Annotated in this window: 99 protein-coding genes and 2 tRNA genes (2 of these 101 cut by a window edge); 45 read left to right on the top strand and 56 right to left on the bottom strand. The window is 65.2% G+C overall.

The features are described from left to right. The 3 genes in view from EO094_RS10285 to EO094_RS10275 are tightly spaced (at most 60 nt apart) and all read left to right on the top strand, a layout consistent with a single transcriptional unit that may run on beyond the window. Positions 1-1076, top strand: the 3' portion of a protein-coding gene (locus EO094_RS10285) for a glutamine synthetase family protein (RefSeq protein WP_128292212.1). The gene continues 340 nt to the left of window position 1, outside the view; only the last 1076 of its 1416 coding nucleotides appear in the window; the start codon falls outside the window, past its left edge; the stop codon is at positions 1074-1076. A 23-nt stretch (positions 1077-1099) separates the two neighbouring features. After that, the gene (locus EO094_RS10280; RefSeq protein ID WP_128292211.1) at positions 1100-2374 is read left to right on the top strand and encodes an NAD(P)/FAD-dependent oxidoreductase; all 1275 of its coding nucleotides are present in this window, start codon (positions 1100-1102) and stop codon (positions 2372-2374) included. A gap of 60 nt (positions 2375-2434) precedes the next feature. Next, complete coding sequence (locus tag EO094_RS10275) at positions 2435-2920, top strand: DUF4112 domain-containing protein (RefSeq protein ID WP_128292210.1); 486 nt, start codon at positions 2435-2437, stop codon at positions 2918-2920. Here EO094_RS10275 and guaD read toward each other — a convergent pair. From guaD to uraH, 10 genes are all read right to left on the bottom strand, one after another. Continuing rightward, positions 2917-4257, bottom strand: coding sequence for a guanine deaminase (guaD, locus tag EO094_RS10270; RefSeq protein WP_128292209.1), 1341 nt, complete (start codon positions 4255-4257; stop codon positions 2917-2919). The two genes, EO094_RS10275 and guaD, sit on opposite strands and share 4 nt — an antisense overlap. Beyond that, positions 4251-5477, bottom strand: a complete 1227-nt coding sequence (locus EO094_RS10265; protein WP_128292208.1) for a urate hydroxylase PuuD — start codon at positions 5475-5477, stop codon at positions 4251-4253. Before EO094_RS10265 ends, guaD begins: the two co-directional genes overlap by 7 nt. A gap of 174 nt (positions 5478-5651) precedes the next feature. Beyond that, positions 5652-6722: a BMP family ABC transporter substrate-binding protein gene (locus EO094_RS10260; protein WP_246008519.1), complete on the bottom strand. Its 1071-nt coding sequence runs from the start codon at positions 6720-6722 to the stop codon at positions 5652-5654. A gap of 59 nt (positions 6723-6781) precedes the next feature. Next, the gene (locus EO094_RS10255; protein ID WP_092810003.1) at positions 6782-7678 is read right to left on the bottom strand and encodes an ABC transporter permease; all 897 of its coding nucleotides are present in this window, start codon (positions 7676-7678) and stop codon (positions 6782-6784) included. 26 nt (positions 7679-7704) lie between these two features. Then, on the bottom strand, positions 7705-8877 hold the full coding sequence (locus EO094_RS10250; RefSeq protein WP_128292205.1) for an ABC transporter permease: 1173 nt from the start codon (positions 8875-8877) through the stop codon (positions 7705-7707). After that, the gene (locus EO094_RS10245; RefSeq protein ID WP_128292204.1) at positions 8867-10459 is read right to left on the bottom strand and encodes an ABC transporter ATP-binding protein; all 1593 of its coding nucleotides are present in this window, start codon (positions 10457-10459) and stop codon (positions 8867-8869) included. Before EO094_RS10245 ends, EO094_RS10250 begins: the two co-directional genes overlap by 11 nt. Then, positions 10422-11315: a xanthine dehydrogenase accessory protein XdhC gene (gene xdhC, locus EO094_RS10240; RefSeq protein WP_246008462.1), complete on the bottom strand. Its 894-nt coding sequence runs from the start codon at positions 11313-11315 to the stop codon at positions 10422-10424. Before xdhC ends, EO094_RS10245 begins: the two co-directional genes overlap by 38 nt. Next, on the bottom strand, positions 11312-13717 hold the full coding sequence (xdhB, locus tag EO094_RS10235) for a xanthine dehydrogenase molybdopterin binding subunit (protein WP_128292203.1): 2406 nt from the start codon (positions 13715-13717) through the stop codon (positions 11312-11314). Before xdhB ends, xdhC begins: the two co-directional genes overlap by 4 nt. Beyond that, entirely contained in the window at positions 13717-15195 is a 1479-nt protein-coding gene (gene xdhA, locus EO094_RS10230; RefSeq protein WP_128292202.1) for a xanthine dehydrogenase small subunit, read from the bottom strand. Before xdhA ends, xdhB begins: the two co-directional genes overlap by 1 nt. Next, a complete protein-coding gene (gene uraH / locus EO094_RS10225) occupies positions 15195-15545 on the bottom strand; it encodes a hydroxyisourate hydrolase (protein ID WP_128292201.1) in 351 nt (116 codons plus the stop codon). The genes xdhA and uraH overlap by 1 nt, the downstream gene beginning before the upstream one ends. 294 nt (positions 15546-15839) lie before the next feature. On the opposite strand from uraH, the gene puuE reads away from it, so the two are divergent. From puuE to EO094_RS10210, 3 genes are all read left to right on the top strand, one after another. Further along, the gene (gene puuE, locus EO094_RS10220) at positions 15840-17276 is read left to right on the top strand and encodes an allantoinase PuuE (RefSeq protein WP_128292200.1); all 1437 of its coding nucleotides are present in this window, start codon (positions 15840-15842) and stop codon (positions 17274-17276) included. A 167-nt stretch (positions 17277-17443) separates the two neighbouring features. Further along, positions 17444-17860 (top strand): dihydroneopterin aldolase, encoded by a 417-nt coding sequence (locus tag EO094_RS10215; protein WP_164879622.1) that lies wholly within the window; start codon positions 17444-17446, stop codon positions 17858-17860. A gap of 39 nt (positions 17861-17899) precedes the next feature. After that, the gene (locus EO094_RS10210) at positions 17900-18193 is read left to right on the top strand and encodes a 4a-hydroxytetrahydrobiopterin dehydratase (protein WP_128292198.1); all 294 of its coding nucleotides are present in this window, start codon (positions 17900-17902) and stop codon (positions 18191-18193) included. A 248-nt stretch (positions 18194-18441) separates the two neighbouring features. On the opposite strand, the gene EO094_RS10205 is transcribed toward EO094_RS10210, so the two are convergent. From EO094_RS10205 to EO094_RS10195, 3 genes are all read right to left on the bottom strand, one after another. Next, the gene (locus EO094_RS10205; protein ID WP_164879621.1) at positions 18442-18783 is read right to left on the bottom strand and encodes a hypothetical protein; all 342 of its coding nucleotides are present in this window, start codon (positions 18781-18783) and stop codon (positions 18442-18444) included. 105 nt (positions 18784-18888) lie between these two features. Further along, positions 18889-19320 carry a DUF6538 domain-containing protein gene (locus EO094_RS10200; protein WP_128292197.1) on the bottom strand — a complete coding sequence of 144 codons (432 nt, stop codon included), beginning with the start codon at positions 19318-19320 and terminating at the stop codon, positions 18889-18891. 81 nt (positions 19321-19401) lie between these two features. Then, positions 19402-19476 (bottom strand) — tRNA-Thr (locus tag EO094_RS10195). A 395-nt stretch (positions 19477-19871) separates the two neighbouring features. Here EO094_RS10195 and EO094_RS10190 point away from each other — a divergent pair. The 9 genes from EO094_RS10190 to yacG all read left to right on the top strand — a co-directional run bounded on the left by EO094_RS10190 (position 19872) and on the right by yacG (position 25469). Further along, complete coding sequence (locus EO094_RS10190) at positions 19872-20048, top strand: hypothetical protein (protein ID WP_170130372.1); 177 nt, start codon at positions 19872-19874, stop codon at positions 20046-20048. Positions 20049-20096: 48 nt separating this feature from the next. Further along, a complete protein-coding gene (murA, locus tag EO094_RS10185; RefSeq protein WP_128292195.1) occupies positions 20097-21386 on the top strand; it encodes a UDP-N-acetylglucosamine 1-carboxyvinyltransferase in 1290 nt (429 codons plus the stop codon). A 174-nt stretch (positions 21387-21560) separates the two neighbouring features. Then, entirely contained in the window at positions 21561-22013 is a 453-nt protein-coding gene (locus EO094_RS10180; RefSeq protein WP_128292194.1) for a DUF2948 family protein, read from the top strand. Positions 22014-22032: 19 nt separating this feature from the next. Further along, positions 22033-23325, top strand: a complete 1293-nt coding sequence (gene hisD, locus EO094_RS10175; protein WP_128292193.1) for a histidinol dehydrogenase — start codon at positions 22033-22035, stop codon at positions 23323-23325. 12 nt (positions 23326-23337) lie between these two features. Continuing rightward, complete coding sequence (locus tag EO094_RS10170; protein ID WP_128292192.1) at positions 23338-23817, top strand: UPF0262 family protein; 480 nt, start codon at positions 23338-23340, stop codon at positions 23815-23817. Further along, entirely contained in the window at positions 23814-24272 is a 459-nt protein-coding gene (locus EO094_RS10165) for an arsenate-mycothiol transferase ArsC (protein ID WP_261213995.1), read from the top strand. Before EO094_RS10170 ends, EO094_RS10165 begins: the two co-directional genes overlap by 4 nt. An 87-nt stretch (positions 24273-24359) precedes the next feature. Next, a complete protein-coding gene (infA, locus tag EO094_RS10160; protein WP_028482718.1) occupies positions 24360-24578 on the top strand; it encodes a translation initiation factor IF-1 in 219 nt (72 codons plus the stop codon). 55 nt (positions 24579-24633) lie between these two features. Then, positions 24634-25272 carry a Maf-like protein gene (locus EO094_RS10155; protein ID WP_128292190.1) on the top strand — a complete coding sequence of 213 codons (639 nt, stop codon included), beginning with the start codon at positions 24634-24636 and terminating at the stop codon, positions 25270-25272. Continuing rightward, on the top strand, positions 25269-25469 hold the full coding sequence (gene yacG, locus EO094_RS10150; RefSeq protein WP_128292189.1) for a DNA gyrase inhibitor YacG: 201 nt from the start codon (positions 25269-25271) through the stop codon (positions 25467-25469). Before EO094_RS10155 ends, yacG begins: the two co-directional genes overlap by 4 nt. A gap of 70 nt (positions 25470-25539) precedes the next feature. Here yacG and EO094_RS10145 read toward each other — a convergent pair whose 3' ends face one another. Then, positions 25540-25983, bottom strand: a complete 444-nt coding sequence (locus tag EO094_RS10145; protein ID WP_128292188.1) for a hypothetical protein — start codon at positions 25981-25983, stop codon at positions 25540-25542. A gap of 326 nt (positions 25984-26309) precedes the next feature. After that, positions 26310-26546 carry a hypothetical protein gene (locus EO094_RS10140; protein WP_128292187.1) on the bottom strand — a complete coding sequence of 79 codons (237 nt, stop codon included), beginning with the start codon at positions 26544-26546 and terminating at the stop codon, positions 26310-26312. A gap of 219 nt (positions 26547-26765) precedes the next feature. Between EO094_RS10140 and EO094_RS10135 the strand changes: the two genes are divergently transcribed. Next, positions 26766-26841 (top strand) — tRNA-Phe (locus EO094_RS10135). Between the two features lie 919 nt (positions 26842-27760). Beyond that, positions 27761-28435, top strand: a complete 675-nt coding sequence (locus tag EO094_RS10130; RefSeq protein ID WP_128292186.1) for a hypothetical protein — start codon at positions 27761-27763, stop codon at positions 28433-28435. Between the two features lie 21 nt (positions 28436-28456). Here EO094_RS10130 and EO094_RS10125 read toward each other — a convergent pair whose 3' ends face one another. Next, the gene (locus tag EO094_RS10125) at positions 28457-28804 is read right to left on the bottom strand and encodes an ArsC family reductase (protein ID WP_128293276.1); all 348 of its coding nucleotides are present in this window, start codon (positions 28802-28804) and stop codon (positions 28457-28459) included. A gap of 378 nt (positions 28805-29182) precedes the next feature. On the opposite strand from EO094_RS10125, the gene EO094_RS10120 reads away from it, so the two are divergent. Genes EO094_RS10120 through EO094_RS10110 form a run of 3 tightly spaced genes read left to right on the top strand, consistent with a single transcriptional unit; the run spans position 29183 to position 30844 of the window. After that, positions 29183-29422: a hypothetical protein gene (locus EO094_RS10120; protein WP_128292185.1), complete on the top strand. Its 240-nt coding sequence runs from the start codon at positions 29183-29185 to the stop codon at positions 29420-29422. Positions 29423-29430: 8 nt separating this feature from the next. Next, entirely contained in the window at positions 29431-29685 is a 255-nt protein-coding gene (locus EO094_RS18960; RefSeq protein ID WP_128292184.1) for a hypothetical protein, read from the top strand. Positions 29686-29689: 4 nt separating this feature from the next. After that, the gene (locus EO094_RS10110) at positions 29690-30844 is read left to right on the top strand and encodes a radical SAM protein (RefSeq protein ID WP_164879620.1); all 1155 of its coding nucleotides are present in this window, start codon (positions 29690-29692) and stop codon (positions 30842-30844) included. 25 nt (positions 30845-30869) lie between these two features. Here EO094_RS10110 and EO094_RS10105 read toward each other — a convergent pair whose 3' ends face one another. Together EO094_RS10105 and ybaK are read right to left on the bottom strand one after the other, a co-directional pair. Further along, positions 30870-32288 (bottom strand): DUF763 domain-containing protein, encoded by a 1419-nt coding sequence (locus EO094_RS10105; RefSeq protein ID WP_128292182.1) that lies wholly within the window; start codon positions 32286-32288, stop codon positions 30870-30872. Positions 32289-32375: 87 nt separating this feature from the next. Then, entirely contained in the window at positions 32376-32849 is a 474-nt protein-coding gene (gene ybaK, locus EO094_RS10100) for a Cys-tRNA(Pro) deacylase (protein ID WP_128292181.1), read from the bottom strand. A 211-nt stretch (positions 32850-33060) separates the two neighbouring features. Between ybaK and EO094_RS10095 the strand changes: the two genes are divergently transcribed. Beyond that, positions 33061-34434, top strand: a complete 1374-nt coding sequence (locus EO094_RS10095; protein WP_128292180.1) for a glutamine synthetase family protein — start codon at positions 33061-33063, stop codon at positions 34432-34434. Positions 34435-34464: 30 nt separating this feature from the next. Here EO094_RS10095 and hutW read toward each other — a convergent pair whose 3' ends face one another. Together hutW and EO094_RS10085 are read right to left on the bottom strand one after the other, a co-directional pair. Continuing rightward, the gene (gene hutW / locus EO094_RS10090; RefSeq protein ID WP_128292179.1) at positions 34465-35847 is read right to left on the bottom strand and encodes a heme anaerobic degradation radical SAM methyltransferase ChuW/HutW; all 1383 of its coding nucleotides are present in this window, start codon (positions 35845-35847) and stop codon (positions 34465-34467) included. Positions 35848-35959: 112 nt separating this feature from the next. Further along, a complete protein-coding gene (locus EO094_RS10085; RefSeq protein ID WP_128292178.1) occupies positions 35960-38152 on the bottom strand; it encodes a TonB-dependent hemoglobin/transferrin/lactoferrin family receptor in 2193 nt (730 codons plus the stop codon). A 279-nt stretch (positions 38153-38431) separates the two neighbouring features. Here EO094_RS10085 and EO094_RS10080 point away from each other — a divergent pair, with 279 nt between their 5' ends. The 5 genes from EO094_RS10080 to EO094_RS10060 all read left to right on the top strand — a co-directional run bounded on the left by EO094_RS10080 (position 38432) and on the right by EO094_RS10060 (position 43740). Beyond that, entirely contained in the window at positions 38432-39304 is an 873-nt protein-coding gene (locus EO094_RS10080) for a heme/hemin ABC transporter substrate-binding protein (RefSeq protein ID WP_128293273.1), read from the top strand. 14 nt (positions 39305-39318) lie between these two features. Beyond that, entirely contained in the window at positions 39319-40410 is a 1092-nt protein-coding gene (locus EO094_RS10075) for a FecCD family ABC transporter permease (protein ID WP_128292177.1), read from the top strand. A gap of 8 nt (positions 40411-40418) precedes the next feature. Next, complete coding sequence (locus tag EO094_RS10070) at positions 40419-41204, top strand: heme ABC transporter ATP-binding protein (RefSeq protein WP_128292176.1); 786 nt, start codon at positions 40419-40421, stop codon at positions 41202-41204. Between the two features lie 145 nt (positions 41205-41349). Then, positions 41350-42936: a putative bifunctional diguanylate cyclase/phosphodiesterase gene (locus EO094_RS10065; protein WP_164879619.1), complete on the top strand. Its 1587-nt coding sequence runs from the start codon at positions 41350-41352 to the stop codon at positions 42934-42936. A 99-nt stretch (positions 42937-43035) separates the two neighbouring features. Beyond that, positions 43036-43740 (top strand): SDR family oxidoreductase, encoded by a 705-nt coding sequence (locus EO094_RS10060; RefSeq protein WP_128292174.1) that lies wholly within the window; start codon positions 43036-43038, stop codon positions 43738-43740. On the opposite strand, the gene EO094_RS10055 is transcribed toward EO094_RS10060, so the two are convergent. From EO094_RS10055 to EO094_RS10015, 9 genes are all read right to left on the bottom strand, one after another. Continuing rightward, complete coding sequence (locus EO094_RS10055; protein WP_128292173.1) at positions 43724-43996, bottom strand: hypothetical protein; 273 nt, start codon at positions 43994-43996, stop codon at positions 43724-43726. The two genes, EO094_RS10060 and EO094_RS10055, sit on opposite strands and share 17 nt — an antisense overlap. A gap of 13 nt (positions 43997-44009) precedes the next feature. Then, positions 44010-46565 carry a ferrous iron transport protein B gene (gene feoB / locus EO094_RS10050; protein ID WP_128292172.1) on the bottom strand — a complete coding sequence of 852 codons (2556 nt, stop codon included), beginning with the start codon at positions 46563-46565 and terminating at the stop codon, positions 44010-44012. Further along, on the bottom strand, positions 46558-46764 hold the full coding sequence (locus EO094_RS10045) for a FeoA family protein (protein ID WP_205649886.1): 207 nt from the start codon (positions 46762-46764) through the stop codon (positions 46558-46560). Before EO094_RS10045 ends, feoB begins: the two co-directional genes overlap by 8 nt. 241 nt (positions 46765-47005) lie before the next feature. Then, entirely contained in the window at positions 47006-47794 is a 789-nt protein-coding gene (locus tag EO094_RS10040) for a DUF4198 domain-containing protein (protein WP_128292170.1), read from the bottom strand. Between the two features lie 22 nt (positions 47795-47816). Further along, the gene (locus tag EO094_RS10035) at positions 47817-48128 is read right to left on the bottom strand and encodes a hypothetical protein (RefSeq protein ID WP_128292169.1); all 312 of its coding nucleotides are present in this window, start codon (positions 48126-48128) and stop codon (positions 47817-47819) included. Between the two features lie 222 nt (positions 48129-48350). Next, complete coding sequence (locus EO094_RS10030) at positions 48351-49340, bottom strand: ABC transporter ATP-binding protein (RefSeq protein ID WP_128292168.1); 990 nt, start codon at positions 49338-49340, stop codon at positions 48351-48353. Continuing rightward, positions 49337-51322, bottom strand: coding sequence for a dipeptide/oligopeptide/nickel ABC transporter permease/ATP-binding protein (locus tag EO094_RS10025; protein WP_128292167.1), 1986 nt, complete (start codon positions 51320-51322; stop codon positions 49337-49339). The genes EO094_RS10030 and EO094_RS10025 overlap by 4 nt, the downstream gene beginning before the upstream one ends. Further along, a complete protein-coding gene (locus tag EO094_RS10020) occupies positions 51319-52266 on the bottom strand; it encodes an ABC transporter permease (protein ID WP_128292166.1) in 948 nt (315 codons plus the stop codon). Before EO094_RS10020 ends, EO094_RS10025 begins: the two co-directional genes overlap by 4 nt. Positions 52267-52297: 31 nt before the next feature. Further along, positions 52298-53869: an ABC transporter substrate-binding protein gene (locus tag EO094_RS10015; RefSeq protein WP_128292165.1), complete on the bottom strand. Its 1572-nt coding sequence runs from the start codon at positions 53867-53869 to the stop codon at positions 52298-52300. Positions 53870-54162: 293 nt separating this feature from the next. Between EO094_RS10015 and EO094_RS10010 the strand changes: the two genes are divergently transcribed. The 3 genes from EO094_RS10010 (at position 54163) to EO094_RS10000 (ending at position 56893) form a co-directional block, all read left to right on the top strand. Beyond that, positions 54163-55686, top strand: coding sequence for a phospholipase D-like domain-containing protein (locus tag EO094_RS10010; RefSeq protein ID WP_164879618.1), 1524 nt, complete (start codon positions 54163-54165; stop codon positions 55684-55686). A gap of 112 nt (positions 55687-55798) precedes the next feature. Beyond that, positions 55799-56485: an endonuclease/exonuclease/phosphatase family protein gene (locus tag EO094_RS10005; RefSeq protein ID WP_128292163.1), complete on the top strand. Its 687-nt coding sequence runs from the start codon at positions 55799-55801 to the stop codon at positions 56483-56485. 180 nt (positions 56486-56665) lie between these two features. Next, positions 56666-56893: a sulfurtransferase TusA family protein gene (locus EO094_RS10000; RefSeq protein ID WP_128292162.1), complete on the top strand. Its 228-nt coding sequence runs from the start codon at positions 56666-56668 to the stop codon at positions 56891-56893. Between the two features lie 42 nt (positions 56894-56935). On the opposite strand, the gene EO094_RS09995 is transcribed toward EO094_RS10000, so the two are convergent. After that, positions 56936-57616: an HAD family hydrolase gene (locus tag EO094_RS09995; RefSeq protein WP_128292161.1), complete on the bottom strand. Its 681-nt coding sequence runs from the start codon at positions 57614-57616 to the stop codon at positions 56936-56938. A gap of 310 nt (positions 57617-57926) precedes the next feature. Between EO094_RS09995 and EO094_RS09990 the strand changes: the two genes are divergently transcribed. Continuing rightward, the gene (locus EO094_RS09990) at positions 57927-59405 is read left to right on the top strand and encodes an alanine/glycine:cation symporter family protein (protein WP_128293271.1); all 1479 of its coding nucleotides are present in this window, start codon (positions 57927-57929) and stop codon (positions 59403-59405) included. 65 nt (positions 59406-59470) lie between these two features. Beyond that, on the top strand, positions 59471-59830 hold the full coding sequence (locus tag EO094_RS09985) for an HNH endonuclease (RefSeq protein WP_246008459.1): 360 nt from the start codon (positions 59471-59473) through the stop codon (positions 59828-59830). 52 nt (positions 59831-59882) lie between these two features. On the opposite strand, the gene pncB is transcribed toward EO094_RS09985, so the two are convergent. Together pncB and EO094_RS09975 are read right to left on the bottom strand one after the other, a co-directional pair. Further along, positions 59883-61187 carry a nicotinate phosphoribosyltransferase gene (pncB, locus tag EO094_RS09980; RefSeq protein WP_128292160.1) on the bottom strand — a complete coding sequence of 435 codons (1305 nt, stop codon included), beginning with the start codon at positions 61185-61187 and terminating at the stop codon, positions 59883-59885. Between the two features lie 215 nt (positions 61188-61402). Then, the gene (locus EO094_RS09975) at positions 61403-62836 is read right to left on the bottom strand and encodes an MFS transporter (protein WP_128292159.1); all 1434 of its coding nucleotides are present in this window, start codon (positions 62834-62836) and stop codon (positions 61403-61405) included. Positions 62837-63440: 604 nt separating this feature from the next. On the opposite strand from EO094_RS09975, the gene EO094_RS09970 reads away from it, so the two are divergent. Together EO094_RS09970 and EO094_RS09965 are read left to right on the top strand one after the other, a co-directional pair. Beyond that, positions 63441-63734: a type II toxin-antitoxin system HigB family toxin gene (locus tag EO094_RS09970; protein ID WP_128292158.1), complete on the top strand. Its 294-nt coding sequence runs from the start codon at positions 63441-63443 to the stop codon at positions 63732-63734. A gap of 2 nt (positions 63735-63736) precedes the next feature. After that, on the top strand, positions 63737-64960 hold the full coding sequence (locus EO094_RS09965; protein WP_128292157.1) for an ImmA/IrrE family metallo-endopeptidase: 1224 nt from the start codon (positions 63737-63739) through the stop codon (positions 64958-64960). Positions 64961-65023: 63 nt separating this feature from the next. On the opposite strand, the gene EO094_RS09960 is transcribed toward EO094_RS09965, so the two are convergent. Next, entirely contained in the window at positions 65024-67771 is a 2748-nt protein-coding gene (locus tag EO094_RS09960; protein ID WP_128292156.1) for a cation-transporting P-type ATPase, read from the bottom strand. Positions 67772-68109: 338 nt separating this feature from the next. Here EO094_RS09960 and EO094_RS09955 point away from each other — a divergent pair, with 338 nt between their 5' ends. Then, positions 68110-68925 carry a GGDEF domain-containing protein gene (locus EO094_RS09955; RefSeq protein WP_128292155.1) on the top strand — a complete coding sequence of 272 codons (816 nt, stop codon included), beginning with the start codon at positions 68110-68112 and terminating at the stop codon, positions 68923-68925. Positions 68926-68931: 6 nt separating this feature from the next. Here EO094_RS09955 and EO094_RS09950 read toward each other — a convergent pair whose 3' ends face one another. From EO094_RS09950 to EO094_RS09940, 3 genes are all read right to left on the bottom strand, one after another. Continuing rightward, positions 68932-70758, bottom strand: coding sequence for an SLC13 family permease (locus tag EO094_RS09950; RefSeq protein WP_128292154.1), 1827 nt, complete (start codon positions 70756-70758; stop codon positions 68932-68934). Between the two features lie 166 nt (positions 70759-70924). Continuing rightward, complete coding sequence (locus EO094_RS09945) at positions 70925-71644, bottom strand: spermidine synthase (protein WP_128292153.1); 720 nt, start codon at positions 71642-71644, stop codon at positions 70925-70927. Positions 71645-71744: 100 nt separating this feature from the next. Continuing rightward, positions 71745-72737: a PadR family transcriptional regulator gene (locus EO094_RS09940; RefSeq protein WP_246008458.1), complete on the bottom strand. Its 993-nt coding sequence runs from the start codon at positions 72735-72737 to the stop codon at positions 71745-71747. A 133-nt stretch (positions 72738-72870) separates the two neighbouring features. On the opposite strand from EO094_RS09940, the gene EO094_RS09935 reads away from it, so the two are divergent. Beyond that, positions 72871-76569: an autotransporter domain-containing protein gene (locus tag EO094_RS09935; protein WP_128292152.1), complete on the top strand. Its 3699-nt coding sequence runs from the start codon at positions 72871-72873 to the stop codon at positions 76567-76569. A gap of 79 nt (positions 76570-76648) precedes the next feature. Here EO094_RS09935 and EO094_RS09930 read toward each other — a convergent pair whose 3' ends face one another. Then, on the bottom strand, positions 76649-78436 hold the full coding sequence (locus tag EO094_RS09930; protein WP_128292151.1) for a putative bifunctional diguanylate cyclase/phosphodiesterase: 1788 nt from the start codon (positions 78434-78436) through the stop codon (positions 76649-76651). A 316-nt stretch (positions 78437-78752) separates the two neighbouring features. Between EO094_RS09930 and EO094_RS09925 the strand changes: the two genes are divergently transcribed. The 9 genes from EO094_RS09925 to phoB all read left to right on the top strand — a co-directional run bounded on the left by EO094_RS09925 (position 78753) and on the right by phoB (position 90821). Further along, positions 78753-79625, top strand: a complete 873-nt coding sequence (locus EO094_RS09925) for an ImuA family protein (RefSeq protein WP_246008457.1) — start codon at positions 78753-78755, stop codon at positions 79623-79625. Next, on the top strand, positions 79546-81111 hold the full coding sequence (locus EO094_RS09920) for a Y-family DNA polymerase (RefSeq protein ID WP_128292150.1): 1566 nt from the start codon (positions 79546-79548) through the stop codon (positions 81109-81111). Before EO094_RS09925 ends, EO094_RS09920 begins: the two co-directional genes overlap by 80 nt. After that, positions 81108-84377: an error-prone DNA polymerase gene (locus tag EO094_RS09915; RefSeq protein ID WP_128292149.1), complete on the top strand. Its 3270-nt coding sequence runs from the start codon at positions 81108-81110 to the stop codon at positions 84375-84377. The genes EO094_RS09920 and EO094_RS09915 overlap by 4 nt, the downstream gene beginning before the upstream one ends. A gap of 231 nt (positions 84378-84608) precedes the next feature. Further along, positions 84609-85655 carry a substrate-binding domain-containing protein gene (locus EO094_RS09910; RefSeq protein ID WP_246008456.1) on the top strand — a complete coding sequence of 349 codons (1047 nt, stop codon included), beginning with the start codon at positions 84609-84611 and terminating at the stop codon, positions 85653-85655. Positions 85656-85805: 150 nt separating this feature from the next. After that, on the top strand, positions 85806-87179 hold the full coding sequence (gene pstC / locus EO094_RS09905) for a phosphate ABC transporter permease subunit PstC (protein WP_205649885.1): 1374 nt from the start codon (positions 85806-85808) through the stop codon (positions 87177-87179). Next, complete coding sequence (pstA, locus tag EO094_RS09900) at positions 87176-88546, top strand: phosphate ABC transporter permease PstA (RefSeq protein ID WP_128292148.1); 1371 nt, start codon at positions 87176-87178, stop codon at positions 88544-88546. The genes pstC and pstA overlap by 4 nt, the downstream gene beginning before the upstream one ends. Positions 88547-88654: 108 nt before the next feature. After that, a complete protein-coding gene (pstB, locus tag EO094_RS09895; protein ID WP_246008518.1) occupies positions 88655-89401 on the top strand; it encodes a phosphate ABC transporter ATP-binding protein PstB in 747 nt (248 codons plus the stop codon). A gap of 20 nt (positions 89402-89421) precedes the next feature. After that, a complete protein-coding gene (gene phoU / locus EO094_RS09890; protein ID WP_128292146.1) occupies positions 89422-90108 on the top strand; it encodes a phosphate signaling complex protein PhoU in 687 nt (228 codons plus the stop codon). 17 nt (positions 90109-90125) lie between these two features. Then, positions 90126-90821: a phosphate regulon transcriptional regulator PhoB gene (phoB, locus tag EO094_RS09885; protein WP_128293256.1), complete on the top strand. Its 696-nt coding sequence runs from the start codon at positions 90126-90128 to the stop codon at positions 90819-90821. A 257-nt stretch (positions 90822-91078) separates the two neighbouring features. Here phoB and upp read toward each other — a convergent pair whose 3' ends face one another. The 13 genes from upp to EO094_RS09820 all read right to left on the bottom strand — a co-directional run bounded on the left by upp (position 91079) and on the right by EO094_RS09820 (position 105776). After that, positions 91079-91723: a uracil phosphoribosyltransferase gene (upp, locus tag EO094_RS09880; protein WP_281275247.1), complete on the bottom strand. Its 645-nt coding sequence runs from the start codon at positions 91721-91723 to the stop codon at positions 91079-91081. A gap of 124 nt (positions 91724-91847) precedes the next feature. Then, on the bottom strand, positions 91848-93068 hold the full coding sequence (locus EO094_RS09875) for a phosphopentomutase (RefSeq protein WP_128293252.1): 1221 nt from the start codon (positions 93066-93068) through the stop codon (positions 91848-91850). Further along, complete coding sequence (gene deoA, locus EO094_RS09870) at positions 93068-94384, bottom strand: thymidine phosphorylase (protein ID WP_128292145.1); 1317 nt, start codon at positions 94382-94384, stop codon at positions 93068-93070. The genes EO094_RS09875 and deoA overlap by 1 nt, the downstream gene beginning before the upstream one ends. After that, a complete protein-coding gene (locus tag EO094_RS09865; protein WP_128292144.1) occupies positions 94381-95187 on the bottom strand; it encodes a purine-nucleoside phosphorylase in 807 nt (268 codons plus the stop codon). Before EO094_RS09865 ends, deoA begins: the two co-directional genes overlap by 4 nt. Next, entirely contained in the window at positions 95187-95576 is a 390-nt protein-coding gene (gene cdd / locus EO094_RS09860; protein WP_128292143.1) for a cytidine deaminase, read from the bottom strand. Before cdd ends, EO094_RS09865 begins: the two co-directional genes overlap by 1 nt. Position 95577: 1 nt before the next feature. After that, entirely contained in the window at positions 95578-96546 is a 969-nt protein-coding gene (locus EO094_RS09855) for an ABC transporter permease (protein ID WP_128292142.1), read from the bottom strand. 34 nt (positions 96547-96580) lie between these two features. Beyond that, entirely contained in the window at positions 96581-97720 is a 1140-nt protein-coding gene (locus EO094_RS09850) for an ABC transporter permease (RefSeq protein ID WP_128292141.1), read from the bottom strand. Then, positions 97717-99360, bottom strand: a complete 1644-nt coding sequence (locus tag EO094_RS09845) for an ABC transporter ATP-binding protein (protein ID WP_281275256.1) — start codon at positions 99358-99360, stop codon at positions 97717-97719. Before EO094_RS09845 ends, EO094_RS09850 begins: the two co-directional genes overlap by 4 nt. 816 nt (positions 99361-100176) lie before the next feature. Further along, positions 100177-100662, bottom strand: a complete 486-nt coding sequence (locus EO094_RS18455; RefSeq protein ID WP_164879617.1) for a CAP domain-containing protein — start codon at positions 100660-100662, stop codon at positions 100177-100179. 92 nt (positions 100663-100754) lie between these two features. Then, on the bottom strand, positions 100755-102242 hold the full coding sequence (locus EO094_RS09835; RefSeq protein WP_128292139.1) for an alginate O-acetyltransferase AlgX-related protein: 1488 nt from the start codon (positions 102240-102242) through the stop codon (positions 100755-100757). A 10-nt stretch (positions 102243-102252) separates the two neighbouring features. Beyond that, the gene (locus tag EO094_RS09830) at positions 102253-103674 is read right to left on the bottom strand and encodes an MBOAT family O-acyltransferase (RefSeq protein ID WP_128292138.1); all 1422 of its coding nucleotides are present in this window, start codon (positions 103672-103674) and stop codon (positions 102253-102255) included. Between the two features lie 302 nt (positions 103675-103976). Further along, entirely contained in the window at positions 103977-104687 is a 711-nt protein-coding gene (locus EO094_RS09825) for a hypothetical protein (protein WP_128292137.1), read from the bottom strand. Between the two features lie 66 nt (positions 104688-104753). Next, positions 104754-105776, bottom strand: coding sequence for a BMP family lipoprotein (locus EO094_RS09820; protein ID WP_205649883.1), 1023 nt, complete (start codon positions 105774-105776; stop codon positions 104754-104756). A gap of 116 nt (positions 105777-105892) precedes the next feature. Between EO094_RS09820 and glk the strand changes: the two genes are divergently transcribed. Next, positions 105893-106918 carry a glucokinase gene (gene glk, locus EO094_RS09815; protein ID WP_128292136.1) on the top strand — a complete coding sequence of 342 codons (1026 nt, stop codon included), beginning with the start codon at positions 105893-105895 and terminating at the stop codon, positions 106916-106918. A gap of 15 nt (positions 106919-106933) precedes the next feature. Here glk and hrpB read toward each other — a convergent pair whose 3' ends face one another. From hrpB to EO094_RS09785, 6 genes are all read right to left on the bottom strand, one after another. Continuing rightward, on the bottom strand, positions 106934-109393 hold the full coding sequence (gene hrpB / locus EO094_RS09810) for an ATP-dependent helicase HrpB (protein WP_128292135.1): 2460 nt from the start codon (positions 109391-109393) through the stop codon (positions 106934-106936). Further along, on the bottom strand, positions 109390-110055 hold the full coding sequence (locus EO094_RS09805) for an ATP-binding cassette domain-containing protein (RefSeq protein WP_128292134.1): 666 nt from the start codon (positions 110053-110055) through the stop codon (positions 109390-109392). Before EO094_RS09805 ends, hrpB begins: the two co-directional genes overlap by 4 nt. Beyond that, complete coding sequence (locus EO094_RS09800; RefSeq protein WP_128292133.1) at positions 110052-111800, bottom strand: ABC transporter permease; 1749 nt, start codon at positions 111798-111800, stop codon at positions 110052-110054. Before EO094_RS09800 ends, EO094_RS09805 begins: the two co-directional genes overlap by 4 nt. Next, on the bottom strand, positions 111770-112981 hold the full coding sequence (locus tag EO094_RS09795; RefSeq protein WP_128292132.1) for an ABC transporter substrate-binding protein: 1212 nt from the start codon (positions 112979-112981) through the stop codon (positions 111770-111772). Before EO094_RS09795 ends, EO094_RS09800 begins: the two co-directional genes overlap by 31 nt. Before the next feature lie 106 nt (positions 112982-113087). Beyond that, the gene (gene ggt / locus EO094_RS09790; RefSeq protein WP_128293245.1) at positions 113088-114866 is read right to left on the bottom strand and encodes a gamma-glutamyltransferase; all 1779 of its coding nucleotides are present in this window, start codon (positions 114864-114866) and stop codon (positions 113088-113090) included. A 7-nt stretch (positions 114867-114873) separates the two neighbouring features. Then, positions 114874-115343, bottom strand: partial view of an SDR family NAD(P)-dependent oxidoreductase gene (locus EO094_RS09785; RefSeq protein WP_128292131.1) — the 3' portion only. Its footprint extends 436 nt past the window's final position; only the last 470 of its 906 coding nucleotides appear in the window; its start codon lies off the right edge, out of view; it ends in the stop codon at positions 114874-114876.

Here is a 115343-nt window from a genome sequence, read left to right as displayed (position 1 = left end):
CGTCCGACCCGACCGCGCATGTCATCCACAACGCCTATCACCGCGACGGGCGTCCGGTGGAAGTTTCCCCGCGCCGGGTGCTGCAGCAGGTCATCCAGCTCTACAACGACGCCGGCATCCAGCCGGTGGTCGCGCCCGAGCTCGAATTCTATCTCGTCAAACCCAATCTCGATCCGGATTATCCGCTCGAGCCGCCGGTCGGACGATCCGGGCGCACGGAGCGCGCCCGCCAGGCCTATTCGATCTCCGCGGTCAACGAGTTCGAGGCCCTCTTCGACGACATCTACGAATTCTCAGAAGCCCAGGGGCTCGAGATCGACACGCTCGCCCATGAGGCGGGAACGGCGCAGATGGAAATCAATCTGCGCCACGGCGATCCCGTCGAACTCGCCGACCAGGTGTTTCTGTTCAAGCGCACGATCCGCGAGGCGGCGCTGCGCCACGAGATGTACGCGACCTTCATGGCGAAGCCGATTGCCGCCGAACCGGGCTCGGCCATGCACATCCACCATTCGGTGGTGAGCCTTAAGACGGGCGACAACATCTTCTCCACGCCGGACGGCGGGGCCAGCAAGGAATTCCTCTATTATATCGCCGGCCTGCAGACCTACATTCCGCGCGCCATGGCGATGATGGCGCCGTTCGTGAATTCCTATCGCCGCATCACGCCGCACACCTCGGCGCCGATCAACATGCGCTGGGGCTACGACAACCGCACCGTCGGGCTGCGCGTGCCTCTTTCCGATCCTGCGGCGCGGCGCGTGGAAAACCGCGTCCCCTCCTCCGACGCCAATCCCTATCTCGCGATCGCGGCCTCTCTCGCCTGCGGCTATCTCGGTCTCGTCAACAAGCTCGAACCGGACGAACCGGCGGCCGGCACGGGCTATGACGCGCCCTTCACCCTGCCGCGTTCCATTCTCGATGCCGTCCAGCTTCTGGAGAACACACCGGAACTGGTGGAAATCTTCGGCAGCCCCTTCGTCAGCATCTATCGCGGCATCAAGGAAACCGAATACGAAACCTTCATGGGGGTGATCAGCCCCTGGGAGCGTGAATACCTCCTTCTCAGCGTCTAACCCCTCCAACTTTCGAGCAAGCCGTGCCGCGGCCTTTCCCGCCCTCCTGGTACCATCTGACAGCCGGTGACCGCCCCGAAAGGCCGATGCTCTCGGGACAGACGGACGCCGATGTCTGCGTTATCGGCGGCGGCCTCGCCGGCCTTTCCGCGGCCCTGCATCTCGCCGAAGCGGGGACGCGGGTGGTGCTGCTGGAGGCGGACCGCCTCGGCTACGGCGCGTCGGGGCGCAATGGCGGCCAGATCCATTCCGGCCAGCGCCGCGACATTCTCTGGCTCGAAAAGCATTACGGCTTTGAGCGTGCCAAGGCGCTCTGGCAGGTGGGCGAAGAGGCAAAAGCGCTCGTGCGCGGCCTTGCCGCCCGCTTCGGCTGCGACATCACCAACGGTCTCATCGACGTCTTCCACCGGCCGGCCGACGAAAAGGAAAACGCCCATTTCGTCGAGACGCTGCGGGAGCGCTACGATTATCCCGACATCGAGGTCTTGAGCCGTGAGGAAGCGGCAGCGGCGGTCGGCTCGCCCTCCTATTACGGCGGCTGTCGCGACACAGGCGCCGGCCATCTCGACCCTTACGCCTTTCTCCTTGGCCTCGCCGGCGCGACCGAGGCCGCAGGCGCCCGCCTTTACGAAGACAGCCCCGCCCTCTCCTACAGGAAAGAGAACGGGCGTTTTCGCGTCCAAACACCGTCCGGCGAGGTGACGGCGGAGCGCCTCATCGTCACCACCAACGGGCGCTCGGGCCCGTTCGAGGCCGTCACCCGCGGGCGCACCGTCGGCGTCAACAGCTTCATGGTGGCGACGGAACCGCTCGGCGATCTCGCCGAAACCGTGCTGCCCGGCGGCGAATGCGCCTCCGACAGCTATTTCGTCATCTGCTACTGGCGCAAATCGGCGGACGGTCGTCTCCTCTTCGGCGGCGGCGAAAGCAGCGCCGGGCGCATCCCCTCCGACATCGGCAGCTTCGTGCGGCCGCATTTCCTGCGCGTCTATCCGCAGCTGAAGGACATCAAGATCGCCCATGGCTGGGGCGGCGTCGTCTCGATCACGCCGGCGCGCATGCCCTTCATCCGCGAGATCGCGCCGGGCGTCATGACGGCCGCCGGCTTTTCCGGCCAGGGCGTGGCGCTCGCGCCCTATGTCGGCAAGCTCCTCGCCGAAGAGGCGCTCGGCCGTGTGCCGCAGGAACTCGCCCTCTACACCGACCTCAAGGTCGGCCGCGTGCCCGGCATCACCGCACTCCGCCGCGCCATGGTGAGCCTCGCCATCTGGCACGGCCAGCTCGTCGACCGGTTCTGAGCACGGCGCAAGGCGAAGACGCGCGCGGGAACACGCACAACGCGAGCGCGTTATCGCTTCATGGACCGCACCGCTTCATCTCGTTTCGACACCGGCTTCGACCGCACCTCTTCGCGCCAGCACAGCGCTGTAGAAATCGAGCGCGAGCTCAACCGGCTTGAATCGCTGGCGAAGATGATGGATGCGCGCTTCGGCGTGCCCGGTTTCCGTTTCGGCTTCGATTCCCTGATCGGCCTCATCCCCGGCATCGGCGATGCGGCGGGCGGCATCATCTCCGCCTATCTCATCTACCGCGCCCATCAGCTCGGCGCCGACACGGACGTGAAGGCGAAGATGGTGCGCAATGCCGGCTTCGACTTCGCGCTCGGCCTCGTGCCCCTCGTCGGCGATCTCGGCGACGTCTATTTCAAGGCCAATCTGCGCAATGTCCGGCTTCTGACCGAGCATCTTCGGGAAAAGCACGGCATCGGCATGGTCGACGTCACCGGCGATGCACACATGCGCGACGTGACCCCGAAGAATGCGACGGCGCAGAAGCGCCGCTAAGCCTTTTCGGAACTGTAAGCGGGCGCACCCATTAGATAAGTCGCGGCAACCGCGCGATCATCGCCCAGCATCATCAGCACGAAGAGCTCTTCAAAGAGCGTCTCCACCCTCTCCATGCGCCAGCGCATGGCCGGTGTCGCGGCACTGTCGAGCACGACGCAATCGGCCTCCATCCCGGGCCGGAACGTGCCGATACGATCGTCGAGGCAGAGCGCCTCGGCATTGCCGAGCGTCAGCATGTGAAAGGCCTCGAACGGCGTCAGCCGCTGCTCCTTGAGCGCCAGCACCTTGTAGAATTCCGACACCGTCTGGAGCATCGAATAGGAGGTGCCGCCGCCGATATCGGTTGCGACCCCGACCTTCACCGCCGGTTCGGCCGCGCGCATGGCCGCAAGATCGAAAAGACCGGAGCCCAGGAAAAGGTTCGAGGTCGGACACGAGATCGCGGAGGCCCCGGCCTGCGCCAGCGCCTGGCGTTCACGCTTAGAGAGATGGATGCAATGGCCGAACAGCGCCTTCTTCCGCACCAGCCCGTAGCGTTCGTAGACGGCGGTATAATCCTCAGACCATGAAAAATCGCGGGCGACGGTTTCGATCTCGAGCGTGTTCTCCGACAGATGCGTCTGGATGTGCATCTGAGGGTATTCCGCCGCGAGCGCACCGGCCGCCTCGAGCTGTGCCTCCGACGACGTGACGGCAAAGCGCGGCGTGATCGCATAAGAGAGCCGGCCGTGCCCGTGCCATTTCTCGATCAGCGCCTTTGACTCCTCATATCCCGTCTCCGGTGTATCGAGGAGCGCGTCCGGTGCGGCCCGGTCCATCATCACCTTGCCGGCGACAAGCCGCATGTTCCGCTTGAACGCCTCGGCAAAGAGCGCGTCGGCGGATTCTGGATGCACCGAGCCATAAACCGCGCCGCTCGTCGTGCCGGAGCGCAAAAGCTCGTCGAGAAGGAAGGTCGAGGCCACCGCGCAAATGCCGGGATCGGCGTATTTCTGCTCCTCGACAAACGTGTATTTCTCCAGCCATTCCAGAAGATGCGCGCCGTAGGAGGCGATCACCTGCGTCTGCGGCATATGGAGATGCGGGTCGATCAAGCCCGGCATGACGAGATGCGGGCGGTGATCGGCGATGACGGCATTTTCGGGCAGCGTCGTCGCGAGCGCGCCCGCTTCACCCACGGCCGCGATCCGCCCGTCTTTCAGAACGAGAAGCCCGTCCTCGAGATAGCGCACGGCCTCGCGCTCGCCGGCGAGATAGGGATCGGCCTCAAACCACAGAAGCCGGCCGCGGATCGCGTCCACCCGGCCCGGAGCGGCGGATTTCGTGCTCACCATGCCGACCGGCTTCCGATCCAGGCGGCGAGCGTCTGCCGTTCCTCGGGGCTGATCACGGCAACCCCCGGCGGCGGCATGGCTTTGGAGCGCACCGCCTGCATGTCGATCCTCTGCCAGTTGCGGGCCACCTCTTCGGGTGTGTCGAGGAGCACGCCCTTCGGCGCCGTGTGAACCCCTTCAAACAAAGGCTCGGCGGCGTGGCACATGGAGCAATGCCCCATGACGATCGCCTGCGCCTCGTCGAAATGCATCGAGGCCATCAGAGCGAGCTCGGGATCCTTGTCGATCCTGGCATCCGCCGCCTCCTGCGGCCCGTAGCCCGGAAAGCGCGACAGCGCCACGATCGCGGCGACGAGCACGGCGACCACCGCCCAGGGCCACCAGAGCTTCCGGCCCGTCCGATGCATCGTGTTGAAGAAATGCCGGATGAGCGCGCCTGTCGGCAGCACCAGAATGGCGATCAGCCAGTTCCACTCTGTCGCGAAAGCGAGCGGATAATGGTTCGACAGCATGAAGAAGAGGACGGGCAGCGTCAGATAATTGTTGTGCAGCGAGCGCTGCTTCGCCGCCTTGCCGAGATGCGCGGCCGGCTCCCGCCCCGCCTTCAGGTCGGCGACCACGATCTTCTGGTTCGGAATGATCACGAAGAAGACGTTCGCCGTCATGATCGTGGCGATGAGCGCACCGCAATGGATGAAGGCGCCGCGCCCGGAAAAGACGTGGCAGAAGAGGAAGAAGGCCACGACCAGAAAGACGAAGAGCACGACGAAAAGAAGCGTGTCGTGGCGCCCGAGCGGCGAGCGGCAGAGCCGGTCATAGGCGAGCCAGCCGGAGCCGAGACCGGCAAGGCCGATGAGAACCGCGCCCCATTCGGGAATATCGGCGATCGACGGGTCGATCAGGAAGAGCTCGGCGCCGAAATAATAGACGATGCAGAGGAGCACGAAGCCGGAGAGGAAGGTGAAATAGCTCTCCCATTTGAACCAGGTGAGCTCGTCCGGCATGAAATGCGGCGCCACGGCATATTTCTGCATGTGGTAGAAGCCGCCGCCATGCACCTGCCAGGCCTCGCCGGTGACGCCGTCCGGCAGTCCCTCACGGCGCCTGAGGCCGAGATCGAGCGCGATGAAATAAAACGATGAGCCGATCCAGGCGATGCCGGTGATCACGTGCACGAAGCGCACGGCAAGGCTCAGCCATTCCCAGACGATCGCACCCATTCTTTCTCCCGATCACGCACGGATAGGCGCGATGCAATCATGCTGCCCATCCGTCACCGTCTCCCAAGGGGAGACTCAACGGAGCGCAGGGCAGCGCTCCGTCCTCATTTAAAAAGCTGCAGGCGTCGCCTGCTGGCGAAGGCGGCCGGAAACCGCCTCCGCCACGGCGATGGCTTAGCTCTGAACGCCCTTCACGTACCAGTCGAGCCCCAGGAGCTGCTCGTCCGGGATCGTGTCGCCTTCCGGCACCTTCACTTCGCCGGACTGGTCGGTGATCGGGCCGGAGAAGGGATGGATCTCGCCCGAGGCGATGCCGTTCTTCACCTTGTCGGCGGCTTCCTTCACATCGGCCGGCATGATGTCGTTGTAGGGCGCGATGCCGACGAGACCCTTCTCGATGCCCCACCAGATGTTGCCCGGCTCCCATTCGCCGTCGAGCTGTTTCTGGATCTGGTCGATGTAATAGGGGCCCCAATTGTCGGTGATCGCCGTCAGATGCGCCTTCGGCGCGAAGTCGATCATGTTGGAGGCCTGGCCGAAGGCATAAACGCCGCGCTGCTCGGCGGCCTGCAGCGGCGCCGGGGAATCGGTGTGCTGGGAAATGATATCGCAGCCCTGGTCGATCAGCGCCTTGGCGGCGTCGGCTTCCTTGGCCGGATCGTACCAGGAGTTCACCCACACGACCTGCGTGGTGAAGTCCGGATTGACCTTCTGCGCGGCGAGCGTGAAGGCGTTGATGCCGCGCACCACTTCCGGGATCGGCACGGAGCCGACATAGCCCGCCTTGCCGGATTTCGACATCATGCCGGCGATCGTGCCGATGACGGCGCGGCCTTCATAGAAGCGGGCATTGTAGATGCCGACATTGTCGGCCGTCTTGTAGCCGGTGGCATGCTCGAAATGCACGTCCGGAAACTGCTTCGCGACCTTGATCGTCGAATTCATGAAGCCGAACGACGTCGTGAAGATGAGCTTGTTACCCTGCTGCGCGAGCTGGCGGATGACGCGTTCCGCATCCGGGCCCTCGGCGACGTTCTCGACGTAGTTCGTCTTGATCTTGTCGCCGAAATGCTCCTGCGCTTTCTTGCGCGCCTCGTCATGGGCGTGGCTCCAGCCGTAATCGCCGATCGGCCCGACATAGACGAAGCCGACATTGAGCGGCCCGTCCTGGGCGGCGGCCCGGCCGATCAGAGCGGGAAGAGCAAGGGTCGCGGCGCTGCCGACCAAGATCTGGCGCCTGTTCATTCTACTCATTGACAAAACTCCCTGGTGTTCACGAGGTGCGGGATCAAAAACGCGCGCTCTCAACCGGTGGCGCGGAAGGGTTTGCCGAGACAGGCCGGGGCCGCGTTGCGGCGGCCGGACGGCGCGATCGAAATCAAGGTCAGGACCACGATGGTCGCAAGATAGGGCAGCATCGCCAGAAATTCCGGCGGCACGATATTGATGCCGGCGGCCTTGGCGTGAAGTTCGAGCGTCATCACCGCGCCGAAGAGATAGGCGCCGCCCAAAAGCCGGAGCGGCCGCCAGGAGGCGAAGACGACGAGCGCCAGCGCGATCCATCCGCGCCCCGCCGTCAGCCGGTCGGCCCACATCGGCGTCATCACCAGCGAGTAATAGGCGCCGCCAAGCCCGGCCATCGCCCCGCCGAAGGCGACCGCGAGATAGCGCACGCGGATGACCGAATAGCCGATCGAATGCGCCGCCTCGTCGCTTTCCCCGATCGCCCGCAGGATGAGGCCGGCGCGCGAGCGCGTGAGGAACCAGGCAACGAACGCCGTCATGACGAGCGAAAGATAGACGAGCGGCGAATAGCCGAAGACGACGCGCCCGATCGGATCGTCGGCGAGCGCGGCGGGGAAGATATGCTCGAGCCCGCTCACCGTGCGGCCGACGAAATTCTGCCCGATGAGGGAGGAAAGGCCGATGCCGAAGATCGTCAGCGCGAGCCCGGTCGCCACCTGATTGGCGGTCAGGGTCAGCGTCAGGAACGCAAAAATCATCGAGGCGGCGGCCCCCGCCGCCATCGCGGCGACGAGACCGAGCGAGGCGCTGCCGGTCGTAAAGGTCACGCCGAAGGCGGTGACGGCGCCGATCAGCATCATGCCTTCGAGGCCGAGATTGAGCACGCCGCTCTTTTCCACGACGAGCTCGCCGAGCGCCGCCAGAAGGATCGGCGTCGCCGCGCCGACAAGCGTCATGATGATCGAAATGAAGATCGCCGTCGTCACGCGCTGAGACTTTCTCTTTGCTTGTCGAGGGGAGTGGATGACGTCCGGGAGCCTTCGTCGGCCTGCCTTATGTGCGGATGGCGCGCCTCCGCCGGCCGGCTGAGATCGGCCGGTACCACCACCCGCAGGCGGTAGCGCACGAGAATGTCGACCGCGAGCAGGAAGAACAGCATCATCGCCTGAAACATGCCGGTCGCCGCATAGGGAAGGCCGAGCGCCGTCTGAGCGTTCTCGCCGCCCACATAGGACACGGCCAGGACCATGCCCGCAAGCACGATGCCGAGCGGATGCAGGCGCCCGAGAAAGGCGACGATGATCGCCGTGAAGCCGTAATTGACGGAAAACTGCGGCGTCATCTGCTGAAACGGACCGGCCGCTTCGAAAATGCCGGCGAGCCCGGCAAAGGCGCCGGAGGTGAGAAGCGTCAGCCAGACCGTGCCGCGGGCGGAAAAGCCGCCATAACGCGCCGCCTGCGGGGCGAGGCCGACGATCCGCACCTGAAAGCCCGTCACCGTGCGCGACAGGACGATCCAGACGGCGATTGCCAGAAAGAAGGCGACGGGGACACCCAGATGCACGAGCGTGCCCTGCACGACGGTCGGCAGCGTCTGCCATTCGGAGAACAGGCGCGTCTGCGGGAAGCCGTAGCCTTCCGGATCGCGCCAGGGTCCGCGCATCAGATAATAGAGAAGCTGCACCGCCACATAGGTCAGCATCAGGCTGGTCAGGATCTCGTTGACGTTGAAGCGCGTCTTCAGAAACGCCGGGATCGCGGCCCAGAGGAGACCGCCGAGAATGCCCGCCGCGACCATCGCCGGCAGGATCCAGTAGCCTTCCATGTCCCAGGTGGCGAGCGCCACCCCCGTGCCGGCGAGTGCGCCGACGATATACTGGCCCTCCGCGCCGATGTTCCAGACATTGGCGCGAAAGCCGATGGCCAGCCCGAGCGCGATGGTGATGAGCGGCGCGGCCTTCACGAAGAGGTCCTGCCAGCGATAGGGATCGGCGATCGGCGCGACGAAGATCTGATAGATCGCCGCCAGCCCGTCATAGCCCATGAGCGAAAAGATCAGGATACCCGCAAGGACGGTGAGCGCGACAGCGAGAACCGGCGTCCCGTAGAGCATCGCCCGGCTCGCCTCGCGGCGCGGCTCCAGCCTAAGCCGCATGAACTTGCTCCTCGCGGGGCCCCTGGCGCGGCCCGCCGCCGTCGCCGCCACTCCCGGCGGCATCCTCGCCATGCATGCCGCCCATCAACAGGCCCACTCTTTCGATCGAGATCCCCTCCACGTCGAGCATCTCCGACAAGACGCCGCCATTGATGACGGCGATGCGATCGCACAACGCCAGAAGCTCGTCGAGATCCTGGCTGATCAGGAGGATCGCCGAACCGGCGGCGGCAAGGTCGACGAGCGCCTGGTGGATGGCAGCCGCCGCGCCCGCATCGACGCCCCAGGTCGGCTGCGAGACGATGAGGACGTCCGGCTTTTGCAGGATCTCGCGGCCCATGATGAATTTCTGCAGATTGCCGCCGGACAGGCTCGCCGCCGGTGCGCGCGGCCCCGTCGCCTTCACGTCGAAGGCCGCAATCACCTGTTCGGCATATTTCTCCGCCGCCCCATAGCGGATGAAGCCGTGGCTCGCCAGTTCCATGCGATGGCGCGCGGTCAAGACGGCATTGTCGGTGAGTGAGCAGGCCGGAACGGCGCCGTGGCCGTTGCGCTCTTCCGGCACGGAGCACATGCCGTCGCGCCGCCTGTCGCCAACATGTGCGGCGATGGAGGGCACCCCGTCGAGAAAGATGTTGCCGCTTTCCGCGCCCTCGATCTCGCCGACGAGAGCCGCCAGCAATTCGTTCTGGCCGTTACCGGCAACGCCCGCGATCCCCACGACCTCGCCGGCGCGCACCGAGAGATTGATGTCTTTGAGGGGAACGCCGAACGGCCCCTCGCCCGGCGCAGAAAGATGCGTGACGCGCAGCCGTTCCGGGCCGAAGTCGGTGCCGGGCTTGCGGCTCACGTCGCGCAAGGAGGCGCCGATCATCATCTCGGCCATCGATCTCGCCGATTCCTCGCGCGGGTCGCAGGTGGCGACGACCTGCCCGCCGCGCAGGATCGTGGCGGTGTCGCAGAGCGCCTGAATCTCGTTGAGCTTGTGGGAGATATAAAGGATCGAGCAGCCTTCCGCGGCCAGCCGGCGCAAGGTCTCGAAAAGCCGTTCCACCTCCTGCGGCGTCAACACGGAGGTCGGCTCGTCCATGATCAGAAGTTTCGGCGATTGCAGGAGCGAGCGCACGATCTCGATGCGCTGGCGCTCGCCCACCGACAGAGTGTGCACCTCGCGGTTCGGATCGAGCGGCAGATCGTAGGTCTTGAGGATGTCGCCGACGCGCTGCTGCAACTCGCGCCAGCTGAAGGAATGGTCGAGGCCGAGGGCGATGTTTTCCAGAACCGTCATCGCCTCAAACAGCGAGAAATGCTGAAAGACCATGCCGATGCCGAGGCGCCGCGCGGCCTTAGGATTGGCGATCGAAACCGGCTCGCCGTCCCACAGCACCCGGCCTTCGTCGGCCTGCAGGACGCCGTAGATGATCTTGACGAGCGTCGATTTGCCCGCCCCGTTCTCGCCGAGAAGCGCGTGGATCTCGCCCGGCGCGACGGAGAAGCTCACATCATCATTGGCGAGAACGCCCGGAAAACGCTTGGTAATACCTTCAAGCGCGAGCCGTGGCGGTTTGCCTTCCGTCGCCATGTCTTTCCCTGCATGTCCGTGTGGCTATCGCATCCGCCTGCACGGATGGCCGTTTTTCCAACAAGCAGACCGCCACCTCCGCCGCGACGAGCGCGGCAATCACAGGCGGCCTCTTGTCCTTCAAGGTTCTGCTTCCGATCGGCAGGATCAGCCGGTCCACATTGGCGCGCGCGAGCCCTTCCCCGCAAGCCCAGCGCTCGAACTGTGCCCGTTTCGTTTTCGATCCGATCATCCCGGTATAGGCAAAATCACCGCGTTTCAGTGCGGCATAGGCGACGGCGAAGTCGAGCGCATGGCTGTGCGTGGCGATGATCGCGGCCGAACCCGGCGCCGCCTCGGCGATGACAGCCTCCGGCAGCGCCGTCCAGACCGTCGCCACGCCCTCCGGCAAGTCGCTGAGCATTTCTTCGCGTGGATCGACGATGGTCGTGCGGAAGGGGAGTGGAGCCAGAGCCATGGCGAGCGCCCGGCCGACATGGCCCGCCCCGAAGACGACGACGCTCGGAGAGATCTCGCGCTCGGCCATCTCACGGGCCTCCATCTCCGCCGCCAGCGCCCGATCGACGCGCCGGAAGGAGAGGCCGACACGGCCGCCGCAGCACTGACCGAGATCGGGGCCGAGCGGAACCTCGCGCGCGTCCGAGCCTCGCTCACCCGCCAGCATCCGGCGGGCCTCGGCCAGCGCCTCATATTCGAGCATGCCACCGCCGATCGTGCCGGCGAAGTCCGTCTCCGTCACCAGCATCGCCGCCCCCGCCTCGCGCGGCGTGGAGCCTTTCGCCTCGTCGACTTCGATGAGGATCGCCTTCCGGCCTTCGTCGAGCGCGGCGCGCATCTTCTGGCAGAGCCCGCTCATGCGGCCGTCGCTTCCGCCGCCTGCCGGCGCACGTCTTCCACGGCAAAGAGAATGCGTTCGGGCGTTGCCGGCGCGTCGAGATCGGGGAAGACCTTGTAATCGGAGGCCGCCGAAACCGCGTCCGCGAGGGCGGAGAAAACGGAAATCGCCAGCATCAAGGGCGGCTCGCCGACGGCCTTGGAGCGATAGATCGTCTCCGCCTGGCTCTCGCCCTTCTCCCAGATCTTGATGCGCATATCGTCCGGGCGATCGTTCGCCGTCGGGATCTTGTAGGTCGAGGGGGCATGCGTGGTGAGCTCGCCTTTGCCGTTCCAGCAGAGCTCTTCCGTCGTCAGCCAGCCCATGCCTTGAATGAAGCCCCCCTCGATCTGGCCCATATCGACGGCCGGATTGAGCGAGCGGCCGACCTCATGAAGGATATCGACGCGCAAGACCTTGTTCTCGCCGGTCAGCGTGTCGATCGCGACCTCCGAACAGGCGGCGCCATAGGCGAAATAGAAGAAGGGATGGCCCGTCGCCGTCTCGCGGTCATAGGTGATGCCGGGCGTCGCATAGAAGCCCGTCGCCGAAAGCGAGATGCGGGCGAGATAGGCCTCCTCCACGAGTTCGGCGAAGCTCATCTCCTCGTCGCCGATCTCAACCCGGTTCGGCCGAAAGACGATTTTTTCGCGCGACACCCCGTACGCTTCGGCCGCAAAGGCAATGAGCCGCTCCTTGATGGTGCGCGCCGCCGCCTGCGCCGCCATGCCGTTGATGTCGGAGCCGGAGGAGGCCGCCGTCGCCGAGGTGTTCGGCACCTTGTCGGTGCGCGTTGAAGTGATCTTCACCCTGGCGAGATCGATCTGGAACTCCTCCGCCACCACCTGCGCGACCTTGACGAAGAGCCCCTGCCCCATCTCCGTGCCGCCGTGATTGAGCATGACGGAGCCGTCCTTGTAGACATGGACGAGGGCGCCGGCCTGATTGAGATGCCGGGTCGTGAAGGAAATGCCGAATTTCACCGGCGTCAGAGCGAGCCCCTTCTTCACCACCGGGCTCGTGGCGTTGAAGGCGCGGACCGCCTTCCGCCGCGCGCGGTAGTTGGAGCTCTTTTCCAGCTCCTCCACCATCTCGGCGATGACGCTGTCCGTCACCTCCATATGATAGGGCGTGAGCGCACCACCCGCCGCCGGATAGAAATTCGCCTTGCGGATATCGAGCGGGTCCTTGCCGAGCGCGAAGGCGATCTTCTCGATCATGCGCTCCGTCGCCACCATGCCCTGCGGCCCGCCGAAGCCGCGAAAGGCGGTGTTCGACACCGTATGCGTCTTCATGCGCCGCGAGCGGATGCGCGCCGCGTTCAAGGCATAGGCATTGTCGGCATGAAACATCGCCCGATCGGCAATCGCGCCTGAAAGATCCGCGGAATAGCCGCAACGCATCACCTGGTCGAAGGCCGCGCCGGCAATGCGCCCCTCACCGTCGAACCCCGCCTCGTAATCGATGAGAAAATCGTGCCTTTTGCCGGTCATCACCATGTCGTCGTCGCGGTCGAGGCGGAGTTTGGCGGGCCTTCCCGTCTTCGCCGCGACGAGTGCTGCGATCGCGGCAAAGAGTGCGGGCTGGCTTTCCTTGCCGCCAAAGCCGCCGCCCATGCGCCGCACCTCGATCGTCACGGCATGATCGGGCAGATCCAGCACCTTCGCCACGTTGTGCTGCACCTCGCTCGGATGCTGGGTGGAGGAATGCACAACGATGTCGCCATCCTCGCCCGGCAGCGCATAGGCGATCTGGCCTTCAAGATAGAAATGATCCTGGCCGCCGATGCGCACGCGGCCTGAAACTCTGTGCGGCGCTTGTGCGAGCACCCCATCGCAATCGCCGAGCCGCATTTCGTGCGGCGGCAGAAGATCCGCACCGGCTTCGAGCGCCTCGTCCAGCGTGATCACCGCATCTCGGTCCGCGTAGACGATCTCCGCGCTGTCGGCCGCCGCGCGCGCCAGCGCCAGCGTCTCGGCCGCCACCGCAAAAATCGACTGGCCGTGATATTCCACGATCTTGTCGGCAAACACCGGATCATCGCCGAAGACCGGGCTTGCATCGTTTTCACCCGGAATGTCGGCGGCCGTCAGCACGCAGGCGACGCCATGGGCGGCGCGCACTTTTTCAAGATCCAGCTTTTTGATCTCGGCATGGGCGCGGTCGCTCATCGCCACATAGATGTGCAACGTGCCCGGCAATTCGGCCATGTCGTCGATGTAGCGGGCCTCGCCCGAGACATGCCTTGCGCCGCTGTCATGCGGCTCGGGCCGGGCGACGCCGCCCGCGATCCTCTCCCGGCTCTCGTGCCGCGCCGCCGCATGCGGCCTTTCCTGCCGCGCGGTGCCGGCGACACCGCGGTCCTGGATGAGGTTTTCATCCATCAGGCAAGCTCCAGGACGCTGGGCACGCGCTCTCCGTCATCGGTTCGATCCATGGAAAACCGAACGAGCAAATTCTGCGCCACTTTCAACCGATAGGCGGCGGAGGCGCGCATATCGTCGAGCGGGGTGAAATCCTCAGCAAGCGCCGCCGCGGCCTTCCGAAACGCGGCCTCGCCGAAATTTTCGCCGATGAGGGCCGACTCGGCCTTCGCCGCCCGCTTCGGTGTCGCCGCCATGCCACCGAAGGCGAGCCTTGCCGCGACGATCTTCTCGCCGTCGAGGTCGACGCGGAAGGCGCCCATCACGGCGGAAATATCCTGGTCGAAGCTTTTGGAGATCTTGTAGCAGCCGAAGCGTGCATTCTTCGGCAGCTTGTCGATCACCACCTTTTCCACGAATTCGCCGCGCCAGCGGTCCTGGCGGCCATAGGCAAGAAAGAAATCTTCAAGCGGCACGTTCCGCTCTTCGTCGCGCCGGCGCAGATAAAGACGGCTCCCAAGCGCCATCAACGCGGGCGGCAGATCGCCGATCGGCGAGCCGTTGGCGATGTTGCCGCCGACCGTGCCGGTATTGCGGATCTGCACGGAAGCGAAGCGGCGCATCAGCTCGCCGAGATCCGCGTGGAGCACTCCGAGCCGCTCCGCCGCCCGGCGATGCGACACGGCCGCGCCGAACGACAGCGTCTCCTCGGTCTCGGCGATCTCCTGGAGCTCTTCGACCCGGGTGACGTCGATCACCGTCTGCAGAAACCGCCTTTTCTTCGTCACCCAGAGCCCGACATCGGTGGCGCCGGCAACCAGCACTGCGTCGGGATAGCCGGAATAGGTGACGGCAAGTTCCTCGATGGAGCGCGGCGTGAACCAGCGCTGCTCGCGGCCCGTCTCGTCGCGATACGAAATGCGCAGCATGGCGCCGTTGTCGAGCGCGCGGAGCTTTGCGGCCGTCTCCGCCGCCTCGGGCCGTTCCGCGCCGCGGCCATGCCCGCCATCCTTCAGCGCGGCGACGCCGGCCTCGATGATCGGCCCATAACCGGTGCAGCGGCAGAGATTGCCGGCAATCCAGTCTTTCACCTCCTGCCGGCTCGTCGCCTCACCGGTCAGAAAGCCAGCATAGAGCTGCATCACGAAGCCCGGCGTGCAGAAGCCGCATTGCGAGCCGTGATGCTCGACCATCGCCTGCTGCACCGGATGGAGGCTGCCATCGTCACGTTTCAGATGTTCCACGGTGAGAAGCTGGCGCCCATGCAGCGAGGGCAGAAACTGGATGCAGGAATTGACGCTGCGATAGGTGATGCCGCCTGTCTCGTCCGGCTCGCCCAGAACCACGGTGCAGGCGCCGCAATCACCCTCCGCGCAGCCTTCCTTGGTGCCCGGCAGACGTTCCTCCCGGCGCAAATATTCGAGGATCGTTTCCGTGGGCGGACGATCCGTGACACGGCGCGGCTCGTCGCCGAGAAGAAAGCAGATCGCCTTGCCCATCAGCTCCCCCGATAGGTGGAATAGCCGTAGGGCGAGACGAGAAGCGGCACATGGTAATGCGCGCCGGGATCGGCGATGCCGAAGCGCACGGGCACCACGTCGAGAAAGGCGGGACCTGGCAGATCCACGCCGCTCCCGCGAAAATAATCGCCCACATGGAAAAGAAGCTCGTAGCGCCCCGCCTTGAAATCGGAGCCTTCGAGAAGCGGGGCGTCGCAGCGCCCGTCGGCGTTCGTGGAAACCTCGCGAAGCTTTTCGCCCGCCGCATCGAACAGCTCGATCCTGAGGCCCGATGCGGGACGGCCCGCGGCCGTATCCAGGACATGCGTGGTCAAACGGCCTTGGCTCATGCACACTCCGCGCGATCTTGTCTGCCCCTCTGCCCAAAGGTGCGCCACAGCCAATCTTTGCACAACCCCTTCGCGCAACGCCTCGCCCGTTTCCGCGCGCGAGGGGCTTGCCGAGGCGAGGCGCAGGGTCCGAAAAACCCGCCTCGATCCCGCGGCAGGCTCTCGCGCGACCGCCACGTGCCGTCGCGAGCGGATTGACGGGCCAGCGCCCGGGGGTGCAAACGCAAAGGCCCGCGCGGCAAGCCCTTCGCCGGCGGCAGGCCATCTCAGGCAAGAGCCTACGGATTTGACATCATGACCAGTTCCAACCGTTACCCTCGCGATCTCCTCGGTTACGGACGCACGCCCCCCAAGGCGAACTGGCCTCAAGACGCCGCGATCGCGGTCCAGTTCGTGGTCAATTACGAAGAGGGCGGCGAAAACGCGCTTCTCCACGGCGACGAGGCCTCGGAAGCCTTCCTCTCCGACATCGTCGGCGCACAGCCCTGGCCCGGCCAGCGCCACATGAACATGGAATCGCATTACGAATACGGCTCGCGCGCCGGCTTCTGGCGGCTGTGGCGGCTGTTCAGCCAGCGCCAGGTGCCGGTCACCGTCTTCGGCGTCGCGACCGCGCTCGCCCGCAATCCCGAAGCCGTCACCGCCATGCAGGAGGCCGATTGGGAGATCGCCTCGCACGGCTACAAATGGATCGACTACAAGGATTTCTCCGCCGCCGACGAGCGCGCCCATATGGAAAAGGCGATTGCGCTGCATCAGGCGGCAACCGGCGAACGCCCCCTCGGCTGGTATACGGGCCGCTCGTCTGAACATTCGGCGAGGCTCGCGATGGAGGAAGGCGGTTTCGTCTATTCCTCCGATTCCTATGCCGACGACCTCCCCTATTGGGTGGAAGGGGAGACGGGCCCGCATCTCATCGTCCCCTACACGCTCGAAGCCAACGACATGCGCTTCGTCGCCGCGCAGGGCTTCGGGTCAGGCACCGATTTCTTCACCTATCTCAAGGACGCCTTCGACACGTTGCGTGCGGAAGGGCTCGCGGGCGAGCCCAAAATGCTGTCGATCGGGCTGCATTGCCGCCTTGCCGGGCGCCCCGGCCGCTTCGCCGCGCTGAAGCGCTTCCTCGGCTACATCCAGAGCCTCGACGATGTGTGGATCGCACGGCGCATCGACATCGCCCGCCACTGGCATGCCCACCACCCGCCGCATGGTTTCGTGCGGCCGAGCCAGATGGGTCGCGAGGCCTTTATGATGCGCTTCGGCAGCGTCTTTGAATCCTCGCCCTGGGTCGCCAAGCGCACCTATAAGAGTGAGCTTGGGCCGGCGCATGACACGGCGCGCGGCCTCTTCGGCGCAATGGCGGCCGCCTTCCGTTCGGCCAGCGAAGAAAAACGCCTCTCTGTGCTCGAAGCCCATCCCGACCTCGCCGGCAAACTCGCCGAGGCGCATGCCCTCACTGATGCCTCCACCGCCGAACAGGCCTCCGCCGGGCTCGACCAGCTCGATGCGGGAGAACGCGAGCATTTCCGCGATCTCAACCGGCGCTACCGGGAAAAATTCGGCTTCCCTTTCATCATGGCGGTCAAGGGGCGCAACAAGGACGAGATCCGCACCGCCTTCGAAGACCGCCTCGCGCATGACCGGGAGACGGAATTTGCGACCGCCTGCCACGAGGTCGAAAAGATCGCTCTCCTGCGCCTTCAGGACATGCTGCCGGAGCGGCAGGCGTGAGCATCGCCGCCGGTCGCTCATCCACCTTTGTCCACAGCGCCATCGGGCGGCGCGTTCCGTGGAGCCTTTCAAGCATCTAGCGGTTACAAACCTGCCTGGGCGGGCGTCCTCGCAGCCGCCGCAATATCAGCCGCAACCTCACAGCAATCTCCTAAGGACCGATGACGATGTTGGCCAAAGCCGAAGACATGTTGCGGCTTGCCGCGCAAGAAGGCGCCGACCTCGTCTTCGTGTCGGAATTCGTTCTGCCGGTGCGCATCGGCGCCTATCAGCGTGAGAGGCACGGGCCACAACAGGTGCGCTTCGACATGACGGTCGCGACGCGGCCGCGCGCGGCTCCTCCTGCCGGCGAACCGGTGAAGCTCGAAGACGTTCTCTCTTATGACGCTTTGACGGATGCGATCGAAACCATCGTCGCCGAAGGGCATTTCGACCTTGTAGAGACCCTGGCGGAGAAAATCGCCGCCCGGATCCTGGAAGAGCCGCTTGCCGCGATCGTCGCGCTTCGGGTGGAAAAGCTCGAACTGGAAAAGGCGCGCGCCGGCACCACGATCATCCGCCGCAAGGAGGCGCCCGGCGCATAGGACGCTGAGGGCCCCCGCGGCCAGCCGAGGGAGCCTTTCATGGCCGAAACCCGCCGCTTCTCAGATCACGACGCCACCGCACAAGCCAAGACCCGTCTGCCGGAATGGCGCGTCGAAGACGGCTATCTTTGCCGCAGCTACAAAACCAAGAATTTCGCCAAAAGCCTGCTGGCCGCAAACGCCATCGGCCATTTCGCCGAAGCCGCCGACCACCACCCCGACCTCACCGTCAAATACGGCACCCTCGACGTCGCGCTGCGCACCCACGACGCCGATTCCCTGACAGAAAAAGACTTTGCGCTCGCAGAGAAGATCGAGGGAATGCTCGGATAGTCTGCCTCGACGCCGACATCTTGGCGGACGCGTGTCGGCGGCCATCGGCCGCTGGCACGGGGCCAAACCGTCATCTCTTTTTCGAAAACCGAAAAATGGTGCCGCAGGGGAGGATTGAACTCCACCCCAACACCTTCAACCACCTGATTTATCAAGCGTTTTTGGAGCCGCCGTCTTTGCCTGTGTACCTAGGCTGTGGCCGAGGTCAAGCTAGGCCGTGAACTCATAAATTCAAACAGCGGTATCGGCTAAGGCACTGGCTTGAGATGACCGCCGTGTCTTCCATATGCCTCGTTCAAATCAAGCAAATGATGGCCCAGCACAGTTCTAAGATGTCGATCCACAACGATGATCAATAGAGTGTTGAAACGTCCGGTGCCGATCAGAACGTGATCGAAGCGTTCGTGAGCATCTCTGTAGACGTAATGCACGTCATTAAGGCTGGGTAAGCCCAGCGCGTTAAGATCAAGGCTATCGACATAAGGCCAGATGTCTAGAACTGCCTCAGCATTCTCCGTCACGTTGAGCATGGGCTGCGCAAAGCAAGCCTCAAATTCTTCGGCGGACAGGAGGCGGCTGGTTTGCATCACTTAAGCATATCAACGTTGAAGGAGGTCCGTAAGCGCGAGGGGTGGCATTCAGCCTTTTATATGTCTGTGATCTTCCCGAATCGCTTCTCGATAGCGAGGTCGCGTTCATGCTCGGTAGGAATGGACAAAGGCGTCCGGCGACCCTCCTGAGCAAGAGCATTTGCACGAATGACGTTGCCAGATTGCTTCCGTCGCGGGCTCCTCATCAAACGCAGCGATCCGCTCGGCGCGAATCTCTCCGGCCAATGCCAGAGCCTGCTTATGGCTGAGCTTCTGAGGACCGTTGCGCAACGCCTCCCAGAACCACTCCAGAGCCACCTCGGCCTCTCTGAACCGCTTCTTCGCCTCCGTCGCCTCCCTCGTGGACAGCGAAACTTTCACCTCCGCGCCAGCTCGGACCCGCCGAGTTTCTCCAGCAACGGGAAGTGTGATCATTCGGCCACGCGCCTTCTCGCGCAGATCAGCCGGAACGCGCTTGCGCAGCTCGTAGATGCCGGTCGTAGGATTTCGTCTCGGGGAAGCCATTCGCAGAACCATGTGTACCGCTCCTGTGTACCAAGAGCAGCGTCCAAAGGCCTAGCAAAACCAGATAGTTGAGGATACCCAACGGGTTGGCAATGGTGCCGCAGGGGAGGATTGAACTCCCGACCTCACCCTTACCAAGGGTGCGCTCTACCACTGAGCTACTGCGGCTTTCGGTGACCGTGCTGTCCAAAAGACGCCCGCGGGGCGTCCCGGACCGGCGCAACCGTTCCTCAGGCGCCCGGTCCATGCCACAAGCGCCCGCGCCATGCAACTGCGAAGGCGCGCAATCTCACCCCTGAGGCAAGCTCGACACATGCCAGCAGCCCTGCCTGGGCGATTTCGACCCGAGGCAACGCCCCCTGCTCCTCCTTCCGAGCACCGGTTCAATGGGTCCGTCTCTGCAGCATCGGTGTCGCCTGCCCCTGTAACAGGCGTCTGGCACGCCCCCTGTTGCGACAAGGACACGCAGGACCGCATCCTCTCTATCCATCCCGCCCGAGCCTCGTTTTCGCCCGATTGCAACTGGACTTCCTTGCATGCGGCAGCTCGTCTATGAAGGATCGATGCGGGGCGCAAAACCGGACAAGAACGAGGCGCGAGACGCGGCGCGCAAGGCGCGCGAGCAAAGGCTCGCCGAGGCGCTGAGGGCGAATCTGAAACGACGCAAGGAAAAGGCCCGCGCGGCAAGCGACGGGTCTGCGGCGGATCGATCCGCGGACGCGGTTTCCGACAAGACGTAAGCGGCAAAGCGGGACGAACCCGGGCGAGACGCCGCAAGAGGAGCATTGATGGATTGTATTCGCATTCGTGGCGGCAATCGCCTGAACGGGACGATCCCGATTTCAGGCGCCAAAAACGCCACCCTGCCCTTGATGATCGCAAGCCTCCTCTCCCGGGAGACGCTGACGCTCAAGAATGTGCCGAATCTCGCCGACGTGTCCCTGCTGAAGCGCATTCTCGGCAATCACGGCGTCGATCACACGGTGCGCGGCAAACGCTCCACGCACGAGGTCGTGGCCGGCGAGACGGTGGAGCTTTCCGCCCGCGAGATCGTCGATACGACGGCGCCCTATGAACTCGTGTCGCGCATGCGCGCCTCGTTCTGGGTGATCGGCCCCCTCTTGGCCCGCATGGGCGAAGCGCGCGTGTCGCTGCCGGGCGGCTGCGCCATCGGCACGCGCCCGGTCGATTTCTATCTGCATGGGCTTCAGGCGCTCGGTGCGGAGCTGTCCGTCGAAGGCGGCTATGTGGAGGCGCGTGCGCCGAAGGGTCTCGTCGGCGGACGCGTGATCTTTCCGCGCGTCTCGGTCGGCGCGACGCATACGGTGATGATGGCGGCCGCCCTCGCCAAGGGCGAAACCGTCATCGAAAACGCCGCGCGCGAGCCGGAAGTCGTCGATGTCGCCGAATGCCTCATGAAGATGGGCGCTCAGATCGAAGGCGCCGGCACCCGCGAAATCCACATCGAGGGCGTGCCGTCGCTCTCCGCGGCGGAGCATTCCGTGCTTCCCGACCGCATCGAAACCGGCACCTACGCGATGGCGGTGGCGGCGACCGGCGGCGAGGTCACCTTGACCGGCGCGCGTCCCGATCTCCTGCGTGCCGCGCTCGACACGCTCGTCGACGCCGGTATCGAGATCGCGGAGACCAACGAAGGCATCCGCGTGGCGCGCAATGGCGGCCCGCTCAAGGCCGTCGAAGTCACCACCCAGCCCTTCCCCGGCTTCCCGACCGACCTTCAGGCGCAGTTGATGGCTTTGATGGCGCGGGCGGAAGGCACCTCCCACATCACCGAGACGATCTTCGAAAATCGCTTCATGCATGTGCAGGAATTGTCGCGTCTTGGGGCCGATATCCGTCTCGACGGGCAGACGGCGACCATCCGCGGCGTGGAGAAGCTGACGGGGGCACAGGTCATGGCGACGGATCTGCGCGCCTCCGTGTCGCTCGTCATCGGCGGTCTTGCGGCGGAAGGCGAGACGACGGTCAACCGCGTCTACCATCTCGACCGCGGCTTTGAGCTCCTCGAAGAGAAGCTCTCCGCCTGCGGCGCCGAGATCGAGCGCGTCCGCGCCTGAGGCATCCTGGACCGGTTCGCGCCTTGCCCTCACCGCGGTGAGGCCCTAGAGCCTAAAAGGGAGATTTTGGGCCGCCATCGCGATGGCGGAGCGGCAGGCGTGAGCCTGCGGCTTCGCTAAGATCGGTGCGGCCACAACGGAAGCGGCCAATAAGGTCAGATCGGGAAGGGGTTCATGGCTTCGAGCGGTCGTCTGCGTCTCATGGCAATGGACGAGGAAGATCTGCAGATCATCTCCGCGTATGTTCAGGATGCGGTGGTGAAGGTCGGCGACATCAAATGGCTGCCGCAGGAAAAGCGCCTCCTCCTCCCGATGAACCGGTTTGCCTGGGAGGCGGCGCCCGAGCGGCGGGCCCTTTCGCGCGTCTTCGAACGGCGGCGCGCCGTCCTGCATTTCGAGCGCGTGGAAGAGGCGAAAAGCTTCGGCATCGATCGCAACGATGGCGAACGCGTTCTGTCGCTGCTTGCCGTGCAATTCGCTCCGACCGCGGCCCCGGCCGGCGAGGTGACCCTCGTCTTTGCCGGCGATGCGGCCATCAAGCTCAAGGTCGAATGCTGCGAAGCGCGGCTTGCCGATCTTGGCCCCGCCTGGTCGACGCCGCGCCAGCCGCGTCACATGACATCCTGAAGATCGCGGGGCTTGATCCATGGCGCTCAGACTTTCCACGACGGATGACGATTTCGAGACGCGCTTCGCCGCGTTTCTCGCCACCAAGCGCGAGATGGCCGCGGAGGTCGACGAGGCCGTGCGCGACATCATCGCCGATGTGCGCGCCCGCGGCGACGAAGCGCTCGCCGAACTCACGGCGCGCTTCGACAAGGTCGATCTCGAGGCCCGCGGCACCGCCATTGGCCGCGAGGAGATCGAGCGCGCGGTCGAGGATTGCCCGAAAGACGTGCTCGAGGCGCTGACGCTCGCCCGCGACCGGCTCAAGGCCGGCCAGGAGCGGCTGATGCCGGAGGATACGCGCCACGAAGATGCGCTCGGGGTCACGCTCGGCACGCGCTGGACGGCGGTCGATTCCGCCGGCCTCTACGTGCCCGGCGGCACCGCCGCCTATCCGAGCTCGGTGATCATGAACGCGGTGCCGGCGAAGGTCGCCGGCGTCGAACGGCTCGCCATGACGGTGCCGACGCCCGACGGCGTCTTCAACCCGCTCGTTCTCGTCGCGGCCGAGCTTGCCGGCGTCGATGAAATCTACCGCGTCGGCGGGGCGCAGGCGATCGCCGCGCTTGCCTACGGCACGGAGACGATCAAGCCCGTCTCCATCATCGTCGGCCCCGGCAATGCCTATGTGGCCGCCGCCAAGCGGCGCGTCTTCGGCACGGTCGGCATCGACATGATCGCCGGGCCGTCTGAAATTCTCGTCATCGCCGACGCCGAAAACGATCCGGCCTGGCTCGCCGCCGACCTTTTGTCGCAGGCCGAGCACGACAAGGTGGCGCAGTCGATCCTCGTCACGGACGATCAGGCCTTCGGCGAAGCCGTCGCCCGGGAAGTCGATCGCCAGGCAGCACTCCTGCCGCGCCGCGAGATCGCCGAGGCGAGCTGGCGCGATTTCGGCGCCGTCATCACGGTCAAACATTTCGACGAAGCGGCAGAGCTCGCCGACCGCATCGCGGCGGAGCATCTGGAGATCGCCATCGAGGATCCGGAGCGGCTTCTGCCGAAGATCCGCCATGCCGGCGCGATCTTCCTCGGGCGCTTCACGCCGGAAGTGATCGGCGATTATGTCGGCGGTTCCAACCACGTCCTGCCGACCGGGCGCTCGGCGCGCTTCTCCTCGGGCCTGTCGGTGCTCGATTTCATGAAGCGCAGCTCCATCCTCTCCTGCCCGCCTTCGGCGCTTTCCGATCTCGGCCCGGCTGCGATCGCGCTGGCGCGTGCGGAGGGTCTGGAGGCGCATGCGCGCGCCCTCACCATCCGCATGAATCGGTGAGGCGGCGGGGTGATGGCGAATGCGGGGCAGAAGAACCGGCTCGTCGCTGTCCATCTGGATGAATCGATCGGGCGTGGCCCGCCCGATATCGAGCATGAGCGCGCCGTCGCCATCTTCGATCTGATCGACGAGAATTCGTTCGCCCCCGTCGGCAAGGAGGAAGGCCCCTACAAGCTCAATCTTGCGATCGCCGAACGGCGCCTCATCTTCGACATCCGCAAGGAAGACGACACGGAGGTGATGACGCACATTCTGTCGCTGTCGCCGTTCCGCAAGATCGTCAAAGACTATTTCGTCATCTGCGAAAGCTATTACGACGCCATCAAGAGCGGCTCGCCGCGGCGCATCGAGGCGATCGATATGGGCCGTCGCGGGGTGCATGACGAAGGCTCCCGCCTCCTTCAGGAGCGCCTGAAAGGCAAGATCGAGGTCGATTTCGACACGGCACGCCGCCTGTTCACGCTGGTCTGCGTGCTGCACTGGCGGGGCTGACCCCGGTGGCGGCGCAGGCGTCGACACAGCCGGCTTCGATCCTTTTTCTGTGCGGACGCAATGCGGTGCGCTCGCCGATCGCGGAGACCCTGGCACGCGAGGCCCTCGGACCCCATATCTATGTCGCGTCTGCCGGGGTCATGCCCGGAAGGCGCGATCCTTTCGTGGATGCCGTTCTCGCCGAAAAGGGGCTGGCGCTCAGCCAGTCGCGGCCGAAAAGCCTGGCGGAGCTGGAAGATCTCAATTTCGATCTTGCCATCACGCTGTCGCCGGAAGCGCATCACCAGGCCCTGGAGCTGACGCGCACGCTCGCGATCGACGTCGAATACTGGCCGACGCCCGATCCGACACAGGCGACCGGCAGCCGCGAACAGATCCTCACCGCCTACCGCGAACTGCGGGACAGGCTTGCCCGAAACATCGAGCAGAGGCTGGTTCAGCCCCGAAAGGGCTGACGAAAGCGGCCTCGACCCCTTAAGAACCGGTTCACACGCTGAAACGTTTGGGGTACGTATCCTCGCCAATCTAACCCAAGGTGATTGATGGCCAAAGAAGAGGTTTTGGAATTTCCCGGTGTCGTCACTGAGCTTTTGCCCAACGCCACCTTCCGAGTGAAGCTGGAAAACGACCACGAGATTATTGCCCACACCGCCGGGCGTATGCGCAAAAACCGCATTCGCGTGCTCGCCGGTGACAAGGTGCTTGTCGAGATGACGCCCTACGATCTGACCAAGGGGCGCATCACATACCGCTACAAATAGCCCGCTGCGGACGGCCTTTGGGCCTCCGCGCGCAGGATTTAAGCCGCCACGGCCAATGAACCGCCACAAGCAACCCCCCGCCCCCCTTGTGCTCGCCTCCGGCTCGCCGCGACGCCTGGCGCTGTTGGACCAGATCGGCATCATCCCCGATCGCCTTCTGCCCGCCGGCATCGAGGAAACGCCGGAGCGCAAGGAATTGCCGCGCTCGATGGCGCGGCGGCTCGCCCGCACCAAGGCGGAGGTGGCAGCCCGGGCCGCCAGACGCGATCCGGCGCTCGAAGGCGCCTATGTGCTCGCCGCCGACACGGTGGTGGCGGTCGGTCGGCGGATTCTGCCGAAGCCGGAAGTGACGGACGAAGCCGCAGCCTGCCTCAGGCTCCTGTCGGGCCGGGCGCATCGCGTCTATACGGCGATCTGTCTTCTGACGCCGAAGGGCGCGACGCGGCAGAAGCTCGTGGAAAGCCGCGTGCGCTTCAAACGTCTGTCGCGCAGCGAGATCGAGATCTATCTCGCCTCGGGCGAATGGCAGGGGAAAGCCGGCGGCTATGCCATCCAGGGCCGTGCCGGGGCTTTCGTCGTGAAACTCATCGGCTCTTATTCCAATGTCGTCGGGCTGCCGCTGTTTGAAACCATGAACCTTCTCGCCGGCGAGCATTTCGACGTCTACGAACGCTGGACGGAGCCTGCGGCATGAGCGCACGCCCGACGCGGCCTCGTCGCGGCCCTGCCGTCGAACGCTGCCCGATCTGCGGCAAGCCGGCGAGCGCCGAAGACGCGCCCTTCTGCTCGACCCGCTGTCGCGAGGTGGATCTCAACCGCTGGCTCGGCGGCGCCTACCGCATTCCGGGCGAGGCCGTTCGGGAACCGGGCGGCAGCGACGACGAGGATTGAGGCCGAGGTGTCGCCTCAGGCCTGATATCAGGCTCTTTCGGATTTCGGATTAACGTGCCGGCCGCGTCGCTCAGGCGGCGGCAAAGCCTACATGTGCGTCCATCTTGCCGGCGCGCGGCTCGACTGCGAATGAGCGGACGGTACAGCCGTACCGCATCGCGAGGCGATCGCTGGCGCGTTTGGCAAGCTCGCTTGCCCGCTCCAGCTTGTAGCCGAAACGCCCGTCCTCCATGCCGCAGGGCACGAGATCGCGGAAAATCAGCCGCTCCAGTTCGCCGGCGCGCAAATCGCGGAGCGCGTAATCGAGCGCGAGGATCAAATCCTCTTCCGCCTGCGATCCCCCCACGAAGTCTGAGACCACCACCTCGCCGCGGCCAGTCTTTTCAAGACGGACGAAGAAGAACGCATCGCCATCCGCGGTCACCTTCACGGAGAAGGCGTCGGCCGTGACGCTGAAGACAGAGGGCTCTGTATCTTCAACTTCTTTTGGTACAGCGAATAGGTGCGCCGCCATTGCCCCGGCCTTCCGCTCAAGTATTCGTTAAGGTTATGCGGGGCTTCGGCGGTGATTTCAACTCCATCTGCGAAGCGAGCGGTCTGCGACCTTACGCGAGCGGCGACTGCGGACGCGGCAGGCAACTCTTAGAAGCGATCTGAAACAAAGGGCAGTTCGTTGAAAAGGCGCACGGTCTCGTTCGGCCCTGGCGCTCGCGCTCGCCCCCTCGGAGGGAACCCGCAGAAGATCACAGGGTGTGACGAATTTCCCCGTGAACCCGATTTTTCTGTGGGGATCGCCGCAAATTTCGTTGCGGACCGCAAAAGAGGCGCGGGTCGCGCGGCTCAGCTCTGGGCCCGCTCCGGCCGCCGATTGAAGGGATCAAGGCCCGGCTGGCCGTCGAGCGACCGCAAAAGCGCGACGGTCTCGATGACCGTGCCGAGGTCGACACCCGGCAGAGCGACGACGAGGCTTTTCAGCCTCCGTGCCTCGGCCACCGTCCCTTTCCGGCCGGGCGCGGTCGGATCGGCGCTCTCGCCCCCCTCGGCGCCCATGTCTTTCGGCTTTGCGAGATCGCCCATCGCTTCGCTGCCCCCCGCCTTTTCCTTGGAGGCGGCGGCGTAAAATTAGCTTTAAGGGTAGGTGATGCAGCACGAGCCCAAACGTGCGGATGGCAAGGCGGCAACGATCCACGCCTTAACGCGCCAGACGGCTGGACAGCGGCGGCGACGTCTCCTATAAGGCCGATCGCTTCGGGCTGATCGCCCAAGCCGCCGGAGGCTCTTCGCCTCGCCGGCCATGCCCAGGTAGCTCAGTTGGTAGAGCAGCGGACTGAAAATCCGCGTGTCGGTGGTTCGAATCCGCCCCTGGGCACCATTCTCCCGAAGAACTTTCCGCGACTGTTCGCCTAGAGACGACCCTGGATGTCTGTAGCGTGAGCTGCACGAATCGCATGTCTGGCTGGCTGCCGGATCCGGTCCGCATCCGCGTTGAGACTGCGCAACCGCTCAAATTCGCGCTCTATGGTTCACTCTTCCGCACGGAGAAGCCAAGCAATACCCCCGCCCGCCGCGAAGCCACATACGGCTACTATTGCCATGTTAACCCAATGGCCGAATAGTAGGTTTAATTCTATAACGACCCCAATGACGATTATTATCAAGTAATACATAAAAAATTGCAGAAATTTACTCATTGCCGTCGCATCCAAATGACCTAGGCTGTGCAACTGTCGGATTGACTAAACCTCAACAAAACAACCCGGTCAAAACTGCAAAACGTCCCCGATGACACATCGGCCAGAGGCCTCGAACACAGGTGGATCTCGCGACGACCATGATCTTCGGCGAGACGCGTTTTGAGGAAAAGAAGCGCAGCCGCGTTGTCCGTCCAATGCCACCAGCCAGGCGTATCGGGGCGGCCCTGTCCGTCATCGCCATAGCCCTCTCCCAGGTAAGGCGCTCGAAACGTTTGGCCTGAAGCGCCGCGAGCGCGGTCTCCAGCGCCTTCTTCAAACGACCTTTGAACAGATAGATTTCGTCGTGAAATCCTCGGATTGCGATCCGATCGAGGCAAGCTGCAGAGAGCGCTCCGCCTCGGCACTCATAGCCCCCCCATTTCGCTCCTGAGCGCTTTTCGTATTCCTCCGACTTGAGCCGACGAGAAGCTCTGTGGGCGCTGCAAGCAGCGTCTCTATGCTCACCCCACCCGCTCAGGATCTTAACGCCGATCCGCAGCGACCGTTCAGCTTGATTGACACTCTGTCATCGGACCGTCATGAGACATTCGCAGTCCCATGATTCCCTCCCAAACATATCCTTCTGTTCCGCGCTGGCTCGGCTTCGGCGTCGCTTTGTCGGTGATCGGCATCGCAATCGGCTGGTTCGTCGAAACCCAGACGTCTCATGCCGCAGCCTGGTTTGCCGAAAACGGCCCTGTGGAATGGCCGCAAGCCGTTTTCGTGGCCCTCGCCGCGGCGCTCTTCCTCATCCGTGCCATGCGCTCGCCCGGGCCGATCGGCACGTGGTGCATCCCGATCGCCTATCTGCTCGCCTGCGCCATCGTTCGCGAAATGCCCGCCTGCGAAAGCCACACTTTTGATGGCGGCGCGTGCATCGAAAGATCGTGGAAGGCCGTCCTCTTCAGCGGCGGCGCCGCCGTCGCATTCATCGGCCTCTTCTGGCGGCGCGATGACATCGCGGAGATGATCAGGCCGCGCTGGTTCCTCGCCTTCTGGCCGCTCGGCATCGCTGCGCTCCTGCTGTTCATCGGCGAAGCCGGCGAGGACTTCCACCACGAAGGGGTGGAGGAAATGCTCGAATTCGCGGCCTATCTCTACGCGCTCTGCTTCGGCGTCTGGGTGCTCCGGTATACGCAATCGGCGAGTGTCCCTGCCCGCCCTGATCTCACGGGATTTCAAGCGGCCGAGACGCGGGGCGCTCCGCAATCACACCCACATCCGCAGGGATGAGCGCCCAAATGCGCTCGCGCCTCACCCGAGCGCTTTTTCATATTCCTCGGGCTTGAAGCCGACGAGAAGCCCTGTCGGCGCCTCCAGAACCGGGCGTTTGATCATCGAGGGCTGCTCCAGCATCAGCGCGATCGCCTTGTCGCGGTCGAGATCCGCCTTCTTCTCGTCCGGCAGCTTGCGAAACGTCGTGCCGGCGCGGTTCAGGAGCTTCTCCCAACCGGCCGCATCCGCCCAGCCCTGAAGCCGCGGCACGTCGATCCCCGCCGTCTTGTAATCGTGGAAGGTGTAATCCACCTGATGCTCGTCGAGCCAGGCGCGCGCCTTCTTCATCGTCGTGCAGTTCTTGATGCCGTAGATCGTGGTCAAAATCGTCCTCTCCACTTGCCTGCGCCTTTGATAGCGCATGCAGCAGGCAACGAAAGCCCTGACCCGAGGCCGCGACCAGGGCCCAGAGGCTCGAAGGACCAGGCCGAACCATTTTTCCGGCAGTATTTTGGAATAGCGCCCCCTCACGCGACGGTCGTCCCTCCTGCCGCAGCAGCTTCATTTGAAACGTTTGAATCTAGACCAAAACAGCCGAGATGCCGCCAAACTATTTATTCGCATACATTTTTCGCTGCCGTTCTTTTAAGAATATTATTATTTCTACTCTACTACTGCGCCTATAAGCCACAAGCATATATTCTGAAATCGCGTTAATATGAAAGCACGACGATACTCCAGAGAGCAATATGCAGAGGCCGCGGCATGAAACTCAGCGAACGCGAGATCTACGAGCTCGTGCGGGCCAAGGCGACGCTCGATCTTATCCTCGGCGGTCAGTTCATCGGTCGTAGCGACACCGTGGAAACGGCGGACGCTAAGCAGTGTCACGATTGCAGCAGCGACTGCATCAGTTCCTGCCAGGGGAGCTGTTCGGGTGACTGCGCCGATTCTTGCACGAGCAGCTGCTCGTCCGGCTGCGATACTACGGTCTCGAATGCGTGAGGCGGGCAATGCAATCAAATATCGAAATTTCCGAGGCCGAACTTGAAGAATTGCGTCAGGCGAGCCGAATGCTTGAACAGCTACTCGGCAGCAAGCTCGCGGAGCTTTCGGAGACGTCCTTAGAGGATAGGAAGGCGTGTGATGGCTGTAGCGGCTCCTGCAAGGGGTCTTGCGCCGGCGATTGCGCGGGAAGTTGCAAGGGCGGCTGCAAAGGGTCCTGCAACGCGATCTGCTCGACCGTGTGCACCATGCTCGGCTCGTGACGCCATGAAAGAAGCCGATCTCGACACGCGCACGCTCCAGCTCGTCACGACGGAGCGCTGCAATCTCAAATGCCGCTATTGCTTCGAGCAGGTGAAGCGCAACCGCGATATGCCGGTCGCGACGGCGCTGGCCAAGGTCGAAAAATATCTCACCCTCGATGATGGCTTCGACGGGCTCCTCATTGATTTCTTCGGCGGCGAGCCGCTTTTGCGCTTCGAGCTCATTCGCGAGGTCGTCGATTTCGTCCATTCCCGGCCCTGGCCGAAACGCCATCACTTCAATGTCGGCACCAACCTGACCCTGCTCGACGAGGACAAGAAGGCGTGGCTTGCGCATCATCGCGGCTGCCTCACCGTCAGCACCAGTCTCGACGGCACCAAGCGTGCGCATGATTTCAACCGCTGGGAATCCTACGACGACGTGGTGCGCCACGTCCCCTTCCTGCGCGAGAACTGGCCGGACCAGCCGGTGAAGATGACGATCGGGGCCGACATGATCGACGAGGTGGCGGCCGGAATTATCGAAATCCTCGAAATGGGACTCCTGGTGGAGGCCAATGTCGTCTTCGAAAACGTGTGGGGAGAGGGAGAGGAGCGGCGGACAAAGCTTGCGACCTTCTCCCACCAGCTCGACGAGCTCGTCGCCTATTTCACCCGCCATCCGGAGCTATCTCCGCCGCGCTTCGTCGATCTCGGCATCGCCGCGCTTCCGGGTCTCGCCGCCGGTGAAAACCGCAAATGGTGCGGCACTGGGCGCTACATGCTCGCTGTCGATGTCGACGGCGTCGAATATCCCTGCCATCGCTTCACGCCTTACGCCTCCAACCACGCGGCCGAGCGGCACGCGCGCGAAGGCTTCGGCGAGGCCGTCACCGATTGCAACGCCTGTCCCGTGGTCGCCGTCTGTCCGACCTGCCATGCCTACAATTGGGAGGTCACCGGCGACGAGGACAAGCGCGTCGGCTATCACTGCGACTTCATCCGCCTGCAGTTTCACGCCACCGCGCGGCTGCAATATAACCGCAACCGGGCGGCCATCCGGCAACTCGCCAACGGCGAGATCGACGAGGCGGCTGATCCTGCAGAACTCTCCGCCCTCGGCCGACTCATCAAGGGCATCGCTCTCGTCCAGGAAAAACTGCCGCTGCCAACGATCTGATCTGGCGGAGCGGACGTCCGCCAGATCAGGCGGAGCGCTTTGAGCCGCCCCGGCCCGGAACGGCTGTAAAAAAATCAGCGGAGAAAAGATCGTCCGCAAAGAGATCGTCCGCCGGAGGCGCCGGTTTCCTGGCACGCACGGGCTTGGCCGCCTGAGCGCCGTCACTCTTTGCCGCCTTGGGCTTCTCCAGCGCCCGTGCCGCCGCCTGCACCTCGCTCTCCCAGCCGAAGACGCTGCGCCCGCCATAGGCTGCCGAATGGCGCATTTCTTCGCCGGTATATTCGGCAAGCGTCGGGCCGTCCGCCACGGTTTCGAGCCGCCTTGCCTCGCGGTCGAGGCGTTTGATGGCGTCGAGCTTGTCGTCCTGGCCGAGCTTTGCCCGATCGACGGCCCGCCGCATGACGCGGATCGTCTCGTCATAGACTTTTGTGGGCACCGGAAAGGGATGCCGGTCCTTGCCGCCATGGGCGAGCGAGAAGCGGGCGGGATCGGTGAAGCGGCAGGGCGCGCCATGCACCACCTCCGCCACCATGGCGAGCGAGCGCACCGTGCGGGCGCCGACGCCCGGCGTCAGAAGCAGCTCGGAAAAATCCTGCGGCCCGCATTCGGCGGCGGCGGCGAGCGCCCCATGGAGCCGCCGGCTCACCACGTCTTTCGGGCGCACATCGTGGTGCGCGGGCATTATGAGATGCGGCAGAAGCGGCGCTTCTTCCTCGGCCGCCGCAGGCTCGGGCCTGCCATCGAGGGCGGCAAATTCGCGGACGATGCCGGTGACGCCGACATCGCGCAGAAGATCGATCTGGCGCTCGCGCGAGGCGGCCGCGCGGTGGTCGGCGAGATTGACGATTCTGCCCTGATTGCGGCCTTCGATCGCCGCATGCGGCGCATCGACGAAACTCGTCAGGTCTTCCGACAGCCAGTGATAGCGCCGGGCAAGTCGCGTCTCGCCGTTCATCCCCTGCTGGATCACCACCCATTTGCCGTCGTCGGTGACGATGAAACCGTGCAGATAGAGGTCGAACCCGTCCTGCAGCGCGGCGCTGTCGACCTTGGCGACGAGACGGCTCCCGCGCGAAAGCGCCGTCCCGTCGAAGCCGACACGCCCGCCGATCGCCACGAGTTCGTCGGGCGTCTTGCGCGAATGCCGGCCGCGCCCGCCGCAGACATGCAGCCCGAGCTCGCCCGAAAGCGGCGCGAGCCCCCGCTTCAAGGCGCCGATGACGGAGGTGGTGATGCCGGAAGAATGCCAGTCCATCCCCATGACGGCGCCGAAGGACTGAAACCAGAAGGGATGGGAAAGCCGGCGCAGAAACTCGTCGCGGCCGTAATGGTGGACGATCGCTTCCGTCATCACAGTGCCGAGCGCCGTCATCCTCTGCCCGAGCCAGGCCGGGACACGGCCATTGTGAAGCGGCAGATCGGCACTGCCGGCGCGTCGGACCATCAAAGGCTCCGTCAGGAACGAAAGAGGAACTTATCTAGCATGCGGGACGCGGCCTGCCTACCGCCTCATCCCGCAACCGGAACGCGGTCAGGCAATCAGCGCCGCCGCCTTGGCGCCGAGGGCTTTGAGCGCATCGGCGGGGGCAAGCTCCACCATGACGCCGCGCTGGCCGCCATTGATGATGACCTGTTCATGCGCCATCGCCGCCTCTTCGATCGCGGCCGGCACCTTGCGCTTCTGGCCGAAGGGGCTGATGCCGCCGACATGGAAGCCGGTCAGCCGCTCCGCCGCCTCCGGCTTCATCATCTCCGCATGCTTGCCGCCGAAGGCCGCCGCGACCTTCTTCATGCTGAGCTCGTGGTCGGAGGGAATGACGGTGCAGACGGGCTTGCCATCGACCTCCACCATCAGCGTCTTCAGGACGCGCTCAGGCGCTGCACCGATCGCCTCGGCCGCCTGCAGGCCGATGCGGGCCGCGTCGGGATGGTACTCGTAAAGATGCACGGCGAAAGCGACGCCCGCCCGCTTCAGAGCCAGCGTCGCCTGGGTGGTTTTGGACATGCGTCTTCTCTACCTCCTTCGTGCGGCCCGGCCAGCACCGCAAAGGCCCTACGAAGGGACGTGCCTGCAAGGCTTGCGGGAGGCGGCTGGCTGGTGGATAGGGCGTGGTCCGCGGCATCGTCAATCGTCCCGCGGGGCACACAGGCGATGCTTTCAGGCCCGTGCGGCGGGAGATTCCTGCCACGGCACAGATAACACAGAGGAAACCGGCATGAGCGGCAGGCTCACTTTGGAGGAATTGAGGGCCCTTGCTGCGGCCGGGGAGATCGATACGGTCTTGTCCGCGCAGATCGACATGCAGGGGCGCCTCATGGGCAAGCGCTTTCATGTCGATTTCTTCCTCGACCACGCATGGAAGGAGAGCCGCTCCTGCAGCTACCTGCAGGCGACCGATCTCGAAATGACCACCGTCGAGGGCTACCGGTCGGTGAACTGGGTGACCGGCTACGGCGATTACGTCATGAGGCCGGATCTCGCGACGCTGAGGCGGGTCCCCTGGCTCGAAGCGACGGCGCTCGTCATCTGCGACGTCCTCGATCCGCAAACCTTGGAGGAGGTGCCGCATTCGCCGCGCGCGCTTTTGAAGAAACAGCTGAAGCGTCTGGAAGCGATGGGCCTTCGCGCCATGACCGCCTCGGAGCTCGAATTCTTCATGTTCCGGGAGAGCTATGAAGAGGCGGAAGCGTCCGCCTTCCAGAAGCTCAACACCTTCAGCGCCTATAACGGCGACTACAACATCTTCCAGAGCTCCAAAGAGGAAGATGTCATGCGCGCCATCCGCAACGGGCTCGCCGGAACCGACGTGCCGGTGGAAGCGACCAAGGGCGAGGCGGATGCCGGCCAGGGCGAAATCAACGTCCGCTATTCAGACGCGCTGACGATGGCCGACCGCCACGCCATCATCAAGAACGCGGTCAAGGAGATCGCCTGGCAGAAGGGCCGTGCCATCACCTTCATGGCGAAATGGGACACCGACCATGCCGGCAATTCCTCTCATATCCATCAATCGCTGACGAGTTTGTCGGGCGAGCCGGTCTTCTTTGACCCGGATGGCGAACACGGCATGTCGAAGACGATGCGCGCCTATGTGGCGGGCCTCCTCGCCCATAGCCGCGAGATCACCTATTTCCTCGCGCCTTACGTCAATTCCTACAAGCGCTTCACGGCCGGCACGTTCGCGCCGACGCGGGTCTTGTGGTCGCTCGACAACCGCACGGCCGGCTACCGTCTGTGCGGCGAAAACGGCAAGGCGATCCGCATCGAATGCCGGATCGGCGGGGCAGATCTCAATCCTCACCTCGCCTTCGCGGCCCTGATCGCCGCCGGGATCGACGGCATCGAAAAGAACAGGCCGCTCGAAGAGGTGTTTCTGGGCGACGCCTACAGCGCCGACGACCGCGCGGACCGCGACGTTCCGAAGACGCTGCGCGAAGCGATCACCGCGCTCGAAGGGTCTTCGATGCTGCGCGAAGCTTTTGGCGAGGAGGTGATCGCGCATTACCTCCATTGCGCGCGCTGGGAGCAGCACGAGGCCGACCGCATCGTCACGGATTTCGACCGCCGCCGCGGTTTCGAGCGCGCCTGAGGGCGTGCCGGCCTTGCGGCGGCCGGCGCGTCATCCGCCCGCCGTCTCGGCCTTGCACAATTGCGCCTGAAGCCATTCCAACAGGTTCTGCGTCAGCGTCACCTGCCAGAAGCGGCCGGCGAGCGTCAGGCGGAGCCGGCTCTTGTCCGCCTCGACCAGCCCCGCCCGCTGCCATTGGGCGAAGAGGGGCGCGAGCACGACATCGCCTTCAAGCCCGGCGCGGCGTTCGAGCTGCGCCGACAGCCAGGCGACGTTGAGCCGCCCGAGCTCCATCTCGCTCTTGATCAGGCTGAAGAGGTCGTGGTTCTCCGGCTGCCGCGTCAGCCGGCCGACGACGCAATGGCCCGCGGAGATCGCCTCCTGATAGGCGCGCAGGTCATCGCCGATGCCATAGGAATAGCCGCCGAGAGAGCCGCCGGCCCCCGCGCCGAACGCGAGGCATTCCGCCCCCGATTTGACGGCGTGGTTGTAGATGTTGCGCTCGCGTTCGCCTTGCCGCCAATGCGTCGTGGAAATCGAATGCCAGCCCGCCCGTTCAAACACCTCACTCGCTTCGGCATAAAAGAGGCCGAATTCGGCGCGGTCCATCGGCGGGAACTTGCCTTTGTCGATCGCGGCCCGTAGCGGCGCATGCGGGATGAGCTTCAACGAATAGACATCCGCCCCATCGAGACCGATCGCGATTGCCGTCTCCACGTCGTTGCGAAAGGCCTCGAGCGTCTGGCCGGGCAGGCCGTAGATGAGATCGACGACGATCGCGCCGCCATCGGCCTTCACCAGCCGGTCGAGAAACGCGATCAGCTCTTCGCGTGAGGCACGCCGGCCGAGCGAGCGGCGAAGGCGCGTGTCGAAGGTCTGGACACCCAGCGAAACGCGGTTGGCGCCCGCATCGAAAATCGCCGCGATCTTGTCGTCATCGAAGCTGCGCGGCCGGCCCTCCACCGTGATCTCGCAATCGGGCGCGAGCGGCAGATATTGACGCACCGCCGTGATGAGCCGGGAAAGATCGGGCGCTGACAGCACCGTCGGCGTGCCGCCGCCGAAATAGACGGCGTCGAGCGCGCCTTCCGCCTGATAGGGCAGATCGGCATCGCGTTTCAGATGCGCGATCAGCGCGTCGACATAAGCGCGGCCGGCCTCCGGTCTCCAGGCGTTCTGATAGAAGCCGCAGAACAGGCAGTGGTTTTCGCAAAACGGTACGTGCAGATAGGCGACGCCGTTGCGGGCGCGCGGCCGGCGGGTGAGCTCCCGCCACGTCGCCTCCCGGCTCTCCTCCGGCACCATCTGCGCGCCGAAGGAGGGATGCACCACGCGCTTTGCACCAAAGGCGTTGCGCAGCGGTGTGCCGTCTTCGGCGGCGAAGAATTCCTGCATGCGCCGCGCGGCCGGCGCCGTGATCTGAACGCTCTCCATCTCTGCCCCCAATTCTCATCTTTGCGGCCGCTGAAAGCGGCTGCGGAAGGCCCGCGGGGATGAGCCTCACCGTCCCCGCGGGCCTCCTCTGTCCGGCGGCTGGCCGTCCGAGTCAGCCACCGAAACGCAATGTGGCGCCGAGCTTCACGCTCAAGCCGGGCTCGTAGACGACCGACGTCGTGGTCGCGTTGAGCGGATTGGCGTAGCGCACATCGAAAAGGTTCTCCGCGCGCAGGCTGGCGCGGAAATTCTCGTTCACGTCGTAGCGCGCAAAAGCGTTCACGAGCGTGTAATCCTTGGCGTATTCCGCCCCGTCCGGGGCGATGTTGTGCTCCACCTCGCCGCCGAAGCTGAGGCGCTGTTCGAGCAGGCGAAAGCCGAGCGAGCCGCCGAGCTGCGACGCCGGAATGGAGACGATATCCTCCTTGACCCCGTCCGCCTTGCGCCAGCCGTCGATGATGGAGGCCGTCAGGCCGCCGAAAATCCAGCCGGCATCGTAGGCGGCTTCGAGCTCGAAGCCGTGCAGCCGCGCCTCGGCGAAGTTCTGATACTGGAAGCAGATCGGCGCATAGGTCGGGCTGCCCAACAAATCCGGCCGCAGCGGACAGCCGCTCGTCGGATCGAAGGCCGACAGCGTCTGCCCGTCGATGAAATCGTCGACGTCGTTGTTGAAATAAGCCGCCTTCAAACGCAGCCGATCGTCGGCGACGAAGAGCGAATCGCGCTGGTAATTGACGCCGAATTCCCAGGTCTTGCCGGTCTCCGGACGCAGATCGGCATTGGGCAGGAAAGGAAAGGCGACGCCTGAGGGATGCAGGCCGCTGATCAGGGTCTCTGTCGTCGTCGGCGAGCGGTAGCCTTCCGCGTAGGTGCCGTAGACCTGCAGCCCGCCGAGGACCGGCCCTTCGAAGGGCGAGACGCCGACGGTCAGCCGCGGCGATAGCCGGTCGCCGTCGCTGTCGACATCCGTACCGTCGAGTTCATAGCTGTCGTAGCGCAGGGCGCCGATGACCTCGAACCAGTGCCAGGTGAGCTTGTCCTGGACATAGGCGCCCCACACCTTGCGATCGCCGGAGGGCGTATAGACATCGCTGCCGCCGAGCGGGCTCGATGTCGTCACCTCGTCTTTCAGCCAGTCGCCGCCATAGGTGAGCTCGTGCGTGAGCGCGCCGGTGTCGAAGCGCGACGTGTTCCACAGATCGATCCCATAGGTGTCGAGATCGTAGGTGGTCTTGGAGCCCGCCGGAACGTTGATCACCTCGCCCGTCACGGGATCGAACTGGCGCACATCCGTCAGATATTCCTGGTCGAGCTTCGCCTGGTTCCAGGAGCCGTTGATGTGGAGGTCGATCCAGGGATTGTCCGGATCGTCGAGCGCGTAGCGCGCCGTCAGCGTGTTCTGCGTCAGATCGAGATCGGAGGCGCCGGATCGTTCCTCCCAGCCGTCGTCGGTGCCGATCCAGCCGAGGCGCAGCTCGCTGTAATCGTTCGGACGGATGCTCGTCTTCAGCATGCCGCTCAAGACGTCGAAGCCGGTGCCCGACACCTCGTCGCCATGGCCGTCGTCATATTCGGAATAGTCGCGCCAGACGAGATTGCCGAGAACGTCGATATTGTCGTTGATGCGGGCGGCCCCCGTCCCGCTCATCGTCCAGCCATTGCCGTTCGTCTCGTACTGGCCGGTGAAGGAAATGGCGTATCGCTCCCATTCCTTCAGAAAATCGCGCGCATCCTTGGTCTCGAACATGACGACGCCACCGATGGCGCCGGAGCCATAGGTGTTGGCGACGGGGCCGCGGATGACATCGACCTGCTTCACCAGCATCGGGTCGATCCAAAAGGTGCTCTGCGTGCCGTGTCCTGAGCGCTGGAAATCCTGGCGCGCCCCATCGACGATGACGGCGACGCGGCCGAAATCCTGAAGACCGCGAATGTTGACGGAGGAGCTCAGGCGGCTCGAATCGGCCTGAACGGCAACACCCGGCACGCCCTGCAGCATTTCGAGCGGCGTCGTCGCCATCTTGCGATCGAGCTCTTCCTGGCCGAGCCGGCTCACCGATGCCATGGTCTCGATGGCGCTTTCGCCGGTGCGGCTGATGACGGTGATCTCGTCGAGCGTCGTCACCGTCGGATGCAACTCCTGCGCAGCCTCGGACGCGTCACGCTCTGCGACCGCCGCCTCCTGCGCAAAGCCCGGAGCGGACAGCGCCAGCGACGCGGCACTGGCCAGCAATGCGCCATGCCATTTCGGCCGATAACCCCAGCCGCGCCTTCCGCCCTCGTCCTCACGCCTGCCCCAGCCCATGCCCTACTCCTCTTGCGGTCGCTGACGCCCGCGTTAAAACCTGACTTTTCACGTCATATATGAGCTGCGTAGAAAGTCTGATTTTTTTTGTCAACATTCTTTGGCAAGGAAGTTAGGATGCCCCCCAACATCGAACCGACGACATCGAACGGATTGAGGACGGCCATGACGGACAGGACAGGGACCGGATCGGCAAGGTGCGGATCGCCAAGATACGGATCGCCAGGTCGGGACGCACGCGGGCTGAAGGCGGGACGCGTCAAAGCCCGCGCGCTTGCCATGGCGCTTCTCGGCTTCGCCCTCTTTGCCGCCCCGGCCGCAGCAGAGGAGACGGCGGGCGCACAGGCGCAGGCGACCTTCGCTCCCAACGCCTCGCTCGTCGCCATCGGCGGATCGATCACCGAGATCGTCTATGCGCTCGGCGAGGAGGACAGGCTCGTCGCCCGTGACACGACCAGCACCTATCCGGAGGCGGCCAAAGCCCTCCCCGATGTCGGCTATATGCGCCAGCTCGCCCCGGAGGGCGTCCTCTCCGTCAATCCGGGCGGCATCCTCGCCATCGAAGGCAGCGGCCCGCCCGACGCCGTGCACGTCTTGAAGGAATCCGGTGTGCCCTTCGTCACCATCGACGAGGGCTATGACCGCGACAGCGTGCTCGCCAAGATCCGTGAGGTGGGGAAAGCGCTCGGCGCCGAAGAACAGGCTCAGGCGCTTTCCGATGAGGTCGGCGGCGAGTTCGATGCGCTTGAAAAGGAGACTGCCGGCATTTCCTCACCCAAGCGCGTCCTGTTCCTCCTCTCCATGCAGGGCGGAAAGCTCCTCGCCGCCGGCACCGGCACGGCCGCCGATGCGATGATCCGGCTTTCCGGCGGCGAAAACGCCATCTCAGGCTACGAGGGCTACAAGGCGCTGTCCGAAGAGGCCGTCCTCGATGCGGCGCCGGATGCGGTCCTGATGATGGCGCAGGGTGCAAGCCACGGCATCGGCACCGATCAGGTCTTCGCCAATCCGGCCCTCGCCGCGACACCGGCGGGCGCGGCGAAAAACCTCATCCGCATGGACGGGCTTTATCTTCTCGGCTTCGGTCCGCGCGCGGCGTCCGCCGCCCGCAAGCTGCACCAGGCGCTCTACGGCGCGCCGGCCTCCAACTGAGGGCGCCCCCCCCCATGACGCTCGACATCCTTCTGCCGGCGGCGGCGAAGCGCCGGTCGCTGCCCGTCGGGGACCGCTCCTTCGTGGCGAGGGCGACGATCGTTCTTCTGGCGCTTCTTCTCCTCGCCACCTTCCTCTTCAGCCTGACGGCCGGCGCCTCCGACGTCTCCCCCCTGCCGCTCCTGCGCGATCTCGTCTTCGGCGGCGGCGAGGTCTCGGCGCGCGACCGGCTCATCATCGGCGATATCCGCCTGCCCCGCGCCGTGCTCGGCAGCCTCGTCGGCGCGTCGCTCGCCGTCTCCGGCGCCGTCATGCAGGGGCTTTTCCGCAATCCTCTCGCCGATCCGGGCCTCGTCGGGGTCTCTGCCGGGGCCGGTCTCGGAGCGATCATCATCATCGTTCTCGGCTCGGGCGCGCTCGCTCCGGTGATTGCGCCTCTCGGCATCTACGCGCTGCCGTTTGCGGCCTTCTTCGGCGGGCTCCTCACTACCTGGATCCTCTATCAGGTGGCGACGCGCCGCGGGCAGACCTCGATCGCCACCATGCTCCTGGCCGGTATCGCGCTCGGGGCGCTCGCCGGTGCCGTCTCCGGCATCCTCGTCTTTCTCGCCAATGACGCGCAGCTGCGCGACCTCACCTTCTGGGGGCTCGGCTCGCTTGCCGGCGCCAGCTGGGTCAAGATCGCCGCCGCCGGTCCGATCATCGTCGCGGCCCTTCTTGCCGCACCGTTTCTCGCCCGCTCGCTCAACGCCATGGCGCTCGGCGAGGCGGCGGCCCATCATCTCGGCATTCCCGTGCAGCGCATGAAACTCATCGCCATCGTCACGGTCTCGGCCGCAACCGGCGCCTCCGTCGCCGTCTCCGGCGGCATCGGCTTCGTCGGCATCGTCGTGCCGCATCTCCTGCGGCTTCTGATCGGCCCGGACAACCGCTACCTGCTGCCGGCCTCGGCGCTTCTCGGCGCCGTCATGCTGCTTCTCGCCGACGCGATCAGCCGCACCATCGTCGCCCCGGCCGAATTCCCGATCGGCATCGTCACCGCCGCGGTCGGCGCACCCTTCTTCCTGTGGATCCTGCTGCGCCGGCGCGGCGTGCTCGATCTGTGAGGGCGAAAATGATCGAAGTGGAGGAGCTCTGCGTCAGCCTCGGCCGGCGCCAGATCCTGAGCGATGTCGGCTTCACCGCCTCGGCCGGCGCCATGACCATCATCGTCGGACCGAACGGCTCGGGCAAGACGACGCTTTTGCGCGCCATCTCCGGGGAACTCGCCTCGACGGGAACGATCCGCATCAACGGCCGCGACAGCCGCGCCCTGAAACCCTTCGAGCTCGCCGCTCTCCGCGGCGTGCTGCCCCAGGCGACGGCCCTCTCCTTCCCGTTCACGGTGCGCGAGGTCGTGGGCCTCGGTCTCAACGGCGCCTCGGCCAGACTGCCACCCGAAGAGGTCAGGCGCCTGCCGGAGGAAGCCTTGCGGCGCGTCGATCTTGCAGGCTTTGCCGGGCGTTTCTATCAGGAGCTCTCGGGCGGCGAGCAGCAGCGCGTGCAGCTCGCCCGCGTCCTCTGCCAGGTCTGGGCGCCGGTCGCCGACGGTGAACCGCGCTGGCTCTTCCTCGACGAGCCCGTCTCCTCCCTCGATATCCGCCACCAGCTCGTGATCATGCGCCTTGCCGCCCAGTTCGCAGCCGCGGGCGGCGGCGTCCTCGCCGTTCTTCACGACCTCAACCTCACGGCCATGTTCGCCGACAAGGTGGTGATGATGCATGACGGGCGGGCGCGCGCCATCGGCTCACCCGCCGAGGTCATGACCGATGACCTTCTGGAAGACGTCTTCGAATGCCGGCTCGGCGTCGGCGTCGTTCCGCCCGGTCCTTTCGTGCTGCCGCAATCCGCGACCCGGTAACGCAGGGCGGCAAGGCTCCCGCAAGCGATTCCCGGCTAGAACTCCCGTTCAGCTCCGTTGAAGGCACGTGGTGCGCGCGCCTTTTAGATCCCGTTCATCGATTGTCCGTATGGAGCGAAAAAGAACATTGCGGGTTGAAACCTTCATGTCCGGACCATCCGTGAAGAGGACCATCGCCTTCGTGCTCCGTCATAAATTCCGCTTCATCGATTTCTCGATCGTCCTGATCGCCACGCTCGCGATGCTCTATGTCGGCATCGTCATCGACATCTTCGCGAACGCGGCGGGCGACACGCCGGCGGAGATGAGCGTCGAGCGCGACGAATTGATCGCCGTCTCGGTCATCTTCCTGCTCGGCCTCGTCTGGGCCGTGCGCCGCATGATCCGGGAGCGCCAGGAAGCCGCCCGGAAGGCCCGCACGGCGCGGGAAATCCAGCGCCTCGCCTTTCATGACGCGCTGACGGGATTGCCGAACCGTCGTCAGTTCGACGCCGCACTGAAAGAGGCCGCAGCCTCGCCGCCCGGAAGCGATGCGAGCCATGCCGTGATGATGCTCGATCTCAACAGCTTCAAGCGGGTGAACGACGTCTTCGGGCATGCAGCCGGCGACGAGGTCCTGATGCAGGTGGCGGCCCGGCTGCGCCGAGCAGTGCGCGGAAACGATCTCGTGGCGCGTCTCGGCGGCGACGAGTTCGCCGTGCTCGCCACGCATATTTCGGGTGCGGAAGCGGCGACCGGTCTTGCTCTGCGCATCATCGACGCGCTCACTCCGCCGATCCGCGCGGGCGGTGGCGAACACGCGGTCGGCACCGCAATCGGCATTTGCCTCACGCCCCAGGACGGCGACGTGCCAGCGGAGCTCTTGCGGAAAGCAGACATCGCGCTCTACCGCGCGAAGGGCCAGGGCCATTCGGCCATGCGCTTCTTCGAAGAGGAGATGGATCAGCATGTGCGCGAGCGCAGCCGCATCGAGGCCGCACTCCGCGAGGCCATCCAGACGCAGACGATCACGCCGAGCTATCAGCCGCTCGTCGATATGAAGACGGGCACCGTCAAAGGCTTCGAGGCCCTGGCGCGATGGGACGACCCGGAGCTCGGCAAGATCGGGCCGGATCGTTTCATCCCCGTCGCCGAAGACAGCGGCCTCATCACCGCCTTGACCGATCTCCTTCTCAGCAAGGCCTGCCACGACGCCGCCACCTGGCCCGGCAAGACCATGCTCTCCTTCAACGTCTCGCCGCTTCTCCTGCGCGATCCGAATTTCGGCATGAAGGTCATCGCGCTCCTCGGCCGCACCGGCTTTCCGGCCGAAAGGCTCGAACTGGAGATCACCGAGAGCGCCCTCGTGCGCGATCTCGCCGCGGCGCAGGCGACGCTCGGAACGCTCCGCCAGGCCGGCGTGCGCATCGCGCTCGACGATTTCGGTACCGGCTATTCGAGCCTTTATCACCTGCGCAATTTCAAGCTCGACAGCATCAAGATCGACCGCAGCTTCATCCATTCGATGGCGACGGACCCGGAAAGTGCCGCGATCGTCAAAGCCCTAGTCGGCCTCGGCGCAGGCCTCGGCCTGGAGGTGACGGCGGAGGGCGTGGAAACCGAAGAGCAGCGCCTTCTTCTCGCCGAGCAGGGCTGCAACCAGGCGCAGGGCTTCTTCTATTCCGAGGCGCTCGGAGCCCAGGAGGCTCTCAATCTCTTCGCCTCGATCGAGGCAGCGCGTCGCAGCGCCTGAAGCTCCGGATCGGCTCGCGGCGCGCCCGCCTGTCAAACACCGTTTCGTCGCCAACGCCGCAATGCCATAAGCGGCGGGACGAATCTTGAGGAGGTCGACATGGCAGAGCGAAAAGTCGCGATCATCACCGCCGGCGGCAGCGGCATGGGCGCCGCCGCGGCACGCAAGCTCGCAGAAGACGGTTTTTCCGTCGCGATCCTCTCCTCCTCCGGCAAGGGCGAAAAGCTCGCAGAGGAGCTTGGCGGCTTCGGCGTCACGGGCTCCAACCAATCGCCCAAAGATCTTGAGCGCCTCGTCGCCGGCACGATGGAGCGCTTCGGACGCATCGACGTCCTCGTCAACAGCGCCGGGCACGGACCGAAGGGGCCGATCCTCGACATCTCCGACGACGACTGGCACGCCGGCCTCGACGTCTATCTGATGAACGTCATCCGTCCGACGCGCCTCGTCACGCCGCACATGCTGAAATCTGGCGGCGGCACGATCATCAACATCTCGACCTACGCCGTCTTCGAGCCGGATCCTCTGTTTCCGACCTCCGGCGTCTTCCGGGCGGGGCTCGCCGCCTTCACCAAGCTCTTCTCCGACAAATATGCGGCCGACAATCTGCGCATGAACAACGTCCTGCCGGGCTTCATCGACAGCCTGCCGGAAAAGGAAGACCGCCGCGCGCGCATCCCGATGGGGCGTTACGGCCAGGCGGAGGAAGTCGCCGCGACGATCGCCTTCCTCGCCTCCGACGGCGCCGGCTACATCACCGGCCAGAACATCCGCATCGACGGCGGCATCACCCGTTCGGTGTGAGGTCCGGACGCGAACGCGCGGAGTGATTTCCGCCGTCGCGACTGTTATCCGCCTCCGGGACGGCAAGCGGGGCGAAACAGGCCTCCTTGCAGCTGCCGCGGCCGACGCAATCGACACAGGACGGCCGCCGCCGGAAGAGCTTTTTCTTCAGGAAGACGACGGCCAGAAGCACGATCGCTGCAACGGCGAGCCATTCGAAGCCCCCCGTCGCCGCCTCGCGGCTCAGATCGATCGCCGGCTGCGTTTCTGCGTTCATCGGCTCTCTCCCCTCATGACAAGGCGCCTCGCGGCGAATAGCCCGGTGGCGGCAGGACCCGGCCGAAGGGGCGCTTGAAGAGACCGACGAGGATCACCGCCGCGAAAGCCGTGAAGTAAGTGATCGTCAGCGTCTGCAGCCCCGACAGCGCGAACATGCCGCCGAGCGTGAAGACGGCGCTCGCGACGCTCAGGCCGAGAAAAGTCGGGAAGACGATCGAAAAGATCATCCAGCGATAGGATTGCGTCTGCACGCGCACCATGATCGTCGTGGCGAGACAGGGCGGATAGAGCGCGAAGAAGAGCATGAGCGCCACGGCGCCGAGCGCCGAATAGCCGGCGGCGCGCTGCTCCGTTCCCATGCGCTCTTCGAGCGTGTCGTTCTCGCCATCCGATGGCTGGAAAAGAACGCCGAGCGTCGCGACCGAGCTCTCGCGCGCCGCGAAAGACGAGAGCAGCGCCACGTTGATCTTCCAGTCGAAGCCCGCGAACTGCGTCACCGGTTCGAGGCTGCGCCCGACCTGGCCGAGGAGCGAATTGACGATCCGCTCTTCCTTCATCTCCCGCCTCAGCGTCTTGCGCGTCGTCGCAAGCGTCTTCAGCGCCCGCTCCGCCGCGCGCGCCTCTTTGTCGGAGGAGCGTTTCAGGAACGGGTAGAAGTCGGGATAACGGGTTTCGTAGCGCGCATCGACGGCCCTTGAGGCCTCCGCCCCCTGCGCCATCAGCTTCTCGGTGCGGTAATCTGTGTAGACGTTGACGAGGCCGGTGAGCGCCTCCTGATCGGGCACGGCGGCGAGATAAGGATTGCCCGCCATCTCGCCGTAGAACTCCGCGATCGCAACCTCGGCCCGCCCCTCATAGACGGCTTCCTGGTCGGCACTGAGGCCCGGAAACTGCAACAGCACATAGACGACGACGGAAACGGCGACGACGACGGTGCCGACCTTCTTGATGTAGAGCCAGGTGCGGTCGATCGAGCGGCGCAGAACGCCGGTCAGCGTCGGCAGATGGTAATGCGGCAGCTCCATCACGAAAGGCGCCGTCTCCTTGTGGCGCAGCACGGAGACGGAGAGGAGCTTGGCAACGAGCAGGGCGGCAAAGATGGTGATCGTCGACAGATAGAAGAGGACGAGCCCCTTCGCCTCGACGAAGTAGATGTTGATGAGAAGCGTATAGAGCGGGATCTTCGCCAGGCAGTTCATGAACGGCACGGTGAGGATCGTCGCAAGCCGCGCCCGTTCGTCCGGAATGCCCTTCGTCGCCATCACGCCCGGTACGGCGCAGCCGCCGGCAAAGACACCCGCCAGAATGAAGGGCAGCGTCGATTGCCCGTGCAGGCCGAAGCGGTGCAGGATCCGGTCGAGAATGAAGGCGATCCGCGCCATGTAGCCCGAATCCTCCAAAATCGCGATCAGCGCGAAGAGGATCAGGAAGATCGGCACGTAGTTCAAAAGCGTGTTCGCGGAATCGACCATCCACAGACCGAGCGAGCGGATCTGCGGGTCGTAGAGAAACCCCGCCTCCGGCAGCCATTGCGCCGCGAAATTGCGCAGGGAGGCGAGAAACGGCCAGGTCACCTTGGTGAGCTCGTAGCCCTGGACGATGGAGATCTCGTAGATCCCCCAGACGACCAGAACGAGGAAGATCGGCGCCAGAATCCGGTGCAGAAGCAGCCGATCGACACGCTCCGACGCGGAGACCGCACCCTTGCGGCTCTCCCTCACAGAGGCGGTGACGATCTCGCCTGCAAAGCGGTCGCGGATGGCCGCGACATGGTCGCCGGTCGAGAGATCATGCGCCGTCTCGAAATTCTTGCGCGCCTCGGCGACGTCCTCCAGGAACACGGCCTGACGCGGATCTTCGCGCACGAGCCGGACCGCCTCGGCATCCCCTTCGACGAGTTTGACGGCGAGCCCCTGCACGGCGGCGCCGGCATCGAGGCCGGAGGAATCGGCGAGCCGCTCCTCCACCCAACTGATCGTCTCTTCGAGCGCGCCATAATCGAGCCGCGCATCGGAAATCGCGGGAGAGGTGTCCGGCTCGTCGGCGATGCGGCGGATCGCGGCGCGCAGCTCCTCGCGGCCGACGCCCTTGCGCCCGATCGAGGCCACGACCGGCACCTTCAGCTTCCGCGCCAGCGCATTCAAATCGATCTTGAGGCCGCGCCGCTCGGCGACATCCATCATGTTGACGACGACGATGAGCGGATGGCCGAGCTCGATGAGCTGCGCCGTCAGATAAAGCCCACGGCGCAGATTGGAGGCGTCGAGCACGTTGACCACGACGTCGGGCCGCTCCTCGTAGAGAAAGCGGCGCACGACGCGCTCTTCCAGAGAAAACGACGTCAGGCTGTAGGTGCCGGGAAGGTCCACCACCTCCACCCGCCGGCCGTGGTCGAGATAAAAGCCGCTCTTCTTGTCGACGGTGACGCCCGGATAATTGGCAATGTGCTGCGCCACACCCGTCAGCGCATTGAAGAGCGTCGATTTGCCGGCATTCTGCTGTCCGGCGAGCGCCACGCGCAGGCGCCGCCCCGTGCCCCCCTCAGGGGCGGACGATTTCTCAGTCACGTTCCACCTCGATCGTCGCCGCTTCGGCGCGACGTACCGTCAAGACCGCATTGCCGACGCGGATCGCGATCGGATCGTTCAAGGGCGCGGCCCTGATCACCGTCACCTCGGCGCCATTGACGAGGCCGAGGTCGAGAAGCCGCTGGCGGATGGCGCCACAGCCTTTCAGCCGGGCGACCCGGCAATGGGTTCCGGGCATGAGATCGTTGAGCGAGCAAAAGCCGTCCCGGCCGCATGGCGCCTCGTCTCGGGGCATCCCGCCCTGGCCTGCCCCCTGGCCCAATCCTGGGCCCACCCCCTGGCCCAATCCGGAGCAATGTCGGCGCTGGCGTCGGCGCAGTCGGCGCATCCCGAAGAACTGGCCTTTCATATCGATCCTCGACCCGTTTTCCCTCAGAACCGTCCTCCCCGCCGGCAAAGCGGCGGGGAGGCTCTCATTTTCAGTTGAGGTCGTAGGCGCGCACCCAGATGACCGCGTCCTGGCTCAATTCCTTGCCCTCATGCTCGGTGACGGGGCCGGAACCGAGCGCCGCAAAGCCCCAGAAGCCCGCCTTCGGAACGCCGAAGGTGAACTCGCCATCGGCATCGGTCACCGCGACAAGTGCGCCGCCCGGCATCGGCGAGGCGGTCGGATCGCCCGGCCTGTCCGCATCGATATCGGGCTCCGCCGCCATGTACTCGATCTCGATCTCCCCGCCCGGCACCGGCTTTCCATCGGAAAGAAGCACGCCGGAGAAGGTCGAACCGGCGACGATGTTGGTCGGCTTGTTCAGGGGCACGATCTCGGTCGGCAGACCGACGGGTTCGTTCCAGCCGGTCGGAATGCCGCCCTTGTTGACGAAGGATTTCGTCAGCTGCTGGATGTAGATGTCTTCGCTCTGCTCGTAATAGGGCGCCGGCACCAGGGCGAAGATGTAATCTCCGTTGCGCTTCACCGGCACAGTCGCCTCGAAGGCCTTCGCCTCGTTCTCGGCGCCGTGGAAGGTGATCGGCTCAAGCGTCGGAGCGAGGTCCTGCCTCTCGCCCTTGAAGACTACGAAAAACTCCTCCGGCTCGCCCATATCCATGGCATGGCCGTTTTCCATCGGATGCCAGAAGATCATCTTGAGCGGCAGATCTCCGGGCTTTTCCAGGTTCACCTCGGGTGTATAGACGAGCTGGAAATGCGCCAGCGCCGGGCTCGCCAAAAAAGCCGCAGAGGCGGCAAGAGCGAATAAGATCGCCTTCATCGTCATTCTCCGCATTGCTTCGCTATTCGACGATCTCGTCGCCCGGGACTTCGATCTGGTGGCCCTCGCCGCCGTCGAAGAGGACGGAATAGGTGCCGTCCGGCTTGTCGAACTCGAACTCCGAGTTCTCGTCCATCTTGCCCTCGGCAACGGTTTCCCCGTCGCCATTCTTGACCTTGATCGGCACGTTGGAGGCCGAGGAGCCATCGGAGAAACCACCCTCGCAGAGGACGGTCCCGTCACCATTGTCGTAGCAGGAGAAAAGCGGCGTATGCGCCAGAGCCGGCGTGACACTGAAACCGATCGCCGCGGCGATAAAGGCTCCGATTCTCATCTCGTGGCGAACCTTCACGATCGCGTCCTTTCCGAAAGGGCTTTGCAACGATGGCGGCTGGCTGACGATGCGCATGCGCAGGTCGGCTCGGCCGCCCGACCTCATCCTGACTTTTATTCTCATATTATGATCTGAGAGGCCCTCCAATGCGACGGAGGGCTAATGCGCGCTTTCGCCACGCATTTGCAGAAGCGTTCAAAACTGGGAGTGAGGGCCGCCCGCTCAGGCGGTTTCGCGCGCCGCCTCGGCGGGTGTCTCGGAGATCGGGAAAAAGCAGGCTGCCGCCTGTGTCGGCGAGGGCCGGTCGACATCGAGCGTCGGCAAGACCTCGCGGCATTTCGCCTGTGCATGGGGACAGCGGGGCGCGAAGGCACAGCCCGGCGGCGGGTTCAGAGGATCGGGCAGCTCGGCAAGCTCCACCTCGCGGCGGATGCGCCTTTGCCCCGGCACCGGCGCGGCATCGAAGAGGAGCTTCGTATAGGGATGGCGCGGGCGCCGGAAGAGTTCGCGGGTTTCGGCGATCTCCACGATGCGGCCGAAATACATGACCGCCACCCGGTCCGAGACATTGCCGACGACGGAGAGGTCGTGGCTGATGAAGACATAGGTGAGGCCGAGCCGCCCCTTCAGATCCTCCAGAAGATTGAGCACCTGCGCCTGCACCGACACATCGAGGGCGGACACCGGCTCGTCGAGCACGATGATCTCCGCTTCTGCCGCGAGCGCGCGGGCGATGCCGATCCTCTGCGCCTGGCCGCCGGAGAATTCGTGCGGATAACGGTCGAGGAAATCGGAGGAGAGTTTGACCGCCTCCATCAGCTCGTCCATCCGCGCCTTGCGCCTCTCCTTCTTCATGCCGAGAAGATGGATCATCGGCGCCTCCAGAATGGCGCGGATGGTCTTGCGCGGATTGAGAGCGGCCACCGGATCCTGGAAGAGATACTGGATCTTGCGCGCCGTCTCCAAAGAGCTGGTGAGCGGCGTGCCTTTGAGCGTGATCTCGCCTTCCGACGGCCGGTCGAGGCCAACGAGCATGCGCGCGAGCGTCGACTTCCCGCAGCCCGATTCGCCCACAATTCCGAGCGTCTCGCCCTCCTTCACGGCAAGATCGACGCCCTGAACTGCATGCACGCGCGGGCGTGCCGCGCCGAACAGGGTGCGGCCGCCGCCGAAGAAGCGTTTGACGCCCGTCATTTCCAAAAGCGCGCTCATTGCCCCGCCTCCGCATGGGCGTCCACATGGGCGTCCGCAGGGGCATCCGCGTCTTCGACGAGCGGATAGAGGCAGCGCGCCATCCGCCCCGGCGCCACCTCGCCGAGCGGGATGTCGCCGGCCCGGCAATCGGGCTGCGCCCGCGGGCAGCGGGGTGCGAAGGCGCAGCCTTCGGGCAGCCGGTTGAGCGGCGGCGGCAGGCCTTCGATCGCATCGAGCCGCCTGTCGGGATCGTCGAGAAGCGGCACGCAGTCGATGAGTTTGCGCGTATAGGGATGCGCCGGCGCGTCGAGCACCTCCTCGGTCCGCCCCATCTCCACGATGCGCCCGGCATACATCACCGCCACCCTCTCGCAGATCTCCGACACGACACCGAAATCATGGGTGATGAAGAGGACGGCGGTGTGCTTCTCGTGGCGCAGATCGTCGAGCAGCTTCAGGACCTGCGCCTGGACGGTGACATCGAGCGCCGTCGTCGGCTCGTCGGCAATCAAAACCTCCGGCTCGTTGACGAGGGCGATCGCGATCGCCACACGCTGGCGCATGCCGCCCGAAAGCTCGTGCGGATAGCTTTTCGCCCGCTCTTTCGGGTTCGGGATCTGCACGGCGGCGAGAAGGTCGACCGCCTTCGCCCAGGCCTCGGCGCGGCTCAAAGGCTGATGCGCGCGCACCGCCTCGGCGATCTGGTCGCCGACGGTGAAAAGCGGATGCAGGCTCGACAGCGGATCCTGAAAAATCATCGAGATCTCGCCGCCGCGCAGGCGTCGGAGCTCGCCGTCGCGCATTTCGAGCACGTCGCGTCCCTCGCGCATCACCCGTCCGCCGACGATGGCGCCCGGCGGCGAGGGCACGAGGCTTGCGATCGACAGCGCCGTCACCGATTTGCCGGAGCCGGATTCGCCGACGAGCCCCAGGCACTCCTCCTTGCCGAGCCTCAGATCGACCCCGCCGACGGCACGAAAGACATCGCGCCCGATCGAAAACTCGGTCTGAAGCCCGACGACATCGAGCGCGCCGTCCTGCTCCGCCGGCATCTCCGGCACGTTGCGCCGCTTCACCTGCGTGCGCGCCGAGGGATGAGCGAGCGCGCCGGAGCGCAGGCGCGGATCGAGCACGTCGCGGATGCCGTCGCCCAGAAGATTGATGCTCATCACAATGATGAAGATCATCACGCCCGGAATGATCGACACGTAAGGCGCGGTGAAGAGGAGCTTCCTTCCCTCGCCCAGCATCGAACCGAGATCGGCCTGCGGCGGCTGCGCTCCGAGCCCCAGAAAGGAGAGCCCAGCGGTCTCCAGGATCATCCAGCCGACGGTGGTCGAGAGCGCGATGACGATCGTCGGCAGGACGTTCGGGAAAATCTCCGTCGCAACGAGCCGGATCGGTCCCTTGCCGGAGAGCTTCGCCGCCTCGACGAAATCGCGGCGCGCGAGCCCCAGCGTGATGCCGCGAATGTTGCGGGCGAAGAAGGGGATGTTGACGACGGCGATCGCATAAAGCGCGTTCAACAGCCCCGGCCCCAGAACCGCGACGATGGCGAGCGCCAGGAGAATGTACGGAAACGCCATCAGCATATCGATGCCGCGCATCATCAGATGGTCGGTGCGCCCGCCCGCATAGCCGGCGACAAGCCCGATGAGCGAGCCGAAGAAAGCGGCGATCAGCGAGGCGGAGATGCCGACGGCCAGCGAGATCCGCGTCCCCCAGACGAGGCGCGAAAGAATATCGCGGCCGAGATGGTCGGTGCCGAGAAGATGGCCCTCTGCGAGCGGCCGTTGCAGCCGTTCGGCCGGCGCCGTCGCGTCGGGCGGGGCAAGCGGCAGAAGCGGAGCCGCCAGCGCCACCACGATAACGAGGCTGAGAAGAACGAGACCCAGAGCCGCCAGCCGGTTGTTGGCGAGAAGCCGCCAGGAGGCGGGCCTGGACGAGCGTGCGGCTGCCGCCGGCGCGGCCTCTTCGCCGGTCTCTTCCGCCACGCTCATGGCTTCAGCCTCGGATCGAGCATCGCCTGCACGACGTCGGCGGCGAGATTGAAGAGCACGTAGCTCGCCGCCACCACGAACACCCCGCCCTGAACGAGGAGCACGTCGCGGGTCGAAATCGCCTTCACCAGCATGTCGCCGATCCCCGGCCACTGGAACACCGTCTCGATGTAGACGGCGCCGCCGAGCACGAAGCCCGCCTGAATGCCGATCACCGGAATGACGGAGACGAGCGCCGCCTTGAAGGCGTGACGATAGATCACCCGCCGCTCCGACAAGCCCTTGGCGCGGGCGGTGCGGATATAATCCTGGCGCAGAACTTCCAGCATCGAGGCGCGCGTCATGCGCGCGATGACGCCCGTCGCCACGACCGCAAGCGTCGTCGCCGGCAGGATCAGATGCTTGGCGAGATCGAGCGGCCCGCCGCCGCCATAGATCGCCTCCATGCCGCTCGCCGGCAGCCAGCGGAGATCGACGGCGAAGACGAGAATGAGGAGAAGCCCGAGCCAGAAGGAGGGAATGGAAATGCCGATCAGCACCAGAAAGGTGATGATGCGGTCGGTCCAGCCGAACTGGCGCACGGCCGAAACGATGCCGGCGAGAAGGCCGAAGATCGAGCACAGAACGAGCGAGGTCCCGGCCAGAATCAGCGTGGCGCGAAAGCGCTCCAGCACCTCGTCGATGACCGGCCGGTTGAGCGAATAGGAGCGGCCAAAATCGCCCTGCAGCACATTGCCGATCCAGACGAGATACTGCTCCGGCAGCGAACGATCGAGGCCGAGCTGACGGTTCAATCGCTCGACATTCTCAGGCGTCGCATAGGAGCCCAGAATCGCCGTCGCCGGATCGCCCGGGATCGCCGCGATGATCAGAAAGACGATGATCGACAGTCCGAAGAGGACGGGAATGGCGGCCAGAAGCCGCCGGCCGATATAGGCAGTCATCGCCGCCCTTCCCCGCCGAATGCGACGCGCCTCACTGCTTCGTCACGTCCTTCAGATGCAACAGGAAGGAGGGCTGCAGCGAAAAGCCTCCGACCCTTTCCGTCGTCACGGCGTTCTGCTTCCAATTGGCGATGAAGATCCACGGCGCATCGTCGTGGATGATCACCTGCGCCTCCTTGTAGAGCTCGGCGCGTTCGTCCTGATCGGTGGCACGGCGCGCCTTCTCCAGAAGCTCGTCGACCTTCTCGTTGGAATAATAGCCGGAATTGAAGCCGCCCTCGTCCGGCAGCGCATCGGAGCGCAAGGTGAGATAAGGCAGCGTATCGGGGTCGTTGGTCATCCACGCCATCTCGGCCATGTCGGCCTTGCCTTCCAATCCCGGATTCACCTGCGCCAGAAACGTGTTCCACTCATAGCTCTCGATCTTCGCGTCGAGCCCCACTTTCGCGAGATCGGCCTGGATGGCGGTGCCCATCGGCACGGGATCGAGCATGCCGGAGCCGCCTTCCGTCACGTAGAAGGTGAGCTGCGCCTTCTCCACGCCGGCCTCCTTCAGGAGCGCCTTCGCCTTTTCCGGATCGTAGGGATAGGGCTTCACGTCGTCATTGTGCGCCCAGGCGAAAGCCGGCGGCACCGGGCCGGCGGCGACCTCGGCGGTCCCCTGCAGGACATTATCGACGAGCGAACGCTTGTTGATGGCGTAATTCACCGCCTGGCGGACGCGCTTATCGGCAAACGGCCCCTCTTTGGTGTTCAAGATGACGTACCAGAGATGCGGTCCCGCCTGCTCATAGACCTTGAAGGTCGGATCGTCGGCAAACGTCTTGAGATTGTCCGGCGGCACTTCCACCATCACGTCGATACCGCCCGACAGCATCTCGGCGATGCGCGTATTGGCATCCGTGATCGGGCGGAAGACGACGGCCTCGAGCGAGGGCGCGCCGTCCCAGTAATCGTCGTTGCGGGAGAGCACGACGCGGGTGTTGGAATCCCAGGTCTCGAACTTGAACGGACCCGTGCCGACCGGATGGCGGCCGACATCCTTGCCGTATTCCTTCACGGCCTCCGGCGAGACGATGAGCCCCGTCGGATAGGCGAGATTGGAGAGGAAGGGCGCATAAGGCTCCTTCAGCTTGAAGACCACCGTCATGTCGTCGGGCGTCGTGATCTCGTCGACAGAGGAGAAGAAGAAGGCGAGCGGGAAGGGTCCCGTGTCGTGATAGGGATGGTCCTCGTCGAGCATCCTCTCGAAATTGAACTTCACCGCCTCGGCGTTGAACGGCGTGCCGTCGTGAAAGGTCACGCCCTCGCGCAGATGGAAGGTGTAGGTGAGCCCGTCCTCGCTCACCTCCCAGGATTTCGCCAGCGCCGGTTCCGGCTCCAGCGTGCCGTCCTTGGTGCGCACCAGCCCGTCATAGAGATTGACGAGGATGCGGAAATCGTTCGACGCGGTGACGGCATGCGGATCGAGCGATTTCGGCTCGGCGATCTGCCCGACGATGAGAACATTCGGGGGCGTCTGCGCCTCGGCGCTCGGCACGAAACCGGCGGCAAGAGCAAGCGCGCAAAGCCCGAACAGGGCGGTTCGCCAGAGACCTCGCATCGGCATTCTCCTCAATTGCTGTTGGCCCATTCCATCACGAGCCGCAACGGGAAAGCAAACCCGCCCGCTTCCAAATCTCGCGGCCAAAACCCAGCAACCGCAATTTGCCGAGACATTGCAGGAGCTTCGGCAGAGCGAGGAGATTTCTGCAGCCCACAAGACCGCGGCAAAGTCGCCAGGATCGAACCGCGGCCCCTTGCGTTCATCTCTTGGCGCCGCAGATGAGGTGCGTATCAGCACAATTTTTCAAGCTTTCGAGGATGCCTTTGCCGCAAAGCTCGACCGAAACCGACATGTCCCGTGCCCGCCCATCTCCAGATGACGGGGCCAGGCAGTCCGCAAGCTCGTTCGCACCCATCCTGGAGCCCGGACACAATTGCTGGCGTATCGACAAGGCGCGGCGTGCGAGCCTCCTCATCGACGGTGCCGCGTATTTCCGCCGTCTCGACGAGGCGTTGCGCAAGGCAAAGCACTCGATCCTGATCATCGGCTGGGATTTCGACGCGAGCGCGCAATTGCGCCCCGACAAGGAAGGCTCCGAAACGCTCGGCACGCTGCTGCGCTCGCTGGTGGAAGAAAAGGACGACCTTCAGGTCCAGATCCTGATCTGGAACCTGTCGCCGGTGCACACGCCGAGCGCCGCCCTGCCGCTCATCGTCGGCGCCGATTGGGAAGAGCATCCGCGCATCGCGCTGCATCTCGACAACCATCACCCGTCCTATGGGGTGCAGCACCGCAAGATCGTCGTCATCGACGGCGTGCTCGCCTTCGTCGGCGGCATCGATCTCACCATCAACCGCTGGGATACGAGCCGCCACAAGCCGGACGAGCCGGCGAGGCAGACGGTGAACGGCGATTCCTACGATCCGATCCACGATATGATGATGATGGTCGACGGCCCCGTCGCCCGCTCGATCGCCGAGCTCGCCCGCGGTCATTGGGAGGCGGCGACGGAGGAGAAAGCGGCGATTCCATCGGCGGAAAACCTGCCCGAAGACGGCAGATCAGGCGGCATCGAAGATCTCTGGCCGGACGATCTCGATCCGGATTTCAGCGATATCGACATCGGCATCGCCCGCACCGTGCCCGCCATCGAGAAAGACCGTGAGGTGCGCGAGATCGAGAGCCTCACCTTCGATGCTCTCAAATCCGCGCGCGATACGATCTATATCGAGAACCAGTATCTCTCAGACGACAAGGTCGGCGATATTCTCGAAGATCGGCTTGCCGAAGAGGACGGGCCGGAGGTCGTCGCCGTCATCACGCGCGCCAATCAGGGCATGATCGAAGGCTGGTTCATGGGCGGCAATCTGAACCGCATGATCCGGCGTCTGCGCCAATGCGACCGCTATGGCCGCTTCGGCATCTATCATCCGGTGGCCTCCGTCGATCCGCATCTGGAAATCATGGTGCATGCCAAGGTTCTCATCATCGACGACCGGCTGCTGCGGGTGGGCTCCTCCAACCTCAATCGGCGCTCCACCGGCCTCGACAAGGAATGCGATCTCGCCATCGAAGCCCGTGACGAGGATTGCCGACGTGTCATCCGCCAATTGCGCGACCGGCTGCTTGCCGAGCATCTCGATTGCACGCCGGACACGCTCGCCCAGGTGAGCGCGGAAGAAGGCACGCTGGTGAAGGTGATCGACCGGCTCAACACCCACAACAAGCGCCTCATCGATTTTCCCGAGGTGACGACGCATGGCGCCAAGAAGCTGATGCCCGGCACGCGCCTCTTCGATCCGCGCGGTCCGATCGCTCTCTTCGGGCGCATCAGGCGCAAGGGCAGTCCGCACGGGCGCGGCAAAAGCGGCTAGGTCCGGGATCTCGGCCGGAACCGCAGCGCCCGGCCCCGCGTATGCCCAGGTGCAGACACGAGAGCCTTCCGAAACGACAGAAAAGCCGGGATCCAGGACGCAGCTGCGCGTCATGACCTGGAACATCCATGGCGGCGCCCCCTGGGGCGGACGGCGTAACCTCGATCGCGTCAAGGAAATCGTCGCGGCACACGACCCAGACGTCGTTGCGCTGCAGGAGGTCGATTCACGCCGCAGCGCAGCCGAGGCGATCTCCGCCTTCGACGATCTCGCCGACGGGCTTGGTGGCTATGCGACGCATGCCAAGACGATCATCGCACCGGACGGCGAATTCGGCCACATGCTGATCAGCCGCTTTCCCCTCACCGACATCCGCACCCACGACATCTCCATGGAAGGCCGTGAGAGACGGGCCGTCATCGACACACTCGTTGATGCCCCCGGCGGGAAGCTGCATGTCATCGCAGCGCATTTCGGGCTCGGCTTTGCCGAAAGGCGCCATCAGGCGAGCTTCGCCGCCGAGATCACGCGTCCGGAAGCTTCGGCCACCATCATGCTCGGCGATTTCAACGAATGGCAGTGGCGCGGCGCCGTGCGGCAGGTTCTCCTTCAGGCCCTGCCCGAGCGCACGCCGGAGCGAACCTTTCCGGCGCATCTGCCTTTTCTATCGCTCGACCGGATCTATGGGCGCCCCGCCGGCCTCATCGCAAAGAGCTTCGTCGACCCCGCCGGGCGGCGTGCCTCCGATCACCTACCTTTGATCGCCGACATCGATCTGGCCGCCACCGCCCGCGCCTGACCTCGTTTGCGCCGCCACGCCAGGAAAACCGGCCCCGCGCGGCCGCTTCCTCGGCCTGCGTCACGCCCGGATCGGAGCCTCGAAAACGGCACGCTGTGCCATTGCGTCACGTCGGCAACCCCCTTGCCGGGGGCCATTTGATTCCTAACCGGCATTGCGGCCGGAAGGCGGGAGGAAAACATGGCTGATCAGGTTCTCGACGCGAAAGGGCTCAATTGCCCGCTGCCGCTCTTGCGCGCCAGGAAAGTCTTGGAAGAGCTGCCCTCCGGCAGCACGCTCGAAGTCGTCGCGACGGATCCCGGCACCGTCAGAAATTTTCAGGATTTCTGCCAGACGAGCGGTCACGAACTAATGGAATCGCGCACGGAGGGCGACGTCTTCACCTTCGTCATCAAACGCTGCAACTGATTTGAACTGACTTGAACGGCCTGCGGGGCGGGCAGACCTCATTCACACCTTTTCCGTCACCGCAGGCGGCCCGCAGACGAGCGTTTTTAGCTCGCCGAGCGTTGCAATGACATGCTCGGGCGCGAGCGTCAGGCAGTCTGACGCATCGCCATAGCCGTAGCGGGCGAAACAGGCGGCGATGCCGGCCGCTTTCGCAAAGGCGAGGTCGGCCCGCGTATCGCCGACCATCAGATAATCGCCGAGGGGCCGCGCGCCGAAAAGCGGCGCGATCCGCTCATGAAAGACCGCCGGATCGGGCTTCATCGGCGCGCCCGGCTCCGCCGCGATGATGGCGCTCACCTCGATCTCAAAGCGGTCGAGCGTCGCCTCGATGGCTCTCACGCCCTTGTTGGACAAGACCACGACCGCCATTCCCGCGGCGTTCAAGGCCGCGAGCGTCTCGTGCGCGCCCTCAAAAAGCTGCGTATGTTCAGCATCGATCGCCGGATACTTGTCGCGATAGGCCACAACGCACTGTGAGGTCTCGTCCGGCGCCAATTGCGGCACCAGGACGGCCACGGCCTGATCGAGCGACAGGCCCGCCGCGATCACCTCCTTGATCTTCTGCCCGTCCGGCATGTCGAAGCCGCGCTCTGACAGCGTCTGGCGCAGGCAGGTGACGACCGATTGGCGGGTGTCGGCCAGCGTGCCGTCGAAATCGATGAGAACGATGCGGTAGGACATGACGGCAAACTAGGACGATTCTTTCGCCGTTTCACGACCTCACGAACGGGGCCGTTCTCGCGCCGGACCTTTGGCCGCGCTTCGACGATCAAACCTTTGCCGATCAGTCACTTGGCTATGCAGTATTGGCCTCCAGGCACGCCTTAAACCCCCGCCGTTCTTCAGACTCCACAGTTTTTATCATCATTATACATTTCTCCAAGCAACTCACACCGCCGTCGAAACTTACCTTCTTTGCGAACTAAGAAATTCTGCGCCAGGCAGGTTTTTCGGGCTCGAAAAGAGGCTCATTCAGCGAGGGGTTGGGATGCTGGACGCTGTGATCGATTTCACCAACGACATTTTGTGGAGCTACGTTCTCATCTACGGCTTGTTGGCCGTCGGGGTGTTCTTCACCCTCAGGCTCGGCTTCATTCAGTTTCGTCATTTTCCGGAGTTTCTGCGCGTCGTGCGCGGCTCGCGCTCCAGCGACAAAGCCGGCATTTCGCCCTTGCAGGCGCTCACCGTGTCGCTCGCCTCGCGCGTCGGCACCGGCAACCTCGCCGGCGTTGCCGTCGCTTTGACCCTCGGGGGACCGGGCGCCATTTTCTGGATGTGGATGGTGGCGCTCGTCGGCATGGCGACGGCCTATGCGGAATCGACGCTCGCCCAGCTCTACAAAGTGCGCAACGAAGAGGGCGATTATCGCGGCGGGCCCGCCTTCTACATCGCCCGCGGCCTGCGCCTGCCCTGGCTCGGCGGGCTTTTCTCGGTCTTCCTGATCCTCTCCTTCGGCCTCGTCTTCAACGCCGTGCAGGCGAATTCGATCGCCGATGCGGTGGAGGCGGCCTTCGGCATTCCGAAACTGTGGATCGGGCTCGGCCTCGCGCTTCTGTCCGGTCTCGTCATTTTCGGCGGCATCCGGCAGGTGGCGCGGGTGGCCGAGATCGTCGTGCCGTTCATGGCGATCGCCTACCTCATCGTCGCCTTCTATGTGCTCATCGTGCACTATGCCGAATTGCCGGGGGTCCTGGCGCTCATCGTCAAAAGCGCCTTCGGGCTCGAGGAAGTGGCAGGCGGCGTCACCGGCGGCCTTGCCGCGGCCTTGCTCAACGGTGTGAAACGCGGCCTCTTCTCCAACGAGGCGGGCATGGGCTCGGCGCCGAACATCGCCGCCGTGGCCACGCCCGACCCGCATCATCCCTCCAGCCAGGGCATGGTGCAGGCGCTCGGTGTCTTCATCGACACGCTCCTCATCTGTTCGGCGACCGCGCTGATGATCCTCTTGTCCGGCGTCTACACGCCCGGCCAGGAGGTGACGGGGACGGAGCTGACGCAGAACGCGCTCTCCGCCCATATCGGCGATTGGGGCGTCTATTTCGTCGCCGTGGCGATCTTCTTCTTCGCCTTCACCTCCATCCTCGGCAATTACTCCTATGCCGAAAACGCCATGACCTTCCTCGGTTTCGGCGGCAAGGGAGGGCTCACCGTCCTGCGTGTCGCCGCGCTCCTGATGGTGATCTGGGGATCGCTGCAATCGGTGCGCACGGTCTTCCACACGGCCGATGCGTCCATGGGATTGATGGCCACCATCAACCTCATCGCCATCGTCGCCCTGTCCGGGACGGTCACCAAGCTCACGCACGATTACTTCAAGCAGAAGAAATCGGGCCAGGAGCCGGTCTTCGACAACGACTTCTACCCGGAGCTCGCCGGCAAGATCGACGGCACGATCTGGACGCGCCATGGCGATCTCGCCAAGAGAAACGAGGTGCCGGGCGACGAAGAGACCGGCTCCGGCCGCGCCTGACCACCCGGTCATATCTGGGCCGGTCATGTCTGGGCGGCCATAATCACCCTGGGGGCGTCGGATCCGTGTCGGCGCCCCCAGTCTCGAGGCACGGATCGCTTTATTCTGCGGCTCGGAGCACCTATCTCGCCTGCCACATGGTCTCAAGCGATCCCTCGACCGACACCTGCTGGCTGTGCGGGCGCCCGCTCGGGCGGCGCGTCGAATGGCATCATCCGGTGCCCAAAAGCCGCGGCGGGCGGGAGACGGTGCCGATCCATCCGATCTGCCACCGCACGCTCCACGCAGTCTTCTCGAATGCCGATCTTGCCCGCTTCGAGACGGAAGGAACGCCCCTCTCCGCCCATCCGAAGATAGAAAAATTTCTCGCCTGGATCGCCAACAAGCCGCCGGATTTTCACGCCCCGACGCATCCCCGGCGCTGATTGCGACAGACAGGTCGGCCCGCCACGCAGCCGCGCGGGCTCGCGCAGAACCTCAGACGAAAACCTCGCGGTCGATGCGGCCCTTGGAGCCGAAGACCTTCAGATAGCGCTCGATCTCCTCTTCCGGCCCGCTCGCCTTTCGCGGATTGTCGGAGAGCTTGACGACCGGATGGCCATTGGCGCTGCTCACCTTGCAGACGAGCGAGATCGGATCGAGCGCCCCGCAGGGCTCCGGCGCGCAGCCGCGGAAGTCGTTGGTGAGATTGGTGCCCCAGCCGAAGGACATGCGCGCCCTGCCGGAAAAATGCCGGTAGGTCTCCTCGATCGTATCGACGTCCATGCCGTCAGAGAAGATCAGAAGCTTTTCTGAGGGATCGCGCCCTTTCGACCGCCACCAGGCGATGATCTCCTCGCCCGCAGGAATGGGCGGGGCGGAATCGGGGCGAAAGCCGGTCCAGTCGGCGACCCAGTCGGGCGCGTTCTTCAAGAACGCCGTCGTGCCGTAGGCGTCGGGCAGGACGATCAGAAGATTGCCGCCGTAGAGCGTCTCCCATTCGCGCAGCACCCGGTAGGGCGCGCCCCGAAGCGCCGCGTCGTCCGGCGACAGCGCCGCCTCCACCATCGGCAGCTCGTGCGCATTGGTGCCGATCGCCTCCAGATCCGCATCCATGGCCAGAAGCACGTTCGAGGAGCCGATGAAGGCGTCGCCCAGCCCCTCCTTCAAGGCCTCCACGCACCAGCGCTGCCACAGAAAGGAATGCCGCCGCCTCGTGCCGAAATCGGAGAGCCGCAAATTCGGCAGCCGGCGCAGCCGCTCCACCTTGTCCCAGAGTTTCGCCTTGGCGCGGGCGTAGAGCACGTCGAGCGCGAAGCGTCCCATCGGGCGCATGGCGGCGCGCGACCGGAGCTCGTTGACGATCGCGAGCGCCGGAATCTCCCACATCGTCGTGTGCGTCCAGGGGCCGTGGAAATCGAGCTCGAACTGCCCGTCGACGCGCTTCAGCTCGTATTCCGGCAGGCGGAATTTGGCGAGCCAGGCGAGAAATTCCGGCTCGAAGATCTGCGAGCGGCCATAAAACGAATTGCCGGCGAGCCAGATCATCTCCTTCTTGGTGAAGGTGAGCGAGCGGGCATAATCGAGCTGATCGCGCAGCTCCGCCTCGTCGATCTCTTCGGCAAGCTTCACCCGGCGCGTGCGGTTGATCAGCGAGAAAGTCACCTGCGTGTCGCGATGCAGACGCCAGATCATCTGCAACATCAAGAGCTTGTAAAAATCCGTGTCGAGCAGGGAGCGAACGATCGGGTCGAGCTTCCAGGTGTGATCGTAAACGCGGCTCGCGAGATCGGTCGTCGCCATTCAAGGATGTTCCGTCTTCTTCGACGCCAGGGGGGAGAAGGGCCGTCCCCGAAAGGCAAGCCCCTGGGGGCGGCACAGTCAAGCATTCCTGGCGTGTGGAGAAAACGGCGAAAGCCAAAAAGCCGCGGCGGTGCCGGGGGATGAAACCCGCCGGGAGGGTTTTGCGCACGGCGAACCGGCGCCAGCGGGCGATATGACCTCAAAAAACGATCGGACTAACGATCCTTTTCGGGCGGCGCGTTCTCGTCGTCGTCCACGTATTCCGGCCCGTAATCTTCCTTGTGCTGCAGGTTTTCCGGCGCCGGCTCCTCGCCCTCCGGGGCCGGCTCGTCGCCATCCGAGGCCGCCTGATCGGTTTCCGACGCGCCCTCGCCGTGGTCCGATTTGGTCTCGGCGCCTTCCTCCTCGCCGCTCTCCGAGGCTGCCTCGGTGTACCATTCATAGGCCGCCTCGACGGCGACGGTCGACGAGTTCGGCAGCACGCTGACATAGGCGGAATCATCGCCGGCCGGGGCCGGACGCTGCGACATGCGCCACCCGGTATGGACCGCGATGATCGCAAAGAGCGCGGCCAGGATGACCCAGAAGAATTGCGGGCCGGCGAGATCCATCGCCTGACCGGTCATCAGCGGGCCTGCGACCGCGCCGACCCCATAGATGAAAACCATGCCGCTCGCGGCTGCCGGCATATCTTCATGGTCGAGGTAATCGTTCGTGTAGGCGATCAGGAGCGAGTAGAGCGGGCTTGCCATACCGCCCATAACGAGACCGGCCGCCAGAAGCGCGATCAGGTTTCCCGACAGTGTGAAGGCGACCCCACAGGTCACCGCTCCGACGGCCGACAGCGTCAGGATCAGGACGCGCCGATCCATGAAATCCGACATCCGCCCGACCGGAAACTGAAACAGGAAGGAGCCGGTGAAGAGGGCGGCGACGAGCGCCGAGATCTCGCGCACATCGAGCCCGATCTTGGCGCCATAAACCGGGGACATGCCCATCTGCGCCGCCAGCACGCCGCCGAGCACCAGCGTGCCGACCGCCGCCGTCGGCGAGCGATCGTAGAGCTGGCGCAGCGACATCGCTTTGGGCGATTGCACCGCCGGGATCGGCACGGCCGACAAGAGCACCGGCGTGAAGGCGAGCGAGACGAGGATCGACGCCCAGACGAACAGAGAGAAGCCCGCCGCATCGCCGAAATTCAAAAGCCCCTGCCCCGCCACCATGCCGAGCATCTGCGCCACCATATAGGACGACAACAGCATGCCGCGCGTCTCGTTCGTGGCGCGGTCGTTGAGCCAGCTTTCCGACGTCACATAGATGCCCGACAGGCAGAAGCCGAGCATCAGGCGCAGGATCGTCCACGACCACGGATCGGTCAGAAGCGGAAAGGCGATGAGCCCCGCCGACATCAAGGAGCCGAGGGCTGCGAAGACCCGCACATGGCCGACTTTGCGGATCATCTCCGGCGTCCAGCGCGAGCCGACCAGAAAGCCCAGGAAATAGCCCGAGGTGACGAGCGACAGCTCGAACGTCGAAAACCCCTCGATGTCGCCGCGCACACCCATCAGCGTCGACTGCATGCCGTTGCCGACCATGATCAGGAAGACACCGAAGAGAAGCGCCCAGACGCTCGTGACGAGCTGAAACATATTTTTCCCCGATGCCTGCCTGCATTTCGGTCGCCGATGTCGCGGCGTTCAATGTCACCGCGCTCACTTTCACCGTGATCACCTTCACCACGGTCACTTTCACCACGCTCACGTTCAGCGCGATCACGTTGACCACGATCACGGCCCCCCCCCCGCCTTCACCCCGCCCGAGGTCTCCGGCCGGCTTTTCAGCCCAGCCTTCGCCCAAAGTCGTCGCTCGGCGGCTCGCTCGCACGCCGCGCAGGCGTGTCGACCAGGAACCTAGATTTCGCGGATTTTTGCGATGTCCAGCAAAGTGACGATGACAGCGGCCAGAACAACCCCATCCTGAAGACTCAAGACAGGCTCAACCGGACCGAAACGCCGCCCGCGCAGACACCGCCGCCCCCATGCCCGAGACGCTCTCTGCAAGCTTGCCGGAAAGCGACACGCGGATGGCTCGGGTACGGCACGGGGGTGAGATGGGATCAATCGGTCGTTTGGATCTCAGCCGGGGCGGCTCAGCCCTCGACAACTCCGTGCAATTCTCGCGCACCTTGAGTTGCTCCCATTACGGGAACATATTAAATTGACGTCGTAATGGCCCCCTGTATAAACCTCATATATGAGGATCATTGCTCGGCCCAAGCTGATCGCTTTCGGGGAGCGCTTTCCCGATGCGAAGGCGCAACTCGATGTGTGGTGGGCAGAGGCCAGGCGGGCGGAATGGGCATCGCCGGCAGACATCAAGGCTCAATACCGCAATGCGAGCATTCTCAAAGGCGGGCGCGTGGTCTTCAACATCTGCGGGAACAAATATCGCCTTATCGTGAAGTTCGACTACGCAAAGAGGATCGGATTTGTCCGCTTTCTGGGGACCCATAAGGAGTACGACCAGATCAATGCGGAGGAGGTGTGACGATGAGTGACTATCGTATTCGGCCCATTCATTCAGACCAGGACTATGCCGCCGCTCTCGCCCGTGTCGAAGCGCTCATGGAGATGGGCCGCTCTCCGGCAGAAGACGACGAACTCGACGTGCTCGCGACGCTGGTCGAAGTCTATGAGGATCGGCATTTTCCCATGGACACGCCCGACCCGCTCGAGGCCATCAGGTTTCGCATGCAGCAGCTCGACATGAACCAGAGCGATCTTGCACCGATCTTCGGAAGCCGCGCCAAAGCCTCCGAGGTTCTCAGCGGCAAGCGGGATCTCACGCTGAAGATGATCCGTGCCCTGCACAAACATCTTGGCATTCCCGCCGATATCCTGATCGGCGACGGGGGCTTGCCGAATGCTCCCTCCGGGATCGATCTCGACCGCTTTCCCCTCACGGAAATGGCGCGGCGTGGCTGGATCAAGAAGACAGAAAACCTGAAAGACCATGCGGAAGAGATCGTGCAAAGCCTGATCGCCTGTGCGGGCGGCTCGAAAGCTTTGCCGAAAGCGCTCTTCCGCCAGGGTCACGGCGCCCGTGCGAACGCCAAAACGGACATCAATGCCCTACAGGCCTGGTGTCTCCACGTTCTGTGCAGAGCTCGCGACGTCGATCTCGAGGGTCGCTACGAGACAGGCACGATCGATCTTGAATTCCTGCGCGACCTGGCCCGTTTGAGCACGTTCGACGAAGGGCCGAAGCTGGCGAGGGAGAAGCTCGCGCAGCACGGCATTGCCTTGGTCGTCGCCGCCCATATGCCGAGAACCTATCTCGACGGCGCGGCACTCTGGACCGTCGAAAACGTGCCGGTAGTCGGCATGACGATCCGATACGACCGCCTCGACAACTTCTGGTTCTGCCTCCTGCACGAACTCGCGCATCTTGGCCGCCATTTCCTCGAAGGCAACGACGAGATGTTCATCGACGACCTGCAACTGCGCGAACGCAACCATGACCGCGATGACGTTCGCGAGCGTGAAGCGGACGAATGGGCCCAAGAAGCTCTGATCCCATCTGACCTCTGGGAGAAACATCCAGCGCGTTCCAACCCGAATGTGCGCAACATCCTTTCTCTTGCACACGAAGCCGGCGTTCATCCTGCGATCGTCGCAGGGCGCATCCGTCACGAGAGAAACAACTACCGCCTCCTGTCGCAGTTCGTCGGTGCAAAGGAAGTCGGGCGTTTGCTGATGGAGAATGCCGCCTGAGCGGTTGAGCGGAGCGCCCTGAACGGCGCCCGCTTGTTGGAACCCGTCAGGAGGCCGAGGGTCTCACCCCCTCCACCGCCGCATCATCCCCTTCTCCACCTCCAGCACCGCAAACAGCACGACACCCACCCCGAGGATCATCGCGCCTTCGCTCGCCGACAGCGGGCGGCTTGCAAAAACGAACTGCGCCGGCGGGGCGTAGGTGAAGAGAAGCTGCGCCGCGACCTGGATCGCGACACCGATCAAGACGGCGCGCGTGCCCATCAGGCCGCGCCAGGTGAGCGAGGGGCCGCCGATGTAGCGGATGGAAAAGAGATAGGCGATTTCCATCACCACCATGGTGTTGACGACGATGGTGCGCGCCGTCTCCACGCTCTCGTCGCGCCAGAGCGCCCAATTGAACATGCCGAACAGCCCGACGACGAAGAGCCCCGAGACGAAGACGATCCGCCACAACAGGAAGGGCGAGACGAGCGGCTCGTCCGGCTTTCGCGGCGGCCTTGCCATGGTGCCGGGCTCCGTCGGTTCGAAGGCGAGCGTCAGCCCGAGGGTGACGGCCGTCACCATGTTGATCCAGATGATCTGGGCGGGCGTCACCGGCAGCGTCAGGCCGAACAGCATGGCGCCGATGATCGCCGCCGCCTCGCCGCCATTCGTCGGCAGCGTCCAGGCGACGACCTTTTTCAGATTGTCGTAGACGGTGCGCCCCTCGCGCACGGCGGCGACGATCGAGACGAAATTATCATCCGCAAGCACCATGTCGGCCGCCTCCTTGGCGGCCTCCGTGCCCTTTTTCCCCATCGCGACACCGACATCGGCCCGCTTCAGGGCCGGCGCATCGTTCACCCCGTCGCCGGTCATGGCGACGACCGCGCCTTGCGCCTGCAGCGCCTCCACGATGCGCAGCTTGTGGGCGGGGCTGGCGCGCGCGAACACGTCCGTCGCGGCGATCCGGGCGGGAAAGTCCGCCTCGCCGATCTGATCGAGCTCGGGTCCGGTCAAGACGGCGACCTCGCCGCTCAAGCCGAGCCTGCGGCCGATCGCACCGGCGGTCGCGGCATGGTCGCCGGTGATCATCTTCACGGCGATGCCGGCGCGCCTGCAATCGGCGACGGCCTCGCGCGCCTCCTCGCGCGGCGGATCGATGAGCCCGACAAGCCCGATGAGGCTCAGCCCTTCTTCCACATCGGCCGGTGACAGCGCGTCGACGCTGTCGCCCACCACTTTGGCCGCGAAGGCCAGAACCCGGCGCCCGTCCGCCGCCAGCATCTCCACATGGCTTTGCCATTTCGCCCGGTCGAGCGGCACTTCGCCGTCCGCGTCGACCTGGCGGTCGCACATCTGAAGCACGCATTCGGGCGCGCCCTTCACATAGACGATGCGGGCATCGTCCTCCTGGTGCAGCGTCGCCATGAACTGGGTGGTGGAATCGAAGGGCAGCTCGTCGCGCCGCTCAAAGGCGCCGCGCGTCGTCTCCCAGTGCCAGCCGGCGCGCGCGGCAAAGGTGACGAGCGCCCCCTCCATCGGGTCGCCCTCGACGACCCAGCCGTCCTCCGTCTGGCGCAGGCTCGCATCGTTGCAGAGAAGGGCGGCGCGGGCGAGAAGCCCGAGCGCGAAATGCGCCTCTTTGTCGACCGGCTCGCCGTTTCTGATGGGCTCACCCTCCGGGGCATAGCCCGACCCCACGATCTCGATCTCGCCATCGGCCAGGATCGCGGAGGAGACGATCATCTCGTTGCGCGTCAGGGTGCCGGTCTTGTCGGAGCAGATGACGGAGACGGAGCCCAGCGTCTCGATCGCCGGCAGGCGGCGGATGATGGCGTTGCGACGCGCCATGCGTTCCACGCCGATGGCGAGCGTGATGGTCATCACCGCCGGCAGGCCTTCCGGGATCGCGGCCACCGCAAGCCCGATCACCGCCATGAAGGCCTCTTCCCAGGGATATCCGGTGAGGAAAATTCCCCACAGGAAGACGAGTATCGCAGCGCCCAGAATGACGAAGGTGAGCTGGCGCGCAAAAATGTCCATCTGGCGCAGAAGCGGCGTCGTCAGCTGCTCCACCGAGGAGAGAAGCTGCGTGATATGGCCGAGCTCCGTCGCTTCCCCGGTCGCGACGACCACGCCCGCCCCCTGGCCGTTGACGACGAGCGTGCCGAAAAACGCCATCGAGCTGCGGTCGCCGATCGGCGCATCCGCCGCGACCTCGCCCAGCGCCTTGTCGGCGGGCACAGATTCGCCGGTGAACGCCGCCTCCTCGATGCGAACCCCGCGGGCGCGGAAGAGCCGGAGATCGGCAGGCACACGGTCGCCCGCCTCCAGAAGCACGATATCGCCGGGCACCAGCTCTTCGACCGGCACGGTGAGGCGCCGCCCGTCGCGGAGGACGGAGGCATGCGGGCTCACCATGCCGCGGATCGCCTCGAGCGCCTTTTCCGCCCGCCCCTCCTGGATGAAGCCGACGACGGCGTTGATGACGACGACGCCGAGGATCAGCGACATGTCGATCCATTCCGCCAGACACGCGGTCACCACCGCCGCCGCCAGCAGCACGAAGATCAGAAGATTGTTGAACTGGGCGAGGAAACGCAGAAGCGGTCCGCGCGGCTTCGCGACGGGCAGGCGGTTTTCCCCGAAGCGGGCAAGCCGGTCGGCCGCCTCCGCCGCACTCAGCCCGTCTCGGCTTGCGCCAAGTGCGTCGAACACCGTTTCCATCGGCGCGGCATGAACGGCGACATCGGCTCGCGCCTCCGCGGCGGGGCCGCGGCTCAGGGCCGTCTCGTCGCGTCCCTCTTTCCGGATGTCCCGCACCATCCGAACCTCCCGCCCGCCAGACTGCGGGCGCTGCCGTCCCCGAGACTTTCTGCCGGCGCGATGGCCTAAAGACACAGTCACACCGGGGTCGCGCGTCGGTCACACCGGGGGTCACGCCGGGGGTCACACGCCGCATCACCCTTGAAGTGGCGTCGGCCGCCACGCCGGTCAAAGCCGGCCGGCGATATGTCGCGCCCCTCCGATCCCCGCATTTCAGCACCCGCCGCCATAAGTTGCGAGCTACGCCCGCAAACAGTTACAAATTTTGCGAACTCGCCAAAGTCCTGTTCAGGAATAGGGGCTAGTTTCCGTGGCGGAACGGAAGGTTCGGCGCACCCATGCTTTCAGACGTATCTCCGCGGGGACGTATGCAGATCCTGCGCTGGACGACGCTCGGCACTCTTTTCTGCGTCGTCTTCGCTGTTTCCTTCAATTTCCTGATGTTTCGCGACCTCGGCGATCCGGCGCTGACGCGCGCGTTGTTCAGCTCCGCCGTGGTGGCGTTCATCCTCGCCTTCCCGTCCTTCTTCTATCTGTCGCTGAAACTTCGACAGCTCGCGAAGACCAATCATCGCCTCAACACGATCGCCTCGCTCGACGGGCTCACCGGCTGTCTCACGCGGCGAGCCTTCTCAAGTCTCGTCGACGACTGGTTGCATGGCGTCGGCAATCCTGGCGAAACGAAGGGCGGCTCGGCGGATAGGCGTCCGGGCACCCTCCTCGTCATCGACGCCGACCGTTTCAAGAGCATCAACGACCGCTTCGGCCACCAATGCGGGGACGAAGCCTTGTGCGTCATCGCGGCGGCGATCCGCTCCAGCATGCGCATCGACGATCTCGTCGGCCGGCTCGGCGGCGAAGAATTCGGCGTCTTCCTGCCGGACACCGTCGATGCCGGCGAAATCGCCGAACGCATTCGCCGCAAGGTGGAAACGATTTCATTTGCACCGCAGGAATGTCCGCACCAGCTCACCGTCAGCATCGGCGGTGCCAGCGTCTCGGGCGGAAGCACCTTCAACCACCTCTACCGTCTCGCCGATGAGCGCCTCTACGAGGCAAAGCGCGGCGGGCGCAATCGAGTCGCCGTCGGACCCGCCTCGAGCGCGGCCCCAGCACTCAGGCTCGTTACGCAGAACCTCGCTTCGGCGAGCTGACCCCCGTCAGAACGGCAAGAGCCAGGGAACGAGGGTCACTGTGGCAACGAGCGAAATGCCGGCAAAGGGCACGCCGACGCGCACGAAATCCATGAAGGTGTAATCGCCAGGCCCGATGACGAGCGTGTTCACCGGCGACGAGACCGGCGTCATGAAGGCGGACGAGGCCGCAAGCGCGACCGTCATCGCAAAGGGATAGGGCGAGGCGTGAAGCTCGACGGCGACGGCAACGGCGACCGGCGCCATCAAAACCGCCGTCGCGGTGTTGGAAATGAACAGCGAAAACGCCGCCGTCACGATGAAGATGCCGACGAGAACGGCACGCGGACCGGCGTCGCCGACGACCGACAACAGCGCATCGGCGGCGAGATCGACGCCCCCCGTCTTCTGCAAAGCGAGCGAAAAGGGCAGCATGCCGACGATGAGAACGAGGCTCTGCCAATGGATCGACCGGTAGGCGCTCGTCATGTCGACACAGCCGAAAAGCCCCATGACGAGACAGGCGATCAACGCCGCCTGCACGTTCGGCACCACCCCTGACACCATCAGCCCGACGAGAAGCGCGAGCGCCGCAAGTGCATAGGGCGCGCGCCCCGGCGCCGGCAGGGCATCGTCGAGTTCTGCCGGCAAATTGAGGGCGATGGTGTCGCTTCCCTCCGCCTGCAAAGCGCGGATCGCCCGCCACGGCCCGAAGACGAGAAGCGTGTCGCCGAGCTTCAGGGGCTCGTCGAGGATCGAGGTCGTCACTGCCTTGCGTCCGCGTTTCAGGCCGACGACGGCGAGATCGGTCTCGGAGCGAAAGCGCGCCTCGACGACGGTGCGGCCGATCAGGCTCGATTCCACCGGCACCATCATCTCCGCCATGCCGATTTCCTGCGAACGGTCGGTGAAATAGGCGCCGGACAGCGGCAGCCGGGCGAGGCCGAAACGCTGGCAGACATCGTCGATGTCGATCGTCGGCACGAAGACATCGAGAAAGAGGATGTCGCCCACATGCAGCTGCGTCTGCGCCAGAGGGCGGATGAGATGGCGGGCAAAGCCTCGGCCGCGCTCAATCGCGATGACGTTGACGCCCGAGGTGGAGCGCAAATTGAGATCTTTGAGACGGTGGCCGATGAGCGAGGAACCCGGCTCGATGCGCAGCCGCCCCTCGCGCCCGGCGAGCCCATATTCCTCCACCCAGTCGGAGAGATGCGGACGCACCGCCCCGCCCGCCTTCTTCGGCTTGCCGGGCAGGAGACGGCGGGCAAAGAGCATGTAGACGATGGCAAGAACGAGAAGCGGCACGCCGAAGGGCGTGATGGCGAAAAAGCCGAAACCTTCAAAACCCTGCCGCAGAAGTTCGGAATGGACGATGAGGTTCGGCGGCGTCGCCACGAGGGTCATCATGCCGCTGATGAGACCGGCGACGCTCAATGGCATCATCAGGCGGCCGGGCGCGAGATCGGCAGAGCGGGCGACGCGCAGGACCACCGGGATGAAGAGCGCCACCACGCCCGTCGAACTCATCACCGAACCAACCAGCCCCACCGTCACCATCAACAAGACGATGAGGCGCGCCTCGTTGCCGCCGGCGCGCGCCACGATGCGCTCGCCGAGCCTTTGGGCAATGCCGGTGCGCACCAGGCCCTCGCCGATGATGAAGAGCGCCGCAATCAGCACGACGTTGGGATCGGACAGGCCCGACAGCGCCTCGGAAACGGTGAGCACGCCCGTGAAGGGGAGCGCCACCATCATGATCACGGCCACCGCATCCATGCGCGGGCGGTTGGCGACGAACATCACGATCGCGGCGCCGAGAAGCGCCAGGACGAGGGCAAGGTCGGTCGTCATAATCGGTTCAGAGGGGCTGATACGGCAAAAGGACGGGGTGCATTCCCCCGCCATAGCGCATTCTCAGCCGTCCGTCGCCCGCCCCAGGCGACGCGGATGTCAGGGCATGGGCGCCAGGGGCATGGGCGTCAGGGGCATGGGCGTCAGGCGTATGGGCGTCAGGCGTTCAGCGCCGCACCCGCCGCCGCGGCGCCGGCCGCGCCGCCTGATCGCCGGAGCTGCGCGTCGCGAGCCAGATGACATGGCGCGCGCCGGCGCCGTTGGAGCGGGCCCTGACTTTCTGTTCGGCAACGGCAAAGCCCGACTGGCGCAGCCTCTCGGCAAAGGCGCGATCGGGGGCCGCCGACCAGATCGCGAGCACGCCGCCGGCCGTCAGCGCCCGGCGCGCCGCACCGAGCCCGCGCCAGGCATAGATCGCTTCGTTGTCTTCGGCGACGAGACCGTCCGGCCCATTGTCGACATCGAGCAGGATCGCATCATAGGTGCCGTTCGCCTCGGCGATCAGCCGGGCGACATCCTCCTCTACGATCGTGACGCGGGGATCGACGAGGCTCGTGCCGTAAAGCTCTGCCAGCGGACCGCCGGCCCAGGCGACCACGGCCGGCACGAGTTCGGCGACGGTGACGCGCGCTTCCGGCGGAAGATCGGCAAGTGCGGCACGCAAGGTGAACCCCATGCCGAGGCCGCCGATCAGAATATGCGGGCGCTTGCGGTTTGAAATCCGCGCACAGGCGAGATGCGCCAGCGCCTCTTCGGAGCCGCTCTGGCGAGAATTCATCAGTTCGGCACGGCCGACCATGATGGCGAAATCGCCGCCGCGCTGCATGAGACGCATTTCGCCGCCTGCCGGCAGCGGCGCCGTATCGAGCTTGAGCCAGGGGAGCAAGGGAGACCTCTGGGATGGGGGGAAGCCCGCCCTTGCACCATTTGACGCAAAGAAGAAAGGCGCGGCAGCCATGCCGCTTCAGCATGGCTGCCGTGCAGGCTCAGCTTTGCTCGATGGCGCGCGCCGCCTCGTCGAGGATTGCGGCAATCGCCTGCGATTCCTCCTTCGACAGCGCCCCCCGCTCGCGGCGGAGCGACAGTGCCATTTTGAGGTTCTCGAAAGCCCGCAGCACCTCCGGTGCGGAGCGCGAAGGCTGTGCCGCCGCCACTTTCTCCATGCGCGCAAAAATCGTCTTCACCAGCGTCTCGTGCGCTTCGAGATAGGTGCGCCCTTCCTCGGTGATCGCATAGAGCTTGCGGCCGTCGCGCTCCTCGATCGAGGCGTGGCCCATCTCCTCCAGCATGCTGAGGTTCGGGTATACGACGCCCGGGCTCGGCACATAGGCGCCGGCGAGCTTTTCCTCGATCGCCTTGATGAGGTCGTAGCCGTGGCGCGGCTCGTCGCGGATCAGCGTCAGGATGACGAGGCGCAGATCGCCCTGGTCGAAGATGCGCCCGCCGCGTCCACGTCCACCGCCATGGCTTCCGTGCCCGCCGCCGAAGCCGCCATCCGGACCACCCCGGGGGTCGCCGCCAAAGCCACCTCCAAAGCCACCTCCAAAGCCGCCACGGGGACCACCCCGCGGGCCACCCCCAAAACCGCCGCGGGGACCGCCCCGGGGCGCTCCATGAAGCGGGTCATGAGGCTCGCCATGGGGACCGTCATGGCCATGCCCACGGCCGCCACCGCGTCCAAACTCATGCCCGAAGGGATGACCATGGCGACCGTGCCGCCCGCCTGCAGCCTCCCAATCGCCGAAGTCTTGGCGATCGTCCGGCCTGCGGGCATCGCCGCGGCCAGCTCCTCTCGCCCTGCGCTCAGGCCCGAAACCGTCGCAGCCTTCGGCTTCGTCGTCGCACATGTCCCGTTCGAAGGTCTCGTCCTCAAAATACGCGCGGCCCTGATCGCCGCACGCATCGTGCCGGTGACGGCGACCGCCGCCGAAACGGTGATGTCCGCGCTCCGCCCCCGGATGGTTGTGATGATGATGCATGTCATTCTCCGATGCATTTCGATATGTCGTCTAGTTAGATATATCTAAATGCATCGAACGCAAGAGGGCGCCGCACAAAATTCTCCCCGGCCGAGAGCGGATTGGTAACCAATGCGTGGCACAAGAGCGGCAAATGCGTATCAGTTTGTTGCGTTCTGCATTTTCGTGCGTGGGAGTCGGCCTTCTGGCCGCAGGTTTTGGATTCCCCTCGCCGAGCCTTGCCGGCGACACCGCCTGGCAGGCCACAGCAAGCGACACCTGGCTCGATCCCCGAAACTGGACCTCCGGCACGCCCTCCCGCGACGATGCGGCCGTGATCGATGCCGCGCCCGCCGTGCGTCTCGAAGGTGAGGATGCAGAGGCTGGGTCGCTCGCCGTCGGCGCTTCGGGAAGCGGCACAATCCGCATCCTGAGCCGTCTTGCGACGCAGACCGCAACGATCGGTGCCGAAACCGGCGCGGCGGGCGACGCCACAGTCATCGGCGACCGCGCCAATTGGCAGAATGCCGGCAGCCTCATCGTCGGCGACGAGGGCGAGGGCAGGCTCAGCGTCGAAGGCGGCGCCTCTCTCGCCACCTCCTCCCTCGCGCTCGGCGAAGCGCCTGGGGGTGCCGGCAAACTCCTCATTTCCGGCCAATCCCTCGTCACGGTCGCCACGGCCCTCATTGTCGGCAAAGCCGGCATCGGCGAGCTTCAGCTTTCCTCCGGCTGGCTCACCACCGACAGCGCCCTCCTCGGCGATTCCGCCGGCGCTGAAGGTATCGCCAGCGTCTCCGGCGATCGCTCAACCTGGGCCATCGCTCGCGGCCTCACGATCGGCGGCGCCGGCTCCGGCCGCATCGACATCGCCGCAGGCGGCAAGGTCGCAAGCGCTTCGGGCACGATCGGCGACCAGGCAGGCGGTACTGGCGAAGTCGCGGTCAACGGGCGCGGCTCGTCCTGGACCGTCATCGATGGAATTGCCATCGGCACGCGCGGCTCGGGGCTTCTCTCCGTCTCGGGCGCCGCGTCGGTCGCCTCTGGCTCCGGAGTGATCGGGGCGGAGGCCGGCGCCGACGGCAAAGTCGCGATCAACGGATCGGACAGCCAATGGACGACGGGCGCGCTCACTGTCGGCGGCAAAGGCGCGGGCGACATTGAGGTCGCGGCTGGCGGAACGCTCACGAGCGGCGGCAGCACGCTCGGCGCCGAGGCCGGCTCAGATGGCCGCGTCACGGTTTCCGGCGAAGGCTCTTCGTGGACGACAAAGGCGCTTGCGATCGGCGGCAGCGCTGACGCGGGAATGACAGGCGGAACCGGCACGCTCCACGTCACGGCGGCAGGAACCGTCACAAGCGACAGTGCGAGCCTCGGAGAAACCTCGGGAGCCACCGGCACCGCCGCTCTCGATGGCGGCGGCTCGTCCTGGACGGTGATCGACGGAATTTCCATCGGCACGCGCGGCTCCGGCCTTCTTTCCATCCATACTGGCGCAACCCTCACCGCGACGGACGTGGCCGCCGGCTCGAAATCCGATGGTGACGGGACGATCCGAATGAGCGGATCAGGCTCCCGCCTCGACGCGCGCGGCGACCTCGTCATCGGCGATGCGGGACGCGGACAGGCGGAGATCTTCACCGGCGCCGAGGCCCATGGCATCCGCATCGTGCTTGGCCGAAAGGCCGGTTCGTCGGGCATGGTGCGGATCGGGGGCAGCGGCTCATCGCTTGAAAGTGCGGGCGATCTGACCGTCGGTGAGGCGGGATCGGGCACACTGACCGTCTCCGGCGGCGGACATGCCGCCGCGCAAAGAATGGTGCTCGGCGGCGAGGCCGATGGACATGGCACCGCGACGGTCATCGGCGAGGGCTCGGCACTCACCTCGCGCGGCGAGCTCGTCGTCGCCGACGCCGGCACTGGCACGCTTCAAGCCGCCGGCGGGAGCGCCGTCACGGCCGCACGTGTCGTTATCGCCCGACAGAACGGCTCTGTGGGCACGCTCACCATCGGCTCTGAAAACACCCCCGTCTCCGCCGGCCGCATCGAGGCTGAGACGATCGCCTTCGAGGACGGGACGGGCACGCTCCTCCTCAACCATTCCGACCCTGATTACAGGCTCGACCCGGTTCTTTCCGGCAATGGCGCCGTCAAAGTTCTTTCCGGCACGACGATCCTGACCGGCCGCTCCTCCGATTTCACCGGCACGACGGACATCCGCAATGCGCGCCTGCTCGTCGGCGAGGAGGCCGGCAGCGGAGCTTCCCTCGCCGGCACGCTTCAAGTCGGCGACAACGGTCTTCTCGGGGGCACCGGCCGCGTCGGCACGACACGCGTCGGTGCAGGCGGCACGCTCTCGCCAGGAGCCGACGGGATCGGCACCTTGTCGGTCGATGGCGATCTCACCCTCGCCTCCGGTTCGACCTATGCCGCAGAGCTCGCCACCGACGGGCCGAGCGACCGTGTCGATGTCGCCGGCCAGGCCGTCATCGCGGGCGGCAGCCTCGCTTTGTCCGGCGCGCGCGGCCCCGGACATTACACGCTCCTGACGGCACGCGAGGGCGTCACCGGCCGCTTCGACACGCTCCTTGCGACGAGCCGGCTCTTCCTCGATCTCGCGCTCGATTACGAGAGCGGCGCCCTGTCGCTTGCCGTCACGCGCAACGACGTCGCCTTTCAGGATGCCGCCACCCGTGCCGATCAGCGTGCCGTCGCCGCGGCGGCCGAAAGCCTCGGTGCCGGTAACGCCCTTTACGACGCCCTCCTGCTTTCGCCCGATACCGCGACTGCCGAAGCCGCCTACAGCGACCTGTCCGGACAGGTGCATGGCGCCGCGCGCCGCGCCGTCGTGGAACAGGGCCGCTTCCTGCGCGACGCGGTCGGAGCGCGCCTGCGGACGGCTTTGCGCGATGAGACAACCTCGCGCTTTTCTCCGCTCGCCTATACGGGCGAGGATCTCCTCGAAGCCCCGGCGAGCGCGGCGCTCTCCTATGCCGCCGGTCAGAACACCGGCCGCGAACCCCGCGGCGCACACCGCAACGTTTGGGCGAAGGCCTATGGCAGCTGGGGGACTTTCTCGGCTGAAACCGGCAGGTCAGGCTACTCGGTCAAGGAAGGCGGGCTCATCGCCGGGCTCGACAATATGGTCGGCTCGGCCTGGCGTCTCGGCAGCGCCGTCGTCCTCGGGCGCGCCTCCCTTAACGGACGCGATGGCGCGAACGCCGTCGTCGACAGCTATGGCGCGGCCCTTTACGGCGGCCGCAACATCGGCGCTTTCGGCCTGACGGGCGGAGCCGCCTATACGTTCAACCATATCGAGACGACGCGCGACGTCGTCATCGGCGAATTCGCCGAACGCGAGCGCGCCGATGACTGGAACCGGACAGGCCAGATCTTCGGCGAGGTGAGCTACGAGACCTCGCTCGCCGCTCTTGCCATCGAGCCCTTTGCCGGCCTCGCCTTCCAGCATGTCGATGGCGACGAGATTTCGGAGACGGGAGACGTGGCAGGGCTTGCCGGAGATCTGGAAAGCCAGAACCTCCTCTTCTCCACGCTCGGCCTGCGCGCCTCGAGCCTCTTCACGCTTCCCGGCGGCCGGCTTGCCGTTGTCGCCGGACATGCCGGCTGGCGCCATGCGGAGGGCGACCTCGCACCCGCCGCGAACCTGCGCTTCGTGGCCGGCGGTCCGGGCTTTGCGACGCAAGCCACGCCGGTTGCCGCCGACACGGCGCTTCTCGGCGCCTCGCTCTCCGTCGCGATCGCTGAAATGGCGATGCTGTCCTTCTCCTACGACGGCGAGTTCGCCGCCGAAGGCCACCGCCACGATTTCAACGGCAGTTTTTCGATGCGGTTTTAGAGAGGGGCGTTTCCGCCGAACGTTCTTGCCGAACGTCCTGAGGGAACCGGCCAGGGCGCCAGAGGCATCGGCGCAGCCCTCAGGCGGCATATCCCTCCAGCCGCTCCGCCGCATGGCTTTTGAGCCAATCGGCGAAAGCCTCCGGAGGCAGGGGCCGGGAAAACAGATAGCCCTGGCCTTCATGGCAGCCCGCCTCGATCAGAAAATCGGCGACATCCTGCGTCTCCACGCCTTCCGCCACCACCCGGTAGCCAAGCGCACCGGCCATATGAATGAGGCTCTGCACCAGAATGGACCCCCGGCTTCCCGGCTCCAGCTTGCGGATGAATGTCTGGTCGATCTTAATAATGTCGGCCGGGAAATCATGCAGATAGGAGAAGGTCGAATAGCCGGTGCCGAAATCGTCGATGGCGCAGACGACGCCGAGCTCGCGGATGTCGGTCAGGTTCTTCACCACGCGGCGGCGGTTGGAGATGAAGGTGCTCTCGGTGAACTCGATCTCCAGGCACGACGGCGAGACGCCGTTCTCGGCAAGCACGCTGGCGAGACGGAGACCGAACTCCTCCTCCTCCAGATTGGCGGCTGAGACGTTGATGGAAACGCGCAGATCGTAGCCTTCGTCGCGCCAGGCGCGCAGCTGGGCAATGGCCCGGAGCTTCACCCACGACGTGAGCGGACGCATGAGATCCGTCTGTTCGGCGAGCGGAATGAATTCGGCCGGGGACACGGACCCGTATTCGGGGTGATCCCAGCGCAACAGAGCTTCGGCGCCATAACACCGGCCGGTCTTCAAATCGATGCGCGGCTGGTAGACGAGGGACAGCTCTCCGTCACCGCCCCTCTCCAGAAGCTCGCGCAAGGCGGCGATCAGGGCATAGCGGCGTTTGTGCTCTTCGTCGGTCGCCGCCGAATAAATACCGACGACCCGGTCGCTTTCACGGGCGTCTTGCGCGGCGTGATGCGCGGCGCGCAGAACGTCACCGGCCTTGACCTCGCCGAGGATGAAAGGGGCGATGCCGCAGGCCATGTGGCTCAGGCTCGCCGCTCCCCTGCCACGACTGAAATCGGCGAGCATGTTGAGCCGCTTGACGAGTTCGACCTCGACCCTTTCTTCGTCCGCATCGCCGATCACGGCGAGAAGCTGGGCTCCGCCCACATGATAGACCGTATGGCCCTCGACCTTCAGATTGCGCACGCCCTCGACTGACAGGCGCATCAAATCGTCGAGATAGGTCGGCCCCAGAACCCGCAGCGCCTGGACGATCTGGTTCGGCGGCGCAAGATCGAGAAGGATCGCCAGCCGCCGCTCGCCAGCAAAATCGCGCGCCAAATCCTCCAGATTTTCCGTGAATTGCTGGCGGTTGGGCAGGCCGCTTACCGGATCGATGCGGCCGATGGCATGCTGCAGCTCGATCTGGGTCATGACCATGGCGGCAAGGTCGCGCAGCGCCTTCTCGTCGTCCTTCCCAATCTCACGGGGAACCGTGTCGAGGACGCACATGGAGCCGAGCGTAAAGCCCTCTTTGGTGACGAGCGGCGCGCCGGCGTAAAAGCGCACCCCGTTTTCGACGAGCACGCCCTTGTTGAAGCGCGGATCCTCGGCGAGATCGGAGACGACGAGCACGTCGCCCGAGCGCGTCACCTCAGCGCAAGGGGCATGCTCGCGCGGAATTTGGGGGCCACAGCCGACCCCCGACTTGAACCATTGCCGATCGACGTCTGTGAGAGAAACCGCCGAAATCGGCGTCTCGAAAAATTGCGCAGCAAGACGGGTGATGCGGTCGAAGTTTTCGCTCGGCGCCGTATCCAAAAGATTGAGCTCGCGGAGCGCGCGCAGACGCGCTTCTTCTTTTTCGTCGGCAGCCATATGTACGCTTCATTTCCGCCTTGTGATTGATCAGAGACTTAATATTTCAATAAGTTGAAAATCGTTTAGCAGTCGGCCCGCGCCTTTTCTGTATCTTCGCCTCCAAGAACGTCCGACGCTTGGAATAGTTCATAGCCAGCTTCACATTCTTGTCATCTGAGCTTTTGCGAAGCTTTCCAGAGCGCCTGGCACGATGAGCATTCTTCCATCTCGTCTCCTTCCCCCTCCCCCTCACCTCATCATCGCAGACGCGTCTTGACTCTCTTCGCCATCTCGGGAATCCATAAGAACAAAATAGGAACATGATCCCATCGCTATGGTCGGAGCACAACACGACAAAGAGCCCGGCGCGGGCTGGCGCGCAGCCGTTCTCAAAGAGCTGCGCCGCGAAGTCGGCGCGCTGGAGGCCGGGGCCCGCCCGGATGCGCCGGCGCTCGCCTTCGAGGCGGAGGCCATTGATGCGCATCTGCCGGAGGGGGGATTGCGGCTTGGCGCCCTGCACGAGATCTGGGGCGGGTCCGCCACCCCGATCGACCGCCAGGCTACTGAGGGAACACAAAAAACCGGAGCCGCCGGAATCGAAAAGATCGGCGGGAACGGCGGCGCGGAAGACATCGCCGCCGCCACCTTGTTTCTCGCCGGCCTCCTCGCCCGTCTCTCCGGCCCCGTTCTGTGGTGCCTCAAGGCCCGCGATCTTTTTACCCCGAGTCTTGCAGCCGCCGGTCTCGATCCGGACCGGGTGATCTATGCCGAAACCTGGCACGAGCGCGACGTGCTCGCCGCCATGGAAGAGGGGCTGCACCATCCGGGGCTCGCCGCCGTCGTCGGCGAGGTGGCGCGGCTCGGTCTCACCGCGTCCAGGCGCCTGCAGCTTGCCGCCGAAAGCGAGGGCGTGACGGCCTTCACACTTCTGCGGCCGCATCGCCAGACGGGGGCGGAGCCGACGGCCGCTGCAACACGCTGGCGGATCCGCTCCGCCCCCTCGCTGCCGCTGATGTCATCGTCTTCTGCCGCCCATCCTGTCGCCGGCATCGGGCGCGGGCGCTGGCGTGTCGATCTCATGCGCTGCCGGGGCGCCGATCCGGCGAGCTTCATCACGGAGGCCTGCGATGGCACGGGTCGTCTCGGTGTATCTGCCCTTCTTCGCGACGGAGCGGATGCGCCTCACCTCGACCGATCTGCCGCCTGAGGCGCCGCTCGCCTTGACGACGCGCATCGGCGCCCAGCGCCTTGTCGCCGCCGTCGATGCGACCGCCCTGGCGCATGGGTTGAAACCCGGCATGGCGGCGACGCAGGCGCAGCTGCTCCTGCCGGGTCTGACCTTGCGCGACTACGCACCCAGGGCCGACGCTCATGGCCTTGCGAAACTCGCCGCCTGGTGTCTTGCCCGCTACAGCCCCGTCGTGATGCCGTCCCCGCCGGACGGGCTCCTTCTCGATGTCACTGGCTGCACGCATCTTTTTGCGGCCAGGACAGGAGGGCAGAGCCGCAATCTGGACGAAGGCGAGGACAATCTCCTCGCCGATCTCGCCGCCCGTCTTGCCCGCCGGGGTCTGACGGCAAGGCTGGCGCTTGCCGGAAGCATCGGCGCCGCACATGCGCTCGCCCGCTTTGCCGCGCCCGACTGCACCCGCATCGCCGAAACGCAGAACCTCAAAGGCGCACTCGCTCCCTTGCCGGTGGAAGCCCTGCGCCTTTCGCCGGAGACGACGCAGGCTTTGCGCCGGCTCGGCTTCGAGCGGATCGGCGACCTCATCGGAGTCAAGCGTGCACCGATCACCCGCCGCTTCGGCCATGACGTGTTCCTGCGCCTCGATCAGGCGCTCGGCCTGTCGCGCGAGCCGCTCGTCCCCCTCATCCCGTCCGAGCTCGTCTCAGCAAAACTCTCCTTCGTGGAGCCGGTCATCACGGCGGAGGGGCTCGCCCAGGCGGTGGAGCGTCTCTGCGTGGATCTCACCGCCGTCCTGGAGGCACGCCAGCACGGAGCCCGGCGGCTCGACCTTCACGTCACCCGGCTCGATCGCAGCACCGGTATCGTCTCGGTGCGCATGGCAAAGCCCAGCCGCGCGCCAGAGCATATGGCGCGGCTCGTCTGCGAAAAACTTGCCGGCCTCGATTGCGGGCTCGGCGTGGAGAAAGTCCTTCTCGCCGCCCCTCTCACGCGCCCGCTCCTGCCCGAGCAGATCGCCTCGGAGCTTTACGGCCGGCCGCAGGAGCCCGATCTCTCCACCCTCGTCGACCGGCTCGCCAACCGGCTCGGCGCGGGCCGCATCTACCGCACGGCGCCCGTCGAAAGCGACTGGCCGGAGCGCTCGGTGCGCCGGGTCGCGGCCCTTGCCCCGAAACCCAGGACGGAGACGCCGCGGCCGGAAAATTGGCTGCGCGACTGGCCGCGACCGGCGCGGCTTCTGGCCGATCCGATGCCCGTCGAAGTCATCGCGCTTCTGCCCGATTATCCGCCGGCCCTCTTCATCTGGCAGGGGCGCCGCCACCGCATCTGCCGCGCCGACGGGCCGGAGCGGATTTTCGGCGAATGGTGGCGCGCGCCCGGCGAAATCGCACTCGCGCGCGATTATTTCCAGGTCGAGGACGAGGCCGGCCAGCGCTTCTGGCTGTTCCGCGAGGAAGCGGGCAACCGCCCACAGCGCTGGTATCTGCACGGTTTCTTCGCATGAGCGCCGCCCCTTACGCCGAATTGCAGGCAACCTCGAACTTCTCCTTCCTGCGCGGCGCCTCGCATCCGGAGGAATTGTTCGCCAAGGCGGCGCGTCTCGGCCTGCCGGCACTCGCGCTCACCGATCGCGGCTCGCTCGCCGGCCTGGTGCGCGCCCACCAGGCCGCGAAGACGACGGGCGTGCGCCTCATCGTCGGCTGTCGGCTCGATCTCGCCTGCGGCATGCCTCTCCTTCTCTATCCGCGCGACCGGGCGGCCTATGCGCGGCTCTGCCAGCTCCTCAGCCTCGGCAAGAAACGCGCCGGCAAGGGCGGCTGCGTGGTCACGGCGGAGGAAGTGGCGGCCTTCGGCGAAGGCCAGATGGCGACGCTCATTCCGGATATGGCGGATGCGGAACTCGCCGCCCGTCTTGCCTGGCTCAAAGAGACTTTCGGCGCCGATGCCTCGCTCGCCCTCACCTTGCGCCGCCGGCCGAACGATGCGGCGCGTCTTGCCGCGCTCGTCGCCATGGCGGAGCGGGCCAGAGTGGCACCGGTCGCCACCAACGACGTCCTCTATCACGCGCCGGAGCGGCGCATCCTGCAGGATGTCGTCACCTCGATCCGCGAAGGCGTCACCATCGACGAACTCGGCTTTCGCCGCGAGCCCTTCGCGGAACGCCATCTGAAGCCGCCGGAAGAGATGGCGCGGCTTTTCTCCGCCTACCCGCAGGCACTCGCAAGAAGCCTGGAAATCGCCGCCGCCTGCCGCTTCTCGCTCGACGAGCTCAAATACCAGTATCCGGCGGAGGTCTCGATCCCCGGGCTCACGCCGCAGGAGGCGCTCGCCAAACTCACCTGGGAGGGGGCGCAATGGCGCTTTCCGGACGGCGTGCCGGAAAAAGTCACGGCTCAGATCACCCATGAACTCGCTCTCGTCGCGGAGCTCAACTACGCGCCTTATTTTCTCACCGTCCATTCCATCGTGCGCTTCGCCCGCTCCAAGGGCATCCTCTGCCAGGGGCGCGGCAGTGCCGCCAATTCCGCCGTCTGCTTCGCGCTCGGCATCACCTCCATCGATCCGGAGCGCAACGACCTTCTGTTTGAGCGCTTCGTGTCGCGCGACCGCGGCGAGCCGCCCGATATCGACGTCGATTTCGAGCATGAGCGGCGCGAGGAGGTGATCCAGTGGATCTACGAAACCTATGGGCGGCACCGCTCCGCGCTTTGCGCCACCGTCATCCGCTACCGTTCCAAGGGCGCGGTGCGCGAGGTCGGCAAGGCGCTCGGCCTCACCGAGGACGTGACCGCCGCCCTTTCCTCGCAGATCTGGGGCTGGAGCAAGGAAGGCGTCGAAGAGCGCCATGTCGCCGATCTCAATCTCAATGGCAGCGATTACCGGCTCCAGCTCACCTTGAAACTCGCCAAGGCGCTGATCGGCTTTCCCCGGCATCTGTCGCAGCATCCGGGCGGCTTCGTCCTGACCGAAGACCGGCTCGACACGCTCGTTCCGATCGAGCCCGCCGCGATGGCCGACCGTCAGATCGTCGAATGGGACAAGGACGACATCGACATTCTAGGCTTCATGAAGGTCGATGTTCTGGGGCTCGGCATGCTCGGCTGCCTGCGCCGCGCCTTCGATCTTCTGAAGGATTATTGCGGGCGCGATCTCGACATCGCCACCGTCCCGGCGGAGCGGCCGGAAGTCTATGAGATGATCGGCCATGCCGACACGATGGGCGTCTTTCAGATCGAAAGCCGTGCCCAGATGGCGATGTCGCCGCGCCTCAAGGCGAACAATCTCTACGACCTCACCATCCAGATCGCCATCGTCCGTCCGGGCCCGATCCAGGGCGAGATGGTGCATCCCTATCTCCGCCGCCGCGAGGGCAAGGAGACGCCGTCTTATCCGACGCCGGAATTTCAACGCGTTCTCGGCAAGACCCTCGGCGTGCCGCTCTTTCAGGAACAGGCGATGTCGCTTGCCGTCCATTGCGCCGGCTTCACGCCGTCTGAGGCCGATCAGCTCCGCCGCTCCATGGCGACCTTCAAATTCACCGGCGGGGTCAGCGCTTTTCGCGACAAGTTCATCACCGGCATGTGCGAGCGCGGCTACGACCCGGACTTCACCGAGCGCGCCTTCAAGATGATCGAAGGCTTCGGCTCTTACGGCTTTCCCGAAAGCCATGCCGCCTCGTTTGCGCTTCTCGCCTATGCGAGCTCCTGGGTGAAATGCCACCATCCGGACGTCTTTCTCGCGGCGATCCTCAACAGCCAGCCGATGGGCTTTTATGCCCCCGCCCAGCTCGTGCGCGATGCGCGCGCCCATGGTGTCGAGGTGCGGCCCGTCTCCGTCAACGACAGCCGCTGGGATTCCACGCTCGAGCCGCTCGAAGGCGTGGAGGGCCGCTTTGCCGTGCGGCTCGGGCTGCGGCTTGCCAAGGGATTGGCCAACAAGGACGGCGCAGCGCTTATCGCCGCCCGCCATCGCCCCTATGAAAGCCTGGAAGAAATCTGGCGGCGGGCCGGATTGCCGGTGGCGGCGCTGGAGCGGCTTGCAGAGGCCGACGCCTTTTCCGCCATCGGCCTCTCCCGGCGTCAGGCGCTGTGGGAGATCCGCGCTCTGGCCGACAGCCCGCTGCCGCTCTTTGCCGCCGCCGATGCGCGCGAGGAGAAGATCCGGCCGGAGGGCAACGAGCCCGCCATCGCCCTGCAGGCGATAAAGCCCGGCCGCGAAGTGGTGGAAGATTATGCCGCCACGGGCCTGAGCCTGCGCCGGCACCCGGTGGCTTTCCTCAGAGAAGATCTCACGCGCCGCCGCATCGTCCCGACGGCCGATCTCGACACGCTCCGGGAGGGGCGTTTTGTGACCATCGCCGGCCTCGTCCTGGTGCGTCAGCGCCCCGGCAGCGCCAAGGGCGTCATGTTCATCACCATCGAAGACGAGACCGGCCACGCCAATCTCATCATCTGGCCGAAGCTCTTCGAGCGGCAGCGGCGCATCGTCTTATCGGCCGGCATGATCGCCTGCCGCGGCCGCCTGCAGCGCGAGGGCGAGGTCACCCATATCGTCGCCGATCAGCTCATCGATCTGTCCGACCTCCTGAAAAAGGTCGGCGAGCGCGAGGCACCCTTCCCCTTCCAGCGCAGCCGCGCCGATCAGGCGAAATCCGGCGGCGGGCCGGATTCCCGCGAGGTGAAGGCCATGGGCATGCGCGGCCGCGACATTTTCATTCCCGACCTCAGATTCGACGGCGGCATTAAAGTGAAAACGCGCGATTTCCATTAACCAAATCGCCATCCTCCTCGCACCGCCCGCAGCCGCGGATTTCCGGGCTTCGCGCCCGCCCCCATCGCGGTCTTCCCTTTCCCGGGGAAACGATTTCCGCCCCGCTTCGGCCCGAGTGTCATTCAAGTGTCATACTAATTTCACAAACCTGTTTCGCCCGACGCCTAGGAAGACCCCGGTCATCGCTGCATGGCCATGCTTTATCACGAAGCAAAACAGGGAGATATCTCAGTGACTTACAAGCTTCTCGCTGGTGTCGCGGCGCTGGCCGTAGGCGCCGCCTTCTCGGCCGGCGCTGCCAACGCCCAGTCCCGTGACACGATCCAGATCGCCGGTTCCTCGACCGTCCTGCCTTTCGCCTCCATCGTGGCGGAAGAATTCGGCAACGCCTATCCGGACTTCAACACCCCGGTCGTCGGCTCCGGCGGCTCCTCGGGCGGTCTGCGCCAGTTCTGCCAGGGCGTCGGTGACAGCACCATCGACATCGCCGACGCTTCGCGCCGCATCAAGCCGTCCGAAATCAAGGCGTGCAACGACGCCGGCGTCAAAAAGATCATCGAAGTCCGCATCGGCTACGACGGCATCGTCTTCGCCACCAATGCCGACAAGGACAACTTCGCCCTGAAGCCGGTCGACGTCTACAAGGCGCTTGCCGCCAAGGTCCCGCAGGACGGCAAGATGGTCGACAATCCCTACACCAGCTGGAGCGACATCGATTCCTCCCTGCCGGATCAGGAAATCCAGCTCGCCATCCCGGCCGGCAATCACGGCACGCGCGAAGTCTTCGAGGAGAAGGTCGTTCTCCCGGGCTGCGAGGAAGCCGGTCTTCCGGAGATGAGCGAAGACGAGATGAAGGCGACCTGCCTCAACTTCCGTCAGGACCGCGTCACGGAGATCTCCGGCGACTACACCGAAACGCTGGCGCGCCTTGAAGCCAACGACAACACGATGGGCGTCTTCGGTCTCTCCTTCTACGACCAGAACCGCGACAAGCTGAAGGTCGCCACGATGTCCGGCGTCGAGCCGAGCATCGACACGATCGCCTCCGGCGACTACCCGGTCTCCCGCCCGCTCTTCTTCTACATCAAGGGCGAGCACATCGGCGTCATCCCGGGCATCAAGGACTATGCCGAGTTCTTCCTCTCCGACGACATGGCCGGCTCCGGCGGTCGCCTCGAAGAGGCCGGCATGATCCCGGCTCCGGAAGACGAGCTCGAGACGCAGCGGCAGAATGTCGAGGACGAAAAGACGCTCTCGGCTTCCGACCTGCAGGGCTAATCTGATAGGGGCGGAGCGTGCCTACACGCTCCGCCCTTTTCTCTTGTCGGTTTTCTTCATTTCCTCTCCCCACCATGGCCGTGACCGCAAGAGACAAAGGCATCGCGCTTTCGGTTCGCTCAGCGCGAGCGCGCAACGAGAGGTCTGTTCGTGAGTGATCTCATAATCGCCGGTATTCTGCTGACCCTGATGGCGCTCGGCTATCAGGTGGCGCTCGGCCGCTACCGCAAAGTGACGGGCCGTTCGGAGGTCCGCCCGCATTCCCGTCCGGCCTATCACGGCCTCCTCGTCGCCATCTGGTGCGCCATTCCCGCTCTCGCGGTGATCATCGTTTTCGGACTTTTTGAACCCGTCATCACCCGCTACGTGATTATGTCCGCCCTGCCGCCGGAAGTGCGCGAGCTGCCGGCCCACGAATTGCGCGGCGTCATGCAGCGCATCCACCAGATCGCCACTGGCTTCGGCATCGTCGGCGAAGCCAAGCCCTATGAGAACGTCGCGGCGACCCGGCTCGGCACCTATCACGCGATCTGGAATTTCGCGCTCATCGCGCTCGCGGCGTCATCGGCGGTCGCCGGCCTCGTCTACACTTTGCGCCGCATCACGCCGCGGCTGCGCGCCCGTAACGAGGTGGAACGCGTCATCCGCATCCTCCTGCTTTTGTGCTCCGCCGTCGCCATCATGACGACCGTCGGCATCGTCGCCTCGCTTCTCGGCGAGGCGGTGCGCTTCTTCGGCTTCGTCAATCCGCTCGATTTCTTCTTCGGCACGGTCTGGAACCCGCGCTTTTCCTCCGTCGGCGCCGGCCAGGGCGATTTCGGTCTCCTGCCGCTCCTCGTCGGCACCTTGATGATCAGCGCCATCGCCATCCTCGTCGCGCTGCCGATCGGGCTGATGACGGCGATCTACATGGCCGAATACGCCTCCTCGCATCTGCGCAACATCGCCAAGCCGATCATCGAAATCCTCGCCGGCATCCCGACGATCGTCTACGGCGTCTTCGCCCTCACCGTCGCGGGTCCGTTCTTCGCCGATATGGGGGCCGCCGTCGGCCTCGACATCAGCGCCACCAGCGCCTTCACCGCCGGCGCCGTCATGGGCGTGATGATCATTCCGTTCATCTCCTCCTTGTCCGACGACATCATCACGCAGGTCCCCGCCTCCATGCGCGATGGCTCGCTCGGGCTCGGCGCCACCCGCTCTGAGACGATCAAGCGCGTCATCCTGCCGGCGGCGCTCCCCGGCATCGTCGGCGCCTTTCTGCTCGCCGTCAGCCGCGCCATCGGCGAAACCATGATCGTGGTGCTCGCCGCCGGCAATTCGCCGGTGCTGCGCTTCAACCCGTTCGAGCCGAGCACCAGTGTCACCGTCTCGATCGTCAATCAGCTGACCGGCGACACCGATTTCGCCAGCCCGCAATCGCTCGTTGCCTTCGCCCTCGGCCTCACGCTTTTCATCATGACGCTCGGCCTCAACGTCGTGGCGCTCTACATCGTCCGCAAATACCGGGAGCAGTACGAATGAGCGCGACCGACACCGTGTCCGCTTCGGCGCCCGTCGACAGCCAACTCAACGCCGTCCGGGCCAGCCTCAAGCGCCGTCATGCGCAGGAGCGCCGTTTTCAGGTGCTCGGCCTTGCCGCGATCTTTGCCGCCCTAGCCATGGTGGCGGTGCTCTTCGGCTCCGTCCTCTTCAAGGGCGTTCCGGCCTTCTGGCAGTCGACCCTGCATCTTCAGATTTCGCTCAATGCCGATGTCATCGACGTCGGGCAGCCGCCGGTCCAGAAGGCGGATCAGAACCCGGCCGAATTCGAGGCCGAGCTGACCGACTGGCGGCGCGACCTCGCCCGCGTCAGCTGGAACAAGATCCTGGAAAGCGCCGTGCGCGGCGTCCTGCCGCCCGATCTCGCCGACGCCAAGACTCGTGACATCGTCGGCATCGTGGCAAGCGGCGAGCGCTATGCCTTGCGCGACATGGTGCTCGAAGATCCGAGCCTCATCGGCCAGACGATCGACGTCGATCTTCTCGCCGACGCCAATGTCGACAATTGGCTCAAAGGCAATATCGACCGCTCGCTCGGACAAAGCCGTCAGCAGCTATCCCCCGGCGAGCAGGAAATCGCCGATGCGCTCGCGGAAAAGGGTGTCATCACGCAGAGCTTCAATTCCGGCATCTTCTTCAACGTCGATTCGCGGTCCTCGCCGGCCTCGGCCGGTCTTGCCGGCGCCTTCATGGGCTCGCTCTACATGATGCTCGTCGTCATCATGCTCGCGGTCCCGATCGGCGTCGCCAGCGCCATCTATCTGGAAGAATTCGCGCCGACGAACCGCTTCACCGATTTCATCGAGGTCAACATCAACAACCTCGCCGCCGTGCCGTCGATCGTCTTCGGCCTCCTCGGCGCCTCGATCTTCATCAACTGGATGCATCTGCCCCTGTCGGCGCCGCTCGTCGGCGGTCTCGTCCTCACCTTGATGACGCTGCCGACAATCATCATCGCCACGCGCGGCACCTTGCGCGCCATCCCGCCGTCGATCCGCGAGGCGGCGCTCGGGCTCGGCGCCTCGCGAACGCAGATGGTCTTCCACCATGTCCTGCCGCTCGCCATTCCGGGCATTCTGACGGCCACCATTATCGGCGTCGCCCAGGCGCTCGGCGAGACCGCGCCGCTCCTTCTCATCGGCATGAACGCCTTTGTGGCCAGCGTGCCGGCGAGCCCGATGGATCAGGCGACGGCCCTGCCCGTGCAGATCTATCTCTGGCAGGGCAACGAGAACTTCAATTTCTTCGAAGCCCGCACAAATGCCGCCATCATCGTCTTGCTTGGTCTGATGATCAGCCTCAATGCGATCGCGATCCTGCTGCGCCAGCGCATCGAGCGGCGCTGGTAACTGGGAGAATTCGCCATGAACGATATCAGCCACAGCCCGAGCGCGGCCAAAGCCACGGCGACGAAAGCGCCGCCCGAAGTGCCGCAGGAGAGTGCCGCCGTGCCGAAAATGCGCGCCGAGAAAGTGTCCGTCCATTACGCCGAAAAGCAGGCCCTGTTCGACGTCGATCTCGACGTGCCGGAAAATCAGGTGATCTCGCTGATCGGCCCGTCCGGCTGCGGAAAATCCACCTTCCTCAGATGCCTCAACCGGATGAACGACACGATCGACATCGCGCGCGTCTCCGGCCACATCACGCTCGACGGCGAGAACATCTACGACAAATCGCTCGACGTCGTGGAGCTCAGGGCCCGGGTCGGCATGGTCTTCCAGAAGCCCAACCCGTTTCCGAAATCGATCTACGAGAACGTCGCCTACGGGCCGCGCATTCACGGCCTCGCCTCCGGCAAGCGCGACCTCGAAGAGATCGTCGCCACCAGCCTGCAGCGCGCCGGCCTCTTCAACGAGGTCAAGGACCGGCTCGACGAACCCGGCACCGGCCTCTCCGGCGGCCAGCAGCAGCGCCTTTGCATCGCCCGCGCGATCGCCGTGAACCCGGAAGTCATCCTGATGGACGAGCCGTGCTCGGCACTCGACCCCATCGCCACCGCCAAGGTGGAAGAGCTGATCGACGAACTGCGCGAGAACTATACGATCGTCATCGTCACGCATTCGATGCAGCAGGCGGCGCGCGTCTCGCAGCGCACGGCCATGTTCCATCTGGGTTATCTCGTCGAGGAGGGGCCGACGGACATGATGTTCACCAACCCCACCGACAAGCGCACCCAGGACTACATCACAGGCCGCTTCGGCTAATCGGGAGAGGAGTGAGCCCCGTGTCTGAACATATCGTCACCTCCTATGACGAGGAATTGCGGGAACTCGCCCGCTCCATCGCCGAAATGGGCGGTCTCGTCGAACAGCAGCTCGACGAGGCGGTGAATGCGCTGTTGAGCACCAATGCGCAGCTCGCCCAGGACGTCATCCTCGGCGACCGCCAGATCAACCAGATGCACTACCAGATCGAAGAGCGGGCGATCCTCGTCATCGCCAAGCGCCAGCCGATGGCTCAGGATCTGCGCGAAACCGTCGCCGCGATCCGCATCTCGCACGATCTGGAACGCGTCGGCGACCTCGGCAAGAACATCGCCAAGCGCGCGCTCGCCATCGAAGACCAGCGGATGAACCACCAGCTTCGCCGCGGTGTCGAACATCTCGCCAGCCTCGGCCTGCGCCAGCTCAAGGACGTGCTCGACGCCTATGGCTCGCGCGACGTGCAGAAGGCGATCTCGGTGTGGCGCTCCGACGACGAGATCGACGCCATGTATGTGTCGCTGTTTCGCGAGATGCTCACCTACATGATGGAAGATCCGCGCAATATCGGCATGTGCACGCATCTTCTCTTCTGCGCCAAGAACATCGAGCGCATCGGCGACCACGCCACCAATATCGCCGAGACGATCACCTATCTCGTCACCGGCAAGCAGATGGAACGCGCGGCGACTGCGCCGTCCGCGGGTTGACGGAGTGAGCCATGCAGGTGCCCCGGATTCTCGTCGTCGAGGATGAAGAACCGCTGACGCTGCTTCTGCGCTACAACCTGGAGGCGGAAGGCTATTCCGTCGACACGGTCGGGCGCGGCGACGATGCGGAATTGCGCCTTCTGGAAGAGGCGCCCGACCTCCTGGTCCTCGATTGGATGCTGCCGGGCCTTTCCGGCATCGAACTCTGCCGACGCGTTCGAATGCGCGAGGCGACCGCAAAACTCCCCGTCATCATGCTGACGGCGCGCGGCGAGGAAGACGAGCGCATCCGCGGGCTCGCCACCGGCGCCGACGATTATGTCGTCAAACCCTTCTCGGTGCCGGAGCTGATGGCCCGCGTGAAGGCGCTCCTGCGCCGCACGCGTCCGGAAATGGTCGCCGACAAGCTCGCCGCCGGCGATCTCGAACTCGACCGCGGCACCTTCCGCGTCTTCCGCGGGGGCCGCGAGATCCATCTCGGCCCGACGGAATTCCGGCTTCTGGAATTCCTGATGCGCAGCCCGGGACGCGTCTTCACCCGCGAGCAGCTCTTGAACGGCGTCTGGGGCCGCGACGTCTATGTCGACGAACGCACCGTCGATGTGCATGTCGGCCGCCTCAGAAAGGCGATCAACCGCGGCCGCATGCGCGACCCGATCCGCACCGTCCGCGGCGCCGGCTACGCCCTCAACGAACAGTTCGTCACGACCTGATTTTTTCGGGACAGTCCCGCCGGGATCTGCGGTGATGAGGAGGCGAGAGCTTCTTCGTTCCCGTGTGGCTTCGCTCCGACGTCGGCCAGGAAGCGCGTCCCCTCCCTCATCGCTGCAACTGAAGAACAGGGCCTGCGGCAGGCTCCCTTCCTCTCCCCTCTGGGGAGAGGCGCCCGCTGCAACGCCCTTGCGTCAGATGCGCTCGTCATCCTCAAGTCGAGGGGAAGAGCGTCCAGCAGGCAACTCGCCGAAAAACCCTATTTCGTCCCGTACATGCGGTCGCCGGCATCGCCGAGGCCCGGCAGAATATAGCCGTGCTCGTTCAGATGGCTGTCGATCGCGGCCGTCACCACCGGCACGTCCGGATGGGCGGCACGGAAGCGTTCCACGCCTTCGGGCGCGGCGAGCAGGCAGACGAAGCGGATGTCCTTCGCCCCGCGCTCTTTCAGGCGCTGGATCGCGGCGATTGCGGAATTTGACGTCGCCAGCATCGGATCGACGGCGATGACGACGCGTTCGTGCAGATCTTCCGGCGCCTTGAAGTAATATTCCACCGGCTGCAGCGTCTCCGGATCGCGGTAGAGCCCGACATGGGCGACGCGGGCCGCCGGCACCAGATCGAGCATGCCTTCCAGAAGGCCGTTGCCGGCGCGCAGGATGGAGGCGAAGACGAGCTTCTTGCCGGCCAGGGTCGGCGCCTCCATCGTGGCGAGCGGCGTCTCGATGGTCGTCGTCGTCAATTCCAGGTCGCGCGTCGCCTCATAGGTCAAAAGTGCTGCAATCTCGCGCAACAGGCGGCGGAAACTCGCCGTGGACGTGCCCTTGTCGCGCATGATCGTCAGCTTGTGCTGCACCATCGGATGATCGACGACGGTCACATCCCGTCTCGTTGAAGCGTCCACGCCCCTCTCCTTCTCGTCTCTTGTTCGTCGGCGGCTTCTGTCTCACCCTGGGTGAAATGGGTCACGGCACCAAGGTCAACCCGCCGCCTTGAACCGAAAGGCGATATTCACCGGCGAAATCGCCTCAGATCAGGCTCGCGCCCGCGGCAAGAGGCGGCAGGGCAAGATGTGCCGACAGCGTCTGGCCGACATCGGCATAGGTCGAAAGCTCGCCCGCCGGACGCCCTTCGATGCCCGGACCGAAGGCCAGAACCGGCACGGTTTCACGTGTGTGGTCGGTGCCCACCCAGGTCGGGTCGTTGCCGTGATCGGCCGTCAGGATGACGAGATCGCCCGGCTTCAACAGCGCAAAGAGCTCCGGCAGGCGGCGATCGAAGGCTTCGAGCGCCGCCGCATAGCCGGCCGGATCGCGGCGATGGCCGAAGATCTGGTCGAAATCGATGAAATTGGTGACGATGAGATCGCCGTCCTTCGCCGCCCGCGCCGCCTCCAGCGTCTTGTCGAACTGGCTCTCGTTCTCCGGCGCCTTCAACGTGTGCGTCACGCCGTGACCTGCAAAAATGTCGGAGATTTTTCCAATCGCCCAGACGTCGCGTCCCGCCTCCTTCGCCTCGTCGAGGAGCGTTCGCGCCGGCGGCGGCACGGAGAAATCCCGCCGGTTGCCGGTGCGCGCGAAAGTCTCCGCGCTGTCGCCCGTAAAGGGGCGGGCGATCACCCGGCCGATGCGGTACGGGTCGCAGAGCTTTCTCGCGATCCGGCAGGTCTCATAGAGACGTTCGAGCCCGAAAGCCTCCTCATGCGCGGCGATCTGGAAGACGCTGTCGGCCGAGGTGTAGCAGATCGGCTTGCCGGTCTTCACATGCTCTTCGCCGAGCTCCGCAATGATCGCCGTCCCCGACGCATGCGTGTTGCCGAGAATGCCCGGCAGCCCCGCTTCGGCGATCAGCGCCTGCGTCAACTCCGCCGGAAACGCCGGCTCGCTTGTCGGAAAGTAACCCCAGGCCTCGCGCAACGGGCAGCCGGCGAGTTCCCAATGGCCCGTCGTCGTGTCCTTGCCGCGCGAGCGTTCGCGGGCAAAGCCCCAGATCGCCTCGGGTTCTGCAACCCGCTCGACACCGGCCGGATAGGCGCCCGACGCCGCCTCCGCCGCCCGGCCGAGGCCCAGCCGGTTCATATTCGGGATGGTGAGCGGGCCTTGCCGCAGCCCGGCGCGGTCGGCCTCGCCGTTGGCGCAGCGCTCGGCGATATGGCCGAGCGTGTTCGCGCCCTCGTCGCCGAATTCCGCCGCGTCCTTCGCCCCGCCGATGCCGACGGAATCCATCACCAGGAAGAAACCGCGCGCCATCATTGCAGCCTTTCGACAATCAGAGGATTGGCCGAAACGGGTGTCTCGGCGATGTGATAGGCTCGCCGGATCGCATGCGCGGCATCGGCGAACGCCTCCTCGTCGCGGGCATGAACGAGGGCCAGCGGATGATCCGGGCCCACCTCGTCGCCGATCGCGGCAAGCTGCGTCACACCGACGGCATGATCGATCGTATCTTCCGCCCGGCGCCGGCCGCCGCCGAGTGTCACCACGGCGACGCCGATCGCGCGTGTGTCGATCGCCTCCACATAGCCCGTACTGGCGGAGCCGACCGAGCGCGTGAACGGCGCTTTCGGCAGATGGCCTTCCGGGTTTTCGACGAAATCCGCGGGTCCGCCGAGCGCGCTCACCATCTTCTGGAAGCGCTCGGCCGCCGCGCCGTTCGCAAGCGCCGCCCGCGCCATCTCCTCGCCAGCCTCCGCGGAGGGCGCAAGGCCGCCCAGCCTCAGCATCTCGCCGACGAGCGCGATGGTGACCTTTTCGAGCCGCCGATCGCGATGCCGGCCGGTCAGGAAATCGACGGCATTCTGCACCTCCACCGCATTGCCGGCGGCCGAAGCGAGCGGCTCGTTCATGTCGGTGATAAGTGCGGCTGCGGGAAGGCCCGCGCCCTTTGCGACCGTCACCAGGCTTTCGGCGAGACGATGCGCATCGGCCGGATCGGCCATGAAGGCGCCGGTGCCCGTCTTCACGTCGAGGACGAGGCCGGAAAGCCCGGCCGCGAGCTTCTTCGACAGGATCGAGGCGGTGATCAGCGGCACCGATTCCACCGTCGCCGTCACGTCGCGGATGCCATAAAAACGCTTGTCGGCCGGGGCGAGATCGCCGGTCTGGCCGATGATGGCGCAGCCCGCCTCCGCCACCACCTTGCGGAAGGTGGCAAGATCCGGCTGCGTCTTATAACCCGGAATGGAATCGAGCTTGTCGAGCGTGCCGCCGGTATGGCCGAGCCCGCGCCCGGAAATCATCGGCACCAGCCCGCCGCAGGCCGCCACGATCGGGGCCAGCATCAACGAGACATTGTCGCCGATACCGCCGGTCGAATGCTTGTCGAGGATGGGCGCGTCCGCCTCCGGCCAGGTCAGAACGTCGCCGGAGCGCGTCATCGCCTGCGTCAGCGCTACGATCTCCGCCTCGTCCATGCCGCGGAAGAAAACGGCCATGGCAAGCGCCGCCACCTGTCCTTCGGTGACGCTGCCGTCCGTCAGCCCTTGCACGAAGAACGTGATCTCGTCGGCGCTCAGCGCCGTGCCGTCGCGCTTGTTGCGGATGATTTCCTGCGGCAGAAAACTCATCTCGCCCCCTCCCCGGAGAAATGCCGCATCAAGATCGCCTCCAGCTTCTCTCCCCCGAGCGGTGCCACGGTCTTCGTCTCCTCATGCGAAAGCTCACGCCCGGTCATGCCGGCCGCATAATTGGTGATGACGGAAAAGGCCGCGACGCGAAGCCCGAGAAAGCGCGCCAGGATGACCTCCGGCACGGTCGACATGCCGATCGCATCGGCACCCAGAATGCGGGCGGCGCGGATTTCCGCCGGCGTCTCGAAGGACGGCCCGCTCACCCACATATAGACCCCTTCGGCGATCTCGCGCCGCGCCTCCTCGGCCGCGACCCGGAAATCGCCGATCAGCACCCGGTCATAGGCCTCCGTCATGCCGACGAAGCGCGCGTCGGAGGCCTCGCAGATCAAGGGATTGGCGCCGAGAAGGCTGATATGGTCGGTGATCTGCATCAGCGAGCCAGGCGGCATGTCCTCGCGCAGGCTGCCGGCGGCATTGGTCAAAATCAGCGTTTCGACGCCGAGAGCTTTGAGCGTCTCGAGCGCCGGGCGCATCACGTCGGCGCGGCCATGCTCATAAAAATGCGAGCGCCCGGCCATGAGCGCCACCGGCGTGCGCCCCAAAATCCCGAGCACCAGCTCACCGGCATGACCGGAGACGGAGGGCCGCGGAAAGCCGTCGAGCTCCGCATAAGGGATCGCCACGGCGTCCTGGAGCTTGCCCGTCAGGCCCGACAGGCCGGAGCCCAGAACGATCGCCGCCTTCGGCGCCATTCCGGCGCGGTCGGCGATGGTCTTTGCGGTTGTCTCGGCTCTCATCATTCCTCGTCCAGATCGAAAGCGAGCGGCAGGAGCGTGCCGAGCGACGCATAGGCGACGGGGCCCGTCGCATCGCAGAGATGCACGAGCGTCTCTTCGGTGCCGAATTCGCGCAGCCGCTGGCGGCAGCCGCCGCAGGGCGTGATGCGTGGCATCTTGGCGGCGAGAATGGCGATTTCGGCAATCTCCCGTTCGCCGGCCGCGACCATCGCCGCGATCGCCGAGGTCTCCGCGCACCAGCCTTCCGGAAAACTCGCATTCTCCACATTGGCGCCGACGAAAATCTTGCCGTTTGCGGTGCGCAGCGCCGCTCCGACGGGAAAATCCGAATAGGGGGCATGCGCGTTCAGCATCGCCTTCCGCGCCGCCTCGAAAAGATCGCGCGCCATTCTAGCGCTCCTTCACGTAAGGGATGCCGCCGGCCTTCGGCGGCACTGCGCGGCCGATGAAGCCTGCGAGCAGGATGACGGTCAAGATATACGGGAGCGCCTGCATGAACTGCACCGGCACCTCGCCGATCACCGGCACGTTGGCGCCCTGCAGGCGGATCGACACGGCATCGAGAAACCCAAAGAGGAAACAGGCGCCCATGGCCGGCCAGGGGCGCCATTTTGCGAAGATTAAGGCGGCGAGCGCGATATAGCCCTTGCCGGCCGACATGTTGACGATGAAGCCCGCCGATTGCGCGATCGCGAGATAGGCACCGGCGATTCCCGTCAGAATGCCGCAGATGATGACGGCCCGGTAGCGCAGGAAGGGGACGGAGACGCCCGCCGTATCGACCGCCGCCGGGTTCTGCCCGACGGCGCGCAGCCTCAGGCCGAAACGGGTGCGAAACAGCACCCACCAGGTGAGCGGCACCATCAGGAAGGCGACATAGACGATGAGATTGTGCCCGGAAATGAGCTCGTAATAGATCTCGCCCACGACGGGCACGTCCCGCAGCGCCTCTGCCCCCGGCAGGGTGATCGCGCCGAAGCGCGCATCGCCACCGAGCTGCGGCGTGCGCCCGCCCTGCGAAAACCAGGCCTGACCGAGAAGCGCCGTCATGCCGGCCGCGAGAAAGTTGATCGCGACGCCCGAGACGATCTGATTGCCGCGCTGGGTGATGGAGGCAAAACCATGCACCAGCGCCAGCACGATGGAGGCCGCGATTGCGGCGAGAAGCCCGAGCCAGGCGGAGCCCGTCCAATAGGCGGCGGCCGCCGCAAAGAAGGCGCCGGCCAGCATCTTGCCTTCCAGGCCGATGTCGAAAATGCCGGAACGTTCCGAATAAAGCCCGGCGAGACAGGCGAGAAGCAGCGGCGTTGCGAGCCGCACCGAAGAATCCAGGATGAGGACGATCGTGGTCAGATCCATCTTCGTCTCCCTCCGGCTCGCACTCTCCCCCGCCTCACGACCTCTCCTCCTCGGCCACGACGCGCTCGCGTTGGCTCGTCGACATCAGCGCAAACGCCCGCCCGATCCCTGGCCGGAACATGTGTTCGAGCGCGCCGGCAAAGAGAATGACGAGCGCCTGGATGACGACGATCATGTCGCGCGAGATCGTCGGCATGTCGAAGGCGAGCTCCGCGCCGCCCTGATAGAGCATGCCGAAGAGAAATGCCGCGAGCACCACGCCGACGGGATGCGCGCGGCCCATCAGAGCGACCGCGATGCCGACGAAGCCCGCGCCCTGAACGAAATCGATCTGCAGCCGCTGCTGGTCGCCCATCACCGGGTTCAAAGCCATCAGCCCGGCGAGCCCGCCGGAGACGAGCATCGTGACGATGGTGATCTTCACCGTCGAAATGCCGGCATAGACGGCAGCCGTCGGATTGAGGCCCGTGGCGCGGATCTCGTAGCCGATCTTCGTGCGCCAGATGAAATAATAGACGAAGACGCAGGCCGCGAGCGCGACGAAGATCGAGATATTGGCGGGCGCCGCCCCCATATCCGCGCCGAAGAGATGGAAGAGCCCGCCGAGCTCCGGCAGCGTGCCACCCGCCTCGAAGGTGCGGGTTTCCGGCTGCATGGAGCCGACCGGCGACAGATGGTCGACGAGGAGCCAGACCATCAGCGAAGAGGCGATGAAATTGAACATGATCGTCGTGATGACGATGTGGCTGCCGCGCTTTGCCTGCAGATAGGCCGGAATGAGCGCCCAGGCGGCGCCGAAGAGCGCGGCCAGGACCGTCGCGACCGGCAGTGTCACCCACCAAGGCACATAGCGGTCGAGCGCCAAGGCCGCGACGGCGACGCCGAGGCCGCCCAGATAGGCCTGGCCCTCGCCGCCGATATTGAAAAGGCCGGCATGGAAGGCGACGGCCACCGCGAGCCCCGTGAAGATGAAGTTCGTCGTATAAAAGAGCGTGAAGCCGACGCCCTCGCCGAAGCCGAGTGCCCCCCAGATCAGGATTTTTACCGCTTCCAGCGGGTTCTCGCCGATGAAGAGCACGACGAGGCCGGCGACCAGGAACGCCACGACGACATTGACGAGCGGGATGACGCCGACCTCGACCCATGTCGGCAGCTTTTCGAACGGCGCGCTCATGCTTTTGGCTCCGCTGCGCTCGCGCGGCCCATTTCGCCCTCCGCTTGAGCTTCCTCAGCGCTCTCCCCTTCACCCTCCTCCGGCGTCACGCCGGCCATCATCAGGCCGAGCTCGCCTTCCGAGGCCTGGGGCCCGCGCTCGCCGACGATCTTGCCGGCGAACATGACGAGGATGCGGTCCGACAGCGCGCGGATCTCGTCGAGCTCCACGGAGACGAGGAGGATCGCCTTGCCCGCGTCCCGCATCGCCACGAGCTGGTGGTGGATGAACTCGATCGCGCCGATATCGACGCCTCTGGTCGGCTGGCCGACGAGGAGCACGTCCGGGTCGCGCTCCATCTCGCGGGCGAGCACGATCTTCTGCTGGTTGCCGCCGGAAAAATTCGCCGTCTTCAGCCGCGGGTCGGGCGGGCGGATGTCGTATTGCTGCATCTTCTCGCGCGCTTCCGCCTCGATCGCGCTTCGGTCGAGAAAGGCGCCGCGCCCATAGGCCTTGTCGCGGTGATAGCCCAAGATGGCGTTCTCGTTTTCTTCAAAGCCCATGACGAGGCCCATGCGGTGGCGATCTTCCGGCACATGCGCGAGCTTTGAACGCCGGCGCATCGCCGGATCGGCGCGGCGGGCGAGATCCTCGCCGTCGGCCAGACGAATTTCGCCCGACGTCGCGGGGCGGATCCCCGACAGCGCCTCCAGAAGCTCCGACTGGCCGTTGCCGGAGACGCCGGCAATGCCGACGATCTCACCGGCGCGCACCTCAAACGACACGTCCGACACCCGCGCCACGCCGTTGCCGTCGACGACGGAGAGGTTTTTCACCGTCAACAGCGGTGCCCCCGGCGCCGCCTCGCCCTTTTCCACGCGCAAGAGCACATGCCGACCGACCATCAGCTCGGCGAGCTGTTCCGGCGTCGTCTCGGCGGTCGCAAGCGTCGCCACGATCTCGCCGCGGCGCATGATCGAGACATTGTCCGTGATCGCCATGATCTCGCGCAGCTTGTGGGTGATCAAAATCACCGTCTTTCCCTGGCTCTTCAGCTGGCGAAGGATGCGGAAGAGGTGATCGGCCTCCGACGGCGTCAGAACGCCCGTCGGCTCGTCCAGGATGAGCGTATCGGCGCCGCGAAACAGCGCCTTCAGGATTTCCACGCGCTGCTGCAGCCCGACCGGCAGATCGCCGACGACGGCATCGGGATCGACCTGCAGCTCGTATTCGCGTTCGAGCCGTTGCAATTCCGCCCGCGCCCGGTTCACCCCCGCCTTCAGAAGCGTGCCGCCCTCCGCCCCGAGGATGACGTTTTCCAGAACCGTGAAATTGTCGACCAGCATGAAATGCTGATGCACCATGCCGATGCCGGCCTTGATGGCATCGTCCGGCGAGGTGATTTTTCGCTTCTCGCCGCGCACGAAAATGTCGCCGGAATCGGCCTCGTAAAACCCGTAGAGGATCGACATCAGCGTCGATTTGCCGGCCCCGTTCTCTCCGACGATGCCGTGGATCGTGCCTTCTTCGACGACGAGGTCGATGTTGCGGTTGGCCTGGACCGCGCCGAAACTCTTGCTGATGCCGGAGAGCGCGATCGCCGCGGGCGCCTGCATGTCGAGCTCGCCCGGCATCCGGCCCGGCACCTCATCACCGGACATCATCGGCCCTCGCCCCCAGACGCGGTATGGGCCGCCTCATGGGCGGCCGGCTTTCTGCCCTTGGGACCTCCGCCCGGGCAAGCCCTGGCTGCGCGGGTTCTTGCCACCAGGGTCGCCCCCGCGCGAACTCGCGTTGCCCGAATCTTGCCCGCCCGAACGCCCGTTGCACGAACCCTGCCGGCCCGCACCTTGCCGGCCCGAACCTTGCTCATCCGAACCGATGCGGCCTCATACCCGCCTTTCGGCCGGGCGGCCTTTGCTTGCGGATCGTCTGTGTCGGGTCGGTCCGTTCTGAAATTCATGCAAGGCAAAACGCGTGGCAGGCCGGAACATGGCCGGATGGGACGGCTTTCGGCCATCCTGGCACGCCCGGCCGCCGCTTGCACGCCGAAATCATCCGTCACGAGCGCCCGAATCCCGGCTTTTTCCCCTGCCGCGGCGTCAGGTTTTTCGGCTGCCGCTACGTCAGGTATTCGACCGCCACGGCCGATCTCCAAGCACGGACGCCAGCGATGGGGTGTTCTTCCCCCTCTGTGTTCCTGGGGGGGGAGGTGGCGTCGAAGGCGTCGGATGTGGGTGACACCTCGATGCACTCAGGCGCCAGCGATGGGGCCTTCTTCTCCCCGCCCCTGTTCCTTGGGGGGAGAAGGTGGCGCCAAAGGCGCCGGATGAGGGGTGATCTCTCAATTCGCCTCAGAGCCCGCAGCAACGCCACCCCTCACCGCCCGCTGCGCGGGCACCTCTCCCCAGAGGGGCGAGGAAAGGTGCTCGTGGTATCGGCGGGAGATCCGCGACCAAGCGAGATCGACGAAACCCCTACCGCATCGCCTGACGAGGCCCCCGTTCCGTTCCCAAAATCAGCGCATAGAACCCGCCGGAGCGCGCCGAAGGCGCCACCGCGCCGGCGAAGCCGATCTCCGTTACATAGGCGTTGCGCAAATTCTTCTCATGCCCCGGCGAGGCGACCCAGCCCTGGAATGCCGCCGCCTCGCTCTTGTAGCCGCCGCCGAGGTTTTCCGCGATCGCGCCCCAATCATAGCCAACGGCCGCCACCCGCTTCGGCAGTTTCCCGGCGACGGTATGGCTGATGTCGTTTTCCCGCGCCATCGCCAGCGCCTGGCGCTCGGCCACCACGTTCAGCCGCGGCGACACGGTGACCGGCCCGAGCCCGTGGCGCGCCCGATACTCCGTCACCATCGCCCGCATCGCCGCCTCGTCGACCGGCACATTGCGCGCCTCGAATTGTTCGGATGGCCCGGCACAGGCGGCGAGGAGAAGCGTGAGAAGAAACACGAAGCGCATGGAACGACCCTGAAGAAACGATGCGGTGGGACAATGATCTCGCAGAACGCGCGATGCGTCGACCTGCCTGCCGCGCATCCTCTCGGCAAGTCTCAAAGGCCTTCGTCCACACCGCGTTTCATGCCGCCGGCTTCCGTGTCGGGAGGCCGGGTTCCGAGCGCGATCGTCAGATCGTCGCTGCCGCCCGCGGGCGGGTGAAACCGCACGGCTTTGCCCGCATATCGTGCCGGCAGAGCGATCTCGACGAGCCGCCCGGATCCCGCCCCCTCGAAGGGGATGGACAGCCCCGGCCGGTGATCCGCCCCGCGCGGCGGCGGCAAAAACAGGCGGCTCGGCCCCTCCGCGCTCGTGCGGAAGCGGATGCGAAGGCATGGCGGCTCATTCCCCTCCGGCATCAAAATGCGAAGATCGCCTCCCGAAAGCCGCGTGACGCCGGATGCCGCCTCCGTTCCGTCCGTCCTCACCGCAGAGGGCGGCGCGTAACGGCAGCTCCTTGCCGTCTCCTGGTTCACCCGCAGCAGACCCTGGCCGATCGGGCTTTGCCAGTTGAACGGCCCCTCGCGGACGCGCAGGAAAAAGCGCCGCTCCACAGAATTGATGAGAAAGAGGCTCGGGCGCCGGCTCAACGCCGCAAGCAGGGCCTCGGTCTCGCCCCCGTCCGTGCCGATCTTGTCGATTTCGAGATCCGTCGCGCCCGGAAACAGGATGCGGGTCTTGTCGGCCGCAGCGATATAGAAGGAATCGTGGAGGACGAGGGCATGCGCAAGTCCGCCTCCCGCCGCCTGCGTGAACGGCCCGGCCCAATAGGTGGGAAAAGTGTCCGCCACCTCCAGCTCCGGCAGGCTCAGCATGCTGGTGCGCAGATCCGTGGGTTTTGCCACGGGAACCGCCTGATCCGCTTCGGGAAGGCCCGGATCGGTGCCGAAGAGCGCCTTCGTCAGCTGCCGCATCGCCGCCGCCTGGCCGAGTTCGTTCCAATGCGTGTCGGTGGCGAAATAGAGGTCTTTTGCCGGATCAACGTCCCGCATGGCCTCCAGATGGTCAATGACCGGCGCGCCGAGATCGCGCGCAATCGCCCGCCAGCGCGCTGCGGCTTCAAGCTTGCAGCCGGCGAGCGCGCCCGCCCGCAGGCCGAGATGCTCCGGCTCGGCGACCGATTTGTCCGGCGAGACGCTGACGACGAAGCGGATGCCGGCCCCCTCCGCCACCGCCCGCAGCGCCTCCAGCGTGTCGAGCGCGGCGATGATCGCCTCGTCCCCCAGGCATTGTCGGGGGCCGAACTGATACTTGTAGAAGAGCCAATCCCCGGCGCCCGAAATCACGTTGTTGGTGTCGACCGCATCGAAGAGGCGGTAGTCGATATAAGATTTCGCCCGGCTCGCGAGATGGCGCGCCATCGTCCGATTGACCAGCTGCGTGACGATCTGATTGCGGTAGCGGTCCTTCGATTGCAGCATTTTGTGCCAGATGAAGGGACGCTCGGGCGCAGAGTTGGTCCGTTGCGGCCCGAAAGCGGCGAGGCTCGCCAGAGGCGCGAGCAGAAACAGGACAAACACGCAGGCGGTGAGATATCGGGCCATCGTCCTCGTCCTAGAAGCGGAAATAGAGGAAGGGCGAATAGGCCTGCGGCAAGATGAAAAGCGCCAGCAGCAGGCCCGTTGCGGCGATGAAGAGGGCACGCGCCGGCTCGGCGAAGCGGGAGCGGGCCGGCCGTGCGACGACGACACCGAGCGGCGTGTACTGGCCCTGGGCGAGCGCCGCCGCGCTCGCCAGAAGCAGGACGAGAACGGTGAGCGGCGTCAGCGCGCCCACCATCAGTGGTGCGAGCGACCAGGCATCGCCGGCGAGCGGAGAGGCCATCGCCTTCAGGAAGGCCGCAAACTGCGCGAGATCGTTCGCCTTGAAGAGGACCCAGCCGACCACCACCACCGGCGCCAGATAGACAAGGCGCACAAGCGCGCCGCGCTGATCCCCCGCCTGCCGCCCCCAGACGAGCCGCTCCAGGATCAGGAAGGCGCCGTGATAAAGGCCCCAGAGAACGAAGGTCCAGGCGGCGCCGTGCCAGAGCCCCGTGGCGAAGAAGACGATCGCCAGATTGGCGTAAGTGCGGGCCGGGCCGCGGCGGTTGCCGCCGAGCGGGATGTAGAGATAGTCGCGAAACCAGGTCGACAGCGAGATGTGCCAGCGGCGCCAGAACTCCGTCACCGTTTTGGCCGCATAAGGATGGTTGAAATTCTCGCGAAAGCGGATGCCGAACATCATGGCGATGCCGATCGCCATATCGGAATAGCCTGAGAAATCGAAATAGATCTGGATCGTGTAGGCGATGGCGCCGATCCAGGCGGTGGCGAAGGTCACGTCGCCATTCGCCACGCCGAAGGCCGCGTCGGCCGCCCGCGCCGCCGTGTCGGCGATGATCACCTTCTTCGTCAGGCCCATCATGAAACGGCAGGCACCGGCATTGAAGAGGTCGAACGAGGCGGAAGGCGCACGGAAATCTGCGGCGACATCGCGGTAGCGCACGATCGGGCCGGCGATCAGCTGCGGGAAGAACGATTGATAGGCGCCGAAGAGGATCGGGTTGCGCGCCGCCGCCACCTCCCCGCGCCAGACGTCGATGACGTAAGAAATGCCCTGAAACGTATAGAACGAGATGCCGATCGGCAGGACGATGTCGGCGGCAAAGCCCTTGGCGAATTCGAGCCCGGTCAGATCCACGTTGGAGAGCAGGAAGGCCGTATATTTGAAGAAGCCGAGGATCGCGAGGTTCGCCGCCACGACACCGATCAGAACGCCGCGACTGCGGGTTTTGTCGATCAACAGCGCGCCGAGAAAATTGATGGTGATGCTCGCCAGGAAGACGAGCGTCAGCGCCCCCGACGACCAGAAGAAGAACACCATGCTCGACAAAAACACGGTGAGCGGAAAGTAGCGGCTGTGGCGTGTCGCAATGCCGGCGAAAAGCGCCGCCGGCAGGAAAAAGAAGACGAAGACCTGAGAAGAAAAGACCACCGCGCCCCCGCTCTGCCTTTCGGTCTACGCGGTTTTGAGCGCAGCCTCGCGCGGGTTATAAGCGTTGAGCGCGGCGACCTTCCAGCCCCTCGCTTGCCGTCGGTCTGATCGACCGACGCGTCTCAAAGTTTTCAGACGGTCGCACCGGCGGGTCGAAGCGCCATAACGAGAATGAGGCTCGGCATCGGACCTCTCACCGTTCCCGGATCTGCCGCAGGCGCGTGCTCTTCATCGGAAGCTCTAACATCGCTCATTGAGCGCGCGAGCGAATGCCGGAGGAAGGTTCTCGTCGATCAGAACCTTCACGCCGCCTTCAGGTCTTGCTCGAAGCGGACGGCATCGCGGACGATTTCGGGCGCCACCTCGAAGAAATACGCCACCCGCTTCACCGAGCCCTCAGCCTCGACCGCATCAGCAAGGGCCGCGGTCGGCACGCCGGAAGCGGCAGTGATCGGCTTGCCGAAAGAACGCTCCGGATCGATGACGATGGAATCCCTGCCGTGAAACGGCCGCCACCGCACGACGGCCTCGTCTTCCAGATCGAGGTCCTTGAACGTGCGCTCCACGATCCGGCCGAAGGCATATTGCCCCTTCTTCAGATCGAGAAGCTCCGCCTCTCCGCTTTCGCGGAGCGATTTCAGAAAAATGGTTTCACCGTCGGTTCGGAAACGCCGCGTCGAAAAGGCGTGTGTCTCGCCGACGATCTCCTGCGCCCGAGCGAGGCACGTGCGGATGGTCTTCAAGCCGAGGCCGGCATCCAGAAACGCTTTGACGAAGCGCAACTCGACGAGGTCGCGGAAACCGAGCTCCAGAGCTTCGTCGAATTCCGCCAATTCCGATTCCCAAAAAGGCGGCACGTCGCGGCGAAGGCCGTCGCGACGATAGCTGTAGCCGGAAAGCCAGCGGCGGATCTTGGCCGGCGAGGTCTTCAAAAGACGCGCGGCTTCAGGCGCCGAATAGGCCCCGATCCCGAACGGAAAGCCGCTCACCTTTTCAGATACACGCGCGTCCATGGGCTGATCTTAGCCGGTTTGAAGCAAGTGGGAAGTCGCCAATCCTAAGATCCGCGCACCCCGCGTTTACTTCATCGCAGGGCACGAATTGTCCGACATGTAATCGTGCACCTTGATTTCGCCCGAGGTGATCTTTGCAGACGCGTCTTCCACCTTGGTCTTCATCTCGTCGGTGATGAGGTCATTGTTGGAATCATCCAGCGCCCAGGCGACGCCGTCTTCGGCGAGGCCGAGGTTCTGCACGCCGCCCCATTCTTCCATCGAGACGCCGTTCTGAACGTCCTCGAACGCCTGATAGACGGCGTTGTCGACGCGCTTCACCATCGAGGTCAGAACCGAGCCCGGATGCAGCATGTTCTGGTTGGAATCGACGCCAATGCCGAGCTTGCCTTCGTCGGCGGCCGCCTGCAGCACGCCGATGCCGGTGCCGCCGGCGGCGTGATAGACGACGTCGGCGCCGCGGTCGAACTGGCTCTTGGCAAGCTCGCCGCCCTTCACCGGATCGTTCCAGGCAGCCCCCGTCGTGCCGGTCATGTTGGCGTAGATCTCGATATCGGGGTTCACGGCTTTGGCGCCTTCGACATAGCCGCATTCGAACTTGCGGATGAGCGGAATGTCCATGCCGCCGATGAAGCCGATCTTGCCGGTTTTCGAGGCCATCGCGGCCAGCATGCCGACGAGATAGGAGCCCTCATGCTCCTTGAAGACGATGGAGCGCACATTCGGCTCGTCGACGACCGCATCGATGATGGCGAATTTCGTCCCGGGATATTCCTCCGCCACCTTTTCGATCGCCTGGGCCTGCGAGAAACCGATGCCGATCACAGGATCGAAGCCGCGCTGGGCGAAGCGGCGGAGCGCCTGCTCACGCTGCGAATCGTTCTGCAATTCGAAGTCGCGGTAGTCAGTCCCGGTCTCTTCCTTGAAGCGCTCCGCGCCGATATGCGCCGCCTCGTTGAAGCTCTTGTCGAATTTGCCGCCGAGATCATAGACGATCGCCGGCTTGAAATCCTGCGCCAGCGCCTGGCCGGCCGATATCGCCATGGCGCATGCTGCAAAAGCGCCGGTCGCGAACCGTATGAGACCCATTCCGTTCTCCCTTGAAGTCTTCGCTGGCGGCTTTGCCGCCCAGGTTGCCATGGGCCTCAGATTGACATGGGCTCATGTGCGTTGCACCTCCTTTATCAGGCTCATCCAGGTTCGATATGGCGTCTTCCCACAAGATCGAAACACTCGCCTTTCCCGTCCTTCTCGGTGATATCGGCGGCACCAATGCCCGCTTTGCGCTTCTTCCCGGCAGGGACGAGGAGGTGCTCCACTTCGCGCCGGTCCGGACGGGCGACTTTCCCGATATCGAGAGTGCCGTCCGGGCGGCGGTCCTCGCCCAGACCGACATCCGGCCGCGTTCGGCGCTCTTTGCGCTCGCCGGACCGATCGACGGCGACGAGGTCGATCTCACCAATGCCGAGTGGATCATCCGTCCGCGCGACGTGATGGCGGCGACCGGCATCGAAGACGTCGCGCTTCTCAACGATTTCGAGGCGCAGGCGCTGGCGATCTCCGCGCTCGACGATCCCGGCATGACGACCGAGGCGATCGGGCCGGAGCTCGCGCCGCAAGAAAATTGCCGCGTCGTTCTCGGCCCCGGCACCGGGCTCGGCGTCGCCGGCCTCGTCTATGCCTCGGGCCTGTGGACGCCGGTGCCGGGCGAAGGCGGGCATGTGGCGCTCGGGCCGGATGCCGACGACGAATTCCCGATCTGGCCGCATATCGAAAAGGAGGGCGGGCGCATCTCCGCCGAGGCGCTTTTGGCCGGGCGCGGCATTCCGCGGCTTTACCGGGCCGTGGCTGCCGCACGCGGGCTTGCCGCAAGCCTTTCAACACCGGCGGAGGTGACGAATGCGGCACTTGGCGGTCAGGATCCGCTCGCGCTTGCCACCATGACGCTCTATTGCCGCCTCCTCGGGCGTGTGGCGGGCGACCTTGCCCTCGTCTTCATGGCGACGGGCGGCGTCTTCATCGCCGGCGGCATCGCCCCGCGCATCGCGCTTCTCCTCAAAGAGGGCGAATTCCGCCACGCCTTCGAAGCGAAATATCCGCACGAAAACCTGATGCGGCAGATCCCGACCCGCCTCGTCACGGCCGAGCAGCCGGCGCTCACCGGCCTTGCTGCCTTCGCGCGGGCGCCGGAAAACTTCTCCGTGCCGCTCGACCGCCGCCGCTGGCGCTAGCGACTTCAAGCCGGCTCAGCCCTTGCGTCGTTTCGCCCCGGTCGAGGGGGCGGCCGTCGCCGGGTCTTCCGGCCAGTCGTGTTTCAGATAGCGGCCGCGCATCTCCGCGCGCACGTCGCGCCACGAGCCGCGCCAGAAGCCGGGGAGATCCTGCGTCACCTGCATCGGCCGTCCGGCCGGGGATAGAAGCTCGAAGGTGAGCGGCAGGCGCCCGTCCAGAATCCTCGGATGTACATCGAGCGAAAAAAGATTCTGCGGTGTGATCGCGACCGTCGGCGTCTCTCCCGAATAATCGATCGCGACCTCGCGGCCGGATGGCGCGACGAACGTCGCCGGCGCCTTGCGATCGAGCTCTTTGAGCAGAGACCACGGAATCAGCGGTTGAGTCGCCTCTTTCACCGAGTCTCGGCTGATTCCGCCGAGCGAGAGACTTGTCCCCGCCAAAGGCAGAAGCCATTCCTCGGCGCGCTCGGCCAGGGCCTCGTCGGAGAGGTCGGGCCAGGCGTCGCCTTCATGCTGGCGCAAAAAGCCAATGCGATCAAACATTTGCCGGGTTTCGTCGGGCCAGGGCAGCGCCTCCAGCCCACTCTTCAGCGCCGCCCCGGCGAGAAGCGCGGCCGCCTTTTCCGGATTAAATGATTTCAAAGGCTTAGCGGAAATGACCAGCGCGCCCAGCCGGCGCACACGCCGCGCATTGATGCGATCCGCCGCCGAATCATAAGAAAACTCATCGTCTTCTGAAATCTCGAAAACCGCCTCGATCTCGCCCCGGGTCAGCGGTGCGGCGAGCAGAATACGCGCATCGGCGCCGCCGCCCTGGACCTCGGCGATCGCCAAAAACTCTTCTGCTGCAAGGGGATCGTCCTCGTCGACATAGGCGCCGCGGCCGTTCGCCATCAAAAAGCGGCCGCCCGGCCCGCGCGATTTTGCGATCCTTTCCGGCCATGCGGCGGCGAGATGAAGCCCCGCCGAGGTCGCCCCCTCTCGCGGCTTTCGCCCGACCGTCTCCTCCGCCAGTCGCGCCCACCGCCTCGCCGCCTCGCGCGCCTTCGCCCCCCGCCCCCCGCGCGCGCCGCGGACGATCGAGAGGCGGTGATGAAGGTCCGTCGAGCGCCCGCCAAGCCCTTGTTCTGACACGAGAACCGCGATCTCTGCGGCTTCCCGCGCCGCGCCGTTTTCGGCCGCCGCAAGGATCATATGGGCAAGCCGCGGGGCGAGCGGGAATGCCGCCAGTGCCTTTCCATGTTCGGAAATCAGGCCTGAGCGGTCGACCGCGCCGAGGCGGGAAAGGAGCTCCATCGCCTCCGAAAAGGCGGCCTTTGGCGGCGGATCGAGCCAGGCGAGCGCATCAGGCTCGCGCACCCCCCAGGAGAGAAGCGACAGCACGAAGGCGGAGAGCTCCGCCTCCAGGATTTCCGGTCGGTCGAAGGGCATGAGCCCGGTATTCTGCGGCTCGTCCCAGAGCCGCAAGCAAAGGCCCGGCTCGGTGCGCCCCGCCCGTCCTCGGCGCTGATCGGCGGCCGCGCGCGACACCCGCACCGTCTCGAGCCGCGTGAGGCCGGAGCCCGGGTCATAGCGCGGGCGCCGTGACAGCCCGCTGTCGACGACGATGCGCACGCCCTCGATCGTCAGCGACGTCTCGGCGATCGCGCTCGCCAGGACGACCTTGCGCCGCCCGGCAGGTGCGCAACGCACCGCTCTGTCCTGGTCTTTCAGGTCGAGTGCGCCGTAAAGCGGTGCAATCTCGACATTTTTCCCAACTTTGCCGGAAAGCCGGTCGGCAAGACGCAGGATCTCCCCCTGGCCGGGCAGAAAAGCGAGGACGCTCCCCTCCTCCTCGCGCAGAGCCTGCAGGATTGCGGCTTCCACGCCGTCTTCGGTCCGCCTGTGCGGAGCCTGGCCGAGGTAGCGAGTCTCAACGGGAAAGAGCCGGCCGGCGCTCTCGACCACCGGCGCATCACCGAAGAGCGCGGAAAAGCGCGCTCCGTCGACCGTCGCCGACATCGCGCAGAGCTTCACATCCGGGCGCAGCGCAGAGCGGGCATCGAGGGCGAGCGCCACACCGAGATCGGCATCGATCGAGCGCTCATGCACCTCGTCGAAGAGAATGGCGCCGATCCCCTCAAGGCCCGGATCATCAAGGATCATACGCACGAAGACGCCGCCGGTGACGAGCTCGATGCGGGTTGCGCGGGAAATGCGGCTTTCCATGCGCACGCGGTAGCCAACCGTCCCACCCACCTCTTCGCCGAGCATTTGTGCCATGCGAGAGGCGGCCGCGCGCGCCGCAAGCCGGCGCGGTTCGACGACGATGATCCGGCCGCCCTCTGCCAGACCCTCCTCAAGCAGCGCAAGCGGTACGCGCGTCGTCTTGCCGGCGCCGGTCGGTGCGATGAGGACGGCAGCACCCGGCGCGCGCAAGGCTTCAAACAGCGCAGGAAGCGCCTCCTCGACCGGCAGCCGCGAGGCGTTCATTCCCCGCTCGCTCCACCAAGCTCGATGACCGGCCCCCCGGCTGCCGCAGCGTCCTGGTGGTCATGCGTCACCAAAAGAACCGGGAGATTGCGCTTGCCGGCCTCGTCGAAGACGAGACGGCGCATCTGATCGCGAAGCGCCACATCGAGCTTCGAAAACGGCTCGTCGAGGAGAAGCGCGCGAGGGCGCGACAGGAGGGTGCGAAGAAGCGCGATGCGTGCCCTCTGCCCACCGGAGAGTGTCGCCGGGTCGCGGCCTTCCATGCCCTCAAGTCCGACCTCGGCAAGGGCTCCCGACACGGTTTCCTGACGCCCCTCACGAGAGGAGCCGGGCCGTAGGCCGAAGAGAAGATTGCCGGCCACTGACAGGTGCGGGAAAAGCAGAGGATCCTGAAAGAGAAGGCCCATCTGGCGCGCTTCGGCCGGCCGGTCAGTCACGTCTTCGCCAGCCAAAAGCACGCGCCCTTCGACCGCAAAAATCGGATCGAGAAAACCGGCAGCAAACGCGAGAAGCGTCGATTTACCGGAGCCCGAAGGCCCCATCACGGTCAGGACCTCACCCGGTCGGATCGTCTTGTCGACGGACAGAAGGAGCCTGCCCGCGAGGCTGATCCTCACCTGCGAAAGGGTCAGGGCATCGGTTGCTTCGGGAGCTGAGATCATCCGCCCGCACGCATGGCCGCGCGGCGGCGAAAAAGCAAGGCGGGAACCAAGGCTGCAAGTCCGAAGCCAAAGAAGGGGAGAAAGGCTTGAACGAGCGCGGTCGCAGCCGTAATGCGCCGATCACCACCCGAGGACAGGGCCACAGCCTCGGTCGTCACCGTTGGCCAGCGCCCGGCACCGATCAGGAGCGTCGGCAGATAAAGCGAGATCGAAACGGCGAAACCAAGCGCCGTCGCGGTCGCGATCGCACGAGACAGCATCGGCAGCCGGATCTTCCAGAAGACGGCGTCCGCACTGCGCCCGAGACTCCGCGCGATCAAAGCGTAACGCGGATCGAGCGCATGCCAGGGCTGCGAGAGGGAAAGAAGCACATACGGGAAGACAAAGACGAGATGCGCGAGGATGACGGCCAAAAGCCAGCCATCGAGGCGCAGCGAGACGAGAAGCATGTCGAGGCCGAAGAGAAAGGCGATCTGCGGCACGAGAAGCGGCAGATAAAGCGCGACCAGCATCCGCGTGGTCGTCGTTCCGCCGGTGCGGGTCTCATATTCCAGCGCACCGAGAGCAAGGACGACGGCCAGGAGGGAGGAGAGCCCGGCGATCAGAAGGGCGTTGTCGAGAGGCCCTCCCAGCGTCGCCCCCACGCTGCGCCAGGTGTCGAGGGTCAGCGCATTCGGCCAAATGTCAGGGAAAGCCCAAAAGCTGGCGATTGACCAAAGTGCCAGCGTGGCAAGACCGGCGAGGACGAGGCCGCCGGCAAGGCTCATCGTCGCTCCCGCCAGATGGCGGACAAAACCGTCGCGGCGAAAGCGGTGACCCGACGCCATCAGCTTCGCTCCGACCCTGGCGACGAGCCATTCGAGAGCGAGCCACACGCAAATGGCAAAAAAGGCGAGCGCAAACTGAGCCAACGCGCCGGCAGCTGCGAGGCTCCGCAACGACAGGTCGGGATCCGACTGCCATTGCAGGATGCGCACGGCGAGTGGGGCCGGCGTCGTCGGCCCGAGAATCAAAGCAACATCGACGACGGAACAGGCGTAGGCGATGATGGCGAATATCGGCAGACGGAGCTGAGCGTAGAGCGCCGGCAGAACGGAAAAAAGGAAGGCCGCGACGCGCCCATAGCCGAGCGCCCGCGCCATTTTGAGGCGCGGCTCCGCCTCGACCTGGGGAAGGGCTGCGAGGGCCATCAGGAAGAGGAAGGGGATCTCTTTCACGACAAGGCCCGCCGTCATCGCAAGCCCAGTCGGATCATGCACGATTAGCCAGTCGGGTGGCCGCTCGAAACCGCTGGCCCAGGGCGACAACGCCCGCATCAGAAGGCCGGACGGTGCAATCAGGAAGGCAAGTCCGAAGGCCGCCGCCGCATGCGGGACAGAAAGGAGCGGCGCAATGAGGCGCCGAAAGACGCGAAAGACCCGCGTCCCATGCCAGGCGGCGACGAAGCCCATCACCACCAGAAAGGCTAGAATCGTCGTGCACAAACCCGCGCACAGGCTGAGGGCGAGGGAGACGCCAATGCCAGGCGCCCCGAGAAGCGCGATGAAGGACTTAAGCGAAAAATCCTCAAGCCCGAGAACAGGGAGATAGCCGAATGCCGGCAGCGCCGCACCGAGGAGGCCGGCGATCACCGGCAGCACCAGGAGCGCGAGGATCACAATTGGAAAGGCGACCAGCCGCGATTGCGGCCGCTCCAGTTTTTTTGGGGCTGATATTATTGGCCAGCTCCGTAGCGCCGCGCCCATTCTGTCTCCAGCCGCTCCATCCAGCTTGCATGCGGTTCGGGCAGGGCCTTGCCCAGTTCCTCCGGAGGCAAGGTCGCAACGCCAAGGTCGAGCGCGTCGAAGCGAGCGCGATCCGCCTTCGGCAGGCCAGCGACATCGAGCACCGTCGGATCGCCCCAGACATTCGGGTCCTGCTTGCGGGCCTGCGCCTCCGGCGACATGAGGAAATTCGCAACAACCATGGCGCCCGCCTTGGCATTGGCATTGAACGGGATCGCCAGGAAATGCGAATTGGCGATCGATCCCGCCTCCGGCACATAGCTTCTCACCGTATCCGGCAATTCGTGGGCCGCAATGGCGCTCGAGGCATCTGCCGGATTGAAGGCAAAGGTGATGTCGACCTCGTTGTCGGCCAGAAGTCGGCGCAACGTCCCGTAGTTCTGCGGGAAAGCGCGTCCCTGCCGCCACAGAAGCGGATGGAGATCGTCGAGGAATGTGAAGAGCGGCTTTGTCTGACGGGCGAAGGTCTCGTCATCGGCCGGCTGCATCAGAACTTGCGGATCGGGAGCGAGTTCGTAGAGCGCCTGTTTCAGAAAAGTGGAACCGAGAAAGTCGGGCGGCTGCGGATAGGTGAAGCGACCGGGATTGGCCCTCGCCCATTCCAGGAGAGCCGGCATGGATTTCGGCGGATTTTCCAAGCGCGCCGTATCGTAGAAGAAGACAAGCTTCGCCATGCCCCATGGCGCTTCGAGCCCGTCGGTCGGCACGGTGAAATCGGTCTTGACCGTGGGCTTTCCCTCCTCATCCACGAAGCGGTAGTTCGGCAGCTTCGTCGCCCAGGGGCGGCCGAGAAGGAGACCTGCCTCTTTCAGAGAGACAAAGTTCTCACCATTGATCCAGACGAGATCGACGGCGCCATTCTCGTCGCGCCCGGCCGCCTTCTCCGCAACGATCTTGGAAACGACGTTCGCTGTGTCGGCAACCTTCACTTGCTTCAGCGTCACGCCGAAGCGCTCTTTAACCTCGCCGGCCGCCCAGGCGATGTAAGAATTGATGCGGGCCTCGCCGCCCCAGGCATGGAAATAGACGGTTTCGCCCTTCGCCTCGGCAACGACCGCGTCCCAGTTCTCCGGGGCGGGGGTCTCGGCGTGGGCCGTCGCGGCAAAGAGCAACGCAAAGGCGGCGGCAAGAATTCTCAACATGGGCGTTCCATCTTTCTCCCGTGTCATCGCCTGCGGGTAGGGCTGAGCTGCACCTTGAGAGCGCGGCCGGAACGTAACGGGCAATGCAAAAAACGGTGAGCCAGGCTCACTGCCCGATCGCAATCCCTTCGCGGCGCGGATCGGCACCGCCGGAGAGCCCGTCTTCGCCAATGGCGATCGCATGGAGACCGGAATTGAGGTCGCGCGTCTCGACCTCGTAGCCGAGAGCTTCAAGTCCCTCCCGCAGATCCTCCGCGGACGTGCCCGCCTCCAGATCGAATGTGCCGAAGCGATTGACGACATGCGGCAGGGCGGTGGCCTCCTGAACGTCCAAACCCCAGTCGAGAATGCCGATCAGAGCTTCGGCGACATAGCCGATGATACGGCTACCGCCCGGCGAGCCGATCGCCAATACCGGCGCGCCGTCGCGGAAGACGATGGTAGGCGCCATGGAAGACCGCGGCCGCTTTCCCGGCTCCACCCGGTTTGCCACCGGACGCCCGTCCTCCTGGCTTTTGAAGGAAAAATCCGTGAGTTCGTTGTTCAGGAGAAAGCCGCGCACCATGAGGCGCGAGCCGAAGCCATTCTCGATCGTCGTCGTCATGGAGACGACATTGCCGTCGCTGTCGACGATGACGAAATGGCTTGTGGACGGAAACTCGATCGCCTGATCGTCGGCGAAATTGAAGGCGTGATCCCATTGCGGCTCGCCGGGTTCGGCCGTCTCGAGACGCTCACCTTCGAGGAGCTTTGCCCGCTCTTTCAGATAGGCCGGATCGAGGAGGCCCTTGATCGGCGCAGGCACGAAATCCGTATCGGCGAGATAGCGGCCGCGATCGGCGAAAGCGAGACGAGAGGCATCGCCGATCAGGCGCCAGGCGGCGACGCTTTCCGGCCCGAGGGCGGCCAGATCGTACGGTGCCAGCAGGCCCAGGATCTGGCCGACCGTGACACCGCCGGAAGACGGCGGGCCCATGCCGCAAACATCGTAAACGCGATAGGCAACGCAGACCGGATCACGCGCTTTCACCTCGTAATTCTTGAGATCCTGCAGCCGCATGACACCGGGATTGGCGTCGAAGCGATGGATGGCGGCGACAATGTCTTCCGCCACAGGACCCTCATAGAAGGCGTCGGCCCCCTTCTCTGCGAGAAGTCTGAGCGTTGCGGCATAAGCCTCGTTCTTGAGACGGCCGTCGCCGGAGAGGGCCGCCTTGAGATCGTCGAGGAAATAGGCTTTCGCAGTCTCCTGACGGGCAAGGCTGTCGGTTTCTTCAGCAACGAGGCCGGCAAGGCGCGGTGAAACGGGAAAGCCGTCTTCGGCATGCCGGATCGCGGGTTGAAACAGGTCCGGCCACGAAAGCTTGCCCCAACGTTTATGCGCCTCTTCCAGCAGCCTGGGTGTGCCGGGTACGCCGACGGAACGCCCGCCGATAACCGCATCGAAGAATTCAAGCGGCTCGCCTTTGTCGTCCAGGAAGAGTTCCGGCGTCGCGGCGGAGGGCGCCGTTTCGCGGCCGTCGAGGGTGACAAGCTTCTTCGCAGCGGCATCCCAGTAAAGCAGGAAGGCACCGCCGCCGAGACCGGAAGATTGCGGCTCGACGAGGCCAAGAACGAGCTGCACCGCCACCATCGCGTCGATGGCACTGCCGCCCCTTTTTAGGATCTCAGCGCCGGCTTCTGCCGCGAGCGGGTTGGCTGCCGCCACCATCCAGTCGGCCGCTTGAACAGGAGCGGTCGCGGGTTCCGCCACCGGCGTCGCAAGCTCCGGCTGAATGCGATCCGATACGTCTTGCGCCCCGGCGGCAGATGGCACGGTCAGACAGACACAGGCGACGAGTCCTGCACGGGCGAGGCCGCGCAGGGTCGAGAACGGGGCAAGCATGGCGGGCCTAGAGATGCTGGCCACCGTCGATGTTGATCTCAGCCCCGATGACGTAGGAGGCGGCCTGCGAGCAGAGGAAATGCACGACTTCCGCCACTTCCTTCGGATCGCCGATGCGGCGCATGGGCACGTCGCGCTCCACCACCTCGTCGGTGCCCGGAGACAGGATCGAGGTCATGATCTCGCCCGGTGCGACGGCATTGACGCGGATACCGGAGGCGGCGAGCTCATGGGCAAGTTCACGGGTCAGCGCCGAAAGCGCGGCCTTCGAGGTCGCATAAGCGGCGCCAGCGAAGGGATGGATGCGGAAGCCGGCGATCGAAGTGATGTTGACGACAGCGCCATTGGCACGCCGCAACGGTTCGCGCAGCCCCTGCACCAGGACGGCCGGAGCGATGAAATTGACCATATGGACGTCGCGCCAGATTTCGAGCGGCGTCTCCGCGGCTCCAAGCCGGCCGCCTTCGGTGTTCTTGG

It is taken from the genome of Afifella aestuarii (genome assembly GCF_004023665.1).
GTDB lineage: Bacteria > Pseudomonadota > Alphaproteobacteria > Rhizobiales > Afifellaceae > Afifella > Afifella aestuarii.
The sequence above is the reverse complement of the archived record's forward strand: the minus strand, read 5'-3'. Positions and strand labels throughout refer to the sequence as shown.

Coding starts and splice junctions, on each gene's coding strand:
- EO094_RS09935 (WP_128292152.1), top strand. CDS start 72,871: ATGCGTATCAGTTTGTTGCGTTCTGCATTTTCGTGCGTGGGAGTCGGC.
- EO094_RS09865 (WP_128292144.1), bottom strand. CDS start 95,187: ATGAGAGCCGAGACAACCGCAAAGACCATCGCCGACCGCGCCGGAATG.
- EO094_RS10130 (WP_128292186.1), top strand. CDS start 27,761: ATGATTCCCTCCCAAACATATCCTTCTGTTCCGCGCTGGCTCGGCTTC.
- EO094_RS10155 (WP_128292190.1), top strand. CDS start 24,634: ATGAACCGCCACAAGCAACCCCCCGCCCCCCTTGTGCTCGCCTCCGGC.
- EO094_RS10085 (WP_128292178.1), bottom strand. CDS start 38,152: ATGGGCTGGGGCAGGCGTGAGGACGAGGGCGGAAGGCGCGGCTGGGGT.
- hisD (WP_128292193.1), top strand. CDS start 22,033: ATGGCGCTCAGACTTTCCACGACGGATGACGATTTCGAGACGCGCTTC.
- EO094_RS10110 (WP_164879620.1), top strand. CDS start 29,690: ATGAAAGAAGCCGATCTCGACACGCGCACGCTCCAGCTCGTCACGACG.
- EO094_RS09965 (WP_128292157.1), top strand. CDS start 63,737: ATGAGTGACTATCGTATTCGGCCCATTCATTCAGACCAGGACTATGCC.
- EO094_RS10265 (WP_128292208.1), bottom strand. CDS start 5,477: ATGGGTGCGATCGTCTGGGAATGGCTGAGCCTTGCCGTGCGCTTCGTG.
- EO094_RS09975 (WP_128292159.1), bottom strand. CDS start 62,836: ATGTTTCAGCTCGTCACGAGCGTCTGGGCGCTTCTCTTCGGTGTCTTC.
- yacG (WP_128292189.1), top strand. CDS start 25,269: ATGAGCGCACGCCCGACGCGGCCTCGTCGCGGCCCTGCCGTCGAACGC.
- EO094_RS10210 (WP_128292198.1), top strand. CDS start 17,900: ATGGCCGAAACCCGCCGCTTCTCAGATCACGACGCCACCGCACAAGCC.
- EO094_RS10060 (WP_128292174.1), top strand. CDS start 43,036: ATGGCAGAGCGAAAAGTCGCGATCATCACCGCCGGCGGCAGCGGCATG.
- EO094_RS10245 (WP_128292204.1), bottom strand. CDS start 10,459: ATGGCGACGGAAGGCAAACCGCCACGGCTCGCGCTTGAAGGTATTACC.
- EO094_RS10025 (WP_128292167.1), bottom strand. CDS start 51,322: ATGAGCGTGGCGGAAGAGACCGGCGAAGAGGCCGCGCCGGCGGCAGCC.
- EO094_RS10035 (WP_128292169.1), bottom strand. CDS start 48,128: ATGAGAATCGGAGCCTTTATCGCCGCGGCGATCGGTTTCAGTGTCACG.
- EO094_RS10075 (WP_128292177.1), top strand. CDS start 39,319: ATGACGCTCGACATCCTTCTGCCGGCGGCGGCGAAGCGCCGGTCGCTG.
- EO094_RS09845 (WP_281275256.1), bottom strand. CDS start 99,360: ATGTCCGGTGATGAGGTGCCGGGCCGGATGCCGGGCGAGCTCGACATG.
- EO094_RS09835 (WP_128292139.1), bottom strand. CDS start 102,242: ATGGCCCGATATCTCACCGCCTGCGTGTTTGTCCTGTTTCTGCTCGCG.
- EO094_RS09825 (WP_128292137.1), bottom strand. CDS start 104,687: ATGGACGCGCGTGTATCTGAAAAGGTGAGCGGCTTTCCGTTCGGGATC.
- glk (WP_128292136.1), top strand. CDS start 105,893: ATGGCGTCTTCCCACAAGATCGAAACACTCGCCTTTCCCGTCCTTCTC.
- EO094_RS09950 (WP_128292154.1), bottom strand. CDS start 70,758: ATGACGACCGACCTTGCCCTCGTCCTGGCGCTTCTCGGCGCCGCGATC.
- xdhA (WP_128292202.1), bottom strand. CDS start 15,195: ATGGGCAAGGCGATCTGCTTTCTTCTCGGCGACGAGCCGCGCCGTGTC.
- EO094_RS10190 (WP_170130372.1), top strand. CDS start 19,872: ATGCGGGGCGCAAAACCGGACAAGAACGAGGCGCGAGACGCGGCGCGC.
- EO094_RS09800 (WP_128292133.1), bottom strand. CDS start 111,800: ATGGGCGCGGCGCTACGGAGCTGGCCAATAATATCAGCCCCAAAAAAA.
- ybaK (WP_128292181.1), bottom strand. CDS start 32,849: ATGTCCAAAACCACCCAGGCGACGCTGGCTCTGAAGCGGGCGGGCGTC.
- EO094_RS10140 (WP_128292187.1), bottom strand. CDS start 26,546: ATGGGCGATCTCGCAAAGCCGAAAGACATGGGCGCCGAGGGGGGCGAG.
- xdhB (WP_128292203.1), bottom strand. CDS start 13,717: ATGGATGAAAACCTCATCCAGGACCGCGGTGTCGCCGGCACCGCGCGG.
- EO094_RS10005 (WP_128292163.1), top strand. CDS start 55,799: ATGACCTGGAACATCCATGGCGGCGCCCCCTGGGGCGGACGGCGTAAC.
- EO094_RS10120 (WP_128292185.1), top strand. CDS start 29,183: ATGAAACTCAGCGAACGCGAGATCTACGAGCTCGTGCGGGCCAAGGCG.
- pstA (WP_128292148.1), top strand. CDS start 87,176: ATGAGCGCGACCGACACCGTGTCCGCTTCGGCGCCCGTCGACAGCCAA.
- pncB (WP_128292160.1), bottom strand. CDS start 61,187: ATGGCGACGACCGATCTCGCGAGCCGCGTTTACGATCACACCTGGAAG.
- puuE (WP_128292200.1), top strand. CDS start 15,840: ATGACCAGTTCCAACCGTTACCCTCGCGATCTCCTCGGTTACGGACGC.
- EO094_RS09920 (WP_128292150.1), top strand. CDS start 79,546: ATGGCACGGGTCGTCTCGGTGTATCTGCCCTTCTTCGCGACGGAGCGG.
- EO094_RS10065 (WP_164879619.1), top strand. CDS start 41,350: ATGTCCGGACCATCCGTGAAGAGGACCATCGCCTTCGTGCTCCGTCAT.
- EO094_RS09855 (WP_128292142.1), bottom strand. CDS start 96,546: ATGGATCTGACCACGATCGTCCTCATCCTGGATTCTTCGGTGCGGCTC.
- EO094_RS09940 (WP_246008458.1), bottom strand. CDS start 72,737: ATGCATCATCATCACAACCATCCGGGGGCGGAGCGCGGACATCACCGT.
- EO094_RS10200 (WP_128292197.1), bottom strand. CDS start 19,320: ATGGTTCTGCGAATGGCTTCCCCGAGACGAAATCCTACGACCGGCATC.
- guaD (WP_128292209.1), bottom strand. CDS start 4,257: ATGGTGAGCACGAAATCCGCCGCTCCGGGCCGGGTGGACGCGATCCGC.
- deoA (WP_128292145.1), bottom strand. CDS start 94,384: ATGAGTTTTCTGCCGCAGGAAATCATCCGCAACAAGCGCGACGGCACG.
- EO094_RS09930 (WP_128292151.1), bottom strand. CDS start 78,436: ATGGCTGCCGACGAAAAAGAAGAAGCGCGTCTGCGCGCGCTCCGCGAG.
- EO094_RS10255 (WP_092810003.1), bottom strand. CDS start 7,678: ATGACGCTTGTCGGCGCGGCGACGCCGATCCTTCTGGCGGCGCTCGGC.
- EO094_RS10250 (WP_128292205.1), bottom strand. CDS start 8,877: ATGCGGCTTAGGCTGGAGCCGCGCCGCGAGGCGAGCCGGGCGATGCTC.
- EO094_RS09925 (WP_246008457.1), top strand. CDS start 78,753: ATGGTCGGAGCACAACACGACAAAGAGCCCGGCGCGGGCTGGCGCGCA.
- EO094_RS10045 (WP_205649886.1), bottom strand. CDS start 46,764: ATGCCCGGAACCCATTGCCGGGTCGCCCGGCTGAAAGGCTGTGGCGCC.
- pstB (WP_246008518.1), top strand. CDS start 88,655: ATGCGCGCCGAGAAAGTGTCCGTCCATTACGCCGAAAAGCAGGCCCTG.
- EO094_RS09955 (WP_128292155.1), top strand. CDS start 68,110: ATGCTTTCAGACGTATCTCCGCGGGGACGTATGCAGATCCTGCGCTGG.
- EO094_RS10010 (WP_164879618.1), top strand. CDS start 54,163: ATGTCCCGTGCCCGCCCATCTCCAGATGACGGGGCCAGGCAGTCCGCA.
- hrpB (WP_128292135.1), bottom strand. CDS start 109,393: ATGAACGCCTCGCGGCTGCCGGTCGAGGAGGCGCTTCCTGCGCTGTTT.
- EO094_RS09970 (WP_128292158.1), top strand. CDS start 63,441: ATGAGGATCATTGCTCGGCCCAAGCTGATCGCTTTCGGGGAGCGCTTT.
- xdhC (WP_246008462.1), bottom strand. CDS start 11,315: ATGAGCGGGCTCTGCCAGAAGATGCGCGCCGCGCTCGACGAAGGCCGG.
- EO094_RS10105 (WP_128292182.1), bottom strand. CDS start 32,288: ATGGTCCGACGCGCCGGCAGTGCCGATCTGCCGCTTCACAATGGCCGT.
- EO094_RS10030 (WP_128292168.1), bottom strand. CDS start 49,340: ATGAGCGCGCTTTTGGAAATGACGGGCGTCAAACGCTTCTTCGGCGGC.
- EO094_RS10095 (WP_128292180.1), top strand. CDS start 33,061: ATGAGCGGCAGGCTCACTTTGGAGGAATTGAGGGCCCTTGCTGCGGCC.
- EO094_RS10040 (WP_128292170.1), bottom strand. CDS start 47,794: ATGAAGGCGATCTTATTCGCTCTTGCCGCCTCTGCGGCTTTTTTGGCG.
- EO094_RS10070 (WP_128292176.1), top strand. CDS start 40,419: ATGATCGAAGTGGAGGAGCTCTGCGTCAGCCTCGGCCGGCGCCAGATC.
- EO094_RS09795 (WP_128292132.1), bottom strand. CDS start 112,981: ATGTTGAGAATTCTTGCCGCCGCCTTTGCGTTGCTCTTTGCCGCGACG.
- EO094_RS10020 (WP_128292166.1), bottom strand. CDS start 52,266: ATGACTGCCTATATCGGCCGGCGGCTTCTGGCCGCCATTCCCGTCCTC.
- EO094_RS10015 (WP_128292165.1), bottom strand. CDS start 53,869: ATGCGAGGTCTCTGGCGAACCGCCCTGTTCGGGCTTTGCGCGCTTGCT.
- EO094_RS10055 (WP_128292173.1), bottom strand. CDS start 43,996: ATGAACGCAGAAACGCAGCCGGCGATCGATCTGAGCCGCGAGGCGGCG.
- EO094_RS09820 (WP_205649883.1), bottom strand. CDS start 105,776: ATGGGTCTCATACGGTTCGCGACCGGCGCTTTTGCAGCATGCGCCATG.
- hutW (WP_128292179.1), bottom strand. CDS start 35,847: ATGGAGAGCGTTCAGATCACGGCGCCGGCCGCGCGGCGCATGCAGGAA.
- EO094_RS10170 (WP_128292192.1), top strand. CDS start 23,338: ATGGCGAATGCGGGGCAGAAGAACCGGCTCGTCGCTGTCCATCTGGAT.
- EO094_RS09875 (WP_128293252.1), bottom strand. CDS start 93,068: ATGGCGCGCGGTTTCTTCCTGGTGATGGATTCCGTCGGCATCGGCGGG.
- EO094_RS10000 (WP_128292162.1), top strand. CDS start 56,666: ATGGCTGATCAGGTTCTCGACGCGAAAGGGCTCAATTGCCCGCTGCCG.
- infA (WP_028482718.1), top strand. CDS start 24,360: ATGGCCAAAGAAGAGGTTTTGGAATTTCCCGGTGTCGTCACTGAGCTT.
- EO094_RS10260 (WP_246008519.1), bottom strand. CDS start 6,722: ATGAACAGGCGCCAGATCTTGGTCGGCAGCGCCGCGACCCTTGCTCTT.
- EO094_RS18455 (WP_164879617.1), bottom strand. CDS start 100,662: ATGCGCTTCGTGTTTCTTCTCACGCTTCTCCTCGCCGCCTGTGCCGGG.
- murA (WP_128292195.1), top strand. CDS start 20,097: ATGGATTGTATTCGCATTCGTGGCGGCAATCGCCTGAACGGGACGATC.
- EO094_RS09850 (WP_128292141.1), bottom strand. CDS start 97,720: ATGAGCGCGCCGTTCGAAAAGCTGCCGACATGGGTCGAGGTCGGCGTC.
- EO094_RS09915 (WP_128292149.1), top strand. CDS start 81,108: ATGAGCGCCGCCCCTTACGCCGAATTGCAGGCAACCTCGAACTTCTCC.
- EO094_RS09960 (WP_128292156.1), bottom strand. CDS start 67,771: ATGGTGCGGGACATCCGGAAAGAGGGACGCGACGAGACGGCCCTGAGC.
- EO094_RS10145 (WP_128292188.1), bottom strand. CDS start 25,983: ATGGCGGCGCACCTATTCGCTGTACCAAAAGAAGTTGAAGATACAGAG.
- EO094_RS10080 (WP_128293273.1), top strand. CDS start 38,432: ATGGCGCTTCTCGGCTTCGCCCTCTTTGCCGCCCCGGCCGCAGCAGAG.
- EO094_RS10215 (WP_164879622.1), top strand. CDS start 17,444: ATGTTGGCCAAAGCCGAAGACATGTTGCGGCTTGCCGCGCAAGAAGGC.
- EO094_RS09805 (WP_128292134.1), bottom strand. CDS start 110,055: ATGATCTCAGCTCCCGAAGCAACCGATGCCCTGACCCTTTCGCAGGTG.
- EO094_RS10180 (WP_128292194.1), top strand. CDS start 21,561: ATGGCTTCGAGCGGTCGTCTGCGTCTCATGGCAATGGACGAGGAAGAT.
- EO094_RS10275 (WP_128292210.1), top strand. CDS start 2,435: ATGGACCGCACCGCTTCATCTCGTTTCGACACCGGCTTCGACCGCACC.
- uraH (WP_128292201.1), bottom strand. CDS start 15,545: ATGAGCCAAGGCCGTTTGACCACGCATGTCCTGGATACGGCCGCGGGC.
- EO094_RS09995 (WP_128292161.1), bottom strand. CDS start 57,616: ATGTCCTACCGCATCGTTCTCATCGATTTCGACGGCACGCTGGCCGAC.
- cdd (WP_128292143.1), bottom strand. CDS start 95,576: ATGGCGCGCGATCTTTTCGAGGCGGCGCGGAAGGCGATGCTGAACGCG.
- ggt (WP_128293245.1), bottom strand. CDS start 114,866: ATGCTTGCCCCGTTCTCGACCCTGCGCGGCCTCGCCCGTGCAGGACTC.
- EO094_RS18960 (WP_128292184.1), top strand. CDS start 29,431: ATGCAATCAAATATCGAAATTTCCGAGGCCGAACTTGAAGAATTGCGT.